Annotated in this window: 127 protein-coding genes (1 of these 127 running past the window's edge); 79 read left to right on the top strand and 48 right to left on the bottom strand. The window is 66.7% G+C overall.

The genetic code is table 11. From position 1 onward, the window contains the following. Positions 1-266 carry the 5' end (the start) of a response regulator transcription factor gene (locus OC534_RS13060; RefSeq protein WP_017355952.1) on the bottom strand. The gene continues 325 nt to the left of window position 1, outside the view, so the window shows 266 of its 591 coding nt (coding positions 1-266); the start codon lies at positions 264-266; its stop codon lies beyond the left edge, outside the window. Then, positions 263-1489 (bottom strand): ATP-binding protein, encoded by a 1227-nt coding sequence (locus tag OC534_RS13055; RefSeq protein WP_017355953.1) that lies wholly within the window; start codon positions 1487-1489, stop codon positions 263-265. The genes OC534_RS13060 and OC534_RS13055 overlap by 4 nt, the downstream gene beginning before the upstream one ends. 132 nt (positions 1490-1621) lie before the next feature. Here OC534_RS13055 and ispG point away from each other — a divergent pair, with 132 nt between their 5' ends. The 3 genes from ispG (at position 1622) to OC534_RS13040 (ending at position 4455) form a co-directional block, all read left to right on the top strand. Then, positions 1622-2887: a flavodoxin-dependent (E)-4-hydroxy-3-methylbut-2-enyl-diphosphate synthase gene (ispG, locus tag OC534_RS13050; protein WP_017355954.1), complete on the top strand. Its 1266-nt coding sequence runs from the start codon at positions 1622-1624 to the stop codon at positions 2885-2887. Continuing rightward, positions 2868-3575, top strand: coding sequence for a phosphatase PAP2 family protein (locus tag OC534_RS13045; RefSeq protein WP_017355955.1), 708 nt, complete (start codon positions 2868-2870; stop codon positions 3573-3575). The genes ispG and OC534_RS13045 overlap by 20 nt, the downstream gene beginning before the upstream one ends. Before the next feature lie 232 nt (positions 3576-3807). Further along, positions 3808-4455, top strand: a complete 648-nt coding sequence (locus tag OC534_RS13040; RefSeq protein WP_136005850.1) for a response regulator — start codon at positions 3808-3810, stop codon at positions 4453-4455. Between the two features lie 51 nt (positions 4456-4506). On the opposite strand, the gene OC534_RS13035 is transcribed toward OC534_RS13040, so the two are convergent. The 5 genes from OC534_RS13035 to zwf all read right to left on the bottom strand — a co-directional run bounded on the left by OC534_RS13035 (position 4507) and on the right by zwf (position 10525). Continuing rightward, the gene (locus tag OC534_RS13035) at positions 4507-5166 is read right to left on the bottom strand and encodes a bifunctional 4-hydroxy-2-oxoglutarate aldolase/2-dehydro-3-deoxy-phosphogluconate aldolase (protein ID WP_136005853.1); all 660 of its coding nucleotides are present in this window, start codon (positions 5164-5166) and stop codon (positions 4507-4509) included. A gap of 236 nt (positions 5167-5402) precedes the next feature. Next, positions 5403-7319 (bottom strand): phosphogluconate dehydratase, encoded by a 1917-nt coding sequence (edd, locus tag OC534_RS13030; protein WP_017355958.1) that lies wholly within the window; start codon positions 7317-7319, stop codon positions 5403-5405. 46 nt (positions 7320-7365) lie between these two features. Continuing rightward, positions 7366-8079, bottom strand: coding sequence for a 6-phosphogluconolactonase (pgl, locus tag OC534_RS13025; RefSeq protein WP_026070759.1), 714 nt, complete (start codon positions 8077-8079; stop codon positions 7366-7368). A gap of 5 nt (positions 8080-8084) precedes the next feature. Beyond that, entirely contained in the window at positions 8085-9092 is a 1008-nt protein-coding gene (glk, locus tag OC534_RS13020; protein WP_017355960.1) for a glucokinase, read from the bottom strand. After that, positions 9089-10525, bottom strand: a complete 1437-nt coding sequence (gene zwf, locus OC534_RS13015) for a glucose-6-phosphate dehydrogenase (protein ID WP_017355961.1) — start codon at positions 10523-10525, stop codon at positions 9089-9091. Before zwf ends, glk begins: the two co-directional genes overlap by 4 nt. Positions 10526-10878: 353 nt before the next feature. Here zwf and ugpC point away from each other — a divergent pair, with 353 nt between their 5' ends. Next, positions 10879-11973: a sn-glycerol-3-phosphate ABC transporter ATP-binding protein UgpC gene (ugpC, locus tag OC534_RS13010; RefSeq protein WP_136005857.1), complete on the top strand. Its 1095-nt coding sequence runs from the start codon at positions 10879-10881 to the stop codon at positions 11971-11973. A gap of 98 nt (positions 11974-12071) precedes the next feature. Here the strand turns inward: ugpC and OC534_RS13005 are convergent, their stop codons facing one another. Further along, positions 12072-12935, bottom strand: coding sequence for a folate-binding protein (locus OC534_RS13005; RefSeq protein WP_262071953.1), 864 nt, complete (start codon positions 12933-12935; stop codon positions 12072-12074). A gap of 39 nt (positions 12936-12974) precedes the next feature. Between OC534_RS13005 and OC534_RS13000 the strand changes: the two genes are divergently transcribed. The 10 genes from OC534_RS13000 (at position 12975) to OC534_RS12955 (ending at position 20073) form a co-directional block, all read left to right on the top strand. Next, a complete protein-coding gene (locus tag OC534_RS13000; RefSeq protein WP_082316384.1) occupies positions 12975-13148 on the top strand; it encodes a DUF1674 domain-containing protein in 174 nt (57 codons plus the stop codon). A gap of 56 nt (positions 13149-13204) precedes the next feature. Further along, complete coding sequence (sdhC, locus tag OC534_RS12995) at positions 13205-13597, top strand: succinate dehydrogenase, cytochrome b556 subunit (protein WP_017355964.1); 393 nt, start codon at positions 13205-13207, stop codon at positions 13595-13597. After that, positions 13594-13980: a succinate dehydrogenase, hydrophobic membrane anchor protein gene (gene sdhD, locus OC534_RS12990; RefSeq protein WP_136005859.1), complete on the top strand. Its 387-nt coding sequence runs from the start codon at positions 13594-13596 to the stop codon at positions 13978-13980. Before sdhC ends, sdhD begins: the two co-directional genes overlap by 4 nt. A 31-nt stretch (positions 13981-14011) precedes the next feature. Next, positions 14012-15802: a succinate dehydrogenase flavoprotein subunit gene (gene sdhA / locus OC534_RS12985; protein WP_017355966.1), complete on the top strand. Its 1791-nt coding sequence runs from the start codon at positions 14012-14014 to the stop codon at positions 15800-15802. Between the two features lie 163 nt (positions 15803-15965). Next, positions 15966-16751 (top strand): succinate dehydrogenase iron-sulfur subunit, encoded by a 786-nt coding sequence (locus OC534_RS12980; RefSeq protein ID WP_017355967.1) that lies wholly within the window; start codon positions 15966-15968, stop codon positions 16749-16751. Positions 16752-16901: 150 nt separating this feature from the next. Further along, on the top strand, positions 16902-17150 hold the full coding sequence (locus tag OC534_RS12975; RefSeq protein ID WP_017355968.1) for a succinate dehydrogenase assembly factor 2: 249 nt from the start codon (positions 16902-16904) through the stop codon (positions 17148-17150). After that, the gene (locus OC534_RS12970; RefSeq protein WP_316044083.1) at positions 17101-17550 is read left to right on the top strand and encodes a hypothetical protein; all 450 of its coding nucleotides are present in this window, start codon (positions 17101-17103) and stop codon (positions 17548-17550) included. Before OC534_RS12975 ends, OC534_RS12970 begins: the two co-directional genes overlap by 50 nt. A gap of 23 nt (positions 17551-17573) precedes the next feature. Then, complete coding sequence (locus tag OC534_RS12965) at positions 17574-18815, top strand: lipoprotein-releasing ABC transporter permease subunit (RefSeq protein ID WP_017355970.1); 1242 nt, start codon at positions 17574-17576, stop codon at positions 18813-18815. After that, on the top strand, positions 18808-19536 hold the full coding sequence (lolD, locus tag OC534_RS12960) for a lipoprotein-releasing ABC transporter ATP-binding protein LolD (protein WP_017355971.1): 729 nt from the start codon (positions 18808-18810) through the stop codon (positions 19534-19536). The genes OC534_RS12965 and lolD overlap by 8 nt, the downstream gene beginning before the upstream one ends. Positions 19537-19632: 96 nt before the next feature. Next, complete coding sequence (locus tag OC534_RS12955; protein ID WP_017355972.1) at positions 19633-20073, top strand: DUF6491 family protein; 441 nt, start codon at positions 19633-19635, stop codon at positions 20071-20073. A 52-nt stretch (positions 20074-20125) separates the two neighbouring features. Here OC534_RS12955 and OC534_RS12950 read toward each other — a convergent pair whose 3' ends face one another. The 3 genes from OC534_RS12950 to ftsY are packed head-to-tail and all read right to left on the bottom strand — an operon-like array spanning position 20126 to position 22846. Then, positions 20126-20398, bottom strand: coding sequence for an oxidative damage protection protein (locus OC534_RS12950; RefSeq protein WP_017355973.1), 273 nt, complete (start codon positions 20396-20398; stop codon positions 20126-20128). A gap of 4 nt (positions 20399-20402) precedes the next feature. Next, positions 20403-21524: an A/G-specific adenine glycosylase gene (gene mutY / locus OC534_RS12945; RefSeq protein ID WP_262071951.1), complete on the bottom strand. Its 1122-nt coding sequence runs from the start codon at positions 21522-21524 to the stop codon at positions 20403-20405. Continuing rightward, positions 21524-22846: a signal recognition particle-docking protein FtsY gene (gene ftsY / locus OC534_RS12940; protein WP_262071950.1), complete on the bottom strand. Its 1323-nt coding sequence runs from the start codon at positions 22844-22846 to the stop codon at positions 21524-21526. The genes mutY and ftsY overlap by 1 nt, the downstream gene beginning before the upstream one ends. Positions 22847-22977: 131 nt before the next feature. On the opposite strand from ftsY, the gene OC534_RS12935 reads away from it, so the two are divergent. Then, entirely contained in the window at positions 22978-23277 is a 300-nt protein-coding gene (locus tag OC534_RS12935) for a hypothetical protein (RefSeq protein WP_262071949.1), read from the top strand. A 108-nt stretch (positions 23278-23385) separates the two neighbouring features. Here OC534_RS12935 and htpG read toward each other — a convergent pair whose 3' ends face one another. Next, positions 23386-25284 carry a molecular chaperone HtpG gene (gene htpG, locus OC534_RS12930; RefSeq protein WP_262071948.1) on the bottom strand — a complete coding sequence of 633 codons (1899 nt, stop codon included), beginning with the start codon at positions 25282-25284 and terminating at the stop codon, positions 23386-23388. A gap of 428 nt (positions 25285-25712) precedes the next feature. Between htpG and rsmD the strand changes: the two genes are divergently transcribed. The 6 genes from rsmD to OC534_RS12900 all read left to right on the top strand — a co-directional run bounded on the left by rsmD (position 25713) and on the right by OC534_RS12900 (position 30509). Beyond that, positions 25713-26318, top strand: coding sequence for a 16S rRNA (guanine(966)-N(2))-methyltransferase RsmD (gene rsmD / locus OC534_RS12925; protein ID WP_017357528.1), 606 nt, complete (start codon positions 25713-25715; stop codon positions 26316-26318). A gap of 7 nt (positions 26319-26325) precedes the next feature. Continuing rightward, complete coding sequence (gene coaD / locus OC534_RS12920; protein ID WP_017357527.1) at positions 26326-26838, top strand: pantetheine-phosphate adenylyltransferase; 513 nt, start codon at positions 26326-26328, stop codon at positions 26836-26838. Positions 26839-26882: 44 nt separating this feature from the next. Further along, complete coding sequence (locus tag OC534_RS12915; RefSeq protein ID WP_136005870.1) at positions 26883-27374, top strand: hypothetical protein; 492 nt, start codon at positions 26883-26885, stop codon at positions 27372-27374. A gap of 124 nt (positions 27375-27498) precedes the next feature. Beyond that, positions 27499-27783, top strand: a complete 285-nt coding sequence (locus tag OC534_RS12910) for a YfhL family 4Fe-4S dicluster ferredoxin (RefSeq protein WP_136005873.1) — start codon at positions 27499-27501, stop codon at positions 27781-27783. Beyond that, positions 27780-29516, top strand: a complete 1737-nt coding sequence (ggt, locus tag OC534_RS12905) for a gamma-glutamyltransferase (protein WP_166472876.1) — start codon at positions 27780-27782, stop codon at positions 29514-29516. Before OC534_RS12910 ends, ggt begins: the two co-directional genes overlap by 4 nt. Positions 29517-29621: 105 nt before the next feature. Then, the gene (locus OC534_RS12900; protein ID WP_136005878.1) at positions 29622-30509 is read left to right on the top strand and encodes an MBL fold metallo-hydrolase; all 888 of its coding nucleotides are present in this window, start codon (positions 29622-29624) and stop codon (positions 30507-30509) included. Between the two features lie 188 nt (positions 30510-30697). On the opposite strand, the gene OC534_RS12895 is transcribed toward OC534_RS12900, so the two are convergent. Further along, entirely contained in the window at positions 30698-30982 is a 285-nt protein-coding gene (locus OC534_RS12895) for a PsiF family protein (RefSeq protein WP_017355793.1), read from the bottom strand. A gap of 106 nt (positions 30983-31088) precedes the next feature. Beyond that, positions 31089-31724 (bottom strand): uracil phosphoribosyltransferase, encoded by a 636-nt coding sequence (gene upp / locus OC534_RS12890; RefSeq protein ID WP_262071947.1) that lies wholly within the window; start codon positions 31722-31724, stop codon positions 31089-31091. Between the two features lie 160 nt (positions 31725-31884). On the opposite strand from upp, the gene OC534_RS12885 reads away from it, so the two are divergent. The 4 genes from OC534_RS12885 to OC534_RS12870 are packed head-to-tail and all read left to right on the top strand — an operon-like array spanning position 31885 to position 37604. Then, positions 31885-34440: a TonB-dependent receptor gene (locus OC534_RS12885; protein ID WP_017355791.1), complete on the top strand. Its 2556-nt coding sequence runs from the start codon at positions 31885-31887 to the stop codon at positions 34438-34440. After that, the gene (locus tag OC534_RS12880) at positions 34440-35543 is read left to right on the top strand and encodes a phytase (RefSeq protein ID WP_262071946.1); all 1104 of its coding nucleotides are present in this window, start codon (positions 34440-34442) and stop codon (positions 35541-35543) included. Before OC534_RS12885 ends, OC534_RS12880 begins: the two co-directional genes overlap by 1 nt. Beyond that, positions 35540-36919: a metallophosphoesterase family protein gene (locus tag OC534_RS12875; RefSeq protein ID WP_136005880.1), complete on the top strand. Its 1380-nt coding sequence runs from the start codon at positions 35540-35542 to the stop codon at positions 36917-36919. Before OC534_RS12880 ends, OC534_RS12875 begins: the two co-directional genes overlap by 4 nt. A gap of 49 nt (positions 36920-36968) precedes the next feature. After that, positions 36969-37604 carry an inorganic diphosphatase gene (locus tag OC534_RS12870; RefSeq protein ID WP_262071945.1) on the top strand — a complete coding sequence of 212 codons (636 nt, stop codon included), beginning with the start codon at positions 36969-36971 and terminating at the stop codon, positions 37602-37604. 139 nt (positions 37605-37743) lie between these two features. On the opposite strand, the gene OC534_RS12865 is transcribed toward OC534_RS12870, so the two are convergent. The 3 genes from OC534_RS12865 to OC534_RS12855 are packed head-to-tail and all read right to left on the bottom strand — an operon-like array spanning position 37744 to position 39256. Continuing rightward, positions 37744-38070: a tetratricopeptide repeat protein gene (locus OC534_RS12865; RefSeq protein ID WP_017355787.1), complete on the bottom strand. Its 327-nt coding sequence runs from the start codon at positions 38068-38070 to the stop codon at positions 37744-37746. Beyond that, complete coding sequence (locus OC534_RS12860) at positions 38070-38624, bottom strand: flavin reductase family protein (RefSeq protein WP_136005884.1); 555 nt, start codon at positions 38622-38624, stop codon at positions 38070-38072. The genes OC534_RS12865 and OC534_RS12860 overlap by 1 nt, the downstream gene beginning before the upstream one ends. Continuing rightward, on the bottom strand, positions 38624-39256 hold the full coding sequence (locus tag OC534_RS12855) for a superoxide dismutase (RefSeq protein WP_017355785.1): 633 nt from the start codon (positions 39254-39256) through the stop codon (positions 38624-38626). Before OC534_RS12855 ends, OC534_RS12860 begins: the two co-directional genes overlap by 1 nt. 187 nt (positions 39257-39443) lie before the next feature. On the opposite strand from OC534_RS12855, the gene OC534_RS12850 reads away from it, so the two are divergent. Next, positions 39444-44198 (top strand): DUF3320 domain-containing protein, encoded by a 4755-nt coding sequence (locus tag OC534_RS12850; RefSeq protein ID WP_262071944.1) that lies wholly within the window; start codon positions 39444-39446, stop codon positions 44196-44198. A gap of 42 nt (positions 44199-44240) precedes the next feature. Here the strand turns inward: OC534_RS12850 and OC534_RS12845 are convergent, their stop codons facing one another. From OC534_RS12845 to OC534_RS12835, 3 genes are all read right to left on the bottom strand, one after another. Beyond that, positions 44241-44705 (bottom strand): GNAT family protein, encoded by a 465-nt coding sequence (locus OC534_RS12845; protein ID WP_262071943.1) that lies wholly within the window; start codon positions 44703-44705, stop codon positions 44241-44243. A gap of 87 nt (positions 44706-44792) precedes the next feature. Next, the gene (locus tag OC534_RS12840) at positions 44793-45257 is read right to left on the bottom strand and encodes a hypothetical protein (protein WP_153164256.1); all 465 of its coding nucleotides are present in this window, start codon (positions 45255-45257) and stop codon (positions 44793-44795) included. Beyond that, positions 45254-45853 (bottom strand): sigma-70 family RNA polymerase sigma factor, encoded by a 600-nt coding sequence (locus OC534_RS12835; RefSeq protein ID WP_153164255.1) that lies wholly within the window; start codon positions 45851-45853, stop codon positions 45254-45256. The genes OC534_RS12840 and OC534_RS12835 overlap by 4 nt, the downstream gene beginning before the upstream one ends. Positions 45854-45964: 111 nt before the next feature. Between OC534_RS12835 and OC534_RS12830 the strand changes: the two genes are divergently transcribed. From OC534_RS12830 to OC534_RS12820, 3 genes are all read left to right on the top strand, one after another. Next, positions 45965-46291, top strand: a complete 327-nt coding sequence (locus OC534_RS12830; RefSeq protein ID WP_017356096.1) for a hypothetical protein — start codon at positions 45965-45967, stop codon at positions 46289-46291. Between the two features lie 116 nt (positions 46292-46407). Continuing rightward, positions 46408-47817, top strand: a complete 1410-nt coding sequence (locus OC534_RS12825; RefSeq protein WP_026070779.1) for a deoxyribodipyrimidine photo-lyase — start codon at positions 46408-46410, stop codon at positions 47815-47817. A 126-nt stretch (positions 47818-47943) separates the two neighbouring features. After that, complete coding sequence (locus OC534_RS12820) at positions 47944-48639, top strand: OmpA family protein (protein WP_017356098.1); 696 nt, start codon at positions 47944-47946, stop codon at positions 48637-48639. A 120-nt stretch (positions 48640-48759) separates the two neighbouring features. Here the strand turns inward: OC534_RS12820 and OC534_RS12815 are convergent, their stop codons facing one another. Next, positions 48760-49782: a LysR family transcriptional regulator gene (locus tag OC534_RS12815; protein ID WP_017356099.1), complete on the bottom strand. Its 1023-nt coding sequence runs from the start codon at positions 49780-49782 to the stop codon at positions 48760-48762. Between the two features lie 363 nt (positions 49783-50145). Here OC534_RS12815 and OC534_RS12810 point away from each other — a divergent pair, with 363 nt between their 5' ends. The 6 genes from OC534_RS12810 to OC534_RS12785 all read left to right on the top strand — a co-directional run bounded on the left by OC534_RS12810 (position 50146) and on the right by OC534_RS12785 (position 58183). Beyond that, positions 50146-50919 carry an SDR family oxidoreductase gene (locus tag OC534_RS12810; RefSeq protein WP_017356101.1) on the top strand — a complete coding sequence of 258 codons (774 nt, stop codon included), beginning with the start codon at positions 50146-50148 and terminating at the stop codon, positions 50917-50919. 87 nt (positions 50920-51006) lie between these two features. Next, the gene (locus tag OC534_RS12805; RefSeq protein ID WP_017356102.1) at positions 51007-52227 is read left to right on the top strand and encodes an efflux RND transporter periplasmic adaptor subunit; all 1221 of its coding nucleotides are present in this window, start codon (positions 51007-51009) and stop codon (positions 52225-52227) included. Between the two features lie 161 nt (positions 52228-52388). Further along, entirely contained in the window at positions 52389-55559 is a 3171-nt protein-coding gene (locus OC534_RS12800; RefSeq protein WP_017356103.1) for a multidrug efflux RND transporter permease subunit, read from the top strand. Between the two features lie 25 nt (positions 55560-55584). Beyond that, positions 55585-56322 carry an SDR family oxidoreductase gene (locus OC534_RS12795; protein ID WP_136005904.1) on the top strand — a complete coding sequence of 246 codons (738 nt, stop codon included), beginning with the start codon at positions 55585-55587 and terminating at the stop codon, positions 56320-56322. Continuing rightward, positions 56316-57746, top strand: a complete 1431-nt coding sequence (locus OC534_RS12790; RefSeq protein WP_017356105.1) for an efflux transporter outer membrane subunit — start codon at positions 56316-56318, stop codon at positions 57744-57746. Before OC534_RS12795 ends, OC534_RS12790 begins: the two co-directional genes overlap by 7 nt. 170 nt (positions 57747-57916) lie before the next feature. Continuing rightward, the gene (locus OC534_RS12785) at positions 57917-58183 is read left to right on the top strand and encodes a hypothetical protein (protein WP_017356106.1); all 267 of its coding nucleotides are present in this window, start codon (positions 57917-57919) and stop codon (positions 58181-58183) included. 3 nt (positions 58184-58186) lie between these two features. On the opposite strand, the gene OC534_RS12780 is transcribed toward OC534_RS12785, so the two are convergent. The 5 genes from OC534_RS12780 to OC534_RS12760 form a co-directional block, all read right to left on the bottom strand. Then, a complete protein-coding gene (locus tag OC534_RS12780; protein WP_136005906.1) occupies positions 58187-58570 on the bottom strand; it encodes a VOC family protein in 384 nt (127 codons plus the stop codon). 98 nt (positions 58571-58668) lie between these two features. After that, complete coding sequence (locus OC534_RS12775) at positions 58669-59544, bottom strand: endonuclease/exonuclease/phosphatase family protein (protein WP_017356108.1); 876 nt, start codon at positions 59542-59544, stop codon at positions 58669-58671. 148 nt (positions 59545-59692) lie between these two features. Beyond that, on the bottom strand, positions 59693-60361 hold the full coding sequence (locus tag OC534_RS12770; protein ID WP_262071942.1) for a hypothetical protein: 669 nt from the start codon (positions 60359-60361) through the stop codon (positions 59693-59695). A 5-nt stretch (positions 60362-60366) separates the two neighbouring features. Further along, positions 60367-60777, bottom strand: a complete 411-nt coding sequence (locus OC534_RS12765; protein WP_136005912.1) for a g-type lysozyme inhibitor — start codon at positions 60775-60777, stop codon at positions 60367-60369. Between the two features lie 312 nt (positions 60778-61089). After that, entirely contained in the window at positions 61090-61551 is a 462-nt protein-coding gene (locus tag OC534_RS12760; RefSeq protein WP_262071941.1) for a hypothetical protein, read from the bottom strand. A gap of 157 nt (positions 61552-61708) precedes the next feature. On the opposite strand from OC534_RS12760, the gene OC534_RS12755 reads away from it, so the two are divergent. Continuing rightward, positions 61709-61915, top strand: coding sequence for a hypothetical protein (locus tag OC534_RS12755; RefSeq protein ID WP_262071940.1), 207 nt, complete (start codon positions 61709-61711; stop codon positions 61913-61915). A gap of 326 nt (positions 61916-62241) precedes the next feature. Here OC534_RS12755 and OC534_RS12750 read toward each other — a convergent pair whose 3' ends face one another. The 16 genes from OC534_RS12750 to OC534_RS12675 all read right to left on the bottom strand — a co-directional run bounded on the left by OC534_RS12750 (position 62242) and on the right by OC534_RS12675 (position 68931). Next, positions 62242-62517 carry an AlpA family phage regulatory protein gene (locus OC534_RS12750; RefSeq protein WP_262071939.1) on the bottom strand — a complete coding sequence of 92 codons (276 nt, stop codon included), beginning with the start codon at positions 62515-62517 and terminating at the stop codon, positions 62242-62244. Next, positions 62514-62843 (bottom strand): hypothetical protein, encoded by a 330-nt coding sequence (locus OC534_RS12745; RefSeq protein ID WP_262071938.1) that lies wholly within the window; start codon positions 62841-62843, stop codon positions 62514-62516. Before OC534_RS12745 ends, OC534_RS12750 begins: the two co-directional genes overlap by 4 nt. Before the next feature lie 370 nt (positions 62844-63213). After that, entirely contained in the window at positions 63214-63738 is a 525-nt protein-coding gene (locus tag OC534_RS12740; RefSeq protein ID WP_262071937.1) for a hypothetical protein, read from the bottom strand. Further along, the gene (locus tag OC534_RS12735) at positions 63738-64322 is read right to left on the bottom strand and encodes a hypothetical protein (RefSeq protein WP_262071936.1); all 585 of its coding nucleotides are present in this window, start codon (positions 64320-64322) and stop codon (positions 63738-63740) included. Before OC534_RS12735 ends, OC534_RS12740 begins: the two co-directional genes overlap by 1 nt. Further along, on the bottom strand, positions 64322-64672 hold the full coding sequence (locus OC534_RS12730; protein WP_262071935.1) for a hypothetical protein: 351 nt from the start codon (positions 64670-64672) through the stop codon (positions 64322-64324). Before OC534_RS12730 ends, OC534_RS12735 begins: the two co-directional genes overlap by 1 nt. Then, a complete protein-coding gene (locus OC534_RS12725) occupies positions 64665-64850 on the bottom strand; it encodes a hypothetical protein (RefSeq protein WP_262071934.1) in 186 nt (61 codons plus the stop codon). The genes OC534_RS12730 and OC534_RS12725 overlap by 8 nt, the downstream gene beginning before the upstream one ends. Further along, positions 64843-65349: a hypothetical protein gene (locus OC534_RS12720; RefSeq protein ID WP_262071933.1), complete on the bottom strand. Its 507-nt coding sequence runs from the start codon at positions 65347-65349 to the stop codon at positions 64843-64845. The genes OC534_RS12725 and OC534_RS12720 overlap by 8 nt, the downstream gene beginning before the upstream one ends. Beyond that, positions 65346-65891, bottom strand: coding sequence for a hypothetical protein (locus OC534_RS12715; RefSeq protein WP_262071932.1), 546 nt, complete (start codon positions 65889-65891; stop codon positions 65346-65348). The genes OC534_RS12720 and OC534_RS12715 overlap by 4 nt, the downstream gene beginning before the upstream one ends. After that, positions 65884-66066: a hypothetical protein gene (locus OC534_RS12710; protein WP_262071931.1), complete on the bottom strand. Its 183-nt coding sequence runs from the start codon at positions 66064-66066 to the stop codon at positions 65884-65886. Before OC534_RS12710 ends, OC534_RS12715 begins: the two co-directional genes overlap by 8 nt. Then, positions 66054-66188, bottom strand: a complete 135-nt coding sequence (locus OC534_RS12705) for a hypothetical protein (RefSeq protein WP_262071930.1) — start codon at positions 66186-66188, stop codon at positions 66054-66056. The genes OC534_RS12710 and OC534_RS12705 overlap by 13 nt, the downstream gene beginning before the upstream one ends. Beyond that, positions 66185-66421 carry a hypothetical protein gene (locus OC534_RS12700; RefSeq protein WP_262071929.1) on the bottom strand — a complete coding sequence of 79 codons (237 nt, stop codon included), beginning with the start codon at positions 66419-66421 and terminating at the stop codon, positions 66185-66187. Before OC534_RS12700 ends, OC534_RS12705 begins: the two co-directional genes overlap by 4 nt. Then, complete coding sequence (locus OC534_RS12695; protein WP_262071928.1) at positions 66418-66648, bottom strand: hypothetical protein; 231 nt, start codon at positions 66646-66648, stop codon at positions 66418-66420. Before OC534_RS12695 ends, OC534_RS12700 begins: the two co-directional genes overlap by 4 nt. Beyond that, positions 66645-66836 (bottom strand): hypothetical protein, encoded by a 192-nt coding sequence (locus OC534_RS12690; RefSeq protein ID WP_262071927.1) that lies wholly within the window; start codon positions 66834-66836, stop codon positions 66645-66647. Before OC534_RS12690 ends, OC534_RS12695 begins: the two co-directional genes overlap by 4 nt. Before the next feature lie 167 nt (positions 66837-67003). Then, positions 67004-67750, bottom strand: a complete 747-nt coding sequence (locus tag OC534_RS12685; protein WP_262071926.1) for a DUF1828 domain-containing protein — start codon at positions 67748-67750, stop codon at positions 67004-67006. A gap of 2 nt (positions 67751-67752) precedes the next feature. Then, complete coding sequence (locus OC534_RS12680) at positions 67753-68247, bottom strand: hypothetical protein (protein WP_262071925.1); 495 nt, start codon at positions 68245-68247, stop codon at positions 67753-67755. 15 nt (positions 68248-68262) lie between these two features. Next, entirely contained in the window at positions 68263-68931 is a 669-nt protein-coding gene (locus OC534_RS12675; RefSeq protein ID WP_262071924.1) for a S24 family peptidase, read from the bottom strand. Between the two features lie 316 nt (positions 68932-69247). Between OC534_RS12675 and OC534_RS12670 the strand changes: the two genes are divergently transcribed. Then, positions 69248-69475 (top strand): hypothetical protein, encoded by a 228-nt coding sequence (locus tag OC534_RS12670; RefSeq protein WP_262071923.1) that lies wholly within the window; start codon positions 69248-69250, stop codon positions 69473-69475. Between the two features lie 188 nt (positions 69476-69663). Here the strand turns inward: OC534_RS12670 and OC534_RS12665 are convergent, their stop codons facing one another. Continuing rightward, a complete protein-coding gene (locus OC534_RS12665; RefSeq protein WP_262071922.1) occupies positions 69664-69966 on the bottom strand; it encodes a hypothetical protein in 303 nt (100 codons plus the stop codon). Positions 69967-70121: 155 nt separating this feature from the next. Here OC534_RS12665 and OC534_RS12660 point away from each other — a divergent pair, with 155 nt between their 5' ends. The 37 genes from OC534_RS12660 to OC534_RS12480 all read left to right on the top strand — a co-directional run bounded on the left by OC534_RS12660 (position 70122) and on the right by OC534_RS12480 (position 99561). Next, the gene (locus OC534_RS12660) at positions 70122-70658 is read left to right on the top strand and encodes a phage regulatory CII family protein (protein WP_262071921.1); all 537 of its coding nucleotides are present in this window, start codon (positions 70122-70124) and stop codon (positions 70656-70658) included. Then, on the top strand, positions 70655-70966 hold the full coding sequence (locus OC534_RS12655) for a winged helix-turn-helix domain-containing protein (protein ID WP_262071920.1): 312 nt from the start codon (positions 70655-70657) through the stop codon (positions 70964-70966). Before OC534_RS12660 ends, OC534_RS12655 begins: the two co-directional genes overlap by 4 nt. A gap of 3 nt (positions 70967-70969) precedes the next feature. Beyond that, positions 70970-71860: a helix-turn-helix domain-containing protein gene (locus OC534_RS12650; protein ID WP_262071919.1), complete on the top strand. Its 891-nt coding sequence runs from the start codon at positions 70970-70972 to the stop codon at positions 71858-71860. Continuing rightward, a complete protein-coding gene (locus OC534_RS12645; RefSeq protein WP_262071918.1) occupies positions 71850-72503 on the top strand; it encodes a hypothetical protein in 654 nt (217 codons plus the stop codon). The genes OC534_RS12650 and OC534_RS12645 overlap by 11 nt, the downstream gene beginning before the upstream one ends. Then, positions 72503-72745, top strand: a complete 243-nt coding sequence (locus OC534_RS12640; RefSeq protein ID WP_262071917.1) for a hypothetical protein — start codon at positions 72503-72505, stop codon at positions 72743-72745. Before OC534_RS12645 ends, OC534_RS12640 begins: the two co-directional genes overlap by 1 nt. Then, the gene (locus tag OC534_RS12635) at positions 72742-73656 is read left to right on the top strand and encodes a DHHA1 domain-containing protein (RefSeq protein ID WP_262071916.1); all 915 of its coding nucleotides are present in this window, start codon (positions 72742-72744) and stop codon (positions 73654-73656) included. Before OC534_RS12640 ends, OC534_RS12635 begins: the two co-directional genes overlap by 4 nt. Positions 73657-73786: 130 nt before the next feature. Continuing rightward, positions 73787-74023 carry a hypothetical protein gene (locus OC534_RS12630; RefSeq protein ID WP_262071915.1) on the top strand — a complete coding sequence of 79 codons (237 nt, stop codon included), beginning with the start codon at positions 73787-73789 and terminating at the stop codon, positions 74021-74023. Beyond that, positions 74023-74310, top strand: coding sequence for a hypothetical protein (locus OC534_RS12625; protein WP_262071914.1), 288 nt, complete (start codon positions 74023-74025; stop codon positions 74308-74310). Before OC534_RS12630 ends, OC534_RS12625 begins: the two co-directional genes overlap by 1 nt. Continuing rightward, positions 74310-74678, top strand: coding sequence for a Ref family protein (locus OC534_RS12620; RefSeq protein WP_262071913.1), 369 nt, complete (start codon positions 74310-74312; stop codon positions 74676-74678). The genes OC534_RS12625 and OC534_RS12620 overlap by 1 nt, the downstream gene beginning before the upstream one ends. Continuing rightward, positions 74675-75187: a hypothetical protein gene (locus OC534_RS12615; RefSeq protein WP_262071912.1), complete on the top strand. Its 513-nt coding sequence runs from the start codon at positions 74675-74677 to the stop codon at positions 75185-75187. Before OC534_RS12620 ends, OC534_RS12615 begins: the two co-directional genes overlap by 4 nt. Beyond that, the gene (locus OC534_RS12610) at positions 75184-75480 is read left to right on the top strand and encodes a hypothetical protein (protein WP_262071911.1); all 297 of its coding nucleotides are present in this window, start codon (positions 75184-75186) and stop codon (positions 75478-75480) included. The genes OC534_RS12615 and OC534_RS12610 overlap by 4 nt, the downstream gene beginning before the upstream one ends. Beyond that, positions 75480-75770 carry a hypothetical protein gene (locus OC534_RS12605; RefSeq protein WP_262071910.1) on the top strand — a complete coding sequence of 97 codons (291 nt, stop codon included), beginning with the start codon at positions 75480-75482 and terminating at the stop codon, positions 75768-75770. Before OC534_RS12610 ends, OC534_RS12605 begins: the two co-directional genes overlap by 1 nt. Beyond that, a complete protein-coding gene (locus tag OC534_RS12600) occupies positions 75763-76149 on the top strand; it encodes a hypothetical protein (RefSeq protein WP_262071909.1) in 387 nt (128 codons plus the stop codon). The genes OC534_RS12605 and OC534_RS12600 overlap by 8 nt, the downstream gene beginning before the upstream one ends. A gap of 226 nt (positions 76150-76375) precedes the next feature. Further along, positions 76376-77071: a hypothetical protein gene (locus OC534_RS12595; protein ID WP_262071908.1), complete on the top strand. Its 696-nt coding sequence runs from the start codon at positions 76376-76378 to the stop codon at positions 77069-77071. A gap of 40 nt (positions 77072-77111) precedes the next feature. Next, positions 77112-77543, top strand: a complete 432-nt coding sequence (locus OC534_RS12590; RefSeq protein ID WP_262071907.1) for a hypothetical protein — start codon at positions 77112-77114, stop codon at positions 77541-77543. A gap of 161 nt (positions 77544-77704) precedes the next feature. Next, on the top strand, positions 77705-78217 hold the full coding sequence (locus tag OC534_RS12585) for a glycoside hydrolase family 104 protein (RefSeq protein ID WP_262071906.1): 513 nt from the start codon (positions 77705-77707) through the stop codon (positions 78215-78217). An 8-nt stretch (positions 78218-78225) separates the two neighbouring features. After that, positions 78226-78669: a hypothetical protein gene (locus OC534_RS12580; protein ID WP_262071905.1), complete on the top strand. Its 444-nt coding sequence runs from the start codon at positions 78226-78228 to the stop codon at positions 78667-78669. Beyond that, the gene (locus tag OC534_RS12575; protein WP_262071904.1) at positions 78666-79148 is read left to right on the top strand and encodes a hypothetical protein; all 483 of its coding nucleotides are present in this window, start codon (positions 78666-78668) and stop codon (positions 79146-79148) included. Before OC534_RS12580 ends, OC534_RS12575 begins: the two co-directional genes overlap by 4 nt. 1 nt (position 79149) lies before the next feature. Then, positions 79150-79431, top strand: coding sequence for a hypothetical protein (locus OC534_RS12570; RefSeq protein ID WP_262071903.1), 282 nt, complete (start codon positions 79150-79152; stop codon positions 79429-79431). 463 nt (positions 79432-79894) lie between these two features. Beyond that, positions 79895-80398: a DUF1441 family protein gene (locus OC534_RS12565; protein WP_262071902.1), complete on the top strand. Its 504-nt coding sequence runs from the start codon at positions 79895-79897 to the stop codon at positions 80396-80398. Next, on the top strand, positions 80373-82460 hold the full coding sequence (locus tag OC534_RS12560) for a phage terminase large subunit family protein (RefSeq protein WP_262071901.1): 2088 nt from the start codon (positions 80373-80375) through the stop codon (positions 82458-82460). The genes OC534_RS12565 and OC534_RS12560 overlap by 26 nt, the downstream gene beginning before the upstream one ends. A 1-nt stretch (position 82461) precedes the next feature. After that, a complete protein-coding gene (locus OC534_RS12555) occupies positions 82462-82677 on the top strand; it encodes a hypothetical protein (protein WP_262071900.1) in 216 nt (71 codons plus the stop codon). Further along, positions 82619-84154, top strand: a complete 1536-nt coding sequence (locus tag OC534_RS12550; RefSeq protein ID WP_262071899.1) for a phage portal protein — start codon at positions 82619-82621, stop codon at positions 84152-84154. The genes OC534_RS12555 and OC534_RS12550 overlap by 59 nt, the downstream gene beginning before the upstream one ends. After that, positions 84144-85535, top strand: a complete 1392-nt coding sequence (locus OC534_RS12545; protein WP_262071898.1) for a S49 family peptidase — start codon at positions 84144-84146, stop codon at positions 85533-85535. The genes OC534_RS12550 and OC534_RS12545 overlap by 11 nt, the downstream gene beginning before the upstream one ends. 2 nt (positions 85536-85537) lie before the next feature. Next, positions 85538-86224, top strand: coding sequence for a head decoration protein (locus tag OC534_RS12540; RefSeq protein WP_262071897.1), 687 nt, complete (start codon positions 85538-85540; stop codon positions 86222-86224). A 78-nt stretch (positions 86225-86302) separates the two neighbouring features. Then, positions 86303-87304 carry a major capsid protein gene (locus tag OC534_RS12535; protein ID WP_262071896.1) on the top strand — a complete coding sequence of 334 codons (1002 nt, stop codon included), beginning with the start codon at positions 86303-86305 and terminating at the stop codon, positions 87302-87304. A gap of 43 nt (positions 87305-87347) precedes the next feature. Next, positions 87348-88106, top strand: coding sequence for a hypothetical protein (locus OC534_RS12530; protein ID WP_262071895.1), 759 nt, complete (start codon positions 87348-87350; stop codon positions 88104-88106). Between the two features lie 14 nt (positions 88107-88120). After that, positions 88121-88438, top strand: a complete 318-nt coding sequence (locus OC534_RS12525) for a hypothetical protein (RefSeq protein ID WP_262071894.1) — start codon at positions 88121-88123, stop codon at positions 88436-88438. Positions 88439-88472: 34 nt separating this feature from the next. Beyond that, positions 88473-88883: a hypothetical protein gene (locus OC534_RS12520; protein WP_262071893.1), complete on the top strand. Its 411-nt coding sequence runs from the start codon at positions 88473-88475 to the stop codon at positions 88881-88883. A gap of 34 nt (positions 88884-88917) precedes the next feature. Then, positions 88918-89670 (top strand): hypothetical protein, encoded by a 753-nt coding sequence (locus OC534_RS12515; RefSeq protein ID WP_262071892.1) that lies wholly within the window; start codon positions 88918-88920, stop codon positions 89668-89670. Positions 89671-89673: 3 nt separating this feature from the next. Beyond that, positions 89674-90111 (top strand): hypothetical protein, encoded by a 438-nt coding sequence (locus OC534_RS12510; RefSeq protein ID WP_262071891.1) that lies wholly within the window; start codon positions 89674-89676, stop codon positions 90109-90111. Positions 90112-90327: 216 nt separating this feature from the next. Further along, the gene (locus tag OC534_RS12505; protein WP_262071890.1) at positions 90328-93048 is read left to right on the top strand and encodes a phage tail tape measure protein; all 2721 of its coding nucleotides are present in this window, start codon (positions 90328-90330) and stop codon (positions 93046-93048) included. After that, positions 93048-93404 (top strand): hypothetical protein, encoded by a 357-nt coding sequence (locus OC534_RS12500; RefSeq protein ID WP_262071889.1) that lies wholly within the window; start codon positions 93048-93050, stop codon positions 93402-93404. Before OC534_RS12505 ends, OC534_RS12500 begins: the two co-directional genes overlap by 1 nt. After that, the gene (locus tag OC534_RS12495; protein WP_262071888.1) at positions 93401-93859 is read left to right on the top strand and encodes a DUF1833 domain-containing protein; all 459 of its coding nucleotides are present in this window, start codon (positions 93401-93403) and stop codon (positions 93857-93859) included. Before OC534_RS12500 ends, OC534_RS12495 begins: the two co-directional genes overlap by 4 nt. After that, positions 93859-94251, top strand: coding sequence for a peptidoglycan endopeptidase (locus tag OC534_RS12490; RefSeq protein ID WP_262071887.1), 393 nt, complete (start codon positions 93859-93861; stop codon positions 94249-94251). Before OC534_RS12495 ends, OC534_RS12490 begins: the two co-directional genes overlap by 1 nt. Next, the gene (locus OC534_RS12485; protein ID WP_262071886.1) at positions 94251-99236 is read left to right on the top strand and encodes a host specificity factor TipJ family phage tail protein; all 4986 of its coding nucleotides are present in this window, start codon (positions 94251-94253) and stop codon (positions 99234-99236) included. Before OC534_RS12490 ends, OC534_RS12485 begins: the two co-directional genes overlap by 1 nt. A gap of 1 nt (position 99237) precedes the next feature. Beyond that, positions 99238-99561 carry a hypothetical protein gene (locus OC534_RS12480; protein WP_262071885.1) on the top strand — a complete coding sequence of 108 codons (324 nt, stop codon included), beginning with the start codon at positions 99238-99240 and terminating at the stop codon, positions 99559-99561. 577 nt (positions 99562-100138) lie between these two features. On the opposite strand, the gene OC534_RS12475 is transcribed toward OC534_RS12480, so the two are convergent. From OC534_RS12475 to OC534_RS12460, 4 genes are all read right to left on the bottom strand, one after another. Then, positions 100139-100687, bottom strand: coding sequence for an isochorismatase family cysteine hydrolase (locus OC534_RS12475; RefSeq protein ID WP_262071884.1), 549 nt, complete (start codon positions 100685-100687; stop codon positions 100139-100141). Positions 100688-100702: 15 nt separating this feature from the next. Further along, the gene (locus tag OC534_RS12470) at positions 100703-101341 is read right to left on the bottom strand and encodes a DUF6766 family protein (protein ID WP_262071883.1); all 639 of its coding nucleotides are present in this window, start codon (positions 101339-101341) and stop codon (positions 100703-100705) included. 131 nt (positions 101342-101472) lie between these two features. Continuing rightward, the gene (locus tag OC534_RS12465) at positions 101473-101970 is read right to left on the bottom strand and encodes a ferritin-like domain-containing protein (protein WP_262071882.1); all 498 of its coding nucleotides are present in this window, start codon (positions 101968-101970) and stop codon (positions 101473-101475) included. A 122-nt stretch (positions 101971-102092) separates the two neighbouring features. Then, positions 102093-102257 (bottom strand): hypothetical protein, encoded by a 165-nt coding sequence (locus OC534_RS12460; protein WP_262071881.1) that lies wholly within the window; start codon positions 102255-102257, stop codon positions 102093-102095. 322 nt (positions 102258-102579) lie between these two features. Here OC534_RS12460 and OC534_RS12455 point away from each other — a divergent pair, with 322 nt between their 5' ends. The 5 genes from OC534_RS12455 to OC534_RS12435 all read left to right on the top strand — a co-directional run bounded on the left by OC534_RS12455 (position 102580) and on the right by OC534_RS12435 (position 106202). Beyond that, positions 102580-102993, top strand: a complete 414-nt coding sequence (locus OC534_RS12455) for a hypothetical protein (RefSeq protein WP_262071880.1) — start codon at positions 102580-102582, stop codon at positions 102991-102993. Positions 102994-103045: 52 nt separating this feature from the next. Beyond that, on the top strand, positions 103046-103339 hold the full coding sequence (locus tag OC534_RS12450) for a hypothetical protein (RefSeq protein ID WP_262071879.1): 294 nt from the start codon (positions 103046-103048) through the stop codon (positions 103337-103339). Positions 103340-103395: 56 nt separating this feature from the next. Next, positions 103396-104058, top strand: coding sequence for a hypothetical protein (locus OC534_RS12445; protein ID WP_262071878.1), 663 nt, complete (start codon positions 103396-103398; stop codon positions 104056-104058). Between the two features lie 565 nt (positions 104059-104623). Then, the gene (locus tag OC534_RS12440; protein WP_262071877.1) at positions 104624-105562 is read left to right on the top strand and encodes a DNA-processing protein DprA; all 939 of its coding nucleotides are present in this window, start codon (positions 104624-104626) and stop codon (positions 105560-105562) included. Further along, positions 105543-106202, top strand: coding sequence for a hypothetical protein (locus tag OC534_RS12435; protein ID WP_262071876.1), 660 nt, complete (start codon positions 105543-105545; stop codon positions 106200-106202). Before OC534_RS12440 ends, OC534_RS12435 begins: the two co-directional genes overlap by 20 nt. 21 nt (positions 106203-106223) lie before the next feature. Here the strand turns inward: OC534_RS12435 and OC534_RS12430 are convergent, their stop codons facing one another. Then, on the bottom strand, positions 106224-107423 hold the full coding sequence (locus tag OC534_RS12430; protein WP_262071875.1) for an integrase arm-type DNA-binding domain-containing protein: 1200 nt from the start codon (positions 107421-107423) through the stop codon (positions 106224-106226). Positions 107424-107501 lie beyond the last annotated feature (78 nt).

The raw sequence follows: 107501 nt of genomic DNA, 5'->3' as shown, positions 1-107501 counted from the left end.
AGAATGCGCATGTCCTCGCGCAACGCGCGCAGCGGCTGGATCAGCGCCAGACCGGATTCGGCGCCCAGCTTGAGATCGATCAGGGCAAAGGCCGGCGGCTGCTGACGGGCCAGCAACAGCGCCGAGGCGATGTCGCTGGCGGTGACGGTGTCCAAGCCCTTTCGCGCCAGGCTGCGCTGCAGAGTGCGCAGGTACAGTTCGTCGTCGTCGACGAGCAGGCCGTGGAGGGCCGGCGCGGTGCCGGGTACCGGAGTGTAGGGGGTCATGCGGAAGTCTCCCGGGGGGACAAGGGCAGGCGGAAGCCGACGCGGGTGCCGGCACCGTGGGCCGGACGCATCCACAGTTCGCCTTCCAGCCGCTCGATGGTGGCATGCGACAGGGCCAGGCCAACGCCCATGCCCTCGGTCTTGCCGCTGTTGAAGAGCGTGCCGGGCAGCACCGCCTGGCGCGCATCGAAACCGTGGCCGTAATCGCGGACTTCGCCGATCAGGTCCTCGCCCTGGATGCGCAGGGTGAGATCGACCTGCGGGCGCTCGGCTTTCTCACCGGCATCGGCGGCATTGTTGAGCAGCACCATCAGCAGGTGGCCGATACCGGGATCCAGTGGCAGGTCCAGCGGGGCATCGTCATTGCGCTTGAGGGTGATGGTCGGGCGCACCAGTCGCCACTGTTCGAGTACCTGAGGCAGGGTCACCCGGTCGCGGCCGGAGCTTTCGCCCGCCGCCGGGCGGGCCAGCGCCAGCACGCGTTCGCGGCATTGCACCAGCAGCTCGCGCAGGGTCTCCACGTCGTCGCGGACCTCGCTGCTGTCGGTCTGGTCGGCGATGTCGTCGGCGAGCAGGGTCATTGTCGCCAGCGGCGTGTTGAGCTCATGCGCCACCGAGGCGGCATGCGTGGCCAGCGCGACGATGCCTTCGTTGCGCACGAAGCGCTCGCGCAGCAGCGCCAGTTCGTGCTCGCGATGGCGCAGGGCGATGGCCAGCCGGGTGGCGAACACCAGCACCACCGTGGCCGACAGCAGGAAGTTGCAGACCACGCCCCACTGGTGCATCTGCATCGCGGTGAAGTAGCCGGCCGGCAGCGGAACGCCGAACAGGCCGCTGACGGCATAGCCGATCAGACAGGCGGCGGCCACCGCCAGGGTCCAGCGCAGCGGCAGGGCGAGCGCGGCCAGGGCGATCAGAATCAGGAACAGCGAACCGAACGGATTGGCGATGCCGCCGCTCCAGCCGACCATCCAGGTCAGGACGGTGACGTCGACCAGGATGTGGCAGAACGCGGTGAGCGGCGCGGTGTCGGCGTCATGCACCCGCCATTGGGCGTAGAGATTGAACAGGGCCAGCGCCGCCACGCCGGCCCAGAGGGGGCGCTGCGACAGCTCCAGGCCCAGCACCCAGGTGGCGACGAGGATGGTGGCCGCCTGGCCGGCCACGGCCAGCCAGCGCAGACTGCACAGCGTTCGGAGGAAGGGGGCGTCGGGACCGGTCATTGCCCGCCCATCGTATGCGTTCAGCGGGCCGGCTGCCTGCGACAATCGGCCGCATCGGACGGACGGCACCGAAAATGAGTGCCGTCCAACGGCCGGCACCTACGCGCGCGCCGGGCGCGCTAAAATGCTCGGATGCACGATGCCGTTACCCGACCGACCCAACCCGCCGACACCACCGTGTGGGCCCGCCGCCAGACCCAGCCCGTCCGCATTGGCGGCGTGGTGGTCGGTGGTGGCCATCCCGTGGTGGTCCAGTCGATGACCAACACCGACACCGCCGATGTTGCCGCCAGCGTCAAGCAGGTGGCCGAGCTGTGGCGGGCCGGATCGGAAATGGTGCGGCTGACGGTCAACAACCCCGAATCGGCAGCGGCGATCCCGCGTATCGTCGAGAAGCTGCGGATGATGGGGATCGACGTCCCCCTGATCGGCGACTTCCACTACAACGGCCATCAGCTGTTGACCCAGGAACCGGCCTGCGCCGAGGCCCTGGCCAAATACCGCATCAACCCGGGCAACGTCGGCTTCGGCAAGAAGAAGGACACCCAGTTCGCCCAGTTGATCGAGTTCGCGATCCGCTACGACAAGCCGGTGCGCATCGGCGCCAACTGGGGCTCGCTGGACCAGTCGCTGGCCGCACGCCTGATGGACGAGAACAGCCAGCGCGCACAACCGTGGGATGCCGGCCGGGTGCTGCGCGAGGCGCTGATCCGTTCGGCGCTGGATTCGGCCCATACGGCCGTGGAACTGGGCCTGCCGCGTGATCGCATCGTGCTTTCGGCCAAGGTCAGCGGCGTGCAGGAACTGATCGCGGTCTATCGCGACCTGGCCCAGCGCTCGGACTTTGCCCTGCACCTGGGGCTGACCGAGGCCGGCATCGGCAGCAAGGGCATCGTCGCCTCCTCGGCGGCGCTGGCGGTGCTGCTGCAGGAAGGCATCGGCGACACCATCCGCATTTCGCTCACCCCCGAACCGGGGCAGTCGCGCACCGCCGAGGTGATCGTGGCCCAGGAGCTGCTGCAGACCACCGGCCAGCGCGCGTTCACGCCGCTGGTCACAGCCTGCCCGGGCTGCGGACGCACCACCTCCGAGTTCTTCCAGGAGCTGGCCAAGGTGGTGCAGAACCACGTGCGCGGCAAGATGCCGGAATGGAAAGTGAGCCACCCGGGCGCGGAGAACATGACCCTGGCGGTGATGGGCTGCATCGTCAACGGGCCGGGTGAATCGCGCCATGCCAACATCGGCATCTCGCTGCCGGGCACCGGTGAGACCCCGGCCGCGCCGGTGTTCGTCGACGGCGAAAAGACGGTGACCCTGCGCGGCGACAACATCGCCCAGGACTTCGTGGCGTTGATCGACGACTACGTCGAACGGACCTATGTCCGACGTGTCGGATAAGCCCACGGTGCTGGCCGCACCGGAGCCGGCCGCCGGGTTCCGCCACTGGATGGGCCACAACGCGTGGCGCTTTGTCCTGCTGTTCGTGGGCGTCCTGCTGCCGCTGGCCGGGTTTGTCGCATTGGCCGACGAAGTGCACGAACTGGAATCGATCCATTTCGACGCGCCGCTGCTGTGGAAGATGCATGGCCTGCATTCGCCCGGGCTGGACCGCTTCTTCGTGCTGCTGTCCAAGCTGGGCTACGAGTGGTTTCTGATCCCGGCCGACGTGCTCATCGTGGCCGCGCTGCTGTGGCGACGACGCTGGCGGGAAGCCAGTTTCGTGGCGATCTGTTTCGTGGGCTCGGCGTTGTTGAACCTGGGCAGCAAGCAGTTCTTCCAGCGTGACCGCCCCAGCCTGTGGGAATCGATCGCCCCGGAGAGCACATTCAGCTTCCCGAGTGGCCACGCGATGGGCTCGATGACGCTGGCGGTCACCCTGATGCTGCTGGCCTGGGACACCCGCTGGCGCTGGCCGGTGCTGATCCTGGCCGGTACGTTCGCCCTGCTGGTGAGCGTGTCGCGGGTGTATCTGGGCGTGCATTACCCGTCCGACATCCTGGCCGGGTGGTGTGCCGCCGTGGTTTGGGTGGTAGGGTGTTTCCTGGTGATGTTCCGGCGCCGCCACCCGTGGCGGCATCGCAACTGACCCGGACACGGCACGAATCGCACCGGGGAGAGGTGCGGTGACGCGGGGAGCGTCGTTGCCGATAGGCTGAGTAAACCAGGGTTGCCTTCATTGAAAGGCAAGGGGAAGGGGCTTCCAGAAGCGGATGTGATGTCAACACCAGAATGGACGATGCAATGCGTGTTCATTCTTGTGATCGTCGTGTCCCGCCGTTAGGCTGGCCCCCGTTAGCAGCGTTTGAAGAGGTACGTGCATGACGATTCGAGTGTATCTGGTGGACGATCATGCGCTGGTGCGTACCGGCATGAAGATGATCCTCTCCAACGAGACCGACATGGACGTGGTCGGCGAGGCCGAGTCCGGCGAGGACGCGCTGCCGGAAATCCGTCAATTGCGTCCGGACGTGGTGCTGTGTGATCTGCACCTGCCTGGCGTCAGCGGCATGGAAGTCACCGAGCGCGTGGTCCGTGGCGATCACGGAACGCGGGTGGTGATCGTGTCGGTGCTGGAAGACGGCCCCATGCCCAAGCGGCTGCTTGAAGCCGGCGCGTCCGGGTACATCGGCAAGGCCTGCGATGCGCAGGAACTGCTGCGTGCCGTACGCGACGCCGCGCTGGGCCGCCGTTACCTGGGCAGCAGCATCGCCCAGAACCTGGCGCTCTCGAACGTGGAAGGCAGCCACTCGCCGTTCGATGCGCTGTCGCCGCGCGAACTGGAAGTGGCCCTGCTGCTGACCCAGGGCCTGCGCCAGGAGGACATTGCCAAGCGTCTGAGCCTCAGTGCCAAGACCGTCAATACGCACAAGGCGCGCCTGTTCGAAAAGATGGGCATCAGCGACAACATCGCCCTGGCACGCATGGCCAGCCAGTACGGCCTGGTGGACCCGGCGCGACCGATGTAATCCGCGCCGGTGTCGTCGGCGGCAGCGGGGCGATGCCCGGCCGCCGTTGCCTCACCTGGCGCGGACGCGCGCCACGATCTTCGCCGCCTGGGCCGCGCTCTCGCGCACCTTGTCCCAGTCGCCGTTGTCGATCCAGTTGCCCGGCACCATCCACGAGCCGCCGATGCAGACCACGTTCTTCTGCTCCAGATACTCTGCGGCGGTGGTTTCGGTGATGCCGCCGGTCGGGCAGAGCTTCAGGTCCGGAATCGGACCGGCCAGGCCCTTGATCATCGCCAGGCCGCCCACCGCCGAGGCCGGGAACAGCTTGCAGACGCGGAAGCCGCGTGCATACAGCGCCAGCATTTCGGTCGGCGAGGCCGCTCCCGGCACCACCGGCAACGGTGCCGCGGCAAGCGCATCGGCCATAGGCGCCGGCGTTCCCGGCGTCACCAGGAAATCCGCGCCGGCATCGATCGACTGCTGCATCTGCTCCACGGTCAACACCGTGCCCGCGCCCACCACCACGTCCGGCAGCTCGCGTTTGAGCATCGCCAGTGCCTCCATCGCAATCGGCGTGCGCAGCGTCAGCTCGATCGCCGGCAGGCCGCCTTCCAGCAGCGCCGCACTGACCGCGCGTGCCTGGTCCAGGGTGTGCACGGTGACGACGGGCAGGATGCCGGCGGCGTGGAGGAGGGATTCAGCGCGTTTCTGGTGTTCGGCAATGCTCATGAAAATGTCTTCCTGTTGATCGGGTCGACCAGGTGTTGGCCGGAGATCCCAAAGGCCGGCCAGAGGCCGGCGCTACCGAATTGGCCGACGCCAACAAAGCGCCGCACTGTGTCGTGAGGCGGTTGGTGAATCGCGTAACGGTCGCGAATCAGCCAGTGAGGCGCCGCCATCTGTCGAGAGGTGGCGGGTTCACGGCGTGTCCCGGAAACCCCACCGCCGCGCTCGGCGATAAACCGTCAGGCGTCCTTGGCCTCATGCGGCGCAAGCGCTGCCTCGGCGTCGTGCCCCAGCTCGTACTCCGCGTCGTAGTTCCAGATGTCGCCGTCGGCGGCAGCCGGCCCACACGAGATCGAAATCGCGCCCTGGTCGGCCGGTCCCACCAGGCGGCGGTTCATCGCGAACAGATTGCGGCCCAGATCGTGCGCTGCCGGTGCCGTGTTCGGCGCCAGCGTGCGCGCCGCCCATTCGGCCGGATCAACCAGTACGTCCAGCGTGCCTGCCTCGCCATCCATCCGGATGATGTCGCCTTCGCGCACGCGCGCCAGCGGACCGCCGCGCGATGCCTCCGGCGTCATGTGGATCGCCGCCGGGAATTTGCCCGACGCGCCGGACAGACGGCCGTCGGTCACCAGCGCCACGCGCCGGCCCTGGTTCTGCAGCAGGCCCAGCAAGGGCGCCAGCGAGTGCAGCTCCGGCATGCCGTTCGCACGCGGACCCTGGTAGCGCACCACCGCCACGAAATCATGCGGCAGCATCCCGGCCGCGTGCAGCTTGTTCAGCACCTGCGGCGCATCCACCACCACCGCCGGCGCCTCGATCGTGCGGTACTGCGGCTTCACCGCCGACAGCTTGATCAGCGAACGCCCCAGATTGCCGCGCAGCAGGCGCAGGCCACCCTGTGCCTCGAACGGGTCGGCCACCCCGCGCACCACCTCGGTGTCGGCGCTCTCGGTGATGCCATCGATCCAGGTCAGCGCGCCGTCGCGCAGGGCCGGCTCCTGCCCGTACTGGCGCATCCCGCCGACCGCCACCGTGTCCAGGTCCGCATGCATCAGCCCCGCATCCATCAGCTCGCGGAACACGAACGCCGTGCCGCCAGCCGCCGCGAAGCGGTTCACGTCCGCTTCGCCGTTCGGATAGACCCGCGCCAGCAACGGAATCAGCTGCGACAGCTGGTCCATGTCGTCCCAGGTCAGCACGATCCCGGCGGCACGTGCCACGGCGATCCAGTGGATCGTGTGGTTGGTCGAGCCACCGGTCGCCATCAGCGTCACGATGGCATTGACGATCGCGCGCTCGTCGATCAGGCGGCCCAGCGGACGGAAGTCGTCGCCCAGCGCACTGATCTCCAGCGCACGCGCGCCCGCATGACGGGTCAGTGCATCGCGCAGCGGCGTATCCGGATTGACGAACGACGCACCGGGCAACTGCACGCCCATTGCTTCCAGCAGCGTCTGATTGGAATTGGCCGTGCCGTAGAACGTGCAGGTGCCTGCGCCGTGATAGGACGCCGCTTCCACTTCCAGCAGCTCCTCGCGGGTTGCCTGGCCGGCCGCGTAGCGCTCGCGGACTTCGGCCTTCTGCTTGTTCGGAATGCCCGGCGTCATCGGCCCGGCCGGCAGGAAGATCGCCGGCAGATGGCCGAAGGCCAGCGCGCCAATCAGCAGGCCCGGCACGATCTTGTCGCAGACACCGAGGTACACGGTGGCATCGAACATGTCGTGGCTCAGCCCGATCGCGGTCGACTGTGCGATCACATCACGCGAGAACAGCGACAGTTCCATGCCGCCGCGGCCCTGGGTGACGCCATCGCACATCGCCGGCACACCACCGGCCACCTGTGCAGTGGCGCCGAGCTCGCGGGCGGTGTCGCGCAGGATGTCCGGATAACGCTCGAACGGCTGGTGCGCCGACAGCATGTCGTTGTAGGCGGTGATGATGCCCAGGTTCGGCGTCACCCCGCCGCGCAGGCGGCTCTTGTCGGTGGGGCCGCAGGCCGCGAAGCCGTGGGCGAGGTTGCCGCAGCTCAGGCGCGAACGGAACGGACCGTCGCGCAGCGCGGCGTCGATGCCGGCCAGGTAGGCGGCGCGCGAGGCGGCGCTGCGCTGGACGATGCGTTCGGTGATGGCATGGAGTTTGGGATGCAGGCTCATTGGCTACCGGCTATGAGAAGGCGAACGGAATACCACCGGGGCGAGGTCAGTCGCACCAGTGCACGCGCAGCTTGGTGCCGCCGATGTCGATCGCGTTGAGAATGGGATAGAGGTGCGGATTGTTGCTGTCCAGCGCCTGGCGCAGCACGTCCAGCTTCTGCTTGCCGCGCAGCAGCAGCAGACGCTGCCGGCTCTGGCCGAGCCCGTGCGGGGTCAGGGTGATGCGCAGTGGCCACTGGTTGGCGCCCGGGCAGCCGGTGGCATCCAGCGCCGCATAGGGCAGGGTGCTGTCCACGGCGCGGGCCAGGTCGCGGGAACCGGGGAACAGCGAGGCGGTGTGGCCGTCGTTGCCCATCCCCAGCACGCTAAGACACGGCCGCTGGCTGTGCTGCGCCTGCAGGTTGGCGGTGTACACGCATTCGGCCAGCGGCTTGCCCACCCGCACCAGCGGATCGAAATGGGCGCCTTCGGCACGCGTGAGGAAGCTCTCGCGCACCAGCCAGGCATTGCTGTCGCGGTCCTGCGGGGACAGCCAGCGCTCATCGACCAGGCTGACCTCGACGCGATCCCAGTGCACGTCCAGCTCGGCCAGTGCCTGGTAGACCGGCGCTGGCGTGGTCCCGCCGGACAGCAGCATGCGCGCACGGCCGAACGCGGTGATCTCCTGGTTGAGGAGCTGGGCCATCTCTGCGGCCACGGCCTCGATCCAGGCGTCGGCGTCGCCGTGGCGGATCAGGGTGAAACGGTCCTGCGTGTCCAGCGCGGTCATGCGGCAGCTCCCTGCAGATCGCGCTCGGCGTCTGCGGCGTAGGCGGCGGCGCCGAGCAGGCCGGCGTGCGGGTGCATCACCGCCAGCGACGGCACCCGGGCCATGATCGAGGAGAAGCGTCCCTTGTGCTCGAAACGCTGGCGGAAACCGGAGTGCTGCAGTGAGTCCAGCATCTTCGGCACCAGCCCGCCGGTCAGGAACACGCCGTCCCACGCGCCCTGGATCAACACCAGGTCGCCGGCGATGGCGCCGAACACGGCGCAGAACACGTCCACAGTACGCATTGCCTGCGGATCGCCATGCAACGCGCGCGCGGTGACGTCCACCGGTTGCAGCTGACCGGGGTCGATGTCGGCCATCTCGCACACGGCGCGATGGATGTTGACCAGTCCCGGCCCGCAGATCAGGCGCTCGTTGGAGACGCGGCCGAACTGTTCGGAGAGGATTTCCAGGATGCGGATTTCTTCGGGCGTGCCCGGCGGGAAGCTGACATGGCCACCTTCGGTTTCCAGCGGATAGCAGCGGCCGTGGCGCAGGATCAACCCGCCCACGCCGAGCCCGGTGCCCGGGCCGATCACCGCATAGTTGCGCGGCTGGCCGGGCTTGCCCGGCACCCATGCGGCGCCACCGACCTGGACCACGTCCTGCGGCTGCAGCAGCGAGATCGCCATCGCCTGGGCGGCGAAGTCGTTGATCAGGTGCAGTTCGTCGAAGCCGAGCATGTGGGCGGTACGCGCACGCGAGATCACCCACGGATGATTGGTGATGCGCGCCTCATCGCCATCCACGCGGCCGGCCACGGCGAACACGCCGCGGCGCGCCTCGGCGCCGATCTGGTCCAGATAGTGGCGCGCCGCATCGCCGAGCGACGGGAAATCGGCGACCACGAACTCGCGGATGCTGTCCTGCTGCAGCGGCGCGGCCTGCGCCGTGTCGGCCAGCGCGAAACGGGCATTGGTGCCCCCGATATCGGCGACCAGCACCGGTTGTGACGCCCCGCTCATGCGCGATCCTTGCCGGCATCGGCGTCCACGTCGGCAGGCAGGAAGCCGATTGCCTCCTCCGGGCCCCACTGGCCGGCGGGGTAGGGCTGCAGCGGCAGGGCCGCGGCTTTCCAGGCATCGCTGACGCTGTCGATCCAGGCCCAGGCGGCGCGCACTTCATCGTCGCGCACGAACAGCGCGTGGTTGCCGTTGAAGGCGTCCAGGAACAGCCGTTCGTAGGCGATGCGGCGGTGCAGGCCCGTGGGTACCGACAGCTCCAGCTCCAGCGGGTGCAGTTCCAGCGCGCCCCATTCCGGGCCGGCCAGGCTGCTCATCAGGCCGAGCTCGATGTTCTCCTGCGGCTGCAGCTGGAAGGTAATGCGGTTGGGCGTGGCATTGCCGCGGTCCGGACGCTCGAACAGCCAGTGCGTGACCGGCTTGAGCGTGACCACCACGCGGGTGGTGCGCTCGGCCAGGCGCTTGCCGGTGACCAGGTGGAACGGCACCCCGGACCAGCGCCAGTTGTCGATGTGCGCGGTGACCCCGGCAAAGGTTTCCACGTCGCTGCCTTCCGGCGGCTGGTAGGCCTGCGCGGGCTGGCCGTTGATGGTGCCGGCGGTGTAGCGGCCGCGGACGCTGTCGCGCGCGGCGTGCGTGGCATCCAGGGGGCGCAGGGAGCGCAGCACTTTGACTTTCTCGTCGCGGATGCGGTCGGCTTCCAGCGACGCCGGCGGCTCCATCGCCACCAGGCAGAGCAGCTGCAGAATGTGGCTCTGGACCATGTCGCGCAGCGCACCGGAGCGGGCGTAATACGCATCGCGGCCGTCCACGCCCTCGCTCTCGGCCACCAGGATGTGCACCGACTCGATGTAATTGCGGTTCCAGACCGCTTCCAGCAGCGTGTTGCCGAAGCGCAGCGCGATCAGGTTCTGCACTGCTGCCTTGCCCAGGTAGTGGTCCAGGCGGAACACGCGGTCTTCGTCGATCCACTGGCCGATGGTGGAGATGATCTCCTCGGCGCTGGCGCTATCGCTGCCGATCGGCTTCTCGAGCATCAGCCGGTGCGGCGCCGCCAGCGCGCCGCCCAGGGCCAGGCCTTCGCAGGTGGAGATGTACAGGCCCGGCGGGATCGCCAGGTAGCTCACGCAGCGGCGGTTGACCAGATCGCGCACCGAGTCGGCGACGGACTGTGGGTCGCGCAGGTCCACCGAACGGTAGTCGATGCGCTGCAGCAGCGACTGGATGTCCTCCTGGCTGGCCATCGGCATGGCCTGCTGCAGGCGCGGCCGCAGGATTTCGCGGAAGGCCTCGGTGTCGTGCGGCGACAGCGCCAGCGCACGGACCTTGAAGTCTTCGGGGAGCAGGCCGTCGCCGAGCAGTCGCAGCAGCGAGGGGAACAGATAACGCTGGGCCAGATCGCCTGTGGCGCCAAACAGGAAGAGGGTGTCGTGCATCGCTCGAGTTTCAGATCCGGGTGACATCGTTGTCAATCGCTTCTCGTCTATGTTCTCGGGGGTACGGGTGGGTACGTTGACCGCATGTTGCGATCGCGGCATCGTCCACCCGACGGGCCTGGCGTGACGGCCTGACGACCCGGCGCGCAGGGGAGGAAACCGCCCCGCTGGCGCCGACGTCGTTGCCGACCATCGGATAGTGCCACGTGAAAACGTTTACATGGCAGAATGCGCAGACTGTATTCGATTGCAGTGGTCGCCGTCATGCGGCACCACGCCATCGACCTGCCATCGGGAGGGCCGAGGGCAGTTCCGCATAACAGCCCGGAGTCCGGGCGGACTGGAATGGTGATATGGCAAAAGTGCAGTTGCAGGGGGTTCGCAAGGTCTACGACAACGGTCAGGTGGCCGTGCAGGGCGCGACCTTCGAGGTGGCCGATGGCGAACTGATGGTGCTGGTCGGGCCGTCCGGCTGCGGCAAGTCGACCTTGCTGCGCATGGTCGCCGGGCTGGAGGAGATCAGCGGCGGTACGCTGACCATCGGCGACCGCGTGGTCAACGATGTGGCGCCGAAGGATCGCGATATCGCAATGGTGTTCCAGAGCTATGCGTTGTATCCGCATATGACCGTGGCCGAGAACCTCGCCTTCGGCCTGAAGCTGCGCGGTCACGACAAGGCCACGATCAGCAGGCGGGTCAACGAGGCGGCGCAGACGCTGGGCCTGACCGAGATGCTCGACAAGCTGCCCAAGGCGATGTCCGGCGGCCAGCGCCAGCGCGTTGCGCTGGGTCGCGCGCTGGTGCGCGAGCCGGCGGTGTTCCTGCTGGACGAGCCGCTCTCCAATCTGGATGCCAAGCTGCGTCACAGTGTGCGTACCGAGATCGCGCAGCTGCATCGCAAGCTGGGCACGACGATGATCTACGTCACCCACGACCAGGTGGAAGCGATGACGCTGGGCCAGCGCATCGTGGTGCTCAAGGACGGCATCATCCAGCAGATCGATACGCCGATGGCGCTCTACGACCGCCCGGCCAACCTGTTTGTGGCCGGCTTCCTGGGCAGCCCGGCGATGAACGTGCTGCGTGGCACCCTGCAGCGCAATGACCGCGGCGTGGTCGTGCAGGAGGCGGCGCTGACCGCACCGCTGGGCCAGGCGTCAGTCGATGCGGGCTGGATCGGCCGGACCATCGCCGTGGGCGTGCGTCCGGAGCATCTGCAGCCGGCCGCGGCCGAGGATGCGACGGGCTTCGAGGCGACCATCGACGGCATCGAGCCGGTGGGCAACGAGATCTTCGTGAACATGACCAGTGGCGGCCAGCCGTTGGTGATGCGCGTGGCGCCGCAGGCCCTGCCGCAGGTCGGTGAGTCGATCCGCGTGGCGATCCAGCCGAAGGGGCTGCACTTCTTCGATGCGGAGACCGGCGAGCGGTTGAACCACGACGCCTGAGGCCTCAGGTGGGCGGACCAAGGGTCCGCACCCACCCCGCCTTGGCCGGTCAGCAGCACGGATGCCGGGGACGCCGGCCGAGGGCCGGGTCCACGCACTTACCGCGCCAGGCCGTCCAGCAGGGGCAGCGAGGCCGCTTCCACGCCGCCGATCTCCAGCGGATCGCTGGCGATCTCCAGCGGCAGCACTGCCAGCGCCAGGTCGCCAGCCACGCTGACCACGGTGCCGATCGCCGCGCCATTCTGCTGGACCTGCGCGCCGCTGGTGATGCCGGCGCCCACCCGCAGCAGCTGCAGCGCCCGCTTGGCCTTGCCGAGGAAATGCGTGCGCGCCACGATTTCCTGGCCGGGATAGCAGCCCTTCTTGACGCTGTAGCCGTTCAGTCGATCCAGGCCCAGCTGCTGCGGCGTCCACTGTTCGCGTTGATCGACGTCCAGGCGCGGCACGCCGTAGCGCAGATCGGCCTGGCGCCAGGCGAGCGCGAATGCCGGGTCATCGGCCAGCACCGTGTCGTCCAGGGCGGCGATGCGCAGTGTCCGGGGCAGGGCATCGCTGCCCACATCCAGTTCGAGCGTCTCGCCGAGCACCGCGATGGCGGCGCCGGAGGCGGCTTCCGGCGCAGTGAAGCTGCCGGCCACGCCCAGATCGGTACGCACCGTCAGTTTCACCTTGCGGCGGAACACGAAGCGCTGCAACTGCGACGCAATCGCATCGGCATCGCCGTCGGCGAGCACCAGCACCACCTGCGTCTGGTCCAGGCGGATCAGCTGAAACACAGCAATGGTGCGGCCTTTGGCGCTCAGCCAGGCGCTCCACTGCCAATGCCGCAGGGGCAGGGCAGTGACGTCGCTGGCGAACTGGGCATGCGCGAATGCGGCCGCATCGGGGCCTTCCAGGCTGAGCAGCTGGTGACCGGAGAGGGCCGGATATCCGACGAAAGCAGGGGGCAGGTTGTCAGGCACGTGAACGGGGTCTAAAATTTGTGCGTTGCGAGACCACCCATGATAGGCCAAACAACCCCCACTCCAGAATCCGACTCCCCAGCCCCGCAGGTCGAGCAGAAGCAGCCGCTTCCCGAGACCCCCGCGGTGCCCGTGGAGATTGGTGGCCGCGGCGGACTTGATCCGGTGCGGTATGGAGACTGGGAGAAAAACGGACGCTGCATCGATTTTTGATCAGCATTGAGCCAACGCGGCATTGCGCCGCCCAGCCGAGACAACGAGCCCAGCGAATGGCCGCCAGAGAACGTCCCCTTTCCCCGCACCTTCAGGTGTATCGCTGGCAGATTCAGATGGCCACCTCGATCCTGCATCGAGCCACCGGCATCTTTCTGTCTGTTGGAGCCCTGATCATTGCGGGCGGCCTGCTCGCCCTGATGATGGGCCCTGAATCCTGGAACTGCTTCACCGGCCATGCCGGCAGCTGGTACGGCAAGCTGTTCCTGTTCGCATGGACGTGGTCCTTTGCCTACCACCTGTGCAATGGCATCCGCCACATCGTGCAGGACTTCGCGATCGGCTTCTCCATTCCCGCCTTTGTGCGCAGCAGTTGGGTCTCGGTCTTCGCCAGCCTGGTGATCACCGCGCTGGTCTGGGCCTATGTGTTCGCCGGAGCCACCGCATGAACAAGTTCCGTACCCCGCTGAAGAACGTGCGTGGCCTTGGCGCTGCCAAGACCGGCACCGAGCATTTCGTGATGCAGCGCCTGACCGCCACCGCGCTGGTCGGCCTGACCATCTGGTTCCTGGTGTTCGTGCTGAGCCTGATCGGCGCCGATTACGTGACCGCCACCGAAGCGGTGTCCAAGCCGTGGAACGCGGTCCTGCTGGTCGGCTTCCTGGTCGCGATGTTCTGGCACGCCCAGCTCGGCCTGCAGGTCGTGCTGGAAGACTACATCCACAACTCGCTGCTGGCCCTGGCGCTGCAGACCACGGTGAAGTTCATCGCCGTGCTCGGCGCGATCGTCAGTGTTTTTGCGGTCGCCCGCATTGCGCTCGGCGTTGCCTGAGTCCAGGCACCAAGACAGGAATCCAGATTAGATGTCCGCTTACAAGATTACGGAACACAAGTACGACATGGTCGTGGTCGGCGCCGGCGGTGCCGGTCTGCGCGCCACGTTCGGTCTTGCCGCCAAGGGCCTGCAGACCGTCTGCCTGACCAAGGTCTTCCCGACCCGCTCGCACACCGTGGCCGCGCAGGGCGGTATTTCCGCCGCGCTGGGCAACATGGGCGAGGACGACTGGCGCTACCACTTCTTCGACACCATCAAGGGCTCGGATTGGCTGGGTGACCAGGACGCCATCGAGTACATGTGCCGCGAAGCGATTCCGGCCATCATCGAACTGGAACACTACGGTGTGCCGTTCAGCCGTACCGAAGAGGGCAAGATCTACCAGCGCCCGTTCGGTGGCATGACCACCAAGTACGGCGAAGGCCCGTCCGCGCAGCGCACCTGCGCCGCGGCCGACCGCACCGGGCACGCCATGCTGCACACGCTGTACCAGCAGTCGCTGGCGCACAACGCGCGCTTCATGATCGAGTACTTCGCGCTCGACCTGATCTTCGATGAGGAAGGTGTGTGCCGCGGCGTGCTTGCCCTGGACATGGCCGACGGCTCGCTGCACCTGTTCCGCGCCCACGGCGTGGTGCTGGCCACCGGCGGTTACGGCCGCGCGTATTTCAGCGCCACCTCGGCCCACACCTGCACCGGCGACGGCGGCGGTCTGGTCATGCGCGCCGGCCTGCCGATGCAGGACATGGAGTTCGTGCAGTTCCACCCGACCGGCATCTACGGCGCGGGCTGCCTGATCACCGAAGGCGTGCGTGGCGAAGGCGGCATCCTGCGCAACAGCAACGGTGAGCGCTTCATGGAGCGCTACGCACCGCACTACAAGGACCTGGCCTCGCGCGACGTGGTGTCGCGTTCGATGACCATCGAAATCCGCGAAGGCCGCGGCGTCGGCGAGCACAAGGACCACATCCTGCTCGACCTGACCCACCTCGGCCCGGGCGTGATCGACGACAAGCTGCCGGGCATCGCCGAAAGCGCGCGCATCTTCGCCGGCGTCGACGTGCACAAGCAGCCGATTCCGGTCATCCCGACCGTGCACTACAACATGGGTGGCATCCCGACCAACTACCACGGCGAAGTCGTGCGCAAGGTCGGCGACAACCCCGATGCCGTGGTGCCGGGCCTGTACGCCATCGGCGAAGCAGCCTGCGTGTCGGTGCACGGTGCCAACCGCCTGGGCTCCAACTCGCTGCTGGATCTGGTGGTGTTCGGGCGTGCGGTGGCCAACCGCTGCGCCGATACCATCAAGCCGGGCCAGTCGCACAAGACCCTGCCGTCGGACGCCTGCGACAAGGCGCTCGGCCTGCTGGACAAGCTGCGCTACGCCAACGGCGACACCCCGACCTCGGTCATCCGCGACCGCATGCAGCGCACCATGCAGAACGACGCGGCGGTGTTCCGTACCAGCAAGACCCTGCAGGAAGGCTGCGGCAAGATGGCCGAGATCTTTGACTCCTTCCAGGACGTCAAGGTCTCCGACCGTTCGCTGGTGTGGAACTCCGACCTGATCGAAACCTACGAGCTGAACAACCTGCTGCTCAACGCGGTGGCGACGATCAACTCGGCCGAACAGCGCAAGGAAAGCCGCGGCGCGCACGCGCATGAAGACTATCCGGACCGCGACGACGTCAACTGGCAGAAGCACACGCTGGTCAGCGTCGACGAGAAGGGCAAGTGCGAGTTCGACTACCGTCCGGTCCACATGTACACGCTGAGCAAGGACGTGGACGTGGTCCCGCCCAAGCCGCGCGTCTACTAAGCGACCTTCGGCATGACCTCCGGCCACGCAGTGCCTGCCACTTCCTCCGCCCACACGGGTGGGGTGGTGCGCGCGCTGCGGGCCGGCGGTGTCGACTTCCTCATCTTCCGTGCTAGCCGCGCCTGCATCGCAGCGCGAGCCGCCTGAGCCAACGAGAACAGCCATGGCCGAGTTTTCCCTCCCCAAGAATTCCAAGATCGGAAAGGGCAAGCACTTCCCCGCCAAGAGCGGCGCGAAGAACACCCGTACGTTCAAGATCTACCGCTGGAATCCCGACGACGACAGCAACCCGCGTACCGATACCTACGAGATCGATCTGGACGCGTGCGGCCCGATGGTTCTGGACGCGCTGATCAAGATCAAGAACGAGATCGATCCGACCCTGACCTTCCGTCGTTCGTGCCGCGAGGGCATCTGCGGTTCGTGCGCGATGAACATCGATGGCACCAACACGCTGGCCTGCACCCGCGCCATCGCTGACTGCGGCAAGGCCGAAGTGCCGATCTACCCGCTGCCGCACATGAGCGTGGTCAAGGATCTGGTGCCGGACCTGACCCACTTCTACGCGCAGTACGCGTCGATCAAGCCGTGGATCCGCACCCAGACCCCGCCGCCGCCGGATCGCGAGCGCCTGCAGTCGCCGGAAGACCGCAAGAAGCTGGACGGGCTGTACGAGTGTATTCTGTGCGCCTGCTGCTCGACCAGCTGCCCGAGCTACTGGTGGAACGGTGAGCGTTACCTGGGCCCGGCGATCCTCCTGCAGGCCTACCGCTGGATCGTCGATTCGCGCGACGAGGACACCGGGGCGCGTCTGGACGACCTGGAAGATCCGTTCAAGCTGTACCGCTGCCACACCATCATGAACTGCGCCCGGACCTGCCCGAAGGGCCTGAACCCGGCCTTGGCCATCGCCGAGATCAAGAAGCTCATGATGGCGCGCCGCGCCTGACGTAGCGCCGGGCTCAGCCCGCGGCTCTGTAGCGCCGGGCTCTGCCCGCGGCTCCGTAGCGCCGGGCTCTGCCCGGCTGAACCGAAAAGGTAAAGCCGAGCCATGCTCGGCTTTACCGTTTAAGGCCTTGCCGTTCAAGGAGCCACACCGATGGATGAAGCAACCCTGCTGAAAAAGCTGCGCTGGCGCTGCCGCCGTGGCATGCGTGAGCTGGACCAGCTGTTCGAGCGTTACCTTGACCGCGAATGGGCCGGTGCGCCGACTGCAGAGCGCGAGGTTTTCCTGTTCCTGCTGGAATGCGAGGACGATAGGCTGTGGCGGTGGTTCATGGGCTACGAGGAGTGCCCCCATGCCGAGCCGGCCGCGCTCATCGCCAGGATCCGCGCCCTGCCGGCTTGAATGGCGGCCCTCGCGCAGGCAATGCCGCGTGCAGGTCCTGCTGGCGATGCTCGTGCCCTGGGCGCTGTCGATGAGCGATCTGCCGTCGCCGCACTGGCAGTGGGTGGCCGGGACGGTCGTGATGGCGTCCCTTGTCGAAGCGGCAGGTCAGGTCCGTCGGCGTACCCGGCACCTGCTTGTTCCGCCTGGCGAGGCGGCCGTCATGGTGGACGGCAGGCCGGTCGAGGCCTTCGTGGTGCGGTTCCGGGGACCGCTGGTCCAGCTTCGCTGGCGGCAGGGGGGGCGCCGGCACGCACTGCTGTTCTGGCCCGATACCCTGTCGGCGGCGCAGCGACGTGAACTGCGACTGGCCGTCGGCAACCGCTGCATTTCCCGTTCACGTCGCGCAATGGCACCATAGCCTGAATTGTCCGGCACACCTGCATGTTCAAACCCATACCTGTCGCAATCGGCCTGCGTTACCTGCGCGCCAAACGTCGCAACGGCTTCATCTCCTTCATCTCGATGGCGTCCATCCTTGGCATCGCGCTGGGCGTGACCGTGCTGATCACCACCCTGGCGGTGATGAGCGGCTTCCAGAAGGAGATCCGCGACCGCCTGCTGCAGATGTCCGCGCATACCACCATCACCAGCGACGGCGCGCCGATGGCCGACTGGCAGCGGTCGGTGGATCTGGCCATGAAGGACCCGCGTGTGGCCGGTGCCGCGCCGTACATCGAGATCCAGGCCATGCTGAGCGGTCCACGCGTGCAGGGCGCGATCGTGCAGGGCATCGACCCGGCGCTGGAGCCCACGGTCTCGGTCATCAATCAGAAGCTCAAGCGCGGCAGCTACGACAGCCTGACCCCCGGCAGCTACAACCTGCTGCTGGGCAGTGAACTGGCCATCTGGCTCGGCGTGGATGTCGGAGACACCGTGGTAGTGACGCTGGCCGAAGTGCAGGGCACGCCGATGGGCGCGATGCCGCGGCTGAAGCGCTTCACCGTCAGCGGCATCTTCGAGGCCGGCTACAACGAGATCGACCGCGGCGTGGCCTACGCCAACATGAGCGACCTGGAGCGTGTCCTGCGCATCGATGGCGCGACCGGCGTGCGCCTGAAGCTGCACGACATGGACAAGGCGCTGGATGTCGGCCTGGATCTGGCGCATGCGCTGCACGGGGCCTACCGGGTCAGCGACTGGACCCAGCAGAACGCCAACCTGTACCACTCGCTGCGCATGGAAAAAGTGGTGATGGGCATCCTGCTGTCGCTGATCATCGCGATGGGGGCCTTCAACCTGGTGTCCTCGCAGGTGATGCTGGTCACCGACAAGCAGGCCGACATCGCGATCCTGCGCACGCTTGGCCTGACCCCGGGCGGGGTGATGCAGGTCTTCATGGTGCAGGGCTCGCTGATCGGCATCTTCGGTACCGTGATGGGCGTGATCGGCGGCATCACCCTGACCTTGAATCTCGAACGCATCCTCGGTGCGATCGAGACGGTGTTCAACGTCAAGCTGCTGCCCGAGGACGTCTACTACATCACCGGCCTGCCCACCGACATGCAGGCGCCGGACATCATCATCATCACGGTGGTCGCACTGGTCATGAGCTTCCTGGCGACGTTGTATCCCGCGTGGCGCGCTGCCCGCACCCAGCCGGCGGAGGCCCTGCGTTATGAATGATGTGATCGGGCATGACGTGAGCGTCCGCGGCCAGGAAGTGCTCCGCGCCGAGCGCCTGGGCAAGACCTATTCCGAAGGGCGCATGCAGACCCCGGTCTTCGATGGCCTGGACCTGAGCGTCAACACCGGCGAGACGGTCGCGATCATCGGCGCCTCCGGTGCCGGCAAGAGCACCCTGCTGCATCTGCTTGGTGGCCTGGACCTGCCCACGGCGGGCGAGGTGCTGGTGGCTGGCGTGCGCATGTCGCAGCTCTCCGATGCAGCGCGCGGCAGCCTGCGCAACCGCACGCTGGGCTTCGTGTACCAGTTCCATCACCTGCTGCCCGAATTCACCGCGTTGGAGAACGTGATGATGCCGGTGCTGCTGGGCGGTGCGGACGTGGCCGATGCACAGGCGCGCGCCCGTTCGCTGCTGGAGTCGGTCGGCCTGGGCCACCGCCTGGAGCACAAGCCCAGCGAGCTGTCCGGTGGCGAGCGCCAGCGCGCCGCCGTGGCCCGCGCGCTGGTCAACCGGCCGGCCTGCGTGCTGGGCGACGAGCCCACCGGCAACCTGGACGACAAGACCGCCGCGACCGTGTTCGACCTGATGCTGGAGCTCAACCGCGCCCACCACACCAGTCTGGTGCTGGTGACCCACGACCGCAGCCTGGCACGCAAGCTGGACCGCGTGCTGGAACTGCGCGAAGGTCGCCTGCACGCCTTGTCGCACGACCAGGTCTGAGCACCCCGTCCAGGCGCTGAACTGCCGGCGGGCTGCATGCGCCGGCATCATCCCGGGGGGCGCATGATGCCTGCAGCCCACCCCGCCGGAGGTTCCATGAAAGCCCATGTTGCCGTCGCCCTGTGCCTGGCCCTGTCCGCCTGTGCGACCAGTGGTCGCCTGACGTCCGAGCAGAAGCTGTCGCTGTACCGCGCCCATGCGGCACCGCCGCAGCAGGACATGCCGCTGTATGGCGGCATCAATGGCTGGACCGAACTGGGCGACAGTGCGCTGGCGGTATGGACGCGCCCGAGCGAGGCCTATCTGCTCGAGCTGACCGGCCCGTGCCAGGGCCTGGACTACGCGCTGGAGATCGCGCTGACCAGCCGCACCGGACGGGTGTCATCGCGCTTCGACAAGGTCCTGGTCCGCGACCCGACCTCGGGCCCGATGAACATGCCGTGCTTCATCCGCAGCATCCAGAAACTGGACATCAAGGCGCTGCGCGCGTCCGAACAGGACATGCGCCAGGCGAAGCTGCAGGAGCGGGAGCCGTAAGGCGTACCGCGACCTGCCGTGCAGGTGCCGGCCACTGGCCGGCACAGCGGCCTCACGCCTCCGGCGCGACGTAACCGGCCGGCTTTTCTGCGCCGCCGGAGAACAGGTACTTGACCAGCTCTTCTTCCAGGAACGCGCGGTGCCTGGGATCGCGCGGCGACAGCCGGTTCTCGTTGATCAGCATCGTCTGGTGCGCCAGCCATGCGGCCCACGCGCTCTTGCCGATGTGATTGAAGATGCGCTGGCCGAGATCGCCGGGATAGGGCACGAAGTCCAGGCCGTCGGTGTCGCGTTGTTCGTACTGGCAGAAAACGGTGCGGGGCATGGGCTTACTCGGAAACGGGTGGGGAGGACGCGCGTCGCATTGTACGGCGCTTGGGCGAGGCGGGCGGCGCGCCGGTGTCGAGCAGCTTGCGGATCGGTGCGGGCAGGCCGAGCGTGGGCAGGTCCACTGGAGCGACCCAGCGCAGGCCCGGGACATCGGCGCGCAGGCCGTCCACCTGGCAGGACAGCACCTGCAGGTGCAGGCGGTAATGGCTGAAGGTGTGTTCCAGCACCGGCATCGCCTCCGCGTCGTCCAGCGAGCCGTGCAGGTGCGCGTCGAACCAGTCCTGCAGCGCGCTGCCATGCTCGGCCTGGGGCAGCGTCCACAACTGCGCCCAGATGCCGGTGTCTGGCCGCTTCTGCAGCAGCACGCGGCCGCGGCCATCGCGCAGCAGCAGGGCCACGGCCTCGCGCTCGGGCAGTGCCTTGCCTGGTTTGGGCGTGGGCAACCGGTCGGTGCGGCCTTCACGGCGCGCCACGCAATCGTCCTGCAACGGGCAGATCACACAGGCGGGACGGCTGCGGGTGCATACGGTGGCGCCCAGATCCATCTGCGCCTGCGTGTAGTCGGCCATGCGACCGTCGGGAACGTGCTGTACGTGCGCCTCTGCCAGCCCCCAGAGCACCTTCTCCACGGCCGGCAGACCGGGAAAGCCGTCGATGCCGTGATAGCGGGTGAGCACGCGTTTGACGTTGCCGTCGAGGATCGCATGGCGATCGTTCCAGGCCTGGCTGAGGATTGCGGCGGCGGTACTGCGGCCGATGCCGGGCAGGGCGTGCAGCGCGTCGAGATCGCGCGGCAGCTCGCCATCGTGATCGGCCACGCAGCGTTGCGCGGCGGCATGCAGGTTGCGCGCACGCGCGTAGTAGCCAAGCCCGGCCCACCGTGCCATCACGGCGTCGTTGCTGGCTGCGGCCAGCGCGGGCAGGGTGGGGAAGACCTGCAGGAACGTCAGAAAGTACGGAATGACCGTACTGACCTGGGTCTGCTGCAGCATGATCTCCGACAGCCACACCCGGTACGGCGAGCGCGGGTGCTGCCACGGCAGGTCATGCCGGCCGTGGCCGTCGAACCACGGCAGCAGGCGGCCGACGAAGGCGTCGCCGCGCCCGTCCACGCCGGGCATCAGCCGCCCAGAGCCTCGGGCAGCAGCGCGTCGACGAACGCTTCCGGATCGAACACGCGCAGATCTTCCGGGCGCTCGCCGATGCCGGCGAAGCGGATCGGAATGCCGAACTCGCGGGCCAGCGCGAACACCACGCCCCCCTTGGCGGTGCCATCCAGTTTGGTCACCACCAGGCCGGTGACGTTGACCGCCGCGTGGAACTGGCGCAGCTGGGAGAGGGCGTTCTGCCCGGTGGTACCGTCGATCACCATCAGCACCTCGTGCGGCGCGGCCGGATCGATCTTGCCCAGCACGCGGCGGATCTTGCCCAGCTCGTTCATCAGGCCGGACTGGGTATGCAGGCGGCCGGCGGTGTCGGCAATCAGTACCTCTGTGCCGCGTGCCTTGCCGGCCTGCAGCGCATCGAAGGCGACCGATGCCGCATCGGCATTCTGGCCCTGGGCCACCACGGCCACGCCGTTGCGCTCGCCCCAGGCCTGCAGCTGGGCCACGGCGGCGGCGCGGAAGGTGTCGCCGGCGGCCAGCATCAGACTGTGGCCGTCGTCCTTGAAGCGCTTGGCCAGCTTGCCGATGGTGGTGGTCTTGCCCACCCCGTTGACGCCGACGGTGAGCACCACGAAGGGCTTGGCGGTGCGGTCGATGACCAGTGGTCTGGCGACCGGCTGCAGGATCGCGATCAGCTCGCTGCGAAGAGCGGCCAGCAATGCCTTGGCGTCGGCGAACTCTCGCGCCTTCATGCGCTTGCGCAGGCCCTCGACCAGCGCGGTGGTGGCGCCAACGCCGACATCGGCGGTGATCAGGGCGGTTTCCAGCTCGTCGAGCAGGTCGTCGTCGAGCTTGGGATTGCGCGAGAACAGGCCGCCGAAGCTGCGGGCGATGACGCTGTTGCGCAGGCGGTCGCGCCAGCCGAGCTTGCCGGGAGCGGCCGGAGCGGTGGTATCGCCGGGCTCGAGGATGTCGGCGGCCGGGGCGGCGGCCGCCACGGGCGGTTCGGTCGGCTGAGCGGCTTCCTGCACGATGTCGGTGGCGACCAGGACCGGCGGGGTCACCTGCACGACGGGTGCAGGGTCGGTCGGGCGCTGGCCGGCGGGCGGCACTACCGGTGTGGTCGGTTCCGGGGGCGTGGCGGCCCGGGCGACCGGTGCGGTCGATTCCACGGGCGCGGTGGGCGGGACGACCGGCGCGGGCGGTTGGGCCGGCGGCGCGGCAGCATCAGCCGCCTGCGGGAACGCGGCGGCCAGCTCTTCAGCCGAGTAGTGCTGGGTCTTGGGCGCGTCCTGTGGGGCGTCCTGGGGCTTTTTGCGACGGAAGAAACTGAGCATTGGATTCGGCGCTGAAATCAGGGGGATATGCTACCACTCGGGCCTGTCAGCCCCGAGTGCACTCAAGTGCGCGGCCCGGCGGCCGCTATCGACGGTGGAGGGCCGCACGGGGCGGTCCGGGGTGCATCCGGGTGGGCAATATTCTGGCAATCGCGGGCAGCGGCATGCGTGCGGCCCAGCAGGGCGTACTGGTGGCCGCGCACAACGTGGCCAGCCTGGACGCGTCCGACGCGACGCGTCTGCAGGTGCTGCGGGGCGCTGCGCCTGCCGGCGGGGTGCAGTCCGTCGTGGGCACCACGCCCCAGGACCCGACGGCCCCGTTGACCGACCTGCTGGCCGCCCGCAACGAGGTGCTGGCATTCACGGCCAATGCCGCCGTGATCCGGCGCTCCGATGGCATGCTTGGCGCATTGCTGGACGCAACCGCCTGACCGTGGGTCGCCACCGTTGGCCGGCACGACCGGGTCATGTGACTTTCCTGGAGCCCGTCGTGGCAGGACGATGCCGACCCGCGGCCGGCATCGTCGGGTGCCGCGGTCTTACGCGGACAGTTCGAGCAGGAGCTTGTTGAGCCGGCGCACGTAGGCGGCCGGGTCCTTCAGCGTGTCGCCGGCTGCCAGGGCGGCCTGGTCGAACAGCACGCGGCTGAGGTCGTCGAAGCGTGCCGCGTCGGCTTCCTGGTCGAGCTTGCCGATCAACGGGTGGCCGGGGTTGAACTCGAACACGGGCTTGCTGTCCGGCACCTTCTGGCCGCTGGCTTCCAGGATCTGGCGCATCTGCAGGCCCAGGTCCTGTTCGCCGATGGCCAGGATCGCCGGGGAGTCGGTGAGGCGGTGCGAGACGCGCACGTCGGCCACGTCCTCGCCGAGCGCGGTCTTGAGCCGCTCGACCAGGGCCTGCTTGTCCTTGGCGGCTTCTTCCTGGGCCTGCTTGTCTTCCGCCGACTCCAACGCGCCGAGGTCGAGGTCGCCGCGTGCGACGTCAACGAACGACTTGCCGTCGAAGTCGGTCAGGTAGCCCATCAGCCACTCGTCGATGCGGTCGGTGAGCAGCAGTACTTCGATGCCCTTCTTGCGGAACACTTCCAGATGCGGGCTGTCCTTGACCTGGGTATGGCTGTCGCCGGTCAGGAAGTAGATCTTGTCCTGGCCTTCGATCATGCGGCCGACGTAGTCGGCCAGGGACACGCTCTGCTCGCCGCCGGCGTCATGGGTGGAAGCGAAGCGCAGCAGGCCGGCCACCTTTTCGCGGTTGCCGTAGTCTTCGGCGGGGCCTTCCTTGAGGACCTGGCCGAACTGCTTCCAGAAGCCGGCATAGACGTCCGGCGAGTCCTTGGCGAGCTTGTCGAGCATGTCCAGCGAGCGCTTGGTGAGCGCGGCCTTCATCGAGTCGATGACCGGGCCGGACTGCAGGATTTCGCGCGAGACGTTCAGCGACAGGTCGTTGGAATCCACCACGCCCTTGATGAAGCGCAGGTACAGCGGCAGGAACTGCTCGGCCTGGTCCATCACGAACACGCGCTGCACGTAGAGCTTCAGGCCCTTGGGCGCATCGCGGTGGTAGAGGTCGAACGGCGCGTGGCCGGGCACGTACAGCAACGAGGTGTACTCGAGCTTGCCTTCGACCTTGTTGTGGCTCCACGCCAGCGGGTCCTGGTGGTCGTGCGCGGCGTGCTTGTAGAACTCGCGGTACTCGGCGTCGGTGATCTCGTTGCGCGGACGGGTCCACAGCGCGCTGGCGCGGTTGACGGTTTCCCACTCGGGCTCGGCCGGTGCATCGTCGCCGTGGGCGTTCTTGACCATCTGGATCGGCAGGCCGATGTGGTCGGAGTACTTCTTGATGATGCCGCGCAGGCGCCAGCCATCGGCGAAGTCGAGCTGGTCGTCCTTCAGGTGCAGCACGATGCGGGTGCCGCGCTCGGGCTTGTCGATGCTCTCGACGTCGAACTCGCCTTCGCCTCGCGAGGACCAGTGCACGCCTTCGCTGGCGGGCAGGCCGGCGCGGCGCGAGTAGACGTCGACCTGGTCGGCGACGATGAAGGCGCTGTAGAAGCCGACGCCGAACTGGCCGATCAGCTGGGAGTCCTTCTTCTGGTCGCCGGAGAGCTGGCGCAGGAAGTCGCCCGTGCCGGACTTGGCGATGGTGCCAAGGTGCGCGATGGCCTCGTCACGGCTCATGCCGATACCGTTGTCGTCGATGGTCAGGGTGTGGGCATCGGCATCGAAGCTGACGCGGATGCGCAGGTCGCTGTCGTTCTCAAGAAGGGCCGGCTGGGTCAGCGCTTCGAAGCGCAGTTTGTCCGAGGCGTCGGCAGCGTTGGAGATCAGCTCGCGAAGGAAGATTTCCTTGTTGGAGTACAGCGAGTGGATCATCAGCTGCAGCAGCTGCTTGACTTCGGTCTGGAAGCCCAGGGTTTCTTTTTGGGTCTGCACGGTCATGAGTGGCGATGCTCCTTGGACGATGCCGCGCCCTGCGCGGCGGCTGGCTCAAGGGGTAGGGGCGGCGGGGTGGGTTTTCAAGAGCGTGCGGATACCCGCCGTTTGTATCCTTCCTGGCTCGGGGGCGATGCAGGTCGCGGTTGCAGCCGGCCACTCGGAGGTCCTGATCAGGGGCCTTTTTCCACGGGAGGAGGGCTTGCACGCGACACTGCCCGTCTGTCGATCAGATGTCTGCATTGAATCCGGTGCGGTCATTGGCTGGGCGAATGGCGGGAGGGTCGGGCGGCGGTGCCATCCGCCGTCTCCGGTGCATGAAACGCGCCCGCCGGGGATCAGCGCTTAGAATGTCGGCCCGCCCCCCGTTGCCCCTGTGCCATGACCCGTGCCGCACCGTTTTCCCTGTCGACCCGTCCAGCCAGGCGCCGGGCATGACGCCGCGTCAGCCCGCAGCACCGGCGGTGGGGCAGGTGCGCATCATCGGCGGCAAGTGGCGTGGGACGAAGCTGCCCGTGCCACTGTCGCCGGGCCTGCGGCCGAGCAGCGACCGGGTCCGCGAGACGCTGTTCAACTGGCTGATGCCGCGGTTGGGCGGGGCGCGGGTGCTGGACCTGTTTGCCGGCAGCGGCGCGCTGGGACTGGAGGCGGTGTCGCGCGGGGCGGCGCACGCCACCTTGGTGGAGAAAGACGGGGGGCTGTCCCGGCAGCTGCGCGAGTCGGTGACCCGGCTGGGCGCGCAGGGGCTGGTGGAGGTCGTCCAGGCCGACGCCCTGCAGTGGCTGCGTCAGCCGGCCGGGGCGCTGGCCGATATCGCCTTCGTCGACCCGCCGTTTGCCGCCGGGCTGTGGGACGCGGTGATCGCCGGACTGCCGGCGCACCTGGCCCCCGATGCCTGGCTGTACGTGGAGTCGCCGGCCGGTCAGGCGCCACGATTGCCGGCGCCGTGGCTGCTGCACCGCGAGGGGAGCACCCGGGAGGTCCGTTTCGCCCTGTACCGCCGCGCCGCTGCTACACTTTCACCAGATCACAACGTGTAGCTGCCGTATGACCGTGGCCAACCGCCGCATTGCCGTGTACCCGGGCACCTTCGATCCGATCACCAACGGTCACATCGACCTGGTGAACCGGGCCGCGCCGCTGTTCGAAAAGGTGGTGGTGGGTGTGGCGCAGAGCCCGTCAAAGGGGCCGACGCTGCCGCTGGAGCTGCGGGTGTCGCTGGCGCGTGAGGCGCTGGCCCACCACCGCAACGTGGAAGTGCGCGGTTTTGATACGTTGCTGGCGCATTTCGTGCGCTCCATGCAGGGTGGCGTGCTGCTGCGCGGCCTGCGTGCGGTGTCCGATTTCGAGTACGAATTCCAGATGGCGAGCATGAACCGCCATCTGATCCCGGAAGTCGAGACGTTGTTCCTGACCCCGGCCGAGCAGCACAGCTTCATTTCGTCTTCGCTGGTCCGCGAGATCGCCCGTCTGGGCGGCGACGTGTCCGGCTTCGTTCCCGCGTCGGTGCTGGAAGCGCTGCGCAGGGTCCGGGAAGCGAAGTCGGGCCCGACGCAATAACCGCCAGACCCATACATACCAAGAACCACCAAGGGAGGAATTCCATGAACAACACCATGCGTGCCATGCTGATCGCGTCGTTCGCGCTGGCCTTCACCGCCTGCAAGAAGGAAGAGGCTGCTCCGGTCGCCGAAGCCCAGCAGGCGCTGGTCGCCCCGGGCAAGGACGACGATGCCGGCTGGAAGAAGTACCTGCAGGCCGTGGCCGTGCAGAACATGGGCAACATCACCAACAGCCCGTTCCTGTATTACCTCGGGCCGGAATCGGACCCGCAGTTCCAGGACAAGTACGAGCGCCAGGTTGAAAGCGCCACCCAGGCCGTCGCCCGTGGCGTGCAGCCGGGCAACATGCTGGCCTTCGGTTCGTCTGCCTCGGGCAAGATGGCCGACATGATCCAGACCGTGTTCAAGGACGTGTCGCCGGACTCGATGAAGGGCGTGCGCGTCGTGTTCATCGGCCAGGCCGCCGACAACGCCCGCGTGCAGTCCATCGTGCAGCCGACCGGCGCCGAGTACATCTTCGTCGAAGCCAAGTAACCCGTGCAGTGGCGGCCGCGCCCCGCGCGCGGCCCGGGCGGCGTCCTGCGGGGCGCCGCCGATCATCGGCCGGTGCCCTGCGCTGGCCGGTTTTCTTCCGCCGGCGCGGGCGTGGAGTAACGCCATGTCGCTGAAAATCAATGAGCTCTGCGTCAACTGCGACGTCTGTGAGCCGGCCTGCCCCAATCAGGCCATCTCGATGGGTGAAACCATCTACGTGATCGACCCGGCCCGCTGCACCGAGTGCGTGGGACACTTCGACGAACCCCAGTGCGTGGTCGTCTGCCCGGTGGAATGCATCGATCCCGATCCGGACATCCCGGAAACCCAGGAAGCGCTGTTGGCCAAACTGCATGGGCTGCAGCGTGATCATCCCGAACTGTATGTCACGGAGTCCCCGTCCGAATGAACAGGCTGTCGCGTCGTTGGTTGCTGCTGGTGCTGCTGTGGGCACCGGTGGCCTGGTCTGCTGGATCCACCCCGGCGTCGTTGGCCAAGCACCCGGAGGGCGCGGCGATTGCCAGCGGGCACCATCTGGCCACCGAGGCCGGCATGGAGATCCTCGCCAAGGGCGGCAACGCGTTCGATGCCGCCGTGGCGGTGTCCTCGGTGCTGTCGGTGGTCGAGCCGATCAGTTCAGGGCTGGGCGGCGGCGGCTTCTTCCTGCTGCATGACGCGGCCACCGGCAAGGACGTGATGCTGGACGCGCGCGAGACCGCGCCGCAGTCGGCCACGCCCGAGGCGTTCCTGGACGGGAAGGGCGAGCTGGACCGCGACCGCTCGGTGAACGGCGCATGGTCGGCCGGCATTCCCGGCCTGCCGGCGGCGCTGGTAGAGCTGTCGTCCAGGCATGGCAGGCTGCCGCTGCGCACCTCGCTGGAACCGGCGATCCGCATCGCCCGCGACGGTTTCCCGGTGTACGCACGCATGGCCAAGGGCTATGCCTCGCGCCGCGCGGTGATGGAGCGCTATCCCGGCACGCGCGAGGTGTACCTGCGCAACGGCAAGCCGATCGCCGAAGGCGATGTGTTCCGGCAGCCGGAACTGGCCGCCACCCTGGAGCGCTTGGCCGACAAGGGCTTCGACGGTTTTTACCGCGGGCAGACCGGCGCGCTGCTGCTGGCGGGCGTGAAGCAGGCCGGCGGCCGCTGGACGGCCGAGGAACTGGCCGGCTACCGGGTCAAGCAGCGCGAGCCGATCGTGTTCAAGTACCGCGACTGGACCGTCACCACCGCCGCGCCGCCCTCCTCCGGTGGCATCGCACTGGCGTCGATGCTGCAGATTCTGGAAGGCTGGGACCTGAAGACGCTCGACGAGGCCCACCGCACCCACCTGGTGGTCGAGGCCATGCGCCGCGCTTACCGCGACCGCACGTTCTTCCTCGGCGATCCGGACTTTGTGCAGATCCCGCAGAAGGTACTGACCAGCAAGGATTACGCGCAGGGGCTGCGCGCCACCATCCACCCGGAGAAGGCGACCCCGAGCGATCTGCTGTCTGGCAATCCGACCCCGCTGGAAGACGACGAGACCACCCACTTCTCGATCATCGACCGCGACGGCAACCGTGTGGGCGCCACCCAGACCGTCAACCTGCTGTATGGCTCGGGCCTGATTCCGTCCGGTACCGGCGTGCTGCTGAACAACGAGATGGACGATTTCGCGCTGAAGCCGGGCACGCCCAATGCCTTCGGAGTGATGGGGTATGCGGCCAACGCACCCAAGCCGGGCAAGCGCATGCTCAGCTCGATGACCCCGACCTTCATGGAATCGGCGGACAAGGTGGTGGTACTCGGCACGCCGGGCGGCAGCCGCATCATCACGATGGTGCTGCTGGGCATCCTCGGCTACGACGCCGGGCTGGACGCCCAGCAGGTCGCGGCGTTGCCGCGCTACCATCACCAGTGGCTGCCCGACGTGATCGAGGCCGAGAGCGGTGCCTTCGACGATGCCACCCTCCGGCAGCTCCAGGCGATGGGCCACAAGGTCGATCTGCCCGGCGACAGCGCGGCCGGCGGCCGTGGCTCCAGCCACGTCTGGGGCAACCTGCAGACCGTGGAATGGAACCGGCGCAGCAACGTGCTCAGTGGCGGCAGCGATCCGCGCAATCCGGTGGGCAGCGCCGCGGTTTCACCGGCACGCTGATCCACACCACCGATGAAAAGCCCCGTCCTGTGGACGGGGTTTTTCGTTCGCGCCGGATCGGGTTGACTAGCGAATATTTAACGGCGACGGCACGATACTTTCCGCATGAAACTCTGGTCCATTCGCGGCAATTCACAGAAGCTCGACGGCGGCGCGATGTTCGGCAACGCGCCGCGCGCCGTATGGGAAAAATGGGCGGCACCGGACAAGCTCAATCGCATCGAGCTGGCCTGTCGCGCGCTGCTGGCGAGCCCGCTGGCCGGCAAGACGGTGCTGTTTGAAACCGGCATCGGCGCGTTCTTCGAACCCCGGCTGCGCGACCGCTACGGCGTGCAGGAATCCAGCCACGTGCTGATCGAATCGCTGCGCGAAGCCGGCTTCGAACATGAAGACGTGGATGTCGTGGTGCTCAGCCACCTGCATTTCGACCATGCAGGCGGGCTGCTGGCGCCGTGGAGCGAAGGGCGCGCGCCGGAACTGCTGTTCCCCAACGCCACGTTCCTGGTCGGTGCCGGACACTGGGAGCGCGCGTTGCATCCGCACCCGCGCGACCGCGCCAGTTTCATTCCAGAGCTGCCAGGCCTGCTGCAGGCCAGCGGCCGCCTGGAGATCGTCGACGGCCCCTATTCACAGGCGCTTGGCGAAAGCGTGCGTTTCACCTTCAGCGATGGCCATACGCCGGGGCTGATGCTGGCCGAGATCGTGGGACCCGAGCAGGTGGACGGGCAGGCGCGGGGCGGTGTGGTGTTCTGTGCAGACCTGATTCCCGGCCGTTCCTGGGTGCATGTGCCGATCACGATGGGCTACGACCGCAATGCCGAGCTGCTGATCGACGAGAAGCGCAGCTTCCTGGAGGACAAACTGGCGCGCAACGTGCACCTGTTCTTCACCCACGACCCGCAGTGCGCGCTGGCCCAGGTCACGCGCGATGAGAAGGGCCGCTTCGGCACCGCCCACGAGCAGGGCGAGCTCAAGGCGCGTGCGCTGGCGTAAGCCACACGGGAGCCGCCTGCCGGCATCGTGCCGCATCGCGTGTGTTTGATCGACGTCGTCGTAGAGCCGGCCTCTGGCCGGCTATCGCGCGCAGTGCAGGCGTGTTGATGTCCGGTGCGAACAGCAGCCGAGCAACGGTCGGCTCTGCCGGGGCGCAGGGGTGGAGACAGGCCCCCCGCTGCCTGCGGTCAATGCGCTTTCAGGCAACTGCTCATGAAGGTCCTGCGGGCGTCGCCGGCCAGCTTCCTGGCGGCGGCATCGGCGTTGCAGGTCTTCATACGTTCCTGCGGCGTGGTGGCCGGGGCGGCGGGGCCGCTCAGGCAGGCCTTCTGCGCGGTTTTGTAGTCCTCGCCGGTCTTGCCCTTGTTCTTGGCCGAACAGTCGGCCATGCGCTGCTGCTGGGGCGTGGCGGCGGCGGCGATCACCGGACTGCCGAGCAACAGCAGGCAGGCGAGCAGGGGGAGGGTCTTCATCGCAGGCTCCACGCACGGGTTGAGATGCGCGCAGCGTCCGCCCGGCGGGGCATAGGCGGTGTGAAGCGCCAGCACGTGGAAACCGCGGCCGGCGCGGTGCGTCGGATCAGCCGGCGACGCGGGTACCGAAGATGCGGTCGCCCGCATCGCCCAGGCCCGGCAGGATGTAGCCTTTCTCGTTGAGCTGGGCATCGATGGCGGCGGTAAAGATCTCGACGTCCGGATGCACGGCCTGCACGGCGGCGATGCCTTCCGGTGCGGCGACCAGGAAGATGCCCTTGATGCGGCGGGCGCCGGCGCGCTTGAGCATGTCGATCGTGGCGATCAGGGTGCCGCCGGTGGCCAGCATCGGGTCCAGGATCAGCGCGTCGCGCTCTTCGAGGCGGCCGGTCAGGCGTTCGAAGTAGGGCACCGGCTGCAGGGTTTCCTCATCGCGCTGCAGGCCGACCACGCTGACGCGCGCCGCCGGGATCAGCGACAGCACGCCGCTGAGCATGCCCAGCCCGGCGCGCAGGATCGGCACCACGGTGATTTTGGCGCCGGCGATGCGCTGCACCGTCACCGGGCCGGCCCAACCGGCCATCGTGTGGGCTTCGGTCTCCAGGTCGGCGGTGGCCTCGTAGGCGAGCAGGCCGCCGAGCTCGTTGGCCAGTTCGCGGAAGTCCTTGGTGCTCAGGGAGGCATCGCGCATCAGGCCGATCTTGTGCTGCACCAGCGGATGGCGCACTTCGACGATTCTCATGGGACAGGGGCTGAAAAAGAGGGGAGGCGCCTAGTGTGCCGCAACCCCACCCAAAGCCCAACGACCAGCGCCCGGACGTGCGCGCTGCCCCCGGTGTCATGCCCATGCAACCTGCCGGACATACCGTGCTGACCCAATCTTTACACCGTTGGGGATAGCTGTGCAGAAGAAGTCACCGTTGGGGCTGGCCATCAGCCTGTCGTTGCTGGTCATGGCCAGTCCGTCCGCTTTCGCCGCCGATACGGCAGTCGCGACCGCGGCCGTCGGCGCCGAGGCGATCGATCTGGATCGCATTGAAGTCCGGCCGCAGCTGGAGTCGCAGACCCGCGCGGTCGACCTCAAGCGCAGCAGCGACGCCATCGAAGATGCCGTCTCCTCCGACGCGATGGGGGTGTACCCGGACAAGAATGTGGCCGAGTCGCTGCAGCGCCTGCCGGGCGTGAGCGTGACTCGCGACCAGGGCGAGGGGCGCTTCGTGGTCATCCGTGGCCTGGACGCGGCGCTGAACAGCGTCAGCGTCGATGGCATCGCCATCGGCACCCCGGAAGATTCCAGCCGCGCCGCGCCGCTGGACGTGATTCCCTCCGACTCGACCGAGCGCCTGCGCGTGGTCAAGTCGCCCACCCCGGACATGCCCGGCGATGCCATCGGCGGCGCGATCCTGGTCGAGTCGGCGTCGGCTTTCGACCGTGAAGGACGCAGCCTGCGCGGCAAGGTCGAAGCCAGCCACCAGCAGCTCTCCGGCAACACCAGCCCCAAGGCGGCCATCAACTACAGCGAAGTGTTCGGCGACACCCTGGGCGTCGCGCTGGGCGTGAACTACCAGAACCGCACGTTCGAGTCGGACAACACCGAGGTCGAGTACGGCACGTTCGACGGCGGCGCCGATGACGATCTGTTCGCCAACAGCCTGCAGCAGCGCAAGTACGAGATCGAGCGCAAGCGCATCGGCGCCAACCTCAACTTCGACTGGCGCCCCGACGACGACAACCGCTACTACCTGCGCACGCTGTACAGCCAGTTTGACGATGCCGAGACCCGCCAGCGTACCCTTTTCAATTTCGGTGATGGCGAGGTGACCGCGCGCGGCAACAACCAGTACACCATCGACGAACTCCCGGCCGATGCGATCCAGAAGCGCATGCGCTACCGCACCAAGAAGGAAAACACCTTCGCCGCCAGCCTCGGCGGCGAGAACCGGCTGACGGGCGCGGTGGTGGACTACAAGGTCGGCTACACGCGCACCGAAGAGCGCGTCAACGACGAGATGGAAGCGCGCTTCAAGTACAACGGCGACGACCTGACCGCCACCGTGGACCAGAACAGTGGCATTCCGCGCTACACGCTCAGCGATGCCGGTTGGATCAGCAACGCCAACTACGACTTCGACCGCGTGGTGCTGTCACCCAAGCAGGTCAACGACCAGGAGCGCAGCGCGCAGATCAACGTGCGTTTCGACGGTGATGCGTCCAGCTACAAGGTCGGGCTGCTTGGCCGCTGGCGCGACCGTGACGTGAACGTGGACGAGCGCGAGCTGCGCGTCGGCCCGAAGATCGCGCTGTCGGACTGGACCGCCGCCACCCCCGATCACCGTGGCGGCAACCTGGGCCAGGGCATGAGTTCGGATGCGATGCGTCGCTACTGGGCGCAGTCCGGCGGTCAGTACAGCGCACGTCCGCAGGACGCAGGCGGCAATGCGATGGCCTCGCTGGAAGAGGACTACACCGCCAGTGAAGACATCTTCGCCAGCTATGCGATGGGCACCTGGGATATCGGCGCGCTGCGCATCATCGGCGGCGTGCGCGTGGAGAACACCCGGTTCGCGGCCACCGGCAACAGCGTGGACGTGGCCAGCAATGGCCGCAGCTACACAGTCACCCCGTTGAACGTCAGCCGCAGCTACACCAGCGTGCTGCCTGGCCTGCACCTGCGCTACGACGCCGGCAGCGACTGGGTGCTGCGTGCGGCCGCCAACAAGACCGTGTCGCGCCCGTCATTCGGCGACATTGCCCCGCGCGTGGGCCTGAACCGGGGCGATGAGGAAGTGCGACTGGGCAACCCGCAGCTGGACCCGTACGAATCCAGGAACCTGGACCTGTCGGTGGAGAAGTACATCGGCAGCACCGGCATCGTATCGCTGGGGCTGTTCCACAAGTCGATCGACGGCTACATCGTCAGCACGCTCAGCAACAACGACCCGGCCTACCCGGGCTATGAAGTGACCCGGGTGATCAACGGCGACAAGGCCACCGTCCGCGGCGCCGAGTTCAATTGGCAGCAGCAGCTCGCCTTCCTGCCGTCCGGCTGGGACGGCCTGCTGGTGGGCGCCAGTGGCACCTGGCTGGACACCGACTTCGACCCCGGCCTGGCCGGCCGCGAGCGCGACGACTTCATGCTGCCGCGCGCCTCCAGGCACGTGTACAGCGCCCATGTCGGCTACGAGAAAGCGGGCTTCAGCACCCGCGTGGCGGCGGTCTACCGCAGCGAATACCTGGATACCCTCGGCGACAGCCGCGCCTACGACATCCATGTGGCGCCCAACACCCAGCTCGACTTCAGCCTGGACTACAAGATCACCGCGAACGTGAGCCTGTATCTGGAAGCGCAGAACCTGCTGGACAAGCCGCTGGAGCTCTATCAGGGCGTACGCTCGCGGACGCTGCAGAATGAAGAATACGGGCGCACCTACGCGCTCGGCCTGAAGGTGGCCCTGTGATGCGTACGACCCACACGCTTGGCCTGCTCGGCCTGGCATTGCTGACCGCCTGCGGCCAGCAGCCCGCACCCGCCGCGTCGGCGCCGGCGGCCGCTGCCGATGCCGCACGCAACATCGCCACAGTTGCCGAAGCCTTCGTCACGCCCATGACCCCGGCCGACAACATCGATTCGCCCGCCAGCTGGACCACGCCGGACGGCCAGCGCTGGCTGATCGCCACCGCCAAGGCCACCGACAAGCTGGTGGTCTACGACGGCCAGACCGGCACGCATCTGCGCGATGTCGGCAGTACGGGTACCGGCTTGGGGCAGTTCGTGCGGCCCAATGGCATCGCGGTGGTCGACGACCTGGTGCTGATCGTGGAGCGCGACAACCACCGCGTGCAGGTGCTGCGGCTGCCGGACTTCGCCCCGCTGGGCGTGTTCGCCGCCGACGACCTGCGCAAGCCATACGGCCTGTGGGTGAACAAGCGCGAGGGCGGCTACGACGTATACGTCACCGATTCCTACGATGCCGGTGAGGATGCCCAAGGCAACGACGTGCTGCCGCCGCTGGCCGAGCTGGACAAGCGCGTGCGCCGCTACGCCATGACGGTTCAGGGCGACAAGGCGCAGGGCACGCTCGTCTCGAGCATCGGCGACACCAGCGAGGCCGGTGCGCTGCGCGTGGTCGAGTCGATCTGGGGCGACCCGGCCAATGACCGTCTGCTGATCGCCGAAGAGGATGAAACCTACGCCAGCGAGTTCAAGGTATACACATTGGCGGGCAGGTTCACCGGCACCACCTTCGGCCGCGACGCCTTCAAGGCGCAGGCCGAGGGCGTGATGCTGCGGACCTGCGACAAGGACGGCTGGTGGATCACCACCGAGCAGGGCAAGCAGCGCAGCGTGTTCCATCTGTTCGACCGCCGCACCTTCAAGCATGTGGGTGCCTTCCAGGGCAATACGGTGGCCAACACCGATGGCATCTGGCTCGATCCGCATGCGTCGCCGCGCTTCCCCGACGGCGTGCTGTATGCCGTGCACGACGACCAGGGCGTGGTGGCCTTCGACTGGGCCAGCGTGGCCCGGCAGTTGTCGCTGCCGCTGGAGTGCGCGCCATGACCCGCGGCTGCCTCGGTGCTGCCGCGCTGGCGTTGTCTCTGCTGCTGGCCGGCCCGGTAGTCGCGAAACAGGCCGACAGCACCGCCGAACCGAACACCCAGGTACCGGTCGGCAATCGCCACTACGCGGCGACCGGCTTCCCTGACCGTATCGTGGCCTCGCCGGCGCAGGACGCCGCGCGCGGCGTCGGCGTGTCGTGGCGGACCGATACGACGGTCAATGCGCCGGTGCTGGAGTGGGTGCTGGCGGGCGATTCGCCGGACGTCGGCACGCCTGTCCGCGTGGTCGCTGCCACCCGCGCGCTGGACACCGAGAACGGTCCCGCCCACTACCACCGCGCCGACATGAGCGGCCTTGCACCGGACACGCTGTATCTGTGGCGGGTGCAGGGGCAGGGGACCTGGAGTGCCTGGAACCAGCTGCGCACCGCCGGCACCGCGCAGCAACCGCTGACGCTGCTGTACTTCGGCGACACCCAGAACAAGAACCTCAGCCATGTTTCGCGGGTGCTGCGTGCCGGGCTGAAAGCCGCGCCGGACGCCCGCCTGAGCCTGTTCGCCGGTGACCTGGTCAGCGGCGGCGACGGCCAGGACGACAGCGAATGGGGTGAATGGTTCGCCGCTGCCGGCTGGCTGCCGCAGGAAACGGCCGTGGCGCCGGCGATCGGCAACCACGAGTACGTCGAGGAGTTCGAGGACACCCCGCAGGAGCGCCGCGTGCTCGGCAGGCATTGGCCGGTCACTTTCGCGCTGCCGCGCAATGGCGTGGCCGCTGCCGACACCAGTACCTACTGGTTCGACTACCAGGGCGTGCGCATCGCGGTGCTCGACGGCACCTCGGCGCTGGATCTGGGCAGCGCCGCCGCACAGGCGGCGTGGCTGGACAAGGTGTTGGCCGACAACCCGCACCCGTGGAGCATCGTGCTGCTGCACCAGCCGTTCTACTCCCCACGCGAAGGGCGCGAGAACGCCGAGCTGCGCGACGTGCTGCTCCCGGTGGTGCGCCGCCACCGCGTCGATCTGGTGCTGCAGGGCCACGACCACACCTACGGGCGTCGCGGCGAAGGCGACGCCGCCACGCCGCAGTTCGTGGTCACCGTGGCAGGCCCGAAGCAGTACCGGTTGTCGGCGCAGGCCCGTGCCACTATGGCGCCGGTGGGTGAGGACACCCAGTTGTTCCAGGTGCTGAAGATCGATCCCCAGCACCTGCGCTACGAGGCGCGCACGGTCACCGGGCGGCTGTACGACGGGTTCGAGTTGACGCGCCGCGCCGATGGCGTCAAACAGAAGGTTGAACTGACCGATGGCCGAATCGCACCCCGCGACTGCACCCGCACACAGACCTTGAAGGGCCGCGCGGACCGTTGCTGGGAATGACCTGTATGCCGGGCGGCTGCGAGCTGCCCGGCCATCGCTGGAGAGAAGGATGGACATGCACCGCACGGCGTCCCGGATGGTGATCGCCACGTTCCTGTTGCTGCTGGCCGGTGCCGGCACCGCCACCAACGCGGTGCTGCACCCGTTCCTGGCCGCGCAGCCGAAGGAAGCTCCCGAGGAAGCGAACCTGGCCGTGGAGATTCCGGCCGGCAGTTTCACCAAGTACGAAATCAAGGAGGACGGGCTGGTGCACGTGGACCGCTTCCAGTCGATGCCGGTGGCGTACCCGGCCAACTACGGCTCGATGCCGCGCACCCTGGCCGGCGACAACGACCCCCTCGACGCGTTGGTGTTGACCCGGGAGCCGTTGCATCCGGGGGTGATTGTGCGGTTCCGCCCGATCGGCTACCTGAAGATGGTGGACAACGGCGAGCAGGACGAGAAGGTGATCGGCGTTCCGACCGACAAACTCGACCCCACCTACGCCGGCATCCGTGACCTCGAGGATCTGCCGCTGATCGAGCGCCAGCGCATCGAGGCGTTTTTCCGCGTCTATAAAGATCTGCCCGCGGGACGCAACCCGGTGCAGCTCACCGGCTGGGGCACGGCGGCCGAGGCCCGGGCCCTGATCCGCGCGTCCATGCAGCGTTTCGATCTGCAGCAGCAGCGCCGCAAGGGTGACTGAGCCTGCGTCTCTGGACGCACGGGGGGGGACGGCGATCCGGGAGATGCGGCTGTGCGGGCTGGGCGGGACAACGCAGTATGTGTGTCCGGCGTCATGACGCCACTCAGCAAGGGCCTGTCCGGATGACGCAGGCGCAGCCTCATGCCTGCGTTGCACGGGCTTTCAGCGCGCGTCGCAGGAACACGGTCATCTCCTTCTCCGCCTGCCTGTCGCCATTGTGCGTGGCCACCGCGATGCCGCGTCGCCATGCCTGGGCGGCGGCCGCCGCGTCGCCAGCCGCCAGGCAGGCTTTGCCCAGCAGCTTCCAGCCGGCCGAGTAGTCCGGGTCCTGGGCCACGCACTGCGCCAGGTGCGTGGTGGCCAGGGCCGGATCGCCTGCGTCGAGCAGGCCCTTGCCGAGGCTGAAGCGCAGCAGCGGGCCATCGCGGCCGCGGTCCAGCAGCTGTTGCAGCGCCTGGATGTCCATTATGGCGTCCTGAGATGGGCATACCGCCCACGATGGAAGGCAAGCGTATCGCCTGGGGCCGTCTCCACGCGGGCGACCCGGCCCAGGATCATCATGTGGTCGCCGCCGGGCAGCGTCCGCTCCACCGTGCACAGCAGATGCCCCACCGCATCGCGGACCACCGCGATGCCACTGGCATGCGGCGTGATCGCGTCCGGCAGGGGGGTATGCCGGAGGCGACCATCGGCAAAGTGACGGGCGATCGCGGTCTGGCCGGCCGCCAGGATGCTGATTCCAAACGGCTGGCCAGGCCGGTACAGCGGCAGGTCCAGCGAGTGCGCGCACAGGCTCCACATGATCAGTGGCGGGTCCAGCGACAGCGAGGCGAACGAATTGATGGTCATCGCCCGCAGTGCGCCGTCTTCGGCGCGGGTGGTGACCACGGCCACGCCGGTGGGGTACTGGCCGAAGGCATGGCGCAGTGCCGCAGCCGTCAAGGTGGCGTCGCCGGGCAGGTCCAGCGCGGGCACGTCCGCGCCTGCCCGGCCGTGATCCAGCGCTGGACCTGCGTCCATCAGCGTCCGCCCGCGGCGTGGAAGCGGCGCGTCACTTCGGCCCAGTCGATCAGTTGGAAGAACGCGGCGATGTAGTCGGGACGACGGTTCTGGTAGTTCAGGTAATACGCATGTTCCCAGACATCCAGACCCAGGATCGGCGTGCCGCCCGACAGCCCGGCGACATCGCCCATCAGCGGGCTGTCCTGGTTGGCGCTGCTTTCCACCCGCAGCGTGCCATCGGGCATCAGGGTGAGCCACGCCCAGCCACTGCCGAAGCGGGTCTGAGCGGCCTTGGTGAATGCCTCCTTGAAGGCCGCGTAGCCCCCCAGGTCACGGGCGATCGCCTCGGCCACCGGGCCTTGCGGCTCGCCGCCGCCGCTGGGGCTGAGCACGGTCCAGAACAGGCTGTGGTTGGCGTGGCCGCCGCCATTGTTGCGCACGGCAGTGCGCAGCGCGTCCGGCAGCGCCTCCAGATCGGCGATCAGCGTTTCCACCGGCGTCTGGTCGATACCGGCATCGGCGAGTGCCGCGTTGAGGTTGTTGATGTAGGTCTGGTGGTGGCGTGCGTGGTGGATCTCCATCGTGCGCGCGTCGAAGTGCGGTTCCAGCGCCTCGTAGGCGTAGGACAGGGTGGGGAGGGTGTAGGTCATCGGTACGGCTCCAGAAAGGAGGCGTCACCATAGAACCTCAATGTAAGTTGAGGTCAAGCGTCCGCGTCCGGCACATGGCATCATTCCCGGTCAGGGTCCCGCGTGGACCACCGGACCAGTACGCCGTGCAGCCCCAGTTCCCCCCGGTGTGGTGCTGGCCGGCCGGATCATCAGAGGAACATCGGCGATGAGCATCAGGGATACGCTGCAGGCGCAACGTCGCGTGCTGCTTGATCTTACCTATCGCAACCGGCTGCTGAACCTGCCGAAGAAGCCCTCCAGCCGCTCGCTGGTGTTTCACGACGAGCGCGCCGTGCCGACGCTGCAGACGCTGCTCGATCGCAAGGCCATGACCTTCGCGGCGGTGGGCGGCGATGCCGACGTGGAGGGCATCGCCGAAACGGAATCAGCCGTGGAAGCGGACCTGCCCGCACTGCCGCAGCCCGGCGACGAGCCGGCCGACCCCGCCACGCTGGCCGCGCACCATACCGACTCGCGCCTGCAGACCCGGCTCAAGTCCGAACACCTGCAGAAGCGCCTGCTGGACATGTACTACGAGTACCGCACCATGCTCGAAGAGCAGGGCGTCAACGTGCTGTACCTCGCCTTGGGGCAACTGGCCTTCCGTGAGCCGTCCGCGGCCGCCGACGAGGTCCGCCACGCGCCGCTGGTGCTGCTGCCGGTGGTGCTGGAGCGCAAGAGCGCGCGCGATCGCTTCGCCCTGCGCTGGGCCGAAGAGGACCCGCAGGAGAACCTGTCGTTGCGCGAGAAGCTCCGGGTGGATTTCGGCATCGTGCTGCCACCGTTCCCCGACGCCGATACGTTCGACCTGGCGGCGTACTTCGATGCGGTGCGCGCCTGCGTTGCCGCCCAGCCCGGCTGGAGTGTGCTGGACAACGCACTGCAGCTCGGCTTCTTCTCGTTTTCCAAACTGCTGATGTTTCTCGACCTGGACCCGGAAAAATGGCCGGCCGGCAACCCGATCGATCAGAACCGGCTGGTCCGCGGCCTGCTCGGCGAGGGGTTCGACAGCTGTGACAGCGACCTGCCGGCCGAAGGCCCCGGGTTCCTGGATGCGCTGATTCCCGCAGCCGATCTCAAGCACGTCATGGATTGCGACAGCTCGCAGGCGCTGGCCATCGAAGCCGTGCGTCGCGGCCAGGACCTGGTCATCCAGGGGCCGCCGGGCACCGGCAAGTCGCAGACCATCGCCAACCTGATCGCCACTGCGGTCGGTGATGGGCGCAAGGTGTTGTTCGTCTCGGAAAAGATGGCCGCGCTGGAGGTGGTCAAGCGCCGCCTCGAGAACGTCGGGTTGGGGCCGCTGTGCCTGGAGCTGCACAGCAACAAGGCCAACAAGCGCAGCGTGCTGGAAGAACTCGGCCGCACGCTGCAGATCGGCCGGCCGGAAGCGACGGACGTGGCAGGGGGCGTGGCGCGGCTGGATGCGCTGCGCGACCAGCTCAACGATCACGCCATGCGCATGCACGCTCCGGTCGGAAAGGCCGGGATGACGCCGTTCCGCATTCTGGGCGAGTTGATCCGTGGCCTGCCCCGCGCGGGTCGGCCGCCGTACCGGATCGACGATGCCGGCGCATGGTCGCGGGCCGATCTGGACCAGCGCAGTGCAGTGCTGCGCGAGGTCTGCGCGGTGCTGCCGCGGGTGGGGAATCCGCAGGCGCATGTGTGGCGGGGCGTCGCGCACGGCCCGGTGCTGCGCACCCAGGCGGAGGATATGGTGGCCGCCAACGCGCCGCTGGCGGCGGCCGTCCAGGCTGCGGTGGACGCTGCCGACGGGTTGGGGGCGGCGCTGGGTGTGCCGGCTGCCGCAGACCTGCGCGCGCTGGAGCAGCAATGCCAGGTGGCTGACATGCTGGCGGCCGCGCCGGCTTTCGACCGCAGCACCATCGCCTCGGGTGTGTGGACGGCGGGGCTGGGCTCGCTGCGCGACGCGCTGCAGCAGGGGCAGGTACTCACACGCATGCGCGCCGCCCGCGTCGATCAGGTCATCGACATGGCGTGGTCTGCGGACTGGGTTCCGCAGCGGTTGGCGATCGCCGCGCACGGCGACCGCCTGCTGCGGATCTTCAACGGCAGCTACCGCCAGGCCATCGCCCAGCTGCGCAGCGTGATGAAGGGCCCGCTGCCCAACGGCACGGCCGCGCGCCTTGCGCTGCTGGATGATCTGATCACCGCGCGAGGCGCGGAGGCCGCGCTGACCGCGATCGCGCCCACCGCCACGGCGGCGTTCGGCTCTGTCTGGCAGGGTGCCGCCACGGACTGGGCCCTGGCCGAGTCGATTCTCGGCTGGGTGCAGCAGTCGCCCCCGCTGGGTGGGTTGGACACGCGTGAGCTGGCCGCGGTGCTGCAGGACCGGCAGGGCCTGGCCACGGCGACCGCGCGGGCACGCGCGGCGTTGTCGGCGGTTGCGATGCAGTGGGAGATGTTTGCCACGCGGTTGCAGGTCGATACGGTCCAGGCCGTGGCGGCGCCTTGCCTGGAGCAGGCGGCGCTGGACCACCTGCAGCGCCGGTCCGCTGCCTGGGCAGTGGATGTGGACGGCTTGCTGGCCTGGCTGGCCTATGCCGAAGCGGCCCGCCGCGCGGATGCGCTGGGCCTGCAGGCGCCGCTGGCGCTGGCCGTTGTGGAGGGGCATACGCCGGACCAGGCCGAGGCGCTGTATCACTGTGCGTTCCACCTGGCGATGCTGACGCTGGCCACCACGGCTGACCCGGCATTGGCGGCGTTCGACGGGCGGCAGCACGAGACACTGGTGGCCCAGTTCCGCCAGTGGGACCGCACGCGCCTGCGCCTGGCCCAGGTCGAGGCGGCCGAGGCCCACCATGCCGGCCTGCCACGTGGTGGCGTGGACGGCATTGGCGCCCTGGGGACGCTGCGCAGCGAAATCGCCCGCAAGCGCAACCACATGGCCCTGCGTCGCCTGTTCCGTCTGTGCGCCTCGCCGATCCAGACGATCAAACCGGTATTCATGATGAGCCCGCTGTCGGTCGCGCAGTTCCTGGAGCCCGGCGCCATCGACTTCGATCTGCTGGTGATCGACGAAGCCAGCCAGGTCGAGCCGGTGGATGCGCTCGGGGCGATCGCGCGCTGCCGCCAGATCGTGGTCGTGGGCGACGACAAACAGCTGCCGCCCACCTCGTTCTTCGCCCGCCTGGGCGGCGCCGAAGACGACCCGGTCGAGGAAGAGGGCGCACAGGCCAGGGACCTGGAAAGCGTGCTGTCGCTGTGCGCGGCCAAGGGGCTGCCCCAGCGCATGCTGCAGTGGCACTACCGCAGCCGCCACGAATCGCTGATCGCGGTGTCCAACAAGACCTTCTACGAGGGCAAGCTGTTCATCGTGCCGAGCCCGGACCGTGAGCGCAGCCAGTCCGGCCTGCGCCTTCGCTACCTGCCGGAAGGTCGCTTCGACCGTGGCAACACCTACAGGAACGATGTCGAAGCGGCCGCCATCGCCGAGGCCGTGGTCGACCACGCGCGGCACAGCCCGCAGTTGACGCTGGGCGTGGGGGCGATGTCGGTCCGCCAGCGCCAGGCGATCAGCGACGCGCTGGAACTGGCGCGTCGGCAGCACCCCGAGCTGGAAGCGTTCATCGGCCGCCATCCGCATGAGCCGTTCTTCGTCAAGAACCTGGAGAACATCCAGGGCGACGAGCGCGATGTCATCCTGATTTCGATCGGCTACGGTCGCGCCAAGGGCGATGGCAAGCTCTACCAGGGCTTCGGTCCTCTGAACGCCGATGGCGGCCATCGCCGCCTCAACGTGCTGATTACCCGTGCACGCCAGCGCTGCGAAGTGTTCAGCAGCATCACCGCCGACGACATCCGCGTGGATGAGCGCACCCGCCTTGGCGTCGTCGCGCTGAAAGCGTTCCTGCAGTATGCCGAGAAGGGCGACCTGGGCGTGGCCCAGCCCACCGGTCGCGGTGTTGACTCGCCCTTCGAGGCGGCGGTGCAGGAGGCGCTGGCCGCGCAGGGCTTCCAGGTGGACAACCAGGTCGGTGTGGCGGGCTTCTTCATCGATCTGGCGGTGGTCGATCCGGATGCGGCGGGCCGCTATCTGCTGGGCATCGAATGCGATGGCGCGGCTTACCACGCCGCCCCGTCGGCGCGCGACCGCGACCGGCTGCGCCAGGAAATCCTGGAAAACCACGGCTGGAACATCCACCGGATCTGGAGCACCGACTGGTTCCAGCGCCCCGAGGCGGAGCTGCAGCGCCTGCTCGCCGCGCTGGCCGACGCACGCCAACGGCAGGCAGGAGGCGTGTCCACCCGCGCACCGACCGAGATCGAGGCGGCGGTGCCGGTGCCTGCGGTGCAGCGCCGGATCGACGGGGGGACGCTGTACGGCGGCGCCGACGACGGCGGCGCGGTGGCCTACGTGCAGGCGGATTTCGCGCCGGCACACGCCGCGCTGGCCCCGCACGATGTGCCGCTGGGCAGCATGGCCGCCACCGTCGAGCGCATCGTGGAGATCGAAGGTCCGATCCACGAAGACGAGATCATCGCGCGCGTGCGCGACCTGTGGAACCTGCAGCGCGCCGGTTCACGCATCCAGGCTGCGGTCCAGGCGGCATTGGCGCATGCCGGTCGCGGCGGCACGCTTGCGGTTGAAGACGGCTGCTATCTCCGCGACGGCAGTCCCGTGGTGGTGCGCAACCGCATGACCGCCACCTCGCGCTCGCTGCGCCGCCCGGAGATGCTGCCGCCCCAGGAGATCCGCCAGGCGCTGCTGGAGGTGATCGAAGGCGCGCACGGCGCGGGCGCCGATGAAGTGGCCGTGCCGGTGGCGCGGCGGCTGGGTTTCCAGGCAATCAGCCAGCCGCTGCGCGAGCGCATCGCCGCACAGGTGCAGGTACTGCTCGACCACGGTCGCCTGGAAGCGCGCAACGGCGCGCTGTGCGTGACCGCACCCGCGGCCTGATCGATGCGGCTGCCGGGTGGGCCGGCAGCCGGGAAGCGCTGGTTACGGCAGCTCCAGTGCCCAGCACAGGACGGGCCCGGCATCGGCATCCATGCCGTGGCCGACCTGCAGGAACCCGTTGCGCGCCAGCACCCGCTGGGAGGCGATGTTGTCCACCGCGGTTTCGGCGGTGAGCTTTCGCAGGCGTCCGTCGCGTGCGCACCAGCGCACCAGCTCGCCGATGGCCCGGGTGGTGATGCCGCGCCCCTGGCGATCCGGCGCGATGCCGTAGCCGATGTTCAGGTCGCCATCGATGGGGATGCGCATGGCCGAGCACAGACCAACCGGCTGGCCGTCATCGAGTATCAGCCAGGCGGCTGGCACGAATGCCGGCTCGATGCAGGCCGCGAGCCCGGCGAGCAGATGCAGCACCTCCGGCGGGGCGAGGGCGCTGCCCGGATCGAACGGGTGCTGGCGGGCGTCATGGTGCAGTGCGCGCAGCGCAGTGGCCGTAACGGGAAGGATCATGGGTCTCCCGGATCTGGGCAGGCGCTGGACAACGGTCCTTCTGCTGGTGGACCCCGGCGATTCCAGCACATGCCGGGGTGCCGCACGCTAGCGGAGGCGTGCGCGGCCGGGCGCCCGGGGGATCGCACCGGCATGGTGCAGCGCATACCGCAGCAGGGGCCGGATGGCCCAGGTGGCCAGTGCGCACAGGGCGCAGGCCAGCAGCCAGTGGCCGCCGTCGCGCGTCAGGGCATGTTCGATCGCCTGCCACCAGGTCCGGGCATGCGCGGCGGCGGCGGCAGAGAGGGTGACAGCCAGTGCGACGAACAGCGGTGGCAGCAACCAGCGTTCCAGACCGACGCTCCTGCGCGGGGTGATCTGGCGGGCGACCGTGGTGGCGAAATCCGCTGGCGGCGCGCTGCGCGGCAGAGTGCGCAGCGCCTGGGCGATCTGCAGGTAATCGCGGCTGTCCGCATCCATCGGTGCCGCGGGAGGCGCCATCGCTGCCCGCCGGCCGCATTCCTGTGCCTGCCAGTGCGCATCCTCGGCGCGCGTGCGTGGATCGGTGCTCATGCGGGTTCCCCCAGGTGCGAGTGAAGCAGGGTGCGCAGGCGCGCGCGGCTGCGGAACAGGTGGCTCTTGATGGTGCCTTCGGCCAGATCGGTCAGGTGGGCGATCTCGGCGATGGACAGCTCCTCCAGATGATAGAGCGTCAGTACGGTGCGCTGCAGGGGCGGCAGCGCATCGATCGCCGCATGCAGCAGGGCATGCACTTCATCCTGCGACGCCATCGCTTCCACGTCCACGCCATCGCTCACCTGTTCGACCCGCCACTGGCCGTCCTCGTCGTCGTGGACGTCGGCGATGGGGATGCGGCGACGCTCCAGATGGCGGCGGGCGACCGAGTACGCCACCTGCGCCACCCAGGACTTCAGCGCGCTGTCGCCGCGGTACTGGTGCAGGGACCGGTGCACACGCAGGAACACCTCCTGGCACAGCTCGCGCGTATCGTCGGGGTGTCGCACCATGCGCTCGACGATATGCCAGCACAGACCCTGGTAGGCCGTCACCAGCTGTTCGAACGCGCCGCGCCGACCGGCCAGCACAGCCTCGACCAGGGCGCGGTCGGCCTGCAGGATCGTTTCGTCGGTGGCCAGGGAAGTGGGCATGACGCTAGAGATACGTCGGCGGGGCGATCGGTTGCAATGGATCGGCTGCAACCGACGGCCCGCCGGCCGTATCTCCTTGCACACCCCAAACCCGAACGGAGCAGCCACCTCATGGATTTCAACCTCATTCTTCCGATGCTTCTGATTGTGTGCATCGTGTACACCATCAAAACCATCGTCGATGCCGCCACCCGCCGCCGCATCATCGAGGCGCGAGGCTCGGAGGAGCTTGTGCGCTCCCTGCTGGAAGGCGATGCGAACAAGCGCCGGCTGGCCTCGCTGCACTGGGGCTGCGTGCTGCTGCTGCTCGCGCTCGCCCTGGGTCTGATCGACGTGCTCGGCATCACCGAGGTCACCCCTGGTGCGATCGGTCTGCTGCTGGGCGCGACCGGTGTCGGCAACCTGGTCTATTACCTGTTGCAGCGGCGGATCCGCTGACTGCACCACGCTGCGGCGCGCGAACGGCACGCGTGCAGCCTCGCATGGCGGTGCGCACGCGCTGCCTTCACCGCAGATGGCTATCATGGCCGCTGTCCAGAAGTGAGGCGATGCGCGTGTCGGTAGCGCTGCTGTGGTTCCGTCGAGACCTGCGACTGCAGGACAACCCCGCATTGCAGGCCGCGCTCGATGCCGGCCACGATGTGGTGCCGGTGTACATCCACGCCCCCCATGAGGAGGGCGACTGGGCGCCGGGCGCGGCGTCCGATGCCTGGCGGCACCGCTCGCTGGCGGCACTGGACGCGGATCTGCGCGCACGTGGCACGTCGCTGGTGCTGCGCGCCGGCGACAGCCTGCCGACCCTGCAGGCCCTGATCGCGCAGACCGGCGCCGAAGCGGTGTACTGGAACCGCAAGTACGAACCGGCCACGCAGCCGCGCGATGCGGCCATCAAACGCACGCTGCGCGAGCAGGGCATCGAGGCGCAGAGCTGCAATGGCAGCCTGTTGTTCGAACCCTGGGACGTGGCCACTCAGCAGGGGCAGCCGTACAAGGTGTTCACCCCATACTGGCGCAACGTGCTCAGCCACTGGAGGCTGCCCGCACCGCAGCCGGCGCCGCGCGCGCTGGTGGGGCATCCGGTGGACAGCCTGGCGTTGGACGCGCTGCAGTTGGCGCCCACGCTGGACTGGGATGCCGGCTTCTGGACGCACTGGCAGCCTGGCGAGGCCGGTGCCGAGGAGGCGCTGTCGGTGTTCGTGGAAGGGGCACTGCGCGGCTACCGCGAGCAGCGCGACCTGCCGGACCGGGTCGGTACATCGCGGCTGTCGCCGCACCTGCACTTTGGTGAAATCGCGCCCTGGCGGATCGCGCATGCGCTGGAAGGCCTGCGCAGCGCCGCGACCGACGCCGACATCGACGGCTATCTGCGCCAGCTCGGCTGGCGCGACTTTTCCTACCACCTTCTGCATCACTTCCCGAAGACGCCCACCGACAACCTCAACCCGCGTTTCGACCGCTTTGCCTGGGCCACGCCCAGCGCCACGCAGCTGCACGACTGGCAACGCGGCCGCACCGGCGTGCCGATCGTCGATGCCGGCCTGCGTGAGCTGTGGCAGACCGGCTACATGCACAACCGCGTGCGCATGATCGTGGCCAGCTACCTGTGCAAGCATCTGCGCGCCCACTGGTCGCACGGCGCGCGCTGGTTCTGGGACACGCTGGTGGATGCCGATCTGGCCAACAACACGATGGGGTGGCAATGGGTGGCCGGTACCGGGGCCGATGCCGCGCCGTACTTCCGCATTTTCAACCCGGTGACGCAGGCGCAGAAGTTCGATCCGCAGGCGCGCTACATCACCCGTTGGGTACCCGAGCTGGCTGCGCTGCCGGTGAAGGCGCGCTTTGCGCCGTGGCAGTTCCCGACCGAGCTGGCCGCGCTCGCGCCGGGCTATCCGCCCGTGCCGATGGTCGATCTGTCCACCGGGCGCGACGCGGCGCTGGCGGCGTATCGGCAGACAGGCTGACCGGCGGGTCAGCTAGCTGAACACGGGGTTGCTGGCGATGCCGTTCATCATCCCGGCATCGCGCGGGCGTGTTTATTCTTCATGCCGTCCGCACGCCGCCAGCCCGGCACCCTAGGAGATAACACCATGATCCGACCTGCAATCCGTAACGCGACCCTGGCCCTGATGACTGCCGCCGCCCTGTCGGCCTGCGCCACCGGTGGTTCGTACGTGCAGAGCGACCAGTACGGCAACCCGACCGAGCAGCAGAGCCGTACCGGCCGCAATGCGCTGATCGGCACCGCCATCGGTGTCGCTGCTGGCCTGCTGACCGGCGACAGCGCCACCGAGCGCCGCCAGCATGCGATGGTCGGTGCCGGTATCGGCGCACTGGCTGGCGCCGGCGTTGGTGCGTACCAGAACCGCCAGGAAGCCGCGCTGCGCCAGCGCACCGCCAATACGGGCATCGACGTGCAGCGCCAGGGCGACAACATCGTGCTGAACCTGCCGGATGGCATCACCTTCGATTTCGGCAAGTCCGCCCTGAAGCCGCAGTTCTACAGCGCCCTCAACGGCGTCGCGAGCACGCTGAAGGAGTACGACCAGACCATGATCGAAGTGGTCGGCCATACCGACAGCATCGGCAGCGATGCGGTCAACAACCGCCTGTCCAAGGAGCGCGCCGACTCGGTCGCCTCCTATCTGACCGCGCAGGGCGTGCAGAGCGTGCGCATGGAAACGCTGGGTGCGGGCAAGGCCTATCCCATCGCCGACAACAGCACCGATGCCGGCCGCGCGAAGAACCGCCGCGTGGAAATCCGCGTGATTCCGCTGACGCAGTAAAGCGCCCGGACGCGCTTCATCGCCGCGCACCGGCGATGGTGCTGCAACACCGAAATGCCGCCCGAAAGGGCGGCATTTCCGCAGGTGGAGACCGGTGGCGGGACCTGCCGTCGCCCGACCTCAATTGGCGGTCACGGTCTCCAGGATGCGTTTGCCGGTTTCCTGCAGCTCGGCTTCTGCCTGGGTCTGCTGCTGCTTGGCCAGCTTGGCCGCCGGGCACTGCGCCAGCATGTAGTTGGCGTCGAAGTTGAGCTTCTCGACCAGGAAGTCCACGAACGCGCGCACCTTCGGCGAGACCAGCCGGCCACCGGCGAATACCGCGTTGAAATCCACTTCGGGACCGGTCCAGCCGGCCAACACGCGGCGCACCATGCCCGATTCCACGAACGGCTTGGCCATCACATCGCCGGTCAGCAGCAGGCCTTCGCCGCACACCAGCGCACCGTTCAGTGCCGACGGATCGTTGGCCACCAGCAGCGGATTGACCGGGAAATCGCGCAGCTCGCCACCGTTCTCGCCCAACTGCCAGAAGAACCGGTTGTTGTTGAGGTTGCGCGCCTTGCGCATCGCCAGGATGCGGTGGAACTGCAGCTCATCGGGATGCAGCGGCTCGCCGTAGCGCTCGATGTAGGCCGGGCTGGCAAACACCTGCGTGCGCAGGCTGCCCAGCTTGCGCGCCACCAGATTGGAGTCGGGCAGGGTGCCCACGCGCAGCGCCAGGTCGGCTTCCCCGGCGATCAGGTCGAGCTTCTCGTTGCCCAGGTGCATGTCCAGCTGGATTTCCGGGTACTGCGCGTGGAACTGCCCGAGCAGCGGTGCGATCCACGTAATGCCGATCGAGTAGGGCACGGTGAAGCGCAACCAGCCGCGGGGGCCGGACTGCAGCTGGCTGACCGCGCCTTCGGCTTCTTCCAGCTCGCGCGCGATGCGTTGGCAATGCTCGTGATACACCGAGCCGGCCTCGGTGAGACCGAGGCGACGCGTGGTCCGGTGCAGCAGGCGCGCGCCGAGGCGCGTTTCCAGTTCCTGTACTTTGCGGCTGACCGTGGTCTTGGGCAGGCCCAGGGCGGTGGCGGCGGCGATGAAACTGCCTTGCTCGACCACTTTGACGAAGATCAGCGTGTCGTTGAGATCGTGGGCCATGACGGAGGTCCATTGTCGGGGGAGGGGACGTCCGGCGGATTGTGCCGGGGACGGGACGATTATTCCCTTTAATCCGGACTAATCAAGTGGGAGTTTGGGGTCTATCGTGGCGCCATTCCCGTTATGCAGGACGACAACCATGTGGTTGCGGAACATTCTTGGCCGCGTGCTCAGCGGCCGCAAAGCCCCGCTGGACCTGGCGATGACCGTTGAGAAGCGCCCCGGCGCCTTCTCCCACAAGGCCTTCCGTGAATTCACCCCGCCTGCCAACCTGCAGCGCGGCGGTGCCTTCCGACTGGCCCCCCGTGCGGGCGACCGACTGGGCCGAATTGGGATTATCCCGGCGACGGGAGTGAAAGTCCCATGAATGGGATATTGGCTCCCGAGGTGCTGGTGCTTGGCGGCACCGGCAACGTCGGCCAGGGCATCGTGGCGGCCCTGCTCGAAGCGGGCAGTCCGGTGCTGGTGGTCGGCCGTGACCCGGGTCGCCTGGCTGCGCTGCGCGACCAGTTCGCTGATGAGCCGGCGCTGGAGACGCTGCTGGGTTCGGTGGCCGACGACGCTTCGGCGCGCACGCTTGCCGAACGCATCGCCGCGCGCCCGCGCCCGCTTGCCGCGGTCGTGGCCAGCCTCGGGGCACCGCTGCGGCGGGGCCGGTTGATCGACCAGCCCTCGTCGTGGCTGATGGAGCGCATCGAGCGCGACCTGGTCCCGCACGTCAACGCCGCCCATCACCTGGTGCCGCTGCTTGCGCAGCGCGCGCCGGGTGCGCGTTATGTGGTCATTGGCAGCCCGTGTGGGCTGCGCCCGTGGTCCGGTCACGGCGATGCCTCGGTGTCGTCCGCCGCCATCCGCATGTTCGTGCAGGTCCTGCACGAGGAAGCGCAGGGCGTCGGCGTACGCGCGCAGATGCTGGAAGTCACTCATCCGGTGTGCACGCCAGGCAATGCCGCCAACGCCTGCGTGGAATGGCCGAGCGCGCTGGCTGTTGGCCGCCGTGTGGTGTCGGTGCTGGATGGTTGCCGCGACATGCGCCCGTTCCTCCGCTGCGACAGCACCGATGCCGCGCTGCCCAAGGGACTGCTGCGCATCGATGCGCCCGCCGTGCCGTGGCGCAACTCGCTGGATATGGCTTGACCTGAACATAAGTTGAGGTCGCAGGATGCCGCACCCCGTTTTTGAACACCTCTGTTTTCCTATCGTCACCACCCCCAGGACATCGTCATGACGCACTCCCCCTCTTCGAAGAACCTTGCCCGGCGCCTCGCGCTCGGGACTGTGACCGCTTTGGCCCTGGCGGTGATTGTCGGTTGCAGTGGTGGCCACGCCGAAACCGCCGGCCCGCCGCCGCCGTCGGTCAGTGCCGCGCCCGTGCTGGTCAAGCAGGTCAGCCAATGGGATGACTTCAGTGGCCGTGTCGAAGCGGTTGAAAGCGTGGAGTTGCGCCCGCGCGTTTCCGGCTACATCGACAAGGTCAACTATGTCGAAGGCCAGGAAGTAAAGAAGGGCGACGTGCTCTTCACCATCGACGCGCGCAGCTACCGCGCCGAACTGGCCCGCGCCGACGCCGAACTGGCCCGTGCGCGTACCCAGGCGCAGGTCAGCCGCAGCGAAGCCGAGCGCGCCCGCCGCCTGTCCGACCAGCAGGCCATCTCCACCGAAACCTGGGAACAGCGCCGTGCCACCGCCGAACAGGCGCAGGCGCAGGTGCAGGCCGCGCAGGCGGCCGTGGATGCGGCGCGCCTCAATGTCGAATTCACCCAGGTGCGTGCGCCGATCAATGGCCGTGCCGGCCGCGCGATGGTCACTGCCGGCAACCTGGTCACCGCCGGCGACAGCGCCAGCGTGCTGACCACGCTGGTCTCGCTGGACAAGGTGTTTGTCTACTTCGACGCCGATGAAGGCACCTTCCTGCGCTATGCGCAGATGGCCCGCAACGGCGAACGTCCCAGCGAGCGCGACAGCGAACTGCCGGTCCGGGTCGGTCTGTCGGGTGAGGAGGGCTATCCGCACAGCGGCAAGGTCGACTTCCTCGACAACCAGGTCACCCGCAGCACCGGCACCATCCGTGTCCGCGCGCTGCTGGACAACGCAGACCGTGCCTTCACCCCAGGCCTGTTCGCCCGCGTGCAGCTGCTCGGCAGCGGCCAGTTCCAGGCCATGCTGATCGATGAGAAGGCCGTGCTGACCGACCAGGACCGCAAGTACGTGTACGTGGTCGACAAGGACGGCAAGGCGCAGCGCCATGACATCCAGCTCGGCCGCACCGCCGATGGGCTGCGCATTGTCGAGCAGGGCCTCAAGGCCGGCGACCGCGTGATCATCGACGGCGTGCAGAAGGTCTTCATGCCCGGCATGCCCGTGCAGGCCAAGGCGGTTGCGATGCAGCCGGTTGCCGCGCCGGCGGCTTCCCCGGCGGTTGCACAGGCCACCGCACTGAAGTGAAGCGCCGCCGGCTGACCATCGTCTCCACATAGCAGCCGACCCACCCTCGGCTCTGCCGTTTCTGCCATCGCCCCATGCAGGGGCACCCTGCCACCGCTGTCGCCTTCGACAGCGGCCGGGGCCCTGCATGCCGGCGTTGGTGAACACCCAGGAATCCACCAATGGACTTTTCCCGTTTCTTCATCGACAGGCCGATTTTCGCGGCGGTGTTGTCGATCGTGATCTTCGCCGCCGGCCTGATCTCCATACCGATGCTGCCGATCGGCGAGTACCCCGAAGTGGTGCCGCCGTCGGTCGTGGTGCGCACCGTCTACCCGGGTGCGAACCCGAAGGTGATCGCTGAAACCGTCGCCACCCCGCTCGAAGAGGCCATCAACGGCGTCGAGGGCATGATGTACCTCAAGTCGGTGGCCGGCTCGGACGGTGTGCTGCAGATGACCGTCACCTTCCGCCCGGGTACCGACCCGGACGAGGCGGCGGTGAAGGTGCAGAACCGCGTCGCCCAGGCGCAGGCACGCCTGCCCGAGGACGTACGCCGGCAGGGTGTCACCACCCAGAAGCAGTCGCCGACGTTCCTGATGGTCGTGCACCTGACTTCGCCCAATGGCAAGTACGACACCCTGTACCTGCGCAACTACGCCCGCCTGCACGTCAAGGACGCGCTGGCCCGGATTCCCGGCGTCGGCGATGCGCAGATCTTCGGCGGTGGCGACTACGCCATGCGCGCCTGGCTGGACCCGGACAAGGTTGCCGCGCGCGGCCTGACCGCGTCGGATGTGGTCGGCGCGATGCGCGAGCAGAACGTGCAGGTCTCGGCCGGCCAGCTGGGCGCCGAGCCGATGCCCAACAGCCAGTTCCTGACCCTGATCAATGCCCAGGGCCGCCTGCGCAGCGAGCAGGAGTTCGGTGACATCGTGCTCAAGAGCGGCGCCGATGGCGAAGTGGTGCGCCTGTCGGACGTGGCCCGCGTCGAGCTGGGGGCGGGCGATTACACCCTGCGCTCGCAGCTGGACGGCAAGAACGCCGTGGGCATCGGTATCTTCCAGGCCCCCGGTGCCAACGCGCTGGAGATCCGTGATGCCGTGATCGGCACGATGGATGAAATGCAGAAGGCCTTCCCGGCCGACGTGAAGTACGAAGCGGTGTACGACACCACCATCTTCGTGCGCGATTCGATCAAGGCGGTGGTTTCGACCCTGCTGGAAGCCATCGCGCTGGTGGTGCTGGTGGTGATCCTGTTCCTGCAGACCTGGCGCGCCTCGATCATTCCGTTGATCGCGGTGCCGGTGTCGATCGTGGGTACGTTTGCCGCACTGTACGTGCTTGGCTTCTCGATCAATACGCTGAGCCTGTTTGGCCTGGTGTTGGCGATCGGCATCGTGGTCGATGACGCGATCGTGGTGGTGGAGAACGTCGAGCGCAACATCGAGGAGGGCCTGTCGCCCACCGCAGCGGCGCATCAGGCGATGAAGGAAGTGTCCGGCCCGATCATCGCGATCGCGCTGGTGCTGTGTGCGGTGTTCGTGCCGATGGCCTTCCTGTCCGGCGTGACCGGCCAGTTCTACAAGCAGTTCGCCGTCACCATCGCCATCTCCACGGTGATCTCCGCGATCAACTCGCTGACCCTCTCGCCGGCCCTGGCCGCGCGCCTGCTCAAGCCGCACGGTGCGCCCAAGGATGGCCCGAGCCGTCTGATCGACCGCCTGTTCGGGTGGGTGTTCCGTCCGTTCAACCGCTTCTTCAAGTCCAGCTCTGAAAAGTACGAGCGTGGCGTGTCCAAGATCCTCGGCCGTCGTGGCGCAGTGTTCGTGGTGTACGCGGTACTGCTGGTGGGTACCGGCTTCATCTTCAAGCTGGTGCCGCCGGGCTTCATCCCGACCCAGGACAAGCTGTACCTGATCGCCGGTGTGAAGCTGCCGGAAGGTTCCTCGATCGCGCGTACCGATGAAATGCTGCGCAAGGTCGCCAAGATCGCCCAGGAAACCGACGGCGTGGCCCACACCATTTCGTTCCCGGGCCTGAACGCGCTGCAGTTCACCAATACGCCCAACACCGGCGTGGCGTTCATTCCGCTCAAGCCCTTCAATGAGCGCCACGGACGCACTGCCGCGGAGATCAACGCCGAGATCAACCAGAAGATCGCCGGGCTGCAGGAAGGCTTCGCCTTCGCGATGATGCCGCCGCCGATCCTCGGGCTGGGCAACGGCAACGGCTACCAGATGTTCATCGAGGACCGTGGCAACCTGGGCTATGGCGCGCTGCAGAACGCCGTGCAGGCGATGCAGGGTGCGGTGGCGCAGACGCCGGGCATGGCCTTCCCGATCACCAGCTACCAGGCCAACGTGCCGCAGCTGGATGCCGAGGTGGACCGCGTCAAGGCCAAGGCCCAGGGCGTGCAGCTGACCCAGTTGTTCGACACGCTGCAGACCTACCTTGGTTCCTCCTACGTCAACGACTTCAACCAGTTCGGTCGCACCTGGCAGGTGATCGCCCAGGCCGACGGCCAGTTCCGTGACAGCGTGGAAGACATCGGCAAGCTGCGTACCCGCAATGACCGTGGCGAGATGGTGCCGATCGGTTCGATGGTGACGGTCAAGCAGACCTTCGGCCCGGACCCGGTGCTGCGCTTCAACGGCTATCCGGCTGCCGACCTGGCCGGCGAAGCCGACCCGCGGATGCTGTCCTCGGCCGAGGCGATGAACAAGCTGACCGAAATCGCCGGGCAGGTGCTGCCGGTGGGCATGACCACCGAGTGGACCGACCTGAGCTACCAGCAGGCCACGCAGGGCAAGGCCGCCTTCATCGTGTTCCCGGTGGCGATCCTGCTGGCGTTCCTGGTGCTGGCCGCGCTGTATGAGAGCTGGTCGCTGCCGCTGGCGGTGATCCTGATCGTGCCGATGACCCTGTTGTCCGCGCTGTTCGGCGTGTGGCTGACCGGCGGTGACAACAACGTGTTCGTGCAGGTTGGCCTGGTGGTGCTGATGGGCCTGGCGTGCAAGAACGCGATCCTGATCGTCGAGTTCGCCCGGGAGCTGGAGATGGGCGGCAAGGGCATCGTGGAAGCCGCGCTGGAAGCCTGCCGTCTGCGTCTGCGCCCGATCGTGATGACCTCCATCGCCTTCATCGCCGGCACCATCCCGCTGGTGCTCTCGCACGGCGCCGGTGCGGAGGTACGCTCGGTTACCGGCATCACCGTGTTCGCCGGCATGCTGGGCGTGACCCTGTTCGGCCTGTTCCTGACCCCGGTGTTCTATGTGGCCCTGCGCAAGTTCGTCAGCCGCAACGGCGGCGGCAAGCTGGTGACCCACGGCGAACCCACCCTTCACCATTGATTCCTTCCCCCGCGAGGTTGTTCACATGAATACCGCTACCCAACAGATCGCCCTGGTCACCGGTGCCACCCGCGGCATCGGCCTGGAAACCGTCCGTCAACTGGCCCAGGCCGGCGTGCATACGCTGCTGGCCGGGCGCAAGCGCGACGTCGCCGTGGCCGAGGCGCTCAAGCTGCAGGCCGAAGGCCTGCCGGTGGAAGCCATCCAGCTCGACGTCGGCGATGCCGCCAGCATCGCCGCGGCGGTGCAGACCGTGACCGAGCGTCACGGCCGCCTGGACATCCTGGTCAATAACGCCGGCATCCTGCTCGACGACATCAAACTGGCCCCGTCGGCGCAGACCCTGCAGACCTGGCGCGATACCTTCGACACCAACGTGTTCGCGGTCATCGCCGTCACCCAGGCGTTCCTGCCGCTGATCAACGCGTCGCCGGCCGGTCGCATCGTCAACGTGTCGAGCATCCTCGGCTCGCTGACCCTGCACAGCCAGCCGGGCTCGCCGATCTACGGCTTTGCGGTGCCGGCCTACAACGCCTCCAAGAGCGCGGTGAACGCCTGGACCGTGCAGTTGGCCTATGAGCTGCGCGACAGCACCACCAAGGTCAACACCGTGCACCCGGGCTATGTCAAAACCGACATGAACGGTGGCGAGGGCGAGATCGAGATCAGCGAAGGTGCGCGCTCCAGCGTCGGCATGGCGCTGATCGGTGCAGATGGTCCCAACGGCAGCTTCACCTACCTGGGCGAGGTGCTGCCGTGGTGATCCGCCTGTTGACCGCGGCCGTGACCAGCGCGCTGCTGGCCGGCTGCGTCAGCGTCGGCCCGAACTACAAGGCGCCACCGGCCGAGCCGGTGACCCTGCAGGGGGCCGCCGCGCCGGTGTTCAGCGCCACCTCCCCGGTCGCCAGCTGGTGGGCGCAGTTCGACGATCCGGTGCTGGAGCAGCTGGTGCATGACGCACTGGGTGCCAACCTGGACCTGCGCATCGCGATGTCGCGGGTCCGCGAGGCCCGTGCCGTGTTCGTCGAACAACGCCTGGACCAGCTGCCGCACGTGACCAGCGGTGGCAGCTATGACCGCCGCAAGCAGCCCGACGCCACCGTGGGTGGCGAGCGGGTCTTCAGCGAGACCTACCAGCTCGGCTTCGACGCCGGCTGGGAGCTGGACCTGTTCGGCCGCCAGCGGCGGGCCGCCGAAGCGGCGCGCGCCGATCTCGGCGCCGAGCAGGACAACCTCGCCGATGCGCAGGTCACCGTGGCCGCCGAGGTGGCGCGCAACTACTTCGAACTGCGCGGTACCCAGAAGCGCATCGACGTGGCCAAGCGCACCCTGGTCAACCTGCGTGACACCCAGAAGCTGACCGAAACCCGCTGGGAACTCGGCGCGGGCAGCGAGCTGGACGTGCAGAGCAGCCGGGCGCGCCTGAAGGCGATCGAAGCAGACATCCCGCTGCTGGAAGTGGCCGAGGTGCAGTCGCGCCACCGTCTGGCGGTGCTGCTGGGTCAGCGCCCGGATGCACTGGACAGCGTGCTGCAGCCGCGCGAGGTGCCGGCGTATGCCAAGGCATTGCCGCTCGGTGATACCACCGATCTGCTGCGTCAGCGTGCCGACGTGCGCGTGGCCGAACGTCGGCTCGCCGCAGCGACGGCGCGTGTCGGCGTGGCCACCGCCGACCTGTTCCCGCGGATCAGCCTGAGCGGCTTCGTCGGCTTCCTGTCCGGCGATGCCAGCGGCCTGGTCAACGGCAGCAACAAGGCATGGTCGGTGACGCCGTCGATCAGCTGGGCCGCGTTCGACTTCGGCACGGTCAAGGCCCGTCTGCGGGCCAGCAAGGCCCAAGCCGACGGCGCCGCCGCCGAGTACGAGAAGGCGGTGCTGCTGGCGCTGGAAGACACCGAGAACGCGTTGACCCGCTACGCCAAGCAGCAGGCGCGGTTGTCGATCGTCGCCGAGCAGGCGCAGGCCGCGCGGCGTGCCGAGCAGCTCGCGCAGATCCGCTACCGCGAAGGGTCCGAGGACTTCCTGACCCTGCTCGACGCGCAGCGCACCCAGCTGGCAGCCGATGACGCGCTCGCCGAGGCCGAATCCACGGTCAACGTCAGCGTCGTCGGTGTGTACAAGGCGCTGGGCGGGTGGGGTCAGCAGCAGGCAAGCGCGGCCGTGGCAGTGGTCCCGTCGAACCGCTGAGAAGACCACAACGACCGGGAGCCCCGATGGGCTCCCGGCCGTTGTCGGGCGTAGGAATATGCCGTGATCGTGCGTAGCGGGCGTGCCGATGGCGACAGATGACGGCATTGCCTCTGCCCGCCGTGGGGGCGCCGATGCTACAAGCCGGTAACCCTTCAGGAGTCGCCGACATGCCGCAGCCGAAACCTTCCTTCTTACAACTGGCCTATGGCGATCCCGGCCTTGCCGACGCCGGGCTGTCCCTGGGTGTGGTGGTCCTGCTGGTGGTGGGTGCCCTGGTGGTGGCGGTGGCGTTCATCCGCATGAACGACGCGCTGCTGGACATGGGGCTGCTCGGCACGGGCGTCTTCCTGGCCATCGGTGCGCGCATCTACCAGGCACGCAACCAGCACCACGCACTGCATCGCCTGATCGAGCGCAGCCTGCAGCGCCGCTGAGCCTCAGGGCCACACGGTCGCCGGCGCCCGCCCATCATCGCCGCGCATGCGCACGATGCAGAACCGATGCCCGGTTGGCGCTTCCATCACCCACCAGCGTTTGACGAAACCGATGCGGCGCGCGCCCAGTTTCTCCAGGCGCTCGGCTTCGGCATCGATGTCGTCGCTTTCGATGTCCAGATGCACGCGCGAGGCGTGCGTTACCCGCTGTACCTCGACATTCAGACCGGCCGGTGCCCCTTCCAGGTCGGCATACTCCGCGCCGTCCTCGGCACGGGCGGGGGCGGCGCGGTAGCCCAGCGCCGCCGACCAGAAGGCGGCGGCGTCATCGGCAGGGCTGTCCTGGCAATCGATGATGAATCCGGCCAGACGGCTGCGATGGGGCATGGTCCTGTCCTCGTTGGAGAATGGGGACCTCTATCGCACCGTCGCCATCGACGCGATGTGATGCCGCTGGACCGCCCGTGGGCCGTCCGGCGGGGGCGTTACCTGCCCGCGGCAGCGGTGGGCGCGGCAGCACGCAGCTCCGCCTGCACCGGGTAGTGGTCCGAGGGCAGCACGCCGCCGGGCGTCTGGTCCAGCGTGCTGAAGCGGTCCACGGTGAAGCCGCGCACCAGGATCCAGTCCAGCTCCACCGTCGGCTTGCCGGTGAAGTCGTGGAAAGTCAGGCGCGGGCCATCGACCTTGCCGGCGAGTCTGCGTGCGTCGCCGAGTGCGGCGGTGAACGTCTTGTAGGTGTCGCTGCCGGGCTCGCTGTTGAAATCGCCGGTGACCACCACCGGGATGTCCTTGGGCAGCGACGCCAGCCGCGAAACGATCAGCTTCGCGCCGAGCACCCGGCGCGGCTCATCCTCATCGCGGTAGGGCAGGTGGGTGTTGAACAGATAGAAGCGCTGGCCGTCGGCCTGCCGCTGGAACAGCGCCCAGGTCACCATGCGCGGGAACAGGTTGCCCCAGGTGATGCTGCCCGGCACATCCGGGGTATCGGACAGCCAGAAGTCGCCGGATTCCAGCACCTTCAGGCGCGCCGTGTCGTACAGCACGCCCATGTGTTCGTCGCCGTTGCCGCCGCGGCGGTCCTTGCCGAACAGCGCGTAGCCCGGCAGGTGTGCGACCAGATACTCGCCCTGTTTCCGCACCAGTTCCTGCGTACCGATCACCTCGGGCTTCTGCTCGCGGATCAGCGTGACCATCGCATCGCGACGGTCCTCCCAGCGCTTGCCCGGGTCGGTATCGGCAGGCGTACGGACGTTGAACGACATGACCTTCAACGCGGCCGGGGCCTGCGCCCAGGCAGTGCCCAGCGGGGCGGCGACCATCATCAGCGCCAGCAGCGCGGGCCGACGGAAACGAGACAGCATGTGGAATCCCTCCATTCCATGAAAACGTTCTCAAAGGGTCGCATGGAAGCAGGGAGAAAGGCTATGCGGGACATGGCGGATCGCGGGCGAACCGACCCGGACAGCGCGCATGGCCTCTGCGCCGTATCGCCGCCCACCGCCGATGCGCTCAATTGGAGAGCAGGACCATCCCGATCGTGATGTTGATCAGCGAGCCCAGCACCAGCACCCACGCGGTGGACAGGATCGTGTTTACCCAGGAGCGCTGCAGCGCCACCTTCAGCCACACGGCCTGCACCGCCACATACCAGAGCGCGGCGATCACGCCGACGGTGACGCCGAGCGTGGTCGACAGCGCGCCAGGCAATCGCACGAATACCATGCTGGTGGACAGGGCCACCGCGAACGGTGCGGTCAGATAGCACTGCATGAAGAACGGACGGCGCAGCGACTCGCGGGTCATCGGCAAGTGCTTGCGCCGCAGCAGATGCGTGGTGGTTACCAAGGGCCAGATCGCGAAGGTGATCGAGCGGTACAGCAGCAGGCTTTCCTCATTGCCGAACACTGAGCGCGACAGTACCCCGGTCCCCACGATCTGCTGGTGCATCATCAGCTCCACCCCGTGCGCCACCAGCACTGACAGCATCAGGAACATCGGCGGACTGATCGCATCGTCGAACTGCCGGTCCAGCTTCTGCGTCAGCTCGGTGTTGACGTACTGCGCCATCCGGCGCGGATGCACGACCACCCGATACAGGGTGCGCGGAAAGAACAGAAACCAGGTGCACAGCTCGTAGAGGAATTCTTCAAGCGACCGCAGGAGCTTGAGGAAGTCCATCGGCGTCAGCGCACGCCGACGGTCAGCGTGAACGGCACTGTCTCACCCCGACGCCCCGACGCACGCATCTGGTAGACCTGTACCGTGTAGCTGCCGCTGGCGGGCAGGGCGCCGCGCCAGGGCATCCCGACACTGCCCTGGCCCAGGGCTTCGGCGCTGCCGGGCTGTTTGCCGGGCGCGAACACATTGAAGTTGGCATTGCTGCTGCCGGCGATCGATACGGTCATGGTCTGCCCAGCCTTGGCGACCAGCGCGTAGCGCGCATCGTCGCGCCCTGTGAACCGTCCCTTCAACGTGGCGCTGCTGGCGCCCTTGGCGAAATGGATGGGCGTGGCGGTGGGCGCGGAAGTGGGCTGCGCGGACAGCGGGGCGGCGGCAAGCAGAGTGGCGAGGGCGAGCAGGCGAAGGGCGGTCATGGCGGTTCCGGGCAGGTGGCAGGCCGCACCAGCATCATGGGTGGGGCATCAACGGGCTGTGGAGATGCTGCAACGACTGGCCGGTGATGGCGGTCATGCAGGGCACCGCCCAGCCCCCAGGCTTGAGGCTGGCAATGAACACAGCCGCATTCTCCGTAATCGACATCCGCTGCGCTACGCCGCAGGACAAGGCCTAGCGCGGTGATTGATACAGTTGTCCAGCACGAACCTGCCCGCGCGGATCAGATCAACGTGTGGGTGCAGGCCACCGCATCCCACGTGCTGCACCACGTAACGGGGGCCCCGCGTCGTTCACCTGCATGGCCGAACCGACAGGACGCTGGCGGTCACGGCGTCGATGTCCACCCGGTAGTTTGCGTGGTCGCGCCTGCGGCTGCAGATGCAGATGAAGGTACCCGGCGACGCATGCGCCGGGTGCTCGAACCATAGATAGGTGACCGCCTCGGCGTTGCCGTTGATCATGAGTTCGCCCGGCACCCTGGTGAACTTCCGCTTGTCGCCGGCGACGACGTACAGCGTCGCGTCGAGCCCTTCGGCATCGTGGCTCCACAAGACGGCCAAGTGCTGGCGATCGGGAGCAACCATGACCAGAAGCCCGAGGTGGTTTGCAAGGCGCAGCAGCTCACCTTCCCAGCGCCAGCACACCTCAATGACCTTGCTGGGTTCCCAGCCCAAGCCGATCATCCGGTCCAGGGTCATGCGTGCATCGATGACCCTGCCGTCTGCCCGGATACGCGCAAGCTCGCTGATCACAACCATTTACTCCGACAGGTGGGGGATCCGGCGGAGATCGATGTCGCCAGGGTCGGCCGGGTGCTACGGTCCAGAACTTTCGTGAGCGCCTCCGGAGCCCCCGTCGTTCCGCGCGGGCAGGCCGCCGCCATAGGGTACGCATGGCGGCCTGTTCTCGATGAATGAGCGTCGTTGCGATGCGATGAGCGATCTCCCTCAACTCGACACGCTTACTCTTCAAGTCCATGAGGTGCCGCTGCGCAGGATGCCGCATAGTCCAGGCAGGATGTTCGTGCAGACGCATGGCTCCGGCAAGCTGCTGATGGACTTTGCCGACGGTGTGAATGAGTGGGGCAAATCTCTGGCACTCACCGAAGCGCAATAGGAAGATTTGGGTCGGCAAGCGTTTCACAACGCACTGCCGGACCTGGAGCGCATCTCAACGGGACGGCTCTCATCCTGGACCAGATAGAAGGCCAATACCCCACAGTACATAGGGCAGCGTCGCTCAGCGGCATAGGGGTATCGGGTTTTGGGGTAGGGCGGACACCCTTTGGATATACCCCCAAGCATCTCATGGGGTGCAACGTACAACCCCGGACAACAAAAAAGCCGGAACCCCTTGTTTGATGAGGGATTCCGGCTTTCTGTGGCCCTTGCGGGGCCATCTGATGGTGGAGGTGGGCTCTACTTGATTGGGGTGTTAAGGCCTTATGCCGCAAGGGGTGGCGTGCCTTCCTCTGTCCCCGTACCCCCAGATGTACCCCCGTTTCCCGCTGCATGGTCCCGCTCCGAAACCCGCTCCGAAATCCACGCCTCGACCTCGGATTCCACCCAGCGAACCGAGCTGCCCAAAGTCACCGGTTTCGGGAAGGATCCGGCCGAAATGCGCGAATACAGGGTCGACTTGCCCAGGCCCACCCGGTCCTGGACCTCGCTTCTGCGGAGCAGGCGGCGCGGGATGATGGGCGGCTGGTCAGCGGTCATGATGCCTCCTTCGCCGCAGCTCGCGGCTGTTTCGTTTTAGAAAATGGGGTCTGCGCGGCCAGCCCCGGCAGCCGCATCTGTACGACGTTGTGTGGCGCCGCGATCGAGGGCAGCACCTTGCGCGCGCTGCGGGCGGGGCGATTGATGCGCCGCCATTCCGCCAGGGCTGCCTCGGGCTCTGCGTGCTTGCTGGTCGCCCTGCAACGGCACTCGACGAGGTGGCCGCCGCCGGCGGTCAGGCCGCGCAGGTCGAGGATGTGGCGCGCGCTGTGTCCGGCGGCGCAGGCCGGCAGCCCTTCGGGGTGGCTGATGTGTCGCTGGGTCATGGAGTGGCTCCTATTTAGATCGATTTCACACGGCATCTATTGAGGTTTGCCCCGGGAAGGGAGACAGTCGGGCTGTGGAGTAGTCGAGGTGTTGCATGGGTTCGAGAGAAGCGCCTGAGTCGTTTCACAGCGTCACGTTGTCGATCGAGCGGCATAGCTACACGGCGCACCTCTGGCGCGGAGGTCCCGCGCAGTGGCGTCTGCTGTCCGTGGAAGTTTGTGGCGTCGCAATCCCGGTTCTGGAGCGGGTCGACTTTGCTTCTTGTCGAGCGTCGCTGGAGGCTGCTGAGCGCGCCGTCATCGCGGAGCTGGCGGAACAGAAGTCGGGGCATCGAGGCGCAGCCTGACGAGGCTTCTAGGGGATCGTCCATCAGGCGACTTCCTCCGCACTCGGGTCTCCCCAGGCTTCGAAATGGATCCCCGCCCGGAGCTTCGCCCCAGGTCGGGGTGCGAACGCCGGCCGATGGATCGCGGAAACAAGCAGCTGCGTCTCTGCGCGCTTGTTGGCCGCAGCGCGGAACGGGGCGGCGTGCCAGTTGCAATTTCCCAGCGGAACGCCGTGCGCAGGCTTCAGACAGCGGCCATCCCATTCCAGCAAGCCCCAGCCCATCGGCAGGTCATCAGGCCGAATCACCCCGGCGGGTGCGGCATAGAAGCGCCAGTCGCCAACAGCGCGAGCGGGATCGACGCGGTGTGGCTTTTTCGCATCAGCGAGGAAGTCCGAGCGGCTGGCCTTGACCTCTACTGCCATGGAGACGGCATCGCGCCAGCCAATGGCATCCGGCTGCTCGCTGCACGCGGCCTTAAATGGATCGGCCAGGATCGCGGCGCAGCCATTTCGCCGTAGCCACCTTACGGCAGCCGCAACGATTTCGTTGTGAACCGGCCCAGCCATCAGGACACCTCCACGCGCTTGAACTCAATGACCCATACCCACGGGTTGCTGTCCCAGTCGCCGCCCGTGCTGGTCCAAAGCTCTCTGAATTGGATGCGCAGATCGTCATTGCCGCCGTCCACGGTGAAGCGGGTCGTGATGCCTTCGGCGACGCAGTCCTGCGCGCTGATCGCCTGCAGCCGCTCCACGCGGACGGCGGTGATCTCCAGCAACAGGCGGCAGGCTCGGTGTGGCATGCAGATGGAAGACCTCCACGGGGTCTGCTGGAACTGCATCGGCCCTTTCCCGGGCTGGCCAGTCAGGTCGTGGATGATGGTCGTGCGCTTGTTCCACCGGGTGGCGGAGTCAGCCTCGTAGGCGTAGCCATAGCGCACCTCGCCATAGCCATCCTTGACTTGGCCACTGGCGACAGGCTTGAAGCGCTCCCGCACCCACAGCCGGTCGTCGGGCTGGCCGAAGGGGCATTCGTCAGACATCGGCTCGATGCTGCGCTTGGGCGTGGCTACGCGCCGGGTCTGCGTCTTCGCGCCCGCCAGGATGGCGCGCACCATCGCGCCGTTGAACAGGATGGGACGCTCGCGCATCAGCGGGGATCCTTGGGCAGCAGAGTGGGGCCACGGCGCAGCGGCTTCACTGCGCCCTGGGTGGCGGTGGTGTGCGGGATCGGGCCGGTGTGGCGGTACTCGCGCAGTACGTCGGCCACGAACCGGCCACGCTCGCGGCGCTGCACGACGTACTCGGGGAACGCATCGCCCGGCAACAGCGCCTGGGCTTCGTCCATGAGCGCCACGAACTTCTGCTGCCATTCGAGGGGCATGGACTGGAGCGTGCGGCGCGGCACGACCAGGTAGCCGGCCCGGCCGAGACCGAACGCTTGCCAGATCGGGCCGTCGCAGTAAGGGTTCAGGGCGAGCTGCTGTGCGGCGTCAGCCATTGGTCGGCTCCTTCTCGGGTCCAAAAAACTCTGCCAAGCCCAGGTAGATGGCCTGTGCCTGTTCGTGGGTCATGTCGATGGAGATACCGCAGCCTGTCAGCTGCAGGTCGAACCCGTAGGTGTTGACGACGGAAGGCGCGCCTTCCTCGCCGGTAATGTCGATGGCGACCTCAGCCATTGCCCACCCCCGGCGCTGCATCGCGCTGACCGGTCAGCCGTTTCCCAGCGGCGCGGATTGCCTCGCTAATGTCGATGGTTTCGCCAACGGCGTCGTAGGTGCAGTCATCCCACTGCTGAGCGATCTGCTCGACAATCTGCCCCAGGTCGATTCCCTGCGCGGGCGGGGCGGCGTAGAGCGGCTCACACTCCCATTCCGGGCGGCTGACCGGCTTGTGGAGGCTGACGCGCCAGAATGAATTGCCTGGCGCGCGGTACTTCCATGCAATCGGCTCCTGCGCCCCCGGCTGGCGGGCGGCGAGGGCGGCTTGCCACATAGCCCAATCTTGAGCGGTGCGAGCGTTCACGTAGTAGCCCTGCGCATCACACTCGCAATCGCCGCCCCGATACTCCTCGAACTGCGCCCGGGCATCCCCCTGCACGTCGCCAACCTGTACGGGCTGTTTGCCGATGGCGCCCGAAGGTGGCACGAACTGAGCGTTGTGGTTGTCGGTCGTCATGGCTGGCTTCCCTTCGCGTGGTCTTTGATGCGATCGATGAGGTAGGTGGTTTCGGTGCGCCACTTGGCGCGGTCCAGCGGGTTCATGTGCTTCGTGAGGTACTGGAGCTTTTCGAGCGGCTCGATAAGCCAGGTCAGGGAAAACGGCGTGTCGGAGCGGTGGTCGCGGATCGGTGGGATGGGTCTGCAGTCCGGCCCCGCGATCCATTCGGTTTCACCGCACTCCAGGCATTCGCCCTGGCCGTTGCTACCGGCCGGCCACCGGTGGTCCTTGTGCTTGCCGGCGGGCGGGTGCAGATAGAGCGCGCGAAGTTCCAGCTTCCGGCGCCGGTAATGCGCTACGTCTCCCATTTCGGCCGGTTGCCACGGCTCGGTGCTGTATCGCGGCCTGCACTCGTATCGAACCGGGCTCTGCGTGCCGTACAGCTGGGTCAGGAGCGTCTGCGCCCAGGCCTGCACCGCTGCAGCCGGCACCGGCTCGCCTGCGGCGCCGGCGCGGCGCATGTCGCGCACGGTCGAGGCCACGGTCGGCGCCTCAGCCATCGCGACCGCGCCTCCACGCGTCGGGCACCTGGCTGGCGCAGAGCAGGGCGCCCATCAGCATGTAGACGCCGGTGTCGTTGATGCCTGCCCAGTGCATGGCGCCGGCGACGGCCGCGAGCAGGGCGTAGAGCAGCACCAGGACGGCGGCGCGCCAGTGGCGGATCAGTGCGCGCATCGGATCTGCTCGATGAGGCGTGCGAACTGCTCTTCCTGGCGGCGCAGCGCCCAGTGGAGGCCGGCCCACGCGCCGGTGGCGAAACCCAGCACCAGACCGAAGGAGAAGTCGATGGCGTTCATGCGGCGTCGCCTCCGTTGCCGCGCGCTGCGCGGGCGAGGGTACGGGTCATGTCGGATGCCGCGCGGCCTGCGCTCTTGCGGCCGTCCAGCACCTCGCGGCGCGCCAGCGCGGCGGCGCGGGCGATGTGATGCGCGGCGTAGCCCATACGCTTGGCGGCGATGGCCACTGCCAGGCCGGCGCCGTTGGCGCGCGCTGCGTTGTCGATGGGGAACTGCAGGACGACGGCGCTCATGCGGCGTCGCCTTTGGCCCGGGAGAGGGCGCCGGTCACGGAGGCGATTCGCTCCTGCAGAACGATGTCCACATGGCCGTGCGGCGTAATGGCCAGCGCCTCGCATTCACCAAGCAACTCGGCGACGGCGGCCAGCGTCGCAGCATCTTGGTTGTCCGGCCCCCACTTCTTGGTGGCCTCCTTGGCGTTGTAGCGCAGCACCGCCCGCACATCGACAGGGGCGCTCATGCCGCCACCTGCTGGATGCTGCGCAGGTCTGCGGCGGCGCTCAGGAGCTGCGCGGCGGCGTCTTCGGCTTCGGTGGCGGAGAGGTAGACGCGGCCAGCGGCGCCGACGTACATGGCGACCTTGCCGCTTACGGGTTGGGCTTGGACCTGGACGGGTCCGGAAGAGGTGCTGAGGGCCAGGGTGGCCATGCTGATCTCCGTGCCCCGGCCCGGATGGGCGGTTACAGGGGCGACGGAGTTAGACTACGGAATCCCGTTTACTGGTGTCAACGGAATTCCGTTTGCGTGGCTTGCTTGAATCTGAAGCTGTTCATCGCAGAGGGTCGGGCCAAGTCATCCACCGCGGCGGAGTAAGTTCAGTGAGGCATCGCGGCCTGGTAGTGCTCTTGGAAGTCGGTAAGGCGCATAGACTTGGCAATTTGTCCAAGCAGGGCAGCTTCTTTCGACGCCTTGAAGGGCTGCTGTCTATCATCAACGATATAGAGGATATCCTGCGGTTCCTCCCTGTCTCGCTGTACCAAGATCGCTTTTCTCATACGAGAGCTGGTAGCCCTAGCGTCCGCAGGAATCGCATCTACCAGCGTCGGCCCCCATCTGAACATGAAGTCGACAGTGTCGCCGTTAGCTAGGCGGACTATTGGATCTCTCACTATCGCAATAGCCGGTGCTTTCTGCCTCATCATTTGTTCAACTTCGTCCGCCAACGTTTGGTCGGCGTCGCGGGCCTCGAAATGCTCTTCCTGCCAAGAAACGATCTTGGTGAACATGGTCAGGATTGAACGGCCAAGATTCACCTCCTCACCAATCGGCACGGAACCAACAATCGCTCCCGTTGAATCGATGTTGAAGCCGCAATCTTTAGCGATCTGCATTACACCACGGCTTGACCGGTTGTCGTCCAGCTTGAAACCCAAGCTTCGAAGCTGGAAAAGCGTGAGGCCATCGTCTGTGAAGTAGGTGGATCCCCGCGACTGTGTCAGATAGAAATCGAGAGGAGAGCCGCCAGGGAGCAGAATTGGTGTGCTGACGTAAAGCGCTGCGTGCTGCTCTAGATACTGACAGCGCCAACCCAGCGTCTGTAGTAGGTTTTGGCAGGTGAGCATGGTCAATTCGTGCCGAAGAGGTCGTCTACAAACGGAGGTGTCAACGGGTATGCTTCGCTATCGTACACCCGCGAGTGACGCTGGAACCGCTCAATCCACCCAGTAACTGATCCAACGTCAAGGTCTGTCTTCACGCTCCGGGCTCTGTGAGACAAGCCGAACTCGCGTTCATCCCCGAGTTGGATGTGGCTTCCATACAGTTCCAATCCCGGCTCCACGTGAGAGCGTTTGTGGATCGGCATTACCTCAAGCGCGAAAACGCGCAGCCGGCGCCCGCTAGACGCCTGCATGAGACTGTACTTTTGATAGGGCCCATAACTACGGAACTGCACCTCGCCACGGAACTCTAGGCCAGGGATCACTATGCGATTCAGATCAAGAACGGCGCTCTTCGCGGCTATCGCGCCAGCATGATCCGCCCGAGGAGTCCAGACGATTTCCTCGCCAACGTATTTCGCACTGGCACATATCCCGCGTGCTTTTGCCATCCAGTCCATGATGTCTCCTTGGCGCTAGTCAGCCCAGCCGCCGATCCAATGGACACGGCCAATGACCGTGATCGGGTGTCGCTTGGACGCCATTGGCTTAGGCTTCCGCCAATGATGGTCCCCATGCGGGTTGTCGCTCTGGAAGTAAACGCCGGTGTCGAGCACCATAGCGCGCTTAACGAAGTACTCCGGACGAGCCATGCCGTCGACTTGGATCACGTACAGAAGGCCATCGACCACGCGTGTGTCCGATGTGTCGAACAAGATGGCATCGCCGTCTTTGATTGTCGGTTCCATGCTGTCGCCCTTACCGTAGTAAACGGCCAGGTTCCGGCCATAAATCCCGCGGCGGCGCAGGCTGGTCTTCTTGAACTTCAGGCTGTGCGTTTCCGCATATTCCAGAGCCTCGGCGCCCGCGCCCAGTCCAGCTGCCTGGGAGTAGCCAATGATGTCGGCGTACTCGCTGTCTGCGTTCGGCTCACTGAGGCCTTTGGCGCCCTTTCCCGTCTCGAGCCACTCCACGCGCACCTTTAGACGTTGCGCGATCCTATGGAGCTGGGTAGTGGATTTCGAGAGCCCTAACTCGAGGTCGGAAAGGGTCGTTGGCGCAATACCTGCGGCGCGGGCAAGGTCTGCGCGGCTGACCTTCTGCGCTTCGCGCTCGGCTCTAATTCTGTTGCCAATGGTGTCCATGTTCACATTTGAACGGAACTCCGTAACGGAATGCCGTTGACTGCGAACTACGGAATACCGTAGTGTGCCATCCATGGACAAATCATGGTCAGACATCATTGCGGACCTTCAGACGATTGGCATGACCTATGCCCAAATCGGTGAAGCGATCGGCTGCGCTGGTTCCACGGTAGGTGATTTGGCGTCGGGTCGGTCCCAATCCCCCCGTGCGTCCAGTGCGCTCTCTCTGCTGCGCCTTCATGCGGGCCGTTGCAGCGCCAGGGAAGCGGGGGAACGGGCTACCAGAGAGGTCGTCGAGCCATTGGTCGATAGCCGCATGAGCAAGCGCGCGCTGCGGGCGAAGTTCGGTTTCAAGACCGACGCTCACCTCGCGAAGGTGCTGCAGCTGCCGGTTGAGCAGGTGGCGGCCTGGCCGGAAGAGCAGGGCGTTCCGGCCCTCCCGCAGGTGATGAGAATTCTCGGCGTCGAGCCCGAACAACCTCCGGGCGAGACTGCCCAAACCGATCCCGACGCCGAGCGCGTCATCCAAGTGCAGGTGGCCTGATATGCGCGTGCTGTCCGACAAATGGAACCCCCGGCTGTGGCTGAGGGAATGGTTGAACCAGCCATCAAAGGCTGAATTGGTTGAGCGGCAGGTCGCCGAGGCTGCTGCCGCCCAGATGTTCACAGTTCTCGCGAATGAATACGGCGTCAAGCCACAGTACTCGCTCGAACTAGACTGCTCCGCGCGGATCAACGGGCTGCGTCGTCCTGTGCGGCACCGTGAATCGACCCGATGAGCATGTCCTCCACGCTCTCGAACTCGACCAAGAAATGCGGAGACTCGCCTTGTTTGGCCATCTCGACAGAACCTAACTCCAGCACGCGGCTGATCTCCGCTTCCGCCTCGGCAGCAGGTTTCCCCCAGCTGCGGAGAGCTGCCCCGAGTGCGCCCTGCAAAGCCAATGCGCGTCCATTCGTATGTTCCAGATGGGTGCGCAGTCCAGCCAGTTGAAGCTTCAGTTCCTCGATTGCAAACGCAGTCGCATCGTCCATGTTGCCCTCCTTGCGGGCTGTTCGTGTGGAAACGCCAGCGTAGCGCAAGCAGGGCGACGCCCTCGCTCCCTGAGTTGATTTCGTCCATAGCGCAGATGGTGCGCGACCTGGGCCCGGCCCGAAACCTTGAAATACCCGTCTTCCCAAGGTGACCCATGACCTGCCGTACTTCCTCCATTAACTGGCTCGACTGCCTCTACAACGCCGTGCGCAAGACGCCGGGCGGTGTCGCCGAGGCCGCCAAGTGGCTGACCGATCGCCGCGGCAAGTCCATGCACCCCGAGACCCTGCGCGCCAAGCTCAACGGCACGGAGGGCGAGTCGGTGACCATCGAGATCGCCGAGCTGCTGACCGAGTGGATGCAGCAGAGGGTCGGCGGCAGCGAGTACGCCCTTGAATGGATGCAGGCCTTGGCCGGGCAGTTCGGCATGGCTGTGGACGTAGTGCCGCCGCCGCCCGATGGCGGTTGGTCGGACGAGATTGGGGCCATCCAGACGAAGCTGCTGGAGATCACCTCGCGGGTAGGCCGCTTGTCCGGCACCGCGCTGGACGCGATGTCCGACCGCTGCATCGACAGCGACGAGGCAGAGCTGATGGTCAGCGAGGTACGCGCGCTGCGCACGATGGCGCATCGACTGGAGCGCAACGTGGCGCGTGCTGCGCAGAAGGGGAAGGGGAGGGCACGCCGATGAACCATCCGGCACGCGCTACCGATGTTGGCACCAGCCACGAGGCTGCCCACCACCTCATCGCCAGCTGCCAGCAGGCCGTCCAGCAGGACCGGGCCGCGAAGGCGGTACAGCAGCACCTTGGCCTGACCAGCATGGAGCTGGCGCGGGCGACAGGTCACGATCGCTACACGCTGGCCCGAAGGCTGCCTGAGCTGCTGGAGGGGGGGCGCGCGTGGCGCGGTCCGAAGAAGCTGCGCGACACCAGTGGCCGCAGTGCGTGTACCTGGTGGCCGGTGGCCCCGGGCGACAACTACGCACTGGCGGTCTGAGCCATGTCCACCATCATCATGAGCAGCTGCTGGCCGTTGCAGGGGCTGAGCGTCACACAGAAGGCGGTGCTGATCTCGCTGGCGGATCAAGCCAACGACGACGGCGTGTGCTGGCCGGCCATCGGGACCATCGCCAAACGCTGCTGCATGTCGGCGCGCGCTGTGCGCAGTGCGATGGACCATCTTGAAGTTGTCGGGCTGCTGTCTCGCGAGCGCAGGTTCAACAGCAGCAACGTCTACGTTGTCACCCCGGCGAAGTTCGACGCTGCTGCCACTGCTTCGAGGGGCAAGCGCAAGGTTGGGAAATCTGGGGATGCAGCGGGCGCAGGTGATGCGCCCCATGCAGGGGGTGCGCCCGATGCACCCGGGGATGCGCCCGGTGCAGGGGGTGAGGCAGCGGGCGCAGGTCTGGAGGTGCGCCCCGTGCCGCCTAACCGTCATATAACCCCCATTGAACCGTCAGGAGAACCGTCATCTCCGGCGGGCCTGCCGGCCACGCCGCCGGCAGAGGACACCGAGACGGAACTGCAGGCCGCATGCCGGGCCACCTGGGCGGCGTACGCGGTGGCCTATCGCAACCGCCACGGCGCAATGCCGGTGCGCAACGCGAAGGTCAACGCCAACGTGAAGCAGATCGTCCAGCGCCTCGGCCGCATTGAGGCGCCGCAGGTGGCTGGGTGGTTCCTGCGGGTCAACGAGCGGATGGTTGTCCAGGGCATGCACGACCTCGGGCTGCTGCTGGCGCGCTGCGAGGCCTACCGCACCCAGTGGGCGACCGGGCGCCAAGTGACCGAGACCAGCGCCCGCCACGCGGACCAGACGCAATCGAACGTCAGCGCGGCCGATGAGGCGAAGGCCCTTCTGCGCAAGGGGAGAGCTGCCCATGCTGTGTGACCACGAACAGGACCACCTGGTGGACCTGCTTGTCGCGACCGCTGAGGTGATCGGCGACCAGATGCGGCCCACCACTGCCGCGTACATGGTGCAGGACCTGGCCTGCTACACGATGCCGGTGCTGGAGGCCGCGCTGGCCGGTTGTCGCCGCGAGCTGAAGGGGCGGCTGTCACTGGCGGCCGTGCTGGAGCGGATCGCCGATGGGCACCCTGCGCCGAACGAAGCATGGGCTGTGGCCATCCAGGCCGCTGACGAGCGGGCCACGGTGGTCTGGACCACGCTCACGCAGCAGGCATGGTCGACGGCGCTGCCGCTGGTGCTGGCGGGCGACAAGATCGCCGCTCGCCCTGCGTTCCTCGAAACCTACGGTCGGCTGTTGAAGGAGGCGCGCGCTGCCCGCCAGCCGGCTACCTACACCCCATCGTTGGGCTTCGATGCGGCCTGCCGCCGCGCTGCGCTCTCGGATGCGCTGGCGAAGGGGCTGCTGCAGCACGAGCAGGTGAGCCACCACCTGGAGCTGGCCGCGCCGGCGCCGACGTTCAACGCCGTGGCACTGCTTGCGGGGAAGGTCGAGGCATCGCCCGGCGCGAGCGAGAAGACCCGGGCGCGGCTGGAAGAGCTGGCACGGGAGCTGGCCGCTTGATGCGCCCGCTCAGGACCCAGCTGGACATCTTCGAGCGCGACCCGGCGCGGCTGGCCAAGGCCAACCGTGTGGCTGCCGAGACCGCGCTGCGCGACGTGCAGTTCAGTGCGACCGAGCGTCAGGAACGCCACGACTACTACCTGGGCGAGGCGCTGCGGCTTGAAGCGCTGGCCCGCCAATGCAAACCCGCGCCGGCCCGCCGCCGCCGCACCACCAGACAGACAGGAGCAACACCACGATGAAGCCGCTGGTCATCTACCACGCAAACTGCGCCGACGGGTTCACCGCGGCATGGGCCGTCCGCCAGGCGATGGACGCCGAGTTCCACCCCGGCGTTCACGGGGAGCCGCCGCCGGAGGTCGCCGGCCGCGACGTGATCCTGGTGGACTTCTGCTATCCGTTCGACGTGCTGATGCGGTTGGGACGGGCTGCCCGCTCGGTGCTGGTGCTCGACCACCACAAGTCGGCCGAAGCCAGCCTGACGACGGAGAATCGCTACTTCGGTCAGGGTGGCATGGCGCACGTTGTTCGACTCGACAACCTGCCGGACGCGCGGCAGGCCTGGGACTACTACTCCGCCAACGCCAGTGTCGGCAGTGGCATCGTCTGCGCGCTCTTCGATATGAACCGCAGTGGGGCCGGTATTGCGTGGGACTTTTTCCACCCCGGCAAGGCGCGGCCGGCGTTCCTTGATCACGTAGAGGACCGCGACCTGTGGCGGTTTGCCCTGCAGCACACGCGCGAGATCTGCGCCACGGTCCACAGCCACCCGTACACGTTCCAGGCGTGGGACGCGCTGGCCGCCGAGACGACCTATTCGCTGTACCAGCAGGGGCTGGTGCTGGAGCGGGCCAGAGCGAAGGACGTGGCCGAACAGGTCGCGCTGTCGCGCCGGGAGCTGGTGATCGGCAACTACCACGTGCCGGCGGCGAACGTCCCGCGCGCGCTGGTGAGCGAGGCCGGCCACCTCATGGGCAAGGGCCGCGCCTTCGCCGCCTGCTACTACGACACGGCCGCCGGCCGCGTGTTCAGCCTGCGGTCCACGCCGGACGCGGTGGACGTGAGCGAGGTGGCCGCGCTGTACGGCGGTGGTGGGCATGCGCGCGCTGCAGGATTCACTGTCCCGCGCGACCACGAACTGGCGAGGGCCTGACCATGAAGAGGTCAACGTGGGATGCAGTCTTGTTTGTGACGGGGTTTCTGGCTGTTCTCGGGATGAGCGCCCCCGCCTGGGCCGGGGTACTGGTAGGGGCAAGCCTGGTGCTGCTGCGGCGGACTGCCTGATGGACTTCAACGCCTACAGCACCCGCAGCAGGTTCGCCGCCGAGATCAACGCCGGGTACTCGGCCCGGCTCAACGGCAAGCGCCTGAGCGACAACCCGCACCTGGTATGGATCGAGTGCGAAACCGAGGATGGGGCCAACCGCAGGGCTGGAGCGCTGAGCGAGAAGGCGCAGGCCTGGCAGCACGGGTGGAGGCTGGCCGACAAGGACGAAAGTGGCAGGGGAGGCGCGCGCTGATGAGTGCCAGGAAGATGCTCGCCCAGTTCACGACCGACCAGTTGCTGGAAGAGATCGTCCGGCGTCGCGAGGACCGGAAGGACATAGGGGACGTGCAGCCCTGCGATGAATGCAGGCACTTCAAGTTCTGGATCGCCAGCGGCGAAGTGCCCAAGGACTACAACCCTTGCGAGCTGGGCAATCGGATGCGCTTTCACATGGCCGGTGACGGTGAGGACCCGCATAGCAGCATCGGCTACTACCGGCGTGTATGTGTCTCTCGCTCCCCGCGAGAGGGGGCAACCTGATGTGGTCCAAGGCACCACCGCCGACCGCAGCCGAGGCAGCCCGCATCGAGGCATCCAAGGTGGGGCCGTGCATGGCCTGCCTGTCGCTGGTCGCCCAGGAGCTGCTGGCGCCGCCGCTGGTGGTCTACGGCTGCGACTACAACCACGCCAAGAGCGGGAACCTGCGGCGCGGCCACGCCTTCGGGTACGCCCTGTGCACCTGGCACCACCGCCGGCACCCGCTGGGCGGGAACAGCTTCGCGACGATGCGCGAGATCTACGGCCCGAGCCTGATGGATGGCTCGCGGACCTTCCACGAGACGTATGGCACCGACGACGAGCTGATCGCACAGCAGACGTTCGTCAACGAACAGAGGCAGGCAGCATGACGACCAGTACCACCCACGACCTGACCCCGGACGCGATTCGCGCCTGGTTCGCGGACCAGCCGGCCGGCGCGGTGTTCACGATGCCGGCAATCAGCAAGGCATTCGGCGTGGCGCCGGGTGAGGAACGGCGCAGGCTGGCCTCGTCGGTCCGCTGCGGCTTCCTGTGCGGCTTCCTCGAGCGGACGCAGGTGGCAGCCGGCACCGCGTATCGGGTGAGCGGCAAGAGCATGCGGAGGGAGAGGCTGAGCGAGGAAGAGCGGCGCGAGCGCGGCTTGGCGAACCAGCGGGCGCGCCACGAGCGGCATCGCCGCGCCAAGGGCGTGAAGCCGGTGCCGAACCGCTCGAAGCTGGTCCGGGCGACGCGGGTGAATCTGCCGGCGGCCGGGGTGTCGCTGCCGACCGTCGCGGCGGCCGGGCGCGCGCCCGAGACGGTAGAGCAGTTCCTGGCGCGCGGTGGCCGGGTACACCGGCTGGCGGCGAGCTGGGACCAGACGGAGCGGGCGGCATGAGCGAAATCGAGAAGCGCGCGCGGGAGCTGTTGGCTGCGGAGTATGAGCGATTCGACCTGCCTAGCACTGCGGCAGGTGTCCGAGATGGGGGATATGACCTGAGCCCTTCGATGCGCGCGCTGGTCGCCGCGCTCACGCCGCCCGAGGGCTACGCGCTTGTGCCAGTTGAGCCGACCCCGGAGATGCTGCAGGCGGCGGCATTTGGCGTAGCCCGGAAGACCGGCCAGAAGTTCAATCCGATGATGTCGGCTGGCTACGCCGCCATGCTCGCTGCACGCCCGGGGGTGTTCTGATGGACGCCATCGAGATGCGGGCGCGGGAGCTGCTGGCGGCCCAGTACGATGCAGGTAGCCGGTCATTCACCGCAAGGCAGATCAGGGTCGATCCTGCAGCGCTTGGCGATGACTTTCTGCGAGCGCTAGGAGCGATCCGTGCCGCCCTCATGCCGCCCGAGGGCTACGTGCTGGTGCCGGTAGAACCGACCGGTCGAATGATCGACGCCGGGATCCTTGCGTATGACGGGAAATGCGAATCCAGCTACGTCGCGATGCTCGCCGCTCGCCCGGAGGTGACCGGTGGCTGAGCCCGCGCTGGAGCTGGTGCTCCCCTGGCCGAGCAAGGACCTGTCGCCGAACGCTCGTGTCCACTACCGGGTGAAGGCGCAGGCCACGAAGACCGCACGGCAAACGGCGGTGCTGCTGGCCTATGAGGCCGGATGGCGAGGCCTGCGGCTGCCGGAGGGCCGGCTGTATCTGTGGATCGAGTGTTACCAGGCGCCGGGCAAGAAGCTCCCGGACGACGACAACATGATTGGCCGGTGCAAGCCCTACCGGGACGGCATCGCCCAGGCGCTGGGCATCGACGACAAGCGGTTTCGCTGCCTCCCGTTCGTCCATGACGAGCGCCGGCCCGGCGGGCAGGTAGTGATGCGGATTACGGGCAAGCCCCGGATGGTGGAGTAGGTCGCGAGTGGTGCGACGGAAGGGCGGCAAGCTGGCTGGATGGACCTGACCTGCTACGACGACAAGGCGCTGGAGCTGCTGAGCGGCATCCAGCAAGACATAGCCGCGATGCGCTGGGCAAGGGCTTGGAATGCCCCGGCCCAGAGGCAGCAGGCAGAGCAGGCACTGCGCCGAGCACGCGCGCTGCGCCGTGAGATCAATCGACGAGAGCGACAGGGGAATGGGCATGGCAGACGTACGTGAGTTGATGGGCCGACTGGGGCCGACGACCGTCAAATTCGATACCGGGCGCGGCGGAGTCCCGGCCCTAACCAACCAGGACATCGCGGCAGCTCTCGGCATGGTGCCTGCTGGCTTGGGCAGGGAGCTGCTGGAGGCGTGCTGGTGGCCGGACGGTGCGGCGCTGCGCCGGCACCGGCTGCGGGACGCGGTCATCGCTTTGGTCACCCCCGAGCTGCGTCGGCAGCAGCGGAGGCTCGCTGACGCCCGGACCGAGTTGGGGCTGGCCGAGGTGTGCATGGGCTGGGCCGGCGCCGTGACCGCCGAGCAGCGCGCCGAGCGTGATCGCGCGGCGCACCGGCTGGGGCAAGTCAAGGGTCAGTGCTGGCCAATCAGCACGCTGGAGTCGCTGCCGACGCTGGCGATCGCGGTGATCAGCGAAATTTCGCACCGACCGCACTGCGCCAGCTGCGAAGGAAGGGGCCATACGCTGGCAGGCGAGCTGCTGATGACGTGCAAAGTATGCGGCGGGGCCGGACTGGGCCAAGTCAGCGACCGGCGCCGGGCGTGCGCCATCGGGAGGGACGAAGCGGCCTATCGGCGGACCTGGAAGCCGGTATACGAGTGGCTGTTGAGTAAAATGGTCGAGGCAGAGCAGGAAGCCGCATGGCATATGCGGGATGCCTTGAGCTCGGCTGCATAACCTAGTGGTAATCTCGGGTCATTCACACGGAGGGTTCACGGTGATCGTTGAGTTGGGATCTGCGATAGGAGGTCTGAAGACTGCGGTTGAGCTGGTGAGAGGAGTTGCCGCTGCAGACCGAGCGCTCAACGAAGCGGATCTCAAGTTGAAGTTGCTAGGTGCGGTCAACGAGATGGTCACTGCGCAGATGGCTCTGGTTGATGCGAGGCAGGCCATCGATGATCGTGACGCAGAAATTGAACGGCTCAAGGAAGCCTTGGCAATCAAGGGCTCTGTGGTGCTTGTGAATAGCGCGTACTACATGAAGAACGAAGACGGAAGGCCGACGGGTCATGGATACTGCATGCGTTGCTACGAAGTGGAAAGCAAGCTGCGTCATCTTGCGTACGGTGGGACGATGATGGACAACCCAGTTGTGTGCCCAACGTGCGGTACCAAGTACGTCTACGCAGGGGTCTATCCGCTCGAATAGTGCGGAGGTGACACCTCCGCATGAAACCTGCCACATTGGCTACCATCGCGCACGCCTAGACCCCGCCCATCCAGCCGGGGTTTTTCTTTGCCCGCTTCCCAGTCCGGATCAACCCTCGCGCCCAGCCGGCAGCGGGGCGGGCGCCTTTTGCAGGAAACCCGATGGCCAAGATCACCGCGAAAGAAGCGGGCGGCACCAACGTGCTTGCCTTCCTGGACATGCTCGCGTGGGCGGAAGGCACCAGCACCAGCCCGGCGACGAAGGACCAGGGCTACGACGTGGTCGTGACCGGGTTCGATCGTGCGCCCGAGATCTTCACCGACTACTCGGTGCATCCGTTCTCGCGGGGGCGCAAGTCGAAGGTGATCACCAGCAAGGGCCTGACCTCCAACGCGTCCGGCCGATACCAGTTCATGCTGAGGGACTACGCGCATTACCGCGCGCAGCTGAAACTGCCGGACTTCGGGCCGCTGTCCCAGGATCGTTGGGCAATTCAACTGATCCGGGAGTGCCGCGCGCTGCCGCTGATCCAGGCGGGGAAGATCACGCAGGCGATCGCGGCGGTGCGCAACATCTGGGCGAGCCTGCCCGGCGCTGGCTACGGGCAGCCCGAGCACGCGCTCGACAAACTGCTGGCCGTCTACCGGAAGGCGGGCGGGGCCATCGTGTCGTGACCGAGCCCGTGAGCACTCTGAAGCTGGCCGTCGGCACATTCACTGCCGCGGTGGTCGCACCTGCAACGGCGGACGCCCTGCGCGAAGCCGAACGCATCATCCTGGGCGTGCCGCAGTCGGTGCTGCTGGTGGCGATGGCCGGAGCGCTGATCGGTGTACTGCTGCTGCCCGAGAAGGACGCCGAGCGAATGGCGGCCGACGCTGGGCGCCGGCGTGGGCACCGATGGCTGCAGACTGCCGCGCGCTGGCTGGCGCTCGGCGTCGCTGTCGTGGGCTACGCGATCGTTGCCGCGTGGGTCATCTCGGTCGTCTGCTACATCTGGCACGACCTCGCCGGCGCTCCTCAGCTGCCGCTGGCGGGGCTTTCTGGCTTGCTGATTCGGCGGCTGCTACCCAGCTACGTCCGTCTGGTGGAACGAGCCACCGGCGCAATCGGAGGCGATAGACCATGAGTGAAATGCTGCGGTTGCTGAGCGCGCTGTGGCGCTTGATCGCCGGGGCCGTTACTGATGCCTTGGTGTGGCTGCGCAAGCCCAGCAGCAAGCTCAAGGTCGTCTGCGCGGTCCTCTCGTTCGGCTGCCTGGTCTCCGGTTTGTCCGCTTGGGAGAGGGAGCAGAAGATCCGCGACCTGAGCGCCCAGGTGACCAAGGTCCGGGCCGACTGGACGGCCGATGCCGCCCGACTGCAGGCCGACGTCCACACGCGCGATCAGCGCTTGGCCGAGGTCGCCACCGCACTGAGGGCAGAAGCCGAGAAGTTGAAGGCCCTCAAGGCTGAGAGCGCGGCGGCACTGAAGAGCCTGGCCGGCAAGATCGAGGCTTCCGAGAAGGAGGCATCCACCTGGCGCGGGCGCTACGAACAGCGGCCCGACACCTGCAAGGCAGCGCTGGAGCTGCTCGATTCGGCCTGCCCGGCACTGAAGGGGTACTGATATGCGCATCATCCTGCTTACCACCGCTGCGCTGCTCGCCGCGTGCCGGTCCGCTCCCGCCCCGCTCAACCCGCCGCCGCCCGCTCTCATCGAGATGCCCGTGCTGGTCTACGTTCCCATCGATGCCGATCTGCGCCGGCGGTGCCAGTGGGAGCGGGAAGGGATGCCGTCGCAGGTGTTCTCCGTGTCCAACGGGCGAAAGCGCTGTCTCCAGCAGTACGAGGCGCAGCTCGACGGCATCGACCAGGTGCAGGGCAAGCCCGTGCCGGAGCGAATCCGATGAGGCGCGCGGCATGGGCGGCATGGGCTGCCGCTGTGGCGTGCGTTGGCGCAGCGCTGTGGCTCGCAGACAGGAGCACTGCGACTTCGGGGACGTGCTTCGCGGCCGCCTGCCTGCTGATGGGCGCAGTGCTTGCGCTGGACGCCCCGGCGCGCGCCAAGGGTCGCGTGGTGATGGCGCGCCGGCCCCAGAGCCCGATCCACAGCCGCAGGTAGCCGCCGAGTTCCACGCAGAAGGTTCCACGCGCGGCGACGTGAAGGTAATTGTTAATGTCCACAGATTATCCACAGAAAACTGAATGGGGCGGGGCCCCTGGGATTTATCCACAGCCACCGGGGGGAATTCGGACCCCGGTGATTGACAGTATTTCGGCCCCTTAGTGCTCCACCACAGGGGACGCATTTGGCGTGTTTTCCCCGGAGAAACCGCATTTTCTGAGCTAAATAGGTTGCGCATCGGGTAGGACATGGCTGACATCCGCGAATTCACCCAAGGCTGGTCCGTCGCCCGCCTGGCGGATGAGTTCGGCATCGACCGGCGGACCGCCAGTAAGCGCCTCAAGGAGGCCGGAGTCCCGCCGCTGACGAAGCGCGCCGGCCACGACGTGTATCGCCTGGCCGACGCCGCGCCGGCGCTGATCTCAACGGCTGGGATGGCGCTGGGCGCAGATGGCGTGGTGGACCCGCGCGACCTTCCGCCGATGGAACGTCGCGCCTACTACCAGTCCGAGAACGAGCGCCTGAAGGTGGAGTCCACCATTGGGCAACTGGTCCCAGCCGCGGAGGTGGAAGCCGACTACGCCGAGCTGGTGAAGAAGGTGGTGCAGTTCTTCGACACGCTGCCTGACGTGCTTGAGCGCAAGGCGGGGCTGACGCCCGAGCAGGTGGTCAAGGTCCAGGACGAGTGCGACCGCGTCCGCCAATCCATGTACGAGGGCATCACCGATGACGACGTACGCGACCGCGCGTAACGTGCGGCTCGGCGTCGCCGAGATGATCCGGCCACCGCGGCGGATTCGAGTCAGCGAAGGCGCACGAGTGCTGCAGGTGGCAAACGCTGCCGGTGCGGCGGGCGCTTGGGACGCGGACACCACGCCCTACATGGTCGATCCGCTGGATTCCACTGGCAGCCGTCACTACGAAGCTGTGGTATTCGTTGGCCCGGCCCGTTCTGGCAAGACGATTTCGCTGATCGATGCTCGCTTGGCGTACCTCATCACCTGCAATCCGGCCGATGCGATGGTCGTCCAGATGTCCAAGGACGCTGCTGAGGACTTCAGCAAAACGCGCCTCTCGCGCGGCATCGCCGCAAGCCCCGAGCTTCGCTGCAGACTGAGCCCGAGGGCTCACGACGACAACATCCTGCTGAAGTTCTTTCGGTCAGGTATGTCGCTTCGCATGGGCTGGCCATCGGTTTCAGTGCTTTCGGGCAAGGACATCCACGACGTCCTGATGACAGACGTGGACAACTACACGGGCGATCTGGCGATCGACGAGTGCTTCGGCCTCGCCCTGAAGCGCACGCAGACCTACATGTCCGCCGGCATGGTGGTGGCCGAGTCCAGTCCCGCTACGGACTACGCCGATGGCGCATGGAAGCCCAGTCACCCGCATCAGGGGCCGCCTGCTGCCGGCATCGCCGCGCTGTATGCGCGCGGTGACCGGCGCCGGTGGTACTGGCCGTGCCCCGAGTGCGGTGAGCGGTTCCAGGCAGCGCCCGGCTACGACGGCTTCGCCCTCCCGCCGATGGAGGAACTGCTGGAGCGTGTGGTGCTGGACGACGTACAGAAGATGGCTCGGCACTACTCGTTGCTGCACTGCCCCAACTGCGGCGTGGGACTCCAGCACCGGTGGAAGGATGAAATGAACCGGGCCGGCGTCTGGGCGGCTGAAGGTCAGCTGGTCCATGCAGACGGGACGGTAACTGGAGAGCGGCCGGCGGCGCGCATCGCCAGCTACTGGCTGGGCGGCGTCGCAGCCGCCTACCAGTCGTGGGAATCGCTGATCGAGCGTTACTTGCAGGCTCTGCGCACGTTTGCCACCACCGGTGAAGAGCGACCGCTCAAGACGACTCACAACGTTGACGGCGCGATCAACTACGTGCCGATGGCCGCGCGCTCGGCCAGCGACCCGAACGAAATGAAGGAGCGGGCCGAGGTGTGGCCGGCAGGCACAGTCCCTGCTGGCGTGCGCTTCCTCATCGCCACCGTCGACGTCCAGGCCAACCGCTTCGTGGTCCTGGTGCTGGGGTTCGGCGTTGGCGAATCCGGACAGCTGGAGCGCTGGGTGGTGGATTCCTTCACCCTGCGCACGTCCAAGCGCGAGGATGGCTCGGGTGGATTCCTTCCGCTGGACCCGCCGAAGTACCTCGAGGACTGGGAACGGTTGGTGGAGAAGGTGGTCAGCCGGCGCTACCCGCTTGATGACGAAACCGGGCGCAGCATGCCGATGCGCGCCGTGGGCATCGACTGGGGCGGCAAGGCGGGCACGTCGGTTCGGGCGCTGGAGTTCTGGCGTTCGCTCAAGGAGCGGCAGCTGCACGCGAGGGTGCGTCTGGTCAAGGGCGAAGCCCGGCGCGAGGCCGCCTTGTTCCGGGAAACTTTCCCCGACAGCCGCAAACGGCGTGATCGAAAGTCCGGCTCGAAGGGCGACGTACCGCAGTTGCTGCTCAACGTCGACCGACTGAAGGACACGGTCGACGCCAACGTAAAGCGAGCCGAGCCGGGCCCGGGCTACTACCACTTCCCGGACTGGCTGCCGGAGGCCTTCTACGCCGAACTGACCGCCGAATCGCGGACCGCGAACGGGTGGAAAAACCTGGCCGGCCGCCGGAACGAGGCATTCGATCTGACCGGCTACGCCGAAGGGCTGGCGCTGTGGCTGAACGTGCCGGCAATCAACCTGACTACGCCACCGGCCTGGGCCGCAGCGTGGGACGACAACCCTGACGTGAGGGCAGAGGACGCACCGCCGGCAGCGCCGCCGCGCACTCGCACCCGACGCGTCATCCGAAGCAATTACCTGGGACGCTGATATGGCATTCACCAAAGAGCAGGTCACGCAGCTTGAGGGCGCGATCTCGGCGGGCGTGCTGAGCGTCCGGTACGCAGACCGCACCGTGACGTACCACAGCCTGGCCGAGATGCGGAAGCTGCTCAAGCAGATGCGCGACGAGCTCGGCCATGCGAGCGGTGTCCGTCGGCGCCCGCGCATCGTGCGGCTCTACCAGTCGGGGACCGGCAATGTCTGACGTGTCCGAAGGCAGCTACCGCGCCGCAGGCAATGGCCGCAGGCTGCGCTTGTTCCGCCCGGTGTCGCTGGGCCCTAACGCGGCGCTGCTCGGTCTTCCGACGCTGCTGGCGCGTGCCCGGCACCTGGCCCGGAATGACCCGTGGATGGTCAGTGCGCTCAACAAGAGCGTGTCCAACGGCATCGCCACCGGCATCCAGGCGAAGCCGATCTGGGGCAACAGCGCGCACAAGCGGCGTGTGGCCAAGCTCTGGAAGCGCTGGGGCAAATACGCCGACGCCGATGGCGTGCTGGACTGGGCCGGTTTGCAGGCGCTGGCCTGGCGCGAGTGGAAGGAGGCCGGCGAGGTGTTTGCCCGCATCCGATACCGACTGCCGGAGGACGGCCTGCCGGTGCCCCTGCAGGTCCAGCTCATCGAATCGGAGCAGTGTCCGCAGCACTACAACGGCGTGGCCAGCAATGGCAACGTCATCCGGCAGGGCATCGAGGTCGATCGAATCGGCCGTCGCGTGGCCTACTGGATGTACCGCGAGCACCCCGGTGACCTGCACGTGGCGGTCAACGGGAATGAGCTGGTCCGTGTTCCGGCCGAGCAGGTGCTGCATCTGTACCGGCCGAACCGCGCCGGCGCCATGCGCGGGGTGCCAGGATCGGCCCCGGCGCTGCTGCGCATGTTCAATCTGGACCGTCTCGATGACGCGGTGCTGGAGCGGCAGGCGCTGGCCAACCTGTTCGCTGGTTTCATCACCACCGAGCCCAGCGCTGATAGCGACGAGGGCGCGGCGGTCGGTGACCTGGTCACCGGTGAAGATCCTGACGGCACCGCCATCGGTGGATTGGAGCCGGGGACGCTGCAGGAGCTGCCGCCGGGTCGAAAGGTCGAGTTTGCAAACCCACCGAGCGCGGGGGCAGATTACGCCGAGTTCCTGCGGGGCCATCTGCTCGCCATCTGTGCGAGCCAGGACGTGCCCTACGAAGTGCTGACCGGTGACCTGCGCAACGTCTCTGATCGGGCGCTTCGCCTGATCCTGAACGAGTTCCGTCGGGTCATCGAGCAGGACCAGTGGCTCTACATGATTCCCATGTTCTGCCAGCGCGTCCGCGATGCCTTCTTCGACCAGGCCGTGCTGGCGGGGCTGCTGAAGGTGCCGGGCTATGCAGCTCTGCGCGATGACGTCACAGAGACGCTGTGGGTGCCCGAGGGCTGGCCTTGGAGCCACCCGGTGCAGGACGTCACCTCCGAGATCAAGGCGGTCCGCGCCGGCTTCAAATCGCGCACGAAGGTGGTACTGGGGGCCGGTGAGGATCCGGAGCAGGTTGACCTCGAGCAGGCAGCTGACAACGCGCGCGCCGACGGCGCGGGCCTGATCTATGACAGCGACCCCCGGCGAACCAACGTCTCCGGCGCGCAACAGGACGAACCCGAACCCGGCGCCACTGGCGCCCCCAATGATCAAAGGAACAACGATGACGAATAAGCCCGGCCTGCTGGCCCGCATGTTCAGTCGTGGCAACCGCGCGCCTGTCGTCGCGACGCTGGCCAGCGCCATCCTCAACCAACCCCTCATGGTTCAGCCTGCGATTGGCGAGGCGCTGATCGCAGGCTACCTCGAGGGGAGCGTCACCAGCGCTGACAGCACGCTGAAGGCCGACCGCTTCGAGGTAGCGGAAAACGGGGCTGATGCCGTCGCCGTCGCGAAATCGGTGGTCGGCGTGATCAACCTGTCCGGCGCGATGGTGAATCGACCGATGCCGGGTGACAGCGGGCCGGGCCCGGTCAGCTATGCGGCGGTGCGCGATGCCTTCGACGAGCTGCTGGAGGATGACGAGGTCGCCTCGATCGTCTTCCGGTTGGACAGCCCGGGCGGCATGGCATCGGGCTGTTTCGATCTGGTCGACCGAATCTACGCCGCGCGAGGTGCCAAGCCCCTGTATGCGCTCGTGGATGACCACGCCTTGTCCGCGTGTTTCGCGCTGGCCACCGCATGCAACGAAATCTGGATCAGCCGCACCGGCGGTGTGGGCTCGGTTGGGGTCGTGGCCTTCCACTGTGACCGGAGCGGCAGCAACGAAAAGGTGGGGTTGAAGGTAACGCCGCTGTTCGCTGGCGAGCACAAGATTGACTTGAACCCCAATTTCCCGCTCAGCGAATCGGCTCGCGCGTGGGCGCAGGCGGACATCGACGGCCTGCACACCATGTTCGTGGAAACCGTAGCCCGAAACCTGGGAATGGACGCGGAGGCCGTTAGGGCAACCCAGGCGGCGTGCTACCGAGGGCAGGCCGCCGTTGACGTGGGTTTCGCCACGCGAATGGGCACGTGGCACGACCTGATGGCGCACCTGCGGGCCGGCGGCGCGCCCGCAGCGCGCACCGATGGTGATGCCGCAGGCGAGGACGATCCCGAGGCTGTCGCTGCCATTCCTCCGCCGACGACTGCAGCGCCAGCGGCGCCGGCAGCAGCAGCGGAGCAGCTGGTGGACGATGCGCAGGCGCCGAGCGGCGCTGCAGCCTTGATGGCCGCGATCGCCGTGAGCGAGCTGCCCGCCGCGATCGCGGTGGCGGTGCTGCGGCGTCCGGCCCAGCCGGGGGAAACCGCCGAGGCGGCGATTGAATATGCGACGGCGGTGCAGGACGCATGCGCCGCCACCCTGCGCGGTGACGAGACGCTCGCCGCCAGCTTCATCGAGAAGAACACCGACCTCGACACGGTGCGTACGCAGCTGCTGTCGATGAAGGCGGAAGAAGGCCGGGCCACCCAGGTCATCACCGCGCAACCGGCCTCGATGGCCGATCAACGAGTCGCCCAGATCAAGGCGCAGCTGGACCCCACCAACATCTACAAGAACCGAGGAAACTGACGATGGAAATCTCCCTGGCCGGCCCCCGTACCGGCGAATTCCTGCTCTCCGAAGCCGGCGGCGAGCGTAGCCGCGAGCTGATCCGCATTCCGGCGGGGCAGGGCGTGCTGCGCGCAGGCACCCTGCTCAAGGCGGACAACACCGTCGCCGCCACCGGCGCCGACGCGGTGAAGGTGCTGTACGGCGCCGTGGACACCGGCACCGACGTCGCAGACCTGGCGGTGAAGGGTGCCGCCGTAGCGCGCGATGCCGAGGTCTTCGGCGAGAAGCTGGTGTGGGCGCCGGGCGTGACCGCCGACCAGAAGCTGCTGGCAGCGCTGAGCCTGGCCGAGTCCGGGATCATCACCCGCTGGACCGAGCAGCCGATCGCCTCCAACGCGGCCGATCACCTGGTGTTCGTGACCACCCCGCTCACCGGTACCGCCGGCGAGCCGCTGTCCCCCATCGTCGCGCACGTCAAGGACGTGTTCGGCGCTCTGGTCACTGGCAGTGCCATCAGCGTGACCCTGGCCAAGGCCACCGGCGCAGGCAACCTGGCCGGCGGTGGCGCGAAGGCGGCGGTTGGCGGGGTGGTCACCTGGGATGCGGCCACCCTGAGCGCGGCCGGCGACTACACCCTGAAGGCGACGGCGCCGGACCTGGACGAGGCGGCCACCGAGACCATCACCATCGACGCCGCCGGACCGTAACCGCCGCCACCGCTTCACCTCAAAAGCCCTGCATCTGCGGGGCTTTTTTCGTATCCCCTTTCGAGAGAGACAAACACTATGGATCTGCAGACCCTTCTGGCGCTGGGCGTGCTGAGCGTCGAGTCCCTGAACGCCTACATCAACAACCTGCCGCGCATCTCCACCCGGCTGGCCGATATGCGCCTGTTCCAGGAAGACGGCCTGATTGGCACCACGGTCGTCAGGATCGGCATCGAGAACAACAAGCTGACCCTCGTGCCCAACGCGGCGCGTGGAGCCCCCGGCCAGCCCAAGGGTTTGGACCGCGGCAAGGTCAAGCTGCTGGAAACCACCCACTTGCCGCAGCGCTCGACGGTCATGGCTGACCAGCTGCTGGGCGTGTGGAACCCGACCGACCCGGAAGGTGCCAACGTCGCGGCGGTGGTCAACAAGCTCCAGGCCGTGCACAAGCGCGACCTGGACTACACCATCGAGTACCACCGCATGGGCGCGTTGCAGGGCAAGCTGCTCGACGCCGATGGCTCGGTGATCGTCGACTTCTACGAGGAGTTCGACATGCAGAAGGTCACCATCGGCATGGAGCTGAACAAGCCCGAGACCCGGGTTCGCGCCAAGACGGTGTCCATCAAACGTGCGATCGAGGACAAGCTCGGTGGCGTTCCGTATACCGGCGTCCACGTGTTCTGCAGTCCCGGGTTCTTCGATGCTCTCGTTGAGCATGATGAGGTGCGCGACGCTTACCAGCGCTGGCAGGACGGCGCCGCTCTGCGCACGGACCTGCGCAAGGGCTTCGTGTATGGGGACGTGATCTTCGAAGAGCTGCAGGGCAGCAGCGGCGGCAAGTTGGCGATCGCCGACAACGAGGCGATCGCGTTCCCGCTGGGTGTTCCGGACATGTTCCTCACCCGCTTCGCGCCGGCGGACTACCTGGAGACGGTGCGCGACGTGGGTCTGCCGTACTACAGCAAGACCGCAAAGCTGCGGATGGACAAGGGCATCGAGCTGGAAAGCCAGTCCAACCCGCTGAACATCAACACCCGCCCCGATGCGGTCATCCGCCTGAAGGCCGGCGCCAAGTAAGCGGCGCGCCCGGCCCGCTTCGGCGGGCCGGGCTGGAGGGGACATGGCACAGATTCGAATCACCGTAGACCCGGACAACATCCTGGACCGGCAGCTCACGGAGCTGGAGCAGAGCCAGCTTCCCTTCGCCGCGGCGCAAGCCGCGAACAAGGTGGCCTACGAGGTGCGCGAGCGCTGGAAGCGTCAGGCACCGCGGGTCTTCGACCGGCCGACACCGCTCACGGTGAACGCCGCCATGTACCGCAAGGCCACCAAGGCCCAGCCCTACGCAGAGGTTTTCATCCGCGACGAGGCGTTCAAGGGAACGCCTCCATCCAAGTACCTGGTGGCTGAGGTGGAAGGCGGCCAGCGGCGTCGCAAAGGTTTCGAGCGGCTGCTGCAGAGCAGGGGAATCCTGTCCCCGACTCAATTCGCGGTGATGGGGCGTGGTGCTCAGGCCAACCAGTACGGCAACGTGCCGGCCGGCCAGGTCACGAAGATCCTGTCGCAGCTCGGGGCCCAGCGGGACCGCTACCAGAACCAGACCGACGTCAGCAGAAAGCGCCGGCGCGGCAAGAAAAACAACCGCGACGGTGAGTACTTCGTGCTGACCACCCGCAAGGGGGCGCTACGCCCGGGCGTCTACGAACGCATCGGGCAAGGCTCAGGCGTCCGGTCCATCTTCATCTTCACCAACACCGCCGGATACCGCCCGCGCTACGACATCTTCGGGATGGCCGAGGACACGTGGAAGAAGCTGATGCCCTTCTTCCTCAAGCGCGAGTTGGAGAAAGCGATGCTGACCGCGAGGCCGCTACGTTGAGCCAGAAAGCATTCATGCAGTCCTTCGATGCCCTTGCGTTCGGGGCATTCCGTGCCGCCGGCGTCGCCGACGCGGCCACCTACACCCCGCCGGGCGCTGGTGCCGAGCCAGTGCCGTGCACTGCGCTGCTCGACGAGGGCGTGCAGAATTTCACCGACGAAGATCCGGCCACCGTGGTTGCCCGGTATGACCGGGTCACGTTGCAGCTTGCCGAGGTCACGCCGCGCAGCAGTGGAATCGTCGTCATTGAGGCCACAGGGCGCCGCCTGAAGCTGGAGCAGAAGCTGCGCGGCGATGCGTCCGCAGAGCAGTGGGAGGTATCCAATGTCTAGCCCGCCGAGCCCGCGGCGAAAGCTCCTGGACGCGATGGGCGTCACGCTGCAGGCGATCAGTAAGGCAAATGGCTACCTCACCGACGCGGGCAGCGGCTGGACGCTGGAGCCCCGGCCGGGTGACCAGGACACGGCTGCCTTGCTCACTGCCGTTGTCGAGAGGCAGCAACGGGCCACGGACCCGGCCAAGGTCAACAGCCACCGGCTGACCACCGTCAGCGTGATGGCGAAGGTGCCGTCCGGGACGGACGAATACCAGGCCACGCTCGATGACCTGGTCACCGACGTCGAGGCGGCACTGGATAGCCGCGAGTCGGCGCGCAACTACCCGCCCGGCATTCAGGTGCCGGTCTACGTGGGCATGGAGCCGCTGATGCCGGAGAAAGCCGGCGCCGGCTGGGTGGGCGTCCTGCTCACCTATCAATCGAATATCCCGAAAAAATGATCCGCCGCGCAGCGGCACAACTTGGAGAGCCAACATGGCCGAAGATCACAGCTACATTGGTAGCGGCGTCGTTCTGATCCGCGAATGGAACAGCGGCGAACCGTTCCAGGAGATCGGCAACGTATCCGCCTTCGCGGTCGCGCCGCAGACCAACACGATCGAACTGGCCGACAACCAGAACCCGGGTGGTGGCACGGCCAACCGTGTCGACCGCGTGACCGGTTACAACCTGAATTACACGTTCCACGACTTCAACACCGCGAACTTCGCGCGCGCGACCCGTGGTAAGGCCTCCACCATCGCTGCCGCGAGCGTCGACGACGAGCCGGCGATCGCGGCGAAGGGCTCGTTCGTGCCGCTGAAGAAGCTGGCCAGCAGCATCACGATGGTCGAAGATTCGACCGGCACGACCGAGTATGAGGAAGGGAGCGACTACCGTTACGAGCGGGGAATGCTCTTCATTCCTGCCGAATCCACCATTCCGGCGCCAGTTGCCGGCGAGCCCAACGTGCGCGTCACCTACCAGCACGGTGATCTGGGCCATGTCGAGGCCGGCGTGACCTCGCAGAAGTTCTACGAGATGCAGTTCTACGGCGCCAACGAGGCCCGTGGTGGAAAGCTGGTGCGCATGGTGGTGCACAAGGTCAGCGGGGGACTGATCGAGAGCATGGGCCTGATCGGGAACGAGTTCGGCGCCGGTAGCGTGCCGGGAGCCTTGCTCAAGGACAGCGCCAAAGCCACGGGCCCGCACATGTCGGCCTACTACCACTGGCAGGAAGAGAAGTAAGTCATGGACGACCTGGAAGTGATCACGCCCCCCGCTCGACATGTCGCCTTCCGTGGCACGCAGGTCACTGTGATGCCGCTGCGGCTGGAGCAGATCGGCCCCTTCATCGCTGCAAGCCGCACCATCATCGCCCGCGTGGCGATGGTGGCCGGCGTGGTGGAGGATGCCGGCCCGGTCGAGGTCGGCGCGCTCCTGCTCGACCTGCTCGAGCAGGACGGGCCGGAAGTGGCGAAGGCGCTGGCTGTCGCGATTGGCCGCGACGCGGAATGGGTGGCCGGCGGCACCTTGGACGAGGTCGCGGACCTGCTCGAAGCGGTCGTCGGGCTGAACCGGGATTTTTTTGCCCGCCGGCTGCTGCGTCTGGTCCAAGCGGCCAGGTCGGCGGGAGCCAATCCGGCGGCGGCGACCAGCACGGGCTGGCCGACCTCATCCAGTACCTGATCGCGCGCGGCCACGGCCGCCGCGACGTCCTCACCTACACGCTCGCCCAGCTGCGGGCATTCACCAAGGCCGCAGCCCAGGACGATCGCGAGCGCCTCGCTGATCTGGCTGTGGCGACCCGCATGGCCATGTGCGCACCAGCGGCCGACTGGCAGCTCTTCCTCACGGCTCTGCGTCACCAGTCCCCGGCCGAGTACAAGAAAGGAACCATGACCAATGGCTGAGCCCACGGCAAACCTGCGCGTCCGTTTCAGCGCGGACCTTGCTGACCTTCGCCAAGGCATGGGTCTGCTCGTTCGCGAGATGCGCATGGTTCGTGCTGAGGCCGCGCGTCCTATGCCGTCGAAGAACGGCATCGAAACCCTCGGCGTTTCCGCTGGCCAAACCGCTCAGGCCATGCGGCAGCTGCCCGCCCAGTTCACGGACGTCATCACCAGCATCCAAGGTGGCATGCCGTGGTTCACGGTGCTCATGCAGCAGGGTGGTCAGATCAAGGACAGCTTCGGCGGCATCGAGCCAGCTTTGAAGGGCGTGTCCGCGGCGTTGTTGGGAATGGTCAACCCGTACACCATCGCCGCGGCGGCCGTCGGCCTGGTTGTGTACGCGTGGTATGACGCGGAGAAGCAGGCCGAGGTCTACACGAAGGCTCTCGCGCTCTCGCGCAACGAGGCGGCCGCCACGACGCTGACACTCGTCGCGCTGGCGCAGCGCACCAGCGACGCAATGGGCGTCACAGCCGGCGCCGGCGCTGAGGCGGCCAGGGAGGTGGGATCGAACGGTCAGATAGCCGCCCAGAACATGCAGGCAGTGGCTGCAGCTGCAGTGGCTATGAAGGAGGTCACCGGTCAGGCGATCGACGACACCGTGGCGCTGTACGGAAAGCTTGCCCAGGACCCGCTCAAGAACGCCCAGAAGCTCAACGAGCAGGTCAACTTCATGACCGTCGCGCTCTATGAGCAGGTGAAGGCATTGCAGGATCAAGGCCGAAACCAGGACGCCGCGACCGTCATTACCCGCGCCGCGTCCGACGAGACGGTCATGGCGCTGGCGAAGGTGCGCGCCAGCCAGAATCCAGTGATCCGCGGGTTCAAGGACATCTTCGTCGAAGCGAGCAAAGCGTGGGCCGCGATGCAGAGCAACATGGGCTTCGGGCCCCAGGCCGCCCAGATGCAGCGCCTCATGGCGGAGAACCAGAGTGAGCTGAATAAGCTGAACAGTTTGGCCAATGGCAGCCAGAACGGCCTGCCGTTGGCTAGAAATTCCTTCGCTCTCGCTGCCATGCGCGACTCCATCATCGAACGCTCCGCGAAGATCAAGGCGATCGCCACCGATCTGATCAAAGAGCGTAAGGATGCCGAGGTGAAGGCCGCTCAGGCAGCGGCAGTCGATACCATGCGCGCCCAGGACGAGATCATTGATTCGCAGCTCTCTAAACAAGAAAAGCGAGACCGTGAGGCTAGCAAGATCCGTATGGAGGCTAAGGTCGCCATCGAGCGGGCAAACGCTGCAGGGCTGATCGATGTCGCCAAGCAACTCGCCGAGAAGCGCGAGAAGGCGCTCGCCGCTATCGACAAGAAGTATCAAGAGAAGCCGTCGGCCGGCACAGGCGCAGCATCACGCTCGGCCGGCTTGCAAGGCTACAAGGATGACCTGGTAGCCGAGCAGGCGCAGATCACCGCCGGTACGCAGTTGCTGCGCGCCCAGCTATCGGCGCGGGAGATCACCGCGGCGGAGTACTACAGCCGCATGCGGGCGCTCATCCAGCAGGGCACTGACGCGCAGGCCAAGTCGCTGGAGCAGCAGATCGCGTTCCTGCAGAAGCAGGCGGTGGCTGGGAAGGATGCGATCAACGTCAACCGGCAGATCGGGGACCTGGAGGCCCGGCTCTCGAAGGTGCGCACAGAGGGGGCTGGTGCCCTGCAGGTACTCACTACCGAGGAAGGCGCGGCTGCCAAGGTGAGGGCCAATGCGATTGCTGCCTACGCCAATGCGCTGGACGCGAGCAACGAGGCGCTGAGGCGGCAACTGTCCACCCAGGCCGAGCGTGTCGGAATGGGTGACCGCGAGTACGAGATTCAGCAACGGCTCAACGATGCTTACGCCGATCAGGCGGACAAGCTGCGCGAGCTTCAAATGCAGATGAATGCCGGCCAGGTCGACCAGGAGACGTTCGAGGCCGAGCGTGCCACGCTGCTCGCCAAGACCTTGGATCGCCTGCAAGCCATCAAAGACGGCTACGAGGAACTGCAGAAGGCTGAAGGGGACTGGTTGGCTGGCGCCGCAGGAGCGTGGGCGAACTACCAGCAGCAGGCGAGCAACGCAGCGCAGCAGATGGGCAGCGTGGTGGGGAGCGTCTTCAGCGGCTTCGAGGAAGCCTGGGCAACGTTCACCACCACGGGAAAGCTCAACTTCTCCGATCTGACGCGCTCTGTTCTTGCCGACTTGAGCAAGATCGCCATGCGCCAAGCTGTCATGGGTATCGCGAAAAGTTTTGGCGGCGGCTACACAGGCACCGTCAGCTCGCTCTACTCGGGGTCATGGGGATTCTCTGCAGGCGGATACACCGGTGACGGTGGGAAGTTCGAGCCGGCCGGGCTGGTGCACAAGGGCGAGGTGGTCTGGTCTCAAGCGGACGTGGCGCGCGCCGGCGGCGTGGGCATTGTGGAAGCCATGCGTCAGGGTTACCGCGGCTACGCCGAGGGGGGAGTGGTGGGCCCGTCAACCGCAGGAACGCTGCCGGGATGGGAGATCAATGTGAACGTGCGTAATGCGCCGCCGGGCACCACCGCGAGCGCCTCCAGAAACGACAGCGGAAAGTTCGACGTCGACGTGATTCTCGGTCAGGTCGACAGCTACATCGGCGGGCAGATTGCCGCAGGTGCGGGCGCGACCTACGCCAATATCAAAGGGCGCTTCGGCGCCAAGGATGCCGTGTAATGGCCTCACTCCCTCCTGTCGCACGGGTCATGTTCGACGGTCAGAAACGAGAGTTCGACCCCTCCGTGGAGCGCACCGAAATGGAGCGTGGTGTGCCTAAGCAGCGGCTGCTCAACACGCAGGTCCTGGTCAAGCAGGCCATGTCGCTCTACTTCGACAGCATCAGCGCGGCGGAGCAGTTCGAAGCCTGGTACTTCAACGAAATTCGTCGTATCGACTGGTTCACGATGGTCCACCCCTACACCGGCGCGCCTGTGACCGTCCGTTTCGAGGGTGGTGCGATCGGCGAGCTGGTTCCGGACGACAAATTCTCGTCGGACTACCGGCGTGATGTTGTAGTGGAGTACCTGCGATGACGTTCACTGAGCGCAAGCAGCGCGTCACCGACACCAGTGGAACGCTCCTGTTCCTCTCCGTTTCTGCGCCTTCGCTGCCTGGTCCGCTTCGGATCGTCAACGATACGCAGGACTGGGTCAGCCAGGGCGTGGTGTACCTGGGCGTGCCTTTCAGCTTCAAATTGCCCGACGACACGCGGGGCCAATCGCCGCGCGCGCAGCTCGTGCTGGACAACGTCGGCCGGGGAATCTCGGAGGATCTGGAGTCGCTCGGGCCCAATGAGTTGATGATGGCGCGGTTGATGGTCAGCGATCGTGCCCAGCCTAACGTGTACGAGAGGGACTTCTACTTGCCGGTCACCCAGGTGGTAGTGGGTGGCGCGACCGCCACGGCGCAGTGCGGCGTTGACTTCCTGATGCGTCAACAGGCCGTGCGACTGAGAGCCAACCCGTTCACCTTGCCGGGGATCTTCTGATGCGCCTGGCAGAGATTGAAGCGTTGGTTGGGGTGCCGTACTCCGAGAGTGCGTGCGACTGCGCCGACTTTGTGGTGCTGGTCCAGCAGCAGCTGTTCGGTCGAGCGGTGCAGCTGCCCAGCGGCCGCCCGCGTGGGGCCGAGGGGCAGGCAGTCATCGGCGAGCTGTCGAGGCCATATGGCACTGCCGTGGCGGCGCCGAGCGATGGCGACCTGGTGCTCATGATCGAGCACGGCATGAGGCGTCCTGGCCATGCCGGCGTCTACTTCCATCTGGCCCACGAAGGCTGGGTGCTGCACTCCAACGAGAAGAACGGTTGCAGCGTGCTGCACCGGGTTCGTGACTTGCCGGACTTCGGCCTGAGGATTGAGGGGTACTACCGATGGGTTTGATGAACGCCGCCACGCCATTGATCGTCACCCCGCATCCGGTGACGCTGGAGGGCCAGCGCACCGTGGCCGCCGAGCTGCAGGCGGGCGAGCGCTTGGGTGCCTTCCTCGCCCGCACCGTGCCGGACTACGATGGCGACCTGTGGGAGGTGCGGATCAACGGTGTTCTCGTGCCGCACGAGGTCATGGACCGCGTTCGGCCGAAGGTCGGGGCTGTCATCGAAGTGCGCGGTGTGGTGAAGAAGGCCGCGTTGATGATCGTCGCGCTTGTCGCGCTGACTATCTTCACCGCAGGTGTGGGGACCGCGATCCTGGCCGCTGGCTACGGCGCGGCCGTGGCGGGGCTGGCCCAAGCTGCTGTGTATATGGCCGGCTCCCTCCTGATCAACAAGGTCCTGGGCCCGAAGCCGCCCAAGCCCAGCGCAAGCGACGCCAGCGCGGTCTACACGATTGGTGCAGCCCGGAATCAGCCGCGCCCCTACGAGCCGCTGCCGCTGCTGCTCGGTGGGCCGTTGCGCATCGCGCCTGACGTGGCCAGCAACCCGTACACCTGGTACGAGGCCGACGACCAGTACATGGCGCTGGTTCTGACGCCGGGGATCAACGTGGGCCGGGTGGAGGCGCTGCACAACGGCGACGCGCTGTTGTCCTCCTACGAGGGCGTGACGGTCTGGCACAACGGCTTCTCCGGCATGCCCAGCGAGGACATCCCGCTGTATAGCAATGCCGACACCATCACCGGTGGTGCGCTGGAGGCCGAGAAGGGCGTGCCCAGCGCCTGGGTGCAGCGCACGAGCAGCACGAACACCATCCGCCTGAAGGTGGACGTGGACTTCATGCTGTTCGACGTCACCAGCAAGGGGAAGCCCAAGGACAACCAGGAGACCATCGAGGTTCAGTACAGGGTTGTGGGCGCTACCAACTGGATGGCGTTTGGCTCCTACGCCATCACCAGCCGCTCGCAGAAGCAGCAACGCCGCAGCTACTCGCTGGACGTGCACGAGGGCCAGTATGACTTGCGGGTGCGCATTGCCGGCCGCAACACCGATGGCAGCGGCGCCACCAGCGACTTCACCTGGTCCACGCTGACCAGCATCCAGAGGGACACCGCCAATTACGCGGGGATCTCGCGCATCGGCATCCGCATCAAGGCGACCGGTCAACTGAACGGCCAGCCGGATGAGATCCGCTGCGTGGCGCACTGCGCGCCGGTACCGGTGTGGACGGCAGGCGGCTGGGTCACTCAGGAAACCAACAACTGCGGCGCGCTGATCCTGGCCTACGCCCGTGGTTTCCGCGATGAGGATGGCAAGCTGATCGCGGGCATCGGACTGGACGATGTGCAGATCGACATCGAGGCGCTAAAGGCGTTCATGCTGTTCTGTCAGGACAACGCCTACGGCTACGCCCACTACCTCAAGGACGTGCGCAACCACGACGACGCGCTGAACGCCGTGGCACTCGCTGGCTTCGGCCAGATCAGCTGGGCGGGGGGGCGGCTGTCGGTGGTATGGGCCGGCGCCGAGCAGCCGCTGTCGGGCGTGGTCAACATGGCCACGATCAAGAGAGGCCAGTTCCAGGTGGGCTACACCCTGGCCAACGCGGCCGATGGGATCGAGTACAGCTACTACGATGCCACCGACTGGACCACGAAAACACTGCGCGTCGCCGCGCCGGGCGTGACCACCATGCTCAACCCCGCGACGGTGCAGGGCGAGGGCATCACCAATGAGGCGCACGCCGCACGCATGGCGCGCTACCACCTGGCGCAGTCGCTGTTCCAGTACAAGGACATCAGCTACAGCACCGACATCGAGCACCTGAGCTACCGCCGTCTGTCGGTGCTTGCGCTGCAGCACGACCTGACGCAATGGGGCTGTGGTGGCCGGCTGGTTGCGGCGAGCGTGGAAGGTGGAGTGGTCACCCTGCAGCTTGACGAGCCGGTTCCCGCCCCGACCGGGAGCAACGCGTGGATCGGTTTGCGCATCCCGGGCGAGCGGGTATACCGGGTATTCGGTGTCCAGCCGTTCACCGGCACCAGCGACACGCTGCGCCTGACCGGGGCCTGGCCGGCGGATGCCCCGTTGCCCGGTGCCGCTGCTGGCAATCCTGCCCACGACACCATCTGGATCTACGATTTCAAGCAGACCCCGGGCTATCGGGTGCGCGTGACCGCGATCGAGCCGGAGAGCGATCTCAAGGGCGCCAAGGTCTCTGTGGTGCCGGAGCCGCCGGAGTTCTGGACCTACGTGCTCACGGGCGAGTACACCCCGCCGGCCAACACGAACCCGGTCATCAGCCGGCCCATCGCCAGCGGCTTGGCCGTGACCGAGCAGCAGGTGGTGCAGGGCGACACCGTGTTCACCGAGCTGACCGTCACCTTTGGCATCAGCGGCCCGGTAGGCAACGTGGTCATCCTGGCGGCCGGCAGCGACGGCGTGCTGGCCGAGGTGGCCCAGACGGCCACTCGGACCGCCACGTGGCGCATCAGCCGTGCTGACCAGTACACGGTGGTGGTGCGGCCCTTCAGCCCGGACGGGCAGGTGGGTGTTTCGGCTTCGGTGACCTACATCACCGCCGGCGCCGACGTGCCGCCTCAGCTGGTCGACTTCTTCGACGTTGACGAGATGTCGGGGGGTGTCCGCATGTACACCTGGGGGTTCTTGTCCGAGTCCATCCAGTCGCCCGACTTCGCCGGGGTGGAGGTGCGCTACCTGCCGGGTACGGTGGCGCAGCCGGATTGGACGGCCATGACGCCCATCGGCGAGAGCGGCTACCACACGGTGCCGTTCGAGGCGGTCGTGCCCACGTCCGGCGCGTGGACCTTCGCTTGCCGCTCGCGCAACACCGCCGGCGAGCTGTCGACCGGCATGCGTGTGGTTTCCAGGCAGCTGGGGCGGAACCTCGGCGAGCAGATGCAGGAGACCTGGGAAGAGGCCGAGCGGGCGAACCAGCGCATCGGGCAGGAGATCATCGATCGCTTGGCCGGGGACGTGGCGGCCATCAACAAGGCTGTGAGCGACGCACGCCATTACACCGACACCCAGGTGGCCGCGCTGAACGGCATCCTCGAGGACATCGTCGGTGCGGACGAATGGACCGCGGGTGGCGACTATCCCAAGGGCGACTTCGTCCGCCATGCCGGCACCATGTACCAGGCGCTGGTGCCGAACACCGGCGTGGAGCCGGGCACGGATCCGGCCACGTGGCGGGAGATCGGTGACTACACCTCGGTCGGTGACGCATTGGCGGCGTCGATCAGCATGTCCACGCAAAACACCACCGACATCTCGGCACAGGCGGGCCGCATCGATGCCGTGGTGGCCCAGCTGCCGGGCGATGGTGGCGCCGCAGCCAGTGCGGCGCAGGTGGCCGGCCAGATTCAGGCGCTGGCGGAAGTGGACGCGGCGCTGGCGCAGCGTCTGGATACCACCAGCGCGGAACTGGACGGCAAGGCCAGCAACGCACGGGTGAACAACGTCGAACTGGCCAGCGTGGGGCGCGACAACGCTCTGGGCCAAAGCCTCTCCGAGACGAATGCCGCGTTGGCAGGGAAGGCGTCTGCGGATGCGCTGCAGCTGCTCAGCAGCGAGGTGCAGCAGCTCGAGGGTGCGGTCAGCGCGAACAGCACCGCGATCACGCAGGTGAAAGCGTCCACCGCTGCCAATCCCAACATGATCGCCAACCCGACGTGGCGCAGCGGCTTCGCATCGTGGACCACTCCGGCAAGTGGTGGGGCGTACTCGGACGCCAGCTTCGGACCGTTCGCGGCGATCCTCGCCACCGCCAGCAACGACACCTCCTACCAGTTCATCCCGGGCCCCATTACGCCCGGGCTCCACACGCTGTCCGGGGAGATCTTCCGCAACGGGCTGCAGGGCAATGCCCGGTTGGGGCTCAGCGCGTACAACAGCGACGGGCTTATCGGTTCGGTTACGGCGATGTCGGACCCGACCAAGCTGGGTGTCTGGACCAGGTACAGCTGCACGATCGACGTGCCTGCCGGCACCACCCGTCTGCTGGTGGGCATCATCTGCGAGGTCACCGACGCCGTATCGTCCTTCCGACGGCTGAAGCTGGAATTGGGTGCGGTGCCGACGGTGTGGAGCGACGAGGTGACCGTCGGCGGCACCGCGTCGGCCACGCAGGCCTTGGAGGTTCGCGCCACGACTCTGGAGAACGGCCAGAGCCAGATGTTCGCCAAGTACACCTGGGCGCTCGACGTCAACGGCCGCGCGATCGGCATGACCTCGGTGAACAACGGCACCATCGGCCGCATCGACTTCGTGGCCGACCGCTTCGGAATCGTAGACCCGAACAATACCGGCAGCACCACGTTCGAGGGTGGCCGTTGGCTGACGCGGTCGGGCGGCCTCCTGCTGGCGCACGGCAAGCCATTCGGCACCTCGGGGGATATTCTGTTCTGGATCGGCGTCGGCTCAGACGTGAATGCCTGCAGCAAGGCCAACGGCCTGCTGTGGTTCGACAACAAGGGCGCCGGCTTCTTTGGGGGCTCACTCTCGGCCGGCATCCGGCGCAACGCCTACCGCTCGACGGCCGTCTCTACGACCGCGACGGTGGAGTCGCCGCCGTTTGGCACCGGTGGAGCGCCCAAGACCGTGGTCTTCAGCCTGGCCTACTACAACTCCGGCTACTTGGATTCGGGTACGCCAGGCGTGGTCGCCAACAGCGTGATCATGACCTTGCAACGCAGCTACAACGGCGGTGCGTGGGAGACCGTCAGTTCGATGCAGGTTGGCGGACAGACGTCGGTCTACTACGACGATCTGTGGGGGCGGTACAGCTACGAGGCGCAGGTCGGTGGAAGTGTCACGTTCACCGATGGCCTGCCTGGCACCGGGACGTTCGCCTATCGGGTGCTGCTCAGCGGCGCCGCCGGCCTGTGGCCGGTCACCCTGGCCGAGGCCAACGGCAGCAACTTCCACATCGGCTCCCAGGAGCTGTCCTTGATCAGTACGGAGGCTTGACGTGGCAGTAATCAGCGAGAGCGAGCAGTTCGGCACGAAGGTGGAGGCGATCGCGCCTCGCATCGGGATCGACTGGAGCCCGTACACGAACGACGGGCCGGTGACTTTCCACTTCGAGAAGGTGACCACGCAGGCCGACGGCACGGTCCTGGAGCGCACCTTTCTCGGCGTGCTGCCGGCACGGATCAGCGAACTGCTGGCGCGGGACTACACCGTCCAGCACCCCGTCACCGGCGAGGAAACCGTGGAGCCAGGGTGGAAGCTCATGGCCATGATCAAGGCGGCGACCGACGCCGTCTACGCGAACAACACTGCCGGTGAGTGACGACACCTTGGGCGGAGAATAGCGAATGGAGGAAGCGGCGCGCCGAAGCTGAATTGCTGTGTATCAGTCTTCCAAGCTTAGAAGCGATGCGTCCGTTGACCTGCTCGGATAGCCGCAGGGAAAGCGCACTAGGAACTCCAAGAAACGAGCGCCAGAGATCGCTTGCCTACTTCCGCACCGAGGACAGGTTAGAACGGCGCCACTGGCCCCAATAGGGTGTAGCTCCGGTTCCTCCCTTCCAGTGAACATGTGGTGGCAGCTGTTGCAGTCCGCACGCACCAACGAAACCTTGGTCTCTCGGCTACAGGGTGCGAAATTGACTTCCAGAAGATAGAACAGACCGGTGTTTGGCATTCGAGCCTCCTCTGCATTTGGCTCAACATGGCCAAATGCTGGGTCTCCTGCGCTGTTGCTGGTATCCGCATCGGGTCGGCGTAATGTCAACTTGCGCCTACCGGTGTTGCGATAGTGTGAGGCAAGTAAAGGACTCTGCATATTCACAGCATTTGTGAAAGCTGGCTTGGAAGTGGCCAGCATCGGGCATGTGCGAGTGCGTTTCGTCGTGGTTCACCGTCTGTCAGCGAGATAGATAGCTCCTGAGCGTGAGTACTCGTGCTGCTTTGGAATCCTGCAAGAGACGGAGCGCAGTCTCCTTTCGTAAGCCCATCGAGGCAACCGTCTCGCGGATAACCACGGTGTCATATTCGCGAGCATTGCTGTCAAAGCATGTGGCAGCTATGCATGACTCGGTAGTCATTCCGCAGACCACGAGCTCGTTCGTGCCGAGTTTGGCCAAGAGAATTGCAAGCGGGGTCGCCAGGAAGGCAGAGTGCTTTGGCTTGAGAATGAAGTAGTCGCCGGTATGAGGCCGCAGCTTCTCTGTGATCGTGGAGGCCGCACCCTCAGTTGCCGCGCACACGCGAACCAGGTCTCGAAAGTCCATTTGCCAGTCAGCAAAGTTGTCATTGGCATAGATGACGGGAAGACTACGTGCACGAAAATACTGGCTGAGACGCGCGATCTGGCTTGCTGCCCGTACGGCGGCCGGTTCGAGACCCTTTGCGTTCGGGAAATCGAAACGGGTGAACATGTCCACGATGAGGAGTGCCGGTGTTCTCTTCTTCATGTGTTGGCAGGTTGGTTAATCGCCGGTCTGACTGTGTGGGGCAGCGAGCGGCTTCGATTGAGGGGAATCCTTTTGGCGGAGGAAGATGGTGAGAATCACCAAGGCCAGCACCGCCAGGAACTCGCTCTGCCAGTTCTGGAAGGACTCGAACCAGAAGCTGCTGGAGTGCAGGTGCTCCCACCACGTGGGTGGCGCGACGCCATGCGCAATCTGCTCATCCACCTCCGCCTGCCAGCTGCCTGCCAGGTGCAGGCAGAAGCTGATGAAGAAGAGGCCCGCAAACGCGATCGCCAGGGAGTGACCGTAAAGAAGCTTCCAAAGCCCGCCTTTACGCAATGCCCAAGGCTCAGGGCCAGGCTCAATACGCTCCTGTTCATCTGCAGGATTCATCGGCCTGGATTCTGCCGAACCCTTCTGCCTCAAGCTGACCGTAAGCAGCACATACATGCCCATCTGAAGGAACTCGCTCTCCCAGTTCTCGAACGTGGCACTGACGAAATGGCCGCTGTGCAGGTAATCCCAGAGACCCAGGGTGCCCCTGCCTGCTTCTGCCAGCTCTTCGTTATGCGTGAGAAATCCCGTCCAGATCTGGCCAATCAAAAAGCATGCGAGCAGCAGGAAAAGTACGATTGATAGTCCGTTTCTCCGCCACATACCCGTCAGACCTCGTTTACGCAGCCACTCCTCTAAGCGGCCGCGCGCTCGGCGCTAGAAAAAGGAGCGGCACGGAATGCCGCTCCTAGTGCGATGGTTGCAACCATAGATGTCAGTGACTCACCTTCAACCTATGCAGCCTGTGCGGCCTTTGCGTTGCCGCCCGCCTTGGCGAGAATTGTCAGCTTCTCGTCAGTCGCCTTTTCCTCATCCAGCGTTTCGATCAGCAGCGGAAGCGCCGCTTTGTAGCCCAGCTGCTTGGCGAGCGCGGCAATGGTGCCATAGGAGGCAATCTCGTAATGCTCTACCTTCTGTGCACCGCCGATGAGAGCCGCATCACGCACGGGGCCTTCCTCGATACCATCGATCGCTTCCTTGCCTTCCTCGATTAAGCCTTCCATCGCGGCGCATTTGATGCGCTTCAGACGGATGCCAAGCAGTTCCACAACTTGATCGATCCGCTCAACTTGACCTTGGGTTTCCTCAAGGTGGGTCTCGAACGCGGCTGAGAGATCAGGGTCGGATGCCGCGCGCGCCAAGCGCGGGAGCGCCTTGGTGAGTTGCTTTTCGGCGCTGTAGATGTCCGAAAGCTCGTGAATGAAAAGGTCTTCTGCTGTTTTGATCGCCATTTCAGAAAGCTCCTGTCCAAGTACGGAGTTTCAACCTACCCCGTTGATCGTTAGGGTGACGCCCATTTCTGTGAAAGTGGCATAGACACTCTCCCGGAGGTGGCGGCTACCTTCATAGGTCTTCAAGGTTTTGGCGGTCGTTCATAATCGTCAGGCCGGGCGGTTTCGTCTTGCTCCGGCATATCCTTGTCCTTCCACTTTGCATCGTCGTTGCGAAGCTTGTCGGGCGTGTGTGCCTTGTCCTGGTCGTCAACATCGGCGGTAGGGTTGAGAGGAAGCTTGCTCATTGTTTTTGCTCCGTTAGGGCCCCGCATAACCGTATCGCTGCGAGCGTGAGGGTGATGCTCTCTGCTCCGGCGCTTGTCGTGATCCACGAGAGCCTGGTGAGCTGCAGGCCGTGCCTCGGTCAAGGATCACAAATGCGCGCAGGGTCGGCGCAAGGCATGGACAGCAGGTCACCCACGAGTTGGGGGGAACAGCCTCGCGGGAGCGTCGCGGATTAGGGTCTGGACGAATCGGCCGCACATAATTGTGATCCCGTTCCTCGTTCAGCGACGGGGCGTTCGCGCAACTTTTACCCGGCGGGCGTGAGTATCGAGTGCCCGGCTGGTGAAGGAGAACGACATGACCCCCGGCGCAGTGCGCATACTTGATCATTGGGCGTCCTCGCCCGACTTCCGGGCTCTGACGGTCGCTGAGGCTGCCGCACAGCTCCAGGAGGTGCTGCCGCACTATCCCCATCCAAATGACCAGCCAGTGGCGATCTGTGTCAACGGCTACCGCTGGTTTGTCCACGAGATGGAGGCGGTCGCGGATGCGATTTACCGCGCGTCGCGCCGTCCGCACGAGCTGGGCGAGACCCTCGCCGGCGCAGACTGGGACGCCGATGTGAACGAACAGGGGTTGTGGGCTCTTCCTGGCAGGTGTTCGCGGCGTACCCACAACGAGCGGGTGCGCCACGAGTTCCCGATGGGTAGGTCGCAGGCCAGGCCCGGGGCGCCGCTCCCGGATCGCAGGGCGTGAGACGTTCATCCTTATCCTGCCCCCCATGCTTCCTCATGACTTCGAATGGGCGATGTCCCTCCCCAACCCAGACTGCCGCCCGGACGTGATCCGGCATCGTGGGCAGTGGGTCGTCAGGCTCCACCAGCGGGTGGATAACGGGACGTGGTTTGCCGAGCTGGATGTGCAGCGGGAGCGCCGGCCGAAGAGGCTCTGTGAAAGCTACGACACCGGCATCATCGGTGCCGAGCTGTGGGTTGAGCGTCACCAGGACCGGCTGCGAACTGAGGTGCTGGCCAAGTACGCAGACGCCAAGTTTCCGATCAAACAACTAGGGGCGACCGCCGCCCCAGCTCCCGGGGCGTAGACGGAGGGGTCGCCAGACCGTAATAGTGGCGTCTCGCCCTGGACCGGCCATACCCCATGAGCATCCTCAACGTCTTGCTGCGCCATGAAAAGCTGCTGGTGGCTGTCGACACCCTCGCGCAGGACGCGCACACGGGACAGCAGTCCCAAGGCGCCAAGCTCCTGCTCATCCCCCAGTACAACCTCGTGCTGGCCTGTAGGGGTTCCGCTCAGTTCTTCCTGAGGATCTACGAGCTGTGCCTGCAGGCCAGCTTCCGTGCGGACTTCACGATGGAGCAGCTCATGGCCGAGCTGGGCCTGGTGATCGACAAGGTGTGGCCAGCCTACGTGGAGGCCGCCGATAGGGCAGGGCTGCCGCGAAGCGACCTGTACACGGAGCTGGTTCTGGGTGGCTGGTCGCCGAAGAACGGCCGGATGATGGCTACGGCCTACGCCAAGGACGCTGGCGGCGCGGCAGCGGTGGTCCAGGTCCTTGCCGGCGGGCTAGCCTCGCCTGGTGAACCCCTGCGGGGACGACCGGACAGCTTCGAGCCCGTTGACGTCTTGGAGGCGGGGCGCCTGCAGGCGGAATTCCTCAATCGAGCCTCAGGTCGAGAGGTCGCAGGCGGCCGGCTCATTGCTGCGCTGATTCAGCACGGCCACGTCACCGTACAGTACCTAGGGGAGTGTAGCGGCAAGGGGCCACGCGACGGCCCGCATTCACCATTGGGTCGTGGCTAGGGGCAGAAATCGGCAATGTGCTCTGTCGCAGGTGGGGGCGGCCTCTGCACGGCAACAGGGCGAGGCCGTGGGCCTGTCGCAGCGGCGACTGGTGTGTCCGGGCGCATCGGGTCAGGGGAGCGCAGCACAGCTACGGCAGAGGCCGTATGTTACGAGGGCATCGCCAACCGGCTTGAACCGTTGTGGGACGTTCACGGCCGCAGCCTAGCCTGGCGCAAGCGGTAGTATTTCGTAGGGGCCTAGAGGTGGACAGCACACGGCTAGGGCAGGCTGAGGACGTCAGTAGTCCAGCCGCGGGTCTACCGACATGTTTAGGGGCCAACGAACTCGACCCAATCGTTCCACAGCCTAAAAAAGCCGGCAGTGGGCCGGCGAATGGCAGCGCGTTTAGGAGCAGCTCTGGTGCTGGGTCTTGCTCAGGGCCTTGGGATGTCCGAGGATGCAAGACGTCTAGGTCCGTGCTGGGCCTTCAGCTTCACTCATCACTCACACGCTACACTAATTCTCCGGACCTCAGCCAGCGCTGGGGATCCCTTGCAAGACAGGAAGTCCAAGCGAGGCGCCCATGTTCATCGAGCCCACGAACCAATCCTCAATGAGTCAAGTTTTCGATCAGTCCTTCTTTTCCGCGCCGCCGATTGAGCTGCGGCGGGAAATGGCCGCGTACGAGTCGCTATGGATGCAGCAAGGTGCTTGGTTTAAGAGCATTGCGCAGCTGTTTGCGTCTAACCCGCACAGTGTTCCCTCAGAATTAGTACCCGCTGGGGACGTGCGCGATGCGTGGAAGTTGCTGTTGGAAGAGGTTGGACAAGAGCGTCTGAAAACAGTCGGTGTTCGTGTACATGGTGCGGGGGAGTATCCTAAAAAGTTGAGGGAAGCGGATCATCCCGTGGAGCTGCTCTATTACCGCGGTAATTGGGAGCTGGCGGATACGCGAGGTGTGGCAGTTGTTGGGACGCGCGACCCTAGCCCCGAAGGCGCCACCAATGCGCGAAGAATTGCGCAGGCGCTGGTTCGTCACGACTTCACAGTTGTCTCTGGTCTGGCCAGGGGAATTGATTCGGCCGCACACGGCGGGGCATTGGATGCTGGTGGGCGAACCATTGCGGTTATTGGGACGCCACTCTTCGATTATTACCCGCGAGAGAATGCAGAGCTTCAGGAGCGTTTGGCCAGGGATCACTTGGTTATTTCGCAAGTCCCATTTTTGCGTTACAAGCGACAGCACTATAAGTCGAACAGCCTTTTCTTCCCGGCGCGCAACGTCACAATGTCGGCGCTAACCGAAGCAACGGTAATAGTGGAGGCGGGGAATACTTCGGGGACTTTAGTGCAGGCCCGTGCAGCGTTGGCGCAAGGTAGAAAGCTGTTCATCCTCGATAGCTGCTTTAGAAATGAGAGCTTGAGCTGGCCCCGCAAGTACGAGGCGCAGGGGGCTGTTCGGGTAAGGAATGTCACAGAGATTATGGAAGCTCTGGCAAACGATGCGACTTCTAAAAATTGATCCTAAGAACTACCAGTGGCTAGACCCAAATGACCAGTGTTGGTACTACGGGGAATACACTAGCGGCGGCGGCTGGGGTGCTAGTGAGACCAATAGGCAGATCCTGAATCTTAAGAAGGGGCCGGGGGCGAAAGCGGGCGAGCTTCACTACAAATCAGTAGCTGTAAATTACTGGGGAGATGCGCTTGCCAAGCTGATCACGCTGGAGAAAACGGTTGGCCAGTGCACGTTTGTGCCCATGCCGGGTTCAAAGCCGGAAGGGCATGCCGAGTACGATGATCGCATCGGGAAGGTGTTGGCTCGCATGTCAGCACATCACGGCGGTGTCGATGTTCGACGCCTGCTGAAACAGAATGCCGAGCGTCCCGCGCAGCATGCGGGCGGGGGGCGAAAGAGCCCCGCTGAAATCTGCGATACGTTGGTTGTAGACTATTCGTTAGTCCCGCCTCCGCTTGCCCGTACTATTATCGTGGTGGATGACGTAATCACGATGGGCGCGTCGTTCGCTGCGGCAAAAACGCTTCTCAAGGAGCTTCCGAATGTGGAGGCGGTTGTAGGTGTGTTTCTTGCAAAAACTATATGGCCGGTTCCAGACTTTCCGCTAATTACCCCAGAACAGCTAAAGGAACTGCTCGGCTAGCAGTGCTCATTCTGAGATTGTTTAGCCGTCGTGGGAATTTTGACCTGTCCTGAGTTGGTCCAGGTAGTCCGCCCATTCCTGCATCATCCGCGTGCGCTCCGCGATGTGCGTGGTGCGGTTGTAGGCGCGCCCGTTCGGATCCTTCACGGCGTGCGCCAGCTGGTGCTCGATGATGTCCGGGCGGAAGCCCAGTACCTCATCTAGCAGGGTGCGCGCGGTGGCGCGGAAACCGTGGCCGGTTACAGTGTCCTTGTCGAATCCCATGACCCGGAGGGCCGCCAGCACGGCCACCTCTGACATGGGTCGCTTTTCGCTACGCCCGCCGGCGAACACGTATTGGCCGTGGCCGGTCACAGGCTGCAGCTCCTTGAGGACCGCAACCGCCTGTCGTGCCAGCGGCACAATGTGGGCCTGCCGCATCTTCATACGCGCAGCCGGGATGCTCCAGAGGCCGGCATCCAGATCGACCTCTGTCCACTCCGCCTGCCGCAGCTCGCCTGGGCGAACGAACAGCATGGGCGCCAGCTTCAGTGCGGCTTGGACAACGGGCGTGCCGTGATAGGCATGCAGGGCACGCAGCAGGCCTCCCAGCTGGACGGGGTCTACGATGGCTGCATGGTTCTTCTCCGGCGCCGGCACCAGCGCTCCGCGCAGGTCAGCTACCGGGTTGCGTTCGGCGCGATCGGTGGCCACGGCGTAGCGCATCACCTGTCCGCAGTTCTGCATCACCCGATGGGCTGATTCGAAAGCGGCCCTGGCCTCCATCCGCCGGGCGACCTGCAGGAAGTCCGAGGCCTTCAGGTCCCCCGCGCGCCGCGCGCCGATGTAGGGGAACACGTCCTTCTCGAACCAGGCGATGACCTTCTTTCCATAGGCGGGCACCCAGGGGCGGCCAGCGAGCCACTCGCGTGCGATGACCTCGAAGCTGGCCACGGTATCGGCCGCCCTCGTCGCGGTCGCCGCCTTGCGCTGCTCGCTCGGATCCACGCCGCTGGCCAGCAGCCGCCGGGCATCCTCCTTCGCTTCCCGCGCCTGGGCCAGGCTCACGTCGGGATACAGGCCGAGGGTCAGCAGCTTCTCTTTGCCCGCGATGCGGTACTTCCAGCGCCAACTCTTGGCCCCGGCAATGGTGATGAGGAGGAATAGGCCGCCGCCGTCAGCAAGCTTCTGTGGCTTGTCGGCGGGCTTGGCGCGACGAATAGCAGCGTCGGTCAGGGGCATGGGGGTATCGGGTTTTGGACGGGTGGGGGGCAGGAGAGGGACACGGAGAGAGAGGGAAGGGGGGGAAGGGGAAAGGAG

Origin of the sequence: Stenotrophomonas sp. Marseille-Q5258, from assembly GCF_946900935.1 — a bacterium.
Lineage (GTDB): Bacteria > Pseudomonadota > Gammaproteobacteria > Xanthomonadales > Xanthomonadaceae > Stenotrophomonas > Stenotrophomonas nematodicola.
The sequence above is the reverse complement of the archived record's forward strand: the minus strand, read 5'-3'. Positions and strand labels throughout refer to the sequence as shown.

What these genes read in the sequence shown, in the direction of transcription:
- OC534_RS13055 (WP_017355953.1), bottom strand. Translation starts at nt 1,489, where the DNA reads ATGACCGGTCCCGACGCCCCCTTCCTCCGAACGCTGTGCAGTCTGCGC.
- ispG (WP_017355954.1), top strand. Translation starts at nt 1,622, where the DNA reads ATGCACGATGCCGTTACCCGACCGACCCAACCCGCCGACACCACCGTG.
- OC534_RS13045 (WP_017355955.1), top strand. Translation starts at nt 2,868, where the DNA reads ATGTCCGACGTGTCGGATAAGCCCACGGTGCTGGCCGCACCGGAGCCG.
- OC534_RS13040 (WP_136005850.1), top strand. Translation starts at nt 3,808, where the DNA reads ATGACGATTCGAGTGTATCTGGTGGACGATCATGCGCTGGTGCGTACC.
- OC534_RS13035 (WP_136005853.1), bottom strand. Translation starts at nt 5,166, where the DNA reads ATGAGCATTGCCGAACACCAGAAACGCGCTGAATCCCTCCTCCACGCC.
- edd (WP_017355958.1), bottom strand. Translation starts at nt 7,319, where the DNA reads ATGAGCCTGCATCCCAAACTCCATGCCATCACCGAACGCATCGTCCAG.
- glk (WP_017355960.1), bottom strand. Translation starts at nt 9,092, where the DNA reads ATGAGCGGGGCGTCACAACCGGTGCTGGTCGCCGATATCGGGGGCACC.
- zwf (WP_017355961.1), bottom strand. Translation starts at nt 10,525, where the DNA reads ATGCACGACACCCTCTTCCTGTTTGGCGCCACAGGCGATCTGGCCCAG.
- ugpC (WP_136005857.1), top strand. Translation starts at nt 10,879, where the DNA reads ATGGCAAAAGTGCAGTTGCAGGGGGTTCGCAAGGTCTACGACAACGGT.
- OC534_RS13000 (WP_082316384.1), top strand. Translation starts at nt 12,975, where the DNA reads ATGATAGGCCAAACAACCCCCACTCCAGAATCCGACTCCCCAGCCCCG.
- sdhC (WP_017355964.1), top strand. Translation starts at nt 13,205, where the DNA reads ATGGCCGCCAGAGAACGTCCCCTTTCCCCGCACCTTCAGGTGTATCGC.
- sdhD (WP_136005859.1), top strand. Translation starts at nt 13,594, where the DNA reads ATGAACAAGTTCCGTACCCCGCTGAAGAACGTGCGTGGCCTTGGCGCT.
- sdhA (WP_017355966.1), top strand. Translation starts at nt 14,012, where the DNA reads ATGTCCGCTTACAAGATTACGGAACACAAGTACGACATGGTCGTGGTC.
- OC534_RS12980 (WP_017355967.1), top strand. Translation starts at nt 15,966, where the DNA reads ATGGCCGAGTTTTCCCTCCCCAAGAATTCCAAGATCGGAAAGGGCAAG.
- OC534_RS12975 (WP_017355968.1), top strand. Translation starts at nt 16,902, where the DNA reads ATGGATGAAGCAACCCTGCTGAAAAAGCTGCGCTGGCGCTGCCGCCGT.
- OC534_RS12970 (WP_316044083.1), top strand. Translation starts at nt 17,101, where the DNA reads ATGCCGAGCCGGCCGCGCTCATCGCCAGGATCCGCGCCCTGCCGGCTT.
- OC534_RS12965 (WP_017355970.1), top strand. Translation starts at nt 17,574, where the DNA reads ATGTTCAAACCCATACCTGTCGCAATCGGCCTGCGTTACCTGCGCGCC.
- lolD (WP_017355971.1), top strand. Translation starts at nt 18,808, where the DNA reads ATGAATGATGTGATCGGGCATGACGTGAGCGTCCGCGGCCAGGAAGTG.
- OC534_RS12955 (WP_017355972.1), top strand. Translation starts at nt 19,633, where the DNA reads ATGAAAGCCCATGTTGCCGTCGCCCTGTGCCTGGCCCTGTCCGCCTGT.
- OC534_RS12950 (WP_017355973.1), bottom strand. Translation starts at nt 20,398, where the DNA reads ATGCCCCGCACCGTTTTCTGCCAGTACGAACAACGCGACACCGACGGC.
- mutY (WP_262071951.1), bottom strand. Translation starts at nt 21,524, where the DNA reads ATGCCCGGCGTGGACGGGCGCGGCGACGCCTTCGTCGGCCGCCTGCTG.
- ftsY (WP_262071950.1), bottom strand. Translation starts at nt 22,846, where the DNA reads ATGCTCAGTTTCTTCCGTCGCAAAAAGCCCCAGGACGCCCCACAGGAC.
- htpG (WP_262071948.1), bottom strand. Translation starts at nt 25,284, where the DNA reads ATGACCGTGCAGACCCAAAAAGAAACCCTGGGCTTCCAGACCGAAGTC.
- rsmD (WP_017357528.1), top strand. Translation starts at nt 25,713, where the DNA reads ATGACGCCGCGTCAGCCCGCAGCACCGGCGGTGGGGCAGGTGCGCATC.
- coaD (WP_017357527.1), top strand. Translation starts at nt 26,326, where the DNA reads ATGACCGTGGCCAACCGCCGCATTGCCGTGTACCCGGGCACCTTCGAT.
- OC534_RS12915 (WP_136005870.1), top strand. Translation starts at nt 26,883, where the DNA reads ATGAACAACACCATGCGTGCCATGCTGATCGCGTCGTTCGCGCTGGCC.
- OC534_RS12910 (WP_136005873.1), top strand. Translation starts at nt 27,499, where the DNA reads ATGTCGCTGAAAATCAATGAGCTCTGCGTCAACTGCGACGTCTGTGAG.
- ggt (WP_166472876.1), top strand. Translation starts at nt 27,780, where the DNA reads ATGAACAGGCTGTCGCGTCGTTGGTTGCTGCTGGTGCTGCTGTGGGCA.
- OC534_RS12900 (WP_136005878.1), top strand. Translation starts at nt 29,622, where the DNA reads ATGAAACTCTGGTCCATTCGCGGCAATTCACAGAAGCTCGACGGCGGC.
- OC534_RS12895 (WP_017355793.1), bottom strand. Translation starts at nt 30,982, where the DNA reads ATGAAGACCCTCCCCCTGCTCGCCTGCCTGCTGTTGCTCGGCAGTCCG.
- upp (WP_262071947.1), bottom strand. Translation starts at nt 31,724, where the DNA reads ATGAGAATCGTCGAAGTGCGCCATCCGCTGGTGCAGCACAAGATCGGC.
- OC534_RS12880 (WP_262071946.1), top strand. Translation starts at nt 34,440, where the DNA reads ATGCGTACGACCCACACGCTTGGCCTGCTCGGCCTGGCATTGCTGACC.
- OC534_RS12875 (WP_136005880.1), top strand. Translation starts at nt 35,540, where the DNA reads ATGACCCGCGGCTGCCTCGGTGCTGCCGCGCTGGCGTTGTCTCTGCTG.
- OC534_RS12870 (WP_262071945.1), top strand. Translation starts at nt 36,969, where the DNA reads ATGGACATGCACCGCACGGCGTCCCGGATGGTGATCGCCACGTTCCTG.
- OC534_RS12865 (WP_017355787.1), bottom strand. Translation starts at nt 38,070, where the DNA reads ATGGACATCCAGGCGCTGCAACAGCTGCTGGACCGCGGCCGCGATGGC.
- OC534_RS12860 (WP_136005884.1), bottom strand. Translation starts at nt 38,624, where the DNA reads ATGGACGCAGGTCCAGCGCTGGATCACGGCCGGGCAGGCGCGGACGTG.
- OC534_RS12855 (WP_017355785.1), bottom strand. Translation starts at nt 39,256, where the DNA reads ATGACCTACACCCTCCCCACCCTGTCCTACGCCTACGAGGCGCTGGAA.
- OC534_RS12850 (WP_262071944.1), top strand. Translation starts at nt 39,444, where the DNA reads ATGAGCATCAGGGATACGCTGCAGGCGCAACGTCGCGTGCTGCTTGAT.
- OC534_RS12845 (WP_262071943.1), bottom strand. Translation starts at nt 44,705, where the DNA reads ATGATCCTTCCCGTTACGGCCACTGCGCTGCGCGCACTGCACCATGAC.
- OC534_RS12840 (WP_153164256.1), bottom strand. Translation starts at nt 45,257, where the DNA reads ATGAGCACCGATCCACGCACGCGCGCCGAGGATGCGCACTGGCAGGCA.
- OC534_RS12835 (WP_153164255.1), bottom strand. Translation starts at nt 45,853, where the DNA reads ATGCCCACTTCCCTGGCCACCGACGAAACGATCCTGCAGGCCGACCGC.
- OC534_RS12830 (WP_017356096.1), top strand. Translation starts at nt 45,965, where the DNA reads ATGGATTTCAACCTCATTCTTCCGATGCTTCTGATTGTGTGCATCGTG.
- OC534_RS12820 (WP_017356098.1), top strand. Translation starts at nt 47,944, where the DNA reads ATGATCCGACCTGCAATCCGTAACGCGACCCTGGCCCTGATGACTGCC.
- OC534_RS12815 (WP_017356099.1), bottom strand. Translation starts at nt 49,782, where the DNA reads ATGGCCCACGATCTCAACGACACGCTGATCTTCGTCAAAGTGGTCGAG.
- OC534_RS12810 (WP_017356101.1), top strand. Translation starts at nt 50,146, where the DNA reads ATGAATGGGATATTGGCTCCCGAGGTGCTGGTGCTTGGCGGCACCGGC.
- OC534_RS12805 (WP_017356102.1), top strand. Translation starts at nt 51,007, where the DNA reads ATGACGCACTCCCCCTCTTCGAAGAACCTTGCCCGGCGCCTCGCGCTC.
- OC534_RS12800 (WP_017356103.1), top strand. Translation starts at nt 52,389, where the DNA reads ATGGACTTTTCCCGTTTCTTCATCGACAGGCCGATTTTCGCGGCGGTG.
- OC534_RS12795 (WP_136005904.1), top strand. Translation starts at nt 55,585, where the DNA reads ATGAATACCGCTACCCAACAGATCGCCCTGGTCACCGGTGCCACCCGC.
- OC534_RS12785 (WP_017356106.1), top strand. Translation starts at nt 57,917, where the DNA reads ATGCCGCAGCCGAAACCTTCCTTCTTACAACTGGCCTATGGCGATCCC.
- OC534_RS12780 (WP_136005906.1), bottom strand. Translation starts at nt 58,570, where the DNA reads ATGCCCCATCGCAGCCGTCTGGCCGGATTCATCATCGATTGCCAGGAC.
- OC534_RS12775 (WP_017356108.1), bottom strand. Translation starts at nt 59,544, where the DNA reads ATGCTGTCTCGTTTCCGTCGGCCCGCGCTGCTGGCGCTGATGATGGTC.
- OC534_RS12770 (WP_262071942.1), bottom strand. Translation starts at nt 60,361, where the DNA reads ATGGACTTCCTCAAGCTCCTGCGGTCGCTTGAAGAATTCCTCTACGAG.
- OC534_RS12765 (WP_136005912.1), bottom strand. Translation starts at nt 60,777, where the DNA reads ATGACCGCCCTTCGCCTGCTCGCCCTCGCCACTCTGCTTGCCGCCGCC.
- OC534_RS12755 (WP_262071940.1), top strand. Translation starts at nt 61,709, where the DNA reads ATGAATGAGCGTCGTTGCGATGCGATGAGCGATCTCCCTCAACTCGAC.
- OC534_RS12750 (WP_262071939.1), bottom strand. Translation starts at nt 62,517, where the DNA reads ATGACCGCTGACCAGCCGCCCATCATCCCGCGCCGCCTGCTCCGCAGA.
- OC534_RS12745 (WP_262071938.1), bottom strand. Translation starts at nt 62,843, where the DNA reads ATGACCCAGCGACACATCAGCCACCCCGAAGGGCTGCCGGCCTGCGCC.
- OC534_RS12740 (WP_262071937.1), bottom strand. Translation starts at nt 63,738, where the DNA reads ATGGCTGGGCCGGTTCACAACGAAATCGTTGCGGCTGCCGTAAGGTGG.
- OC534_RS12735 (WP_262071936.1), bottom strand. Translation starts at nt 64,322, where the DNA reads ATGCGCGAGCGTCCCATCCTGTTCAACGGCGCGATGGTGCGCGCCATC.
- OC534_RS12730 (WP_262071935.1), bottom strand. Translation starts at nt 64,672, where the DNA reads ATGGCTGACGCCGCACAGCAGCTCGCCCTGAACCCTTACTGCGACGGC.
- OC534_RS12725 (WP_262071934.1), bottom strand. Translation starts at nt 64,850, where the DNA reads ATGGCTGAGGTCGCCATCGACATTACCGGCGAGGAAGGCGCGCCTTCC.
- OC534_RS12720 (WP_262071933.1), bottom strand. Translation starts at nt 65,349, where the DNA reads ATGACGACCGACAACCACAACGCTCAGTTCGTGCCACCTTCGGGCGCC.
- OC534_RS12715 (WP_262071932.1), bottom strand. Translation starts at nt 65,891, where the DNA reads ATGGCTGAGGCGCCGACCGTGGCCTCGACCGTGCGCGACATGCGCCGC.
- OC534_RS12710 (WP_262071931.1), bottom strand. Translation starts at nt 66,066, where the DNA reads ATGCGCGCACTGATCCGCCACTGGCGCGCCGCCGTCCTGGTGCTGCTC.
- OC534_RS12705 (WP_262071930.1), bottom strand. Translation starts at nt 66,188, where the DNA reads ATGAACGCCATCGACTTCTCCTTCGGTCTGGTGCTGGGTTTCGCCACC.
- OC534_RS12700 (WP_262071929.1), bottom strand. Translation starts at nt 66,421, where the DNA reads ATGAGCGCCGTCGTCCTGCAGTTCCCCATCGACAACGCAGCGCGCGCC.
- OC534_RS12695 (WP_262071928.1), bottom strand. Translation starts at nt 66,648, where the DNA reads ATGAGCGCCCCTGTCGATGTGCGGGCGGTGCTGCGCTACAACGCCAAG.
- OC534_RS12690 (WP_262071927.1), bottom strand. Translation starts at nt 66,836, where the DNA reads ATGGCCACCCTGGCCCTCAGCACCTCTTCCGGACCCGTCCAGGTCCAA.
- OC534_RS12685 (WP_262071926.1), bottom strand. Translation starts at nt 67,750, where the DNA reads ATGCTCACCTGCCAAAACCTACTACAGACGCTGGGTTGGCGCTGTCAG.
- OC534_RS12680 (WP_262071925.1), bottom strand. Translation starts at nt 68,247, where the DNA reads ATGGACTGGATGGCAAAAGCACGCGGGATATGTGCCAGTGCGAAATAC.
- OC534_RS12675 (WP_262071924.1), bottom strand. Translation starts at nt 68,931, where the DNA reads ATGGACACCATTGGCAACAGAATTAGAGCCGAGCGCGAAGCGCAGAAG.
- OC534_RS12670 (WP_262071923.1), top strand. Translation starts at nt 69,248, where the DNA reads ATGAGCAAGCGCGCGCTGCGGGCGAAGTTCGGTTTCAAGACCGACGCT.
- OC534_RS12665 (WP_262071922.1), bottom strand. Translation starts at nt 69,966, where the DNA reads ATGGACGATGCGACTGCGTTTGCAATCGAGGAACTGAAGCTTCAACTG.
- OC534_RS12660 (WP_262071921.1), top strand. Translation starts at nt 70,122, where the DNA reads ATGACCTGCCGTACTTCCTCCATTAACTGGCTCGACTGCCTCTACAAC.
- OC534_RS12655 (WP_262071920.1), top strand. Translation starts at nt 70,655, where the DNA reads ATGAACCATCCGGCACGCGCTACCGATGTTGGCACCAGCCACGAGGCT.
- OC534_RS12650 (WP_262071919.1), top strand. Translation starts at nt 70,970, where the DNA reads ATGTCCACCATCATCATGAGCAGCTGCTGGCCGTTGCAGGGGCTGAGC.
- OC534_RS12645 (WP_262071918.1), top strand. Translation starts at nt 71,850, where the DNA reads ATGCTGTGTGACCACGAACAGGACCACCTGGTGGACCTGCTTGTCGCG.
- OC534_RS12640 (WP_262071917.1), top strand. Translation starts at nt 72,503, where the DNA reads ATGCGCCCGCTCAGGACCCAGCTGGACATCTTCGAGCGCGACCCGGCG.
- OC534_RS12635 (WP_262071916.1), top strand. Translation starts at nt 72,742, where the DNA reads ATGAAGCCGCTGGTCATCTACCACGCAAACTGCGCCGACGGGTTCACC.
- OC534_RS12630 (WP_262071915.1), top strand. Translation starts at nt 73,787, where the DNA reads ATGGACTTCAACGCCTACAGCACCCGCAGCAGGTTCGCCGCCGAGATC.
- OC534_RS12625 (WP_262071914.1), top strand. Translation starts at nt 74,023, where the DNA reads ATGAGTGCCAGGAAGATGCTCGCCCAGTTCACGACCGACCAGTTGCTG.
- OC534_RS12620 (WP_262071913.1), top strand. Translation starts at nt 74,310, where the DNA reads ATGTGGTCCAAGGCACCACCGCCGACCGCAGCCGAGGCAGCCCGCATC.
- OC534_RS12615 (WP_262071912.1), top strand. Translation starts at nt 74,675, where the DNA reads ATGACGACCAGTACCACCCACGACCTGACCCCGGACGCGATTCGCGCC.
- OC534_RS12610 (WP_262071911.1), top strand. Translation starts at nt 75,184, where the DNA reads ATGAGCGAAATCGAGAAGCGCGCGCGGGAGCTGTTGGCTGCGGAGTAT.
- OC534_RS12605 (WP_262071910.1), top strand. Translation starts at nt 75,480, where the DNA reads ATGGACGCCATCGAGATGCGGGCGCGGGAGCTGCTGGCGGCCCAGTAC.
- OC534_RS12595 (WP_262071908.1), top strand. Translation starts at nt 76,376, where the DNA reads ATGGCAGACGTACGTGAGTTGATGGGCCGACTGGGGCCGACGACCGTC.
- OC534_RS12585 (WP_262071906.1), top strand. Translation starts at nt 77,705, where the DNA reads ATGGCCAAGATCACCGCGAAAGAAGCGGGCGGCACCAACGTGCTTGCC.
- OC534_RS12575 (WP_262071904.1), top strand. Translation starts at nt 78,666, where the DNA reads ATGAGTGAAATGCTGCGGTTGCTGAGCGCGCTGTGGCGCTTGATCGCC.
- OC534_RS12570 (WP_262071903.1), top strand. Translation starts at nt 79,150, where the DNA reads ATGCGCATCATCCTGCTTACCACCGCTGCGCTGCTCGCCGCGTGCCGG.
- OC534_RS12565 (WP_262071902.1), top strand. Translation starts at nt 79,895, where the DNA reads ATGGCTGACATCCGCGAATTCACCCAAGGCTGGTCCGTCGCCCGCCTG.
- OC534_RS12560 (WP_262071901.1), top strand. Translation starts at nt 80,373, where the DNA reads ATGACGACGTACGCGACCGCGCGTAACGTGCGGCTCGGCGTCGCCGAG.
- OC534_RS12555 (WP_262071900.1), top strand. Translation starts at nt 82,462, where the DNA reads ATGGCATTCACCAAAGAGCAGGTCACGCAGCTTGAGGGCGCGATCTCG.
- OC534_RS12545 (WP_262071898.1), top strand. Translation starts at nt 84,144, where the DNA reads ATGACGAATAAGCCCGGCCTGCTGGCCCGCATGTTCAGTCGTGGCAAC.
- OC534_RS12540 (WP_262071897.1), top strand. Translation starts at nt 85,538, where the DNA reads ATGGAAATCTCCCTGGCCGGCCCCCGTACCGGCGAATTCCTGCTCTCC.
- OC534_RS12535 (WP_262071896.1), top strand. Translation starts at nt 86,303, where the DNA reads ATGGATCTGCAGACCCTTCTGGCGCTGGGCGTGCTGAGCGTCGAGTCC.
- OC534_RS12530 (WP_262071895.1), top strand. Translation starts at nt 87,348, where the DNA reads ATGGCACAGATTCGAATCACCGTAGACCCGGACAACATCCTGGACCGG.
- OC534_RS12525 (WP_262071894.1), top strand. Translation starts at nt 88,121, where the DNA reads ATGCAGTCCTTCGATGCCCTTGCGTTCGGGGCATTCCGTGCCGCCGGC.
- OC534_RS12520 (WP_262071893.1), top strand. Translation starts at nt 88,473, where the DNA reads ATGGGCGTCACGCTGCAGGCGATCAGTAAGGCAAATGGCTACCTCACC.
- OC534_RS12515 (WP_262071892.1), top strand. Translation starts at nt 88,918, where the DNA reads ATGGCCGAAGATCACAGCTACATTGGTAGCGGCGTCGTTCTGATCCGC.
- OC534_RS12510 (WP_262071891.1), top strand. Translation starts at nt 89,674, where the DNA reads ATGGACGACCTGGAAGTGATCACGCCCCCCGCTCGACATGTCGCCTTC.
- OC534_RS12505 (WP_262071890.1), top strand. Translation starts at nt 90,328, where the DNA reads ATGGCTGAGCCCACGGCAAACCTGCGCGTCCGTTTCAGCGCGGACCTT.
- OC534_RS12500 (WP_262071889.1), top strand. Translation starts at nt 93,048, where the DNA reads ATGGCCTCACTCCCTCCTGTCGCACGGGTCATGTTCGACGGTCAGAAA.
- OC534_RS12495 (WP_262071888.1), top strand. Translation starts at nt 93,401, where the DNA reads ATGACGTTCACTGAGCGCAAGCAGCGCGTCACCGACACCAGTGGAACG.
- OC534_RS12490 (WP_262071887.1), top strand. Translation starts at nt 93,859, where the DNA reads ATGCGCCTGGCAGAGATTGAAGCGTTGGTTGGGGTGCCGTACTCCGAG.
- OC534_RS12485 (WP_262071886.1), top strand. Translation starts at nt 94,251, where the DNA reads ATGAACGCCGCCACGCCATTGATCGTCACCCCGCATCCGGTGACGCTG.
- OC534_RS12475 (WP_262071884.1), bottom strand. Translation starts at nt 100,687, where the DNA reads ATGAAGAAGAGAACACCGGCACTCCTCATCGTGGACATGTTCACCCGT.
- OC534_RS12470 (WP_262071883.1), bottom strand. Translation starts at nt 101,341, where the DNA reads ATGTGGCGGAGAAACGGACTATCAATCGTACTTTTCCTGCTGCTCGCA.
- OC534_RS12465 (WP_262071882.1), bottom strand. Translation starts at nt 101,970, where the DNA reads ATGGCGATCAAAACAGCAGAAGACCTTTTCATTCACGAGCTTTCGGAC.
- OC534_RS12460 (WP_262071881.1), bottom strand. Translation starts at nt 102,257, where the DNA reads ATGAGCAAGCTTCCTCTCAACCCTACCGCCGATGTTGACGACCAGGAC.
- OC534_RS12450 (WP_262071879.1), top strand. Translation starts at nt 103,046, where the DNA reads ATGTCCCTCCCCAACCCAGACTGCCGCCCGGACGTGATCCGGCATCGT.
- OC534_RS12445 (WP_262071878.1), top strand. Translation starts at nt 103,396, where the DNA reads ATGAGCATCCTCAACGTCTTGCTGCGCCATGAAAAGCTGCTGGTGGCT.
- OC534_RS12440 (WP_262071877.1), top strand. Translation starts at nt 104,624, where the DNA reads ATGTTCATCGAGCCCACGAACCAATCCTCAATGAGTCAAGTTTTCGAT.
- OC534_RS12435 (WP_262071876.1), top strand. Translation starts at nt 105,543, where the DNA reads ATGCGACTTCTAAAAATTGATCCTAAGAACTACCAGTGGCTAGACCCA.
- OC534_RS12430 (WP_262071875.1), bottom strand. Translation starts at nt 107,423, where the DNA reads ATGCCCCTGACCGACGCTGCTATTCGTCGCGCCAAGCCCGCCGACAAG.